The 115,343-nt window shown below is 40.0% G+C and carries 117 protein-coding genes and 1 pseudogene (2 of these 118 running past the window's edge); 43 read left to right on the top strand and 75 right to left on the bottom strand.

What is annotated here, in order from left to right:
• From pezT to ODU50_RS01115, 6 genes are all read left to right on the top strand, one after another.
• Positions 1-92 carry the 3' end of a type II toxin-antitoxin system toxin PezT gene (pezT, locus tag ODU50_RS01140; RefSeq protein ID WP_398581282.1) on the top strand. The gene continues 667 nt to the left of window position 1, outside the view, so only the last 92 of its 759 coding nucleotides appear in the window; the start codon falls outside the window, past its left edge; it ends in the stop codon at positions 90-92.
• 558 nt (positions 93-650) lie between these two features.
• The gene (locus tag ODU50_RS01135) at positions 651-2,714 is read left to right on the top strand and encodes a DEAD/DEAH box helicase family protein (RefSeq protein WP_398581281.1); all 2,064 of its coding nucleotides are present in this window, start codon (positions 651-653) and stop codon (positions 2,712-2,714) included.
• Positions 2,707-3,426 (top strand): hypothetical protein, encoded by a 720-nt coding sequence (locus tag ODU50_RS01130; protein WP_398581280.1) that lies wholly within the window; start codon positions 2,707-2,709, stop codon positions 3,424-3,426. Before ODU50_RS01135 ends, ODU50_RS01130 begins: the two co-directional genes overlap by 8 nt.
• A gap of 348 nt (positions 3,427-3,774) precedes the next feature.
• Positions 3,775-4,134, top strand: a complete 360-nt coding sequence (locus tag ODU50_RS01125) for an SAG1252 family conjugative relaxosome accessory protein (protein WP_398581279.1) — start codon at positions 3,775-3,777, stop codon at positions 4,132-4,134.
• A 9-nt stretch (positions 4,135-4,143) separates the two neighbouring features.
• A complete protein-coding gene (mobC, locus tag ODU50_RS01120; RefSeq protein WP_018163914.1) occupies positions 4,144-4,509 on the top strand; it encodes a plasmid mobilization relaxosome protein MobC in 366 nt (121 codons plus the stop codon).
• Complete coding sequence (locus tag ODU50_RS01115) at positions 4,496-6,361, top strand: SAG1250 family conjugative relaxase (RefSeq protein WP_105153049.1); 1,866 nt, start codon at positions 4,496-4,498, stop codon at positions 6,359-6,361. The genes mobC and ODU50_RS01115 overlap by 14 nt, the downstream gene beginning before the upstream one ends.
• Positions 6,362-6,405: 44 nt before the next feature.
• Here ODU50_RS01115 and ODU50_RS01110 read toward each other — a convergent pair whose 3' ends face one another.
• Together ODU50_RS01110 and ODU50_RS01105 are read right to left on the bottom strand one after the other, a co-directional pair.
• Positions 6,406-7,110, bottom strand: coding sequence for an HAD family hydrolase (locus tag ODU50_RS01110; RefSeq protein ID WP_105153048.1), 705 nt, complete (start codon positions 7,108-7,110; stop codon positions 6,406-6,408).
• Positions 7,111-7,118: 8 nt separating this feature from the next.
• Positions 7,119-7,880, bottom strand: coding sequence for a DeoR/GlpR family DNA-binding transcription regulator (locus tag ODU50_RS01105; protein WP_044666774.1), 762 nt, complete (start codon positions 7,878-7,880; stop codon positions 7,119-7,121).
• Between the two features lie 180 nt (positions 7,881-8,060).
• Between ODU50_RS01105 and ODU50_RS01100 the strand changes: the two genes are divergently transcribed.
• From ODU50_RS01100 to ODU50_RS00960, 29 genes are all read left to right on the top strand, one after another.
• Entirely contained in the window at positions 8,061-9,011 is a 951-nt protein-coding gene (locus ODU50_RS01100) for an ROK family glucokinase (protein WP_105153047.1), read from the top strand.
• A 236-nt stretch (positions 9,012-9,247) separates the two neighbouring features.
• A complete protein-coding gene (gene lacA / locus ODU50_RS01095) occupies positions 9,248-9,673 on the top strand; it encodes a galactose-6-phosphate isomerase subunit LacA (protein WP_003084983.1) in 426 nt (141 codons plus the stop codon).
• A 33-nt stretch (positions 9,674-9,706) separates the two neighbouring features.
• Positions 9,707-10,222, top strand: a complete 516-nt coding sequence (gene lacB, locus ODU50_RS01090) for a galactose-6-phosphate isomerase subunit LacB (protein ID WP_002936382.1) — start codon at positions 9,707-9,709, stop codon at positions 10,220-10,222.
• Positions 10,223-10,233: 11 nt separating this feature from the next.
• Positions 10,234-11,166 carry a tagatose-6-phosphate kinase gene (lacC, locus tag ODU50_RS01085; RefSeq protein WP_002936379.1) on the top strand — a complete coding sequence of 311 codons (933 nt, stop codon included), beginning with the start codon at positions 10,234-10,236 and terminating at the stop codon, positions 11,164-11,166.
• A 2-nt stretch (positions 11,167-11,168) separates the two neighbouring features.
• Positions 11,169-12,149, top strand: coding sequence for a tagatose-bisphosphate aldolase (gene lacD / locus ODU50_RS01080; RefSeq protein WP_003084249.1), 981 nt, complete (start codon positions 11,169-11,171; stop codon positions 12,147-12,149).
• A gap of 27 nt (positions 12,150-12,176) precedes the next feature.
• Positions 12,177-12,494: a PTS lactose/cellobiose transporter subunit IIA gene (locus ODU50_RS01075; protein WP_003082802.1), complete on the top strand. Its 318-nt coding sequence runs from the start codon at positions 12,177-12,179 to the stop codon at positions 12,492-12,494.
• Positions 12,494-14,197, top strand: coding sequence for a lactose-specific PTS transporter subunit EIIC (locus tag ODU50_RS01070; RefSeq protein WP_105153046.1), 1,704 nt, complete (start codon positions 12,494-12,496; stop codon positions 14,195-14,197). The genes ODU50_RS01075 and ODU50_RS01070 overlap by 1 nt, the downstream gene beginning before the upstream one ends.
• Positions 14,198-14,262: 65 nt before the next feature.
• Positions 14,263-15,669, top strand: a complete 1,407-nt coding sequence (lacG, locus tag ODU50_RS01065) for a 6-phospho-beta-galactosidase (protein WP_012775549.1) — start codon at positions 14,263-14,265, stop codon at positions 15,667-15,669.
• An 87-nt stretch (positions 15,670-15,756) separates the two neighbouring features.
• Positions 15,757-16,653, top strand: coding sequence for an aldose 1-epimerase family protein (locus ODU50_RS01060; protein ID WP_024409316.1), 897 nt, complete (start codon positions 15,757-15,759; stop codon positions 16,651-16,653).
• Between the two features lie 246 nt (positions 16,654-16,899).
• Positions 16,900-17,124, top strand: coding sequence for a helix-turn-helix domain-containing protein (locus tag ODU50_RS01055; protein ID WP_003108992.1), 225 nt, complete (start codon positions 16,900-16,902; stop codon positions 17,122-17,124).
• 269 nt (positions 17,125-17,393) lie between these two features.
• Complete coding sequence (locus tag ODU50_RS01050) at positions 17,394-17,642, top strand: DUF3173 family protein (protein WP_000860228.1); 249 nt, start codon at positions 17,394-17,396, stop codon at positions 17,640-17,642.
• Positions 17,643-17,644: 2 nt separating this feature from the next.
• Positions 17,645-18,844: a site-specific integrase gene (locus tag ODU50_RS01045; RefSeq protein WP_029174754.1), complete on the top strand. Its 1,200-nt coding sequence runs from the start codon at positions 17,645-17,647 to the stop codon at positions 18,842-18,844.
• A gap of 181 nt (positions 18,845-19,025) precedes the next feature.
• A complete protein-coding gene (locus ODU50_RS01040) occupies positions 19,026-19,775 on the top strand; it encodes an HAD family hydrolase (RefSeq protein WP_105153045.1) in 750 nt (249 codons plus the stop codon).
• Positions 19,776-19,970: 195 nt separating this feature from the next.
• Entirely contained in the window at positions 19,971-21,305 is a 1,335-nt protein-coding gene (trmFO, locus tag ODU50_RS01035; RefSeq protein ID WP_063725260.1) for a methylenetetrahydrofolate--tRNA-(uracil(54)-C(5))-methyltransferase (FADH(2)-oxidizing) TrmFO, read from the top strand.
• Between the two features lie 77 nt (positions 21,306-21,382).
• Positions 21,383-22,387: a DNA glycosylase AlkZ-like family protein gene (locus ODU50_RS01030; protein WP_105153044.1), complete on the top strand. Its 1,005-nt coding sequence runs from the start codon at positions 21,383-21,385 to the stop codon at positions 22,385-22,387.
• Between the two features lie 113 nt (positions 22,388-22,500).
• Positions 22,501-23,328, top strand: coding sequence for an alpha/beta hydrolase (locus ODU50_RS01025; RefSeq protein WP_024394022.1), 828 nt, complete (start codon positions 22,501-22,503; stop codon positions 23,326-23,328).
• 30 nt (positions 23,329-23,358) lie between these two features.
• Positions 23,359-24,105 carry an esterase family protein gene (locus ODU50_RS01020; protein WP_105153043.1) on the top strand — a complete coding sequence of 249 codons (747 nt, stop codon included), beginning with the start codon at positions 23,359-23,361 and terminating at the stop codon, positions 24,103-24,105.
• A gap of 17 nt (positions 24,106-24,122) precedes the next feature.
• Complete coding sequence (locus ODU50_RS01015) at positions 24,123-25,289, top strand: acetyl-CoA carboxylase biotin carboxylase subunit family protein (RefSeq protein WP_105153042.1); 1,167 nt, start codon at positions 24,123-24,125, stop codon at positions 25,287-25,289.
• 139 nt (positions 25,290-25,428) lie between these two features.
• Positions 25,429-25,566 carry a hypothetical protein gene (locus ODU50_RS01010; protein WP_002935027.1) on the top strand — a complete coding sequence of 46 codons (138 nt, stop codon included), beginning with the start codon at positions 25,429-25,431 and terminating at the stop codon, positions 25,564-25,566.
• 12 nt (positions 25,567-25,578) lie between these two features.
• On the top strand, positions 25,579-26,313 hold the full coding sequence (locus ODU50_RS01005; protein ID WP_024385719.1) for a TraX family protein: 735 nt from the start codon (positions 25,579-25,581) through the stop codon (positions 26,311-26,313).
• A 99-nt stretch (positions 26,314-26,412) separates the two neighbouring features.
• Positions 26,413-26,553: a hypothetical protein gene (locus ODU50_RS01000; RefSeq protein ID WP_398581278.1), complete on the top strand. Its 141-nt coding sequence runs from the start codon at positions 26,413-26,415 to the stop codon at positions 26,551-26,553.
• 12 nt (positions 26,554-26,565) lie between these two features.
• Positions 26,566-26,955 carry a NisI/SpaI family lantibiotic immunity lipoprotein gene (locus ODU50_RS00995; RefSeq protein ID WP_105159862.1) on the top strand — a complete coding sequence of 130 codons (390 nt, stop codon included), beginning with the start codon at positions 26,566-26,568 and terminating at the stop codon, positions 26,953-26,955.
• A gap of 8 nt (positions 26,956-26,963) precedes the next feature.
• Positions 26,964-27,716: an ABC transporter ATP-binding protein gene (locus ODU50_RS00990; protein ID WP_024411328.1), complete on the top strand. Its 753-nt coding sequence runs from the start codon at positions 26,964-26,966 to the stop codon at positions 27,714-27,716.
• The gene (locus ODU50_RS00985; RefSeq protein WP_105159861.1) at positions 27,717-29,687 is read left to right on the top strand and encodes an ABC transporter permease; all 1,971 of its coding nucleotides are present in this window, start codon (positions 27,717-27,719) and stop codon (positions 29,685-29,687) included.
• A 90-nt stretch (positions 29,688-29,777) separates the two neighbouring features.
• Positions 29,778-30,017, top strand: coding sequence for a type II toxin-antitoxin system RelB family antitoxin (relB, locus tag ODU50_RS00980; RefSeq protein WP_105159860.1), 240 nt, complete (start codon positions 29,778-29,780; stop codon positions 30,015-30,017).
• On the top strand, positions 30,007-30,273 hold the full coding sequence (locus ODU50_RS00975; protein WP_044670408.1) for a type II toxin-antitoxin system RelE/ParE family toxin: 267 nt from the start codon (positions 30,007-30,009) through the stop codon (positions 30,271-30,273). The genes relB and ODU50_RS00975 overlap by 11 nt, the downstream gene beginning before the upstream one ends.
• Before the next feature lie 38 nt (positions 30,274-30,311).
• Entirely contained in the window at positions 30,312-30,980 is a 669-nt protein-coding gene (locus ODU50_RS00970; RefSeq protein ID WP_192873940.1) for a response regulator transcription factor, read from the top strand.
• Positions 30,977-31,918 (top strand): sensor histidine kinase, encoded by a 942-nt coding sequence (locus ODU50_RS00965; protein WP_398581277.1) that lies wholly within the window; start codon positions 30,977-30,979, stop codon positions 31,916-31,918. Before ODU50_RS00970 ends, ODU50_RS00965 begins: the two co-directional genes overlap by 4 nt.
• 75 nt (positions 31,919-31,993) lie before the next feature.
• The gene (locus ODU50_RS00960) at positions 31,994-33,502 is read left to right on the top strand and encodes a phosphomannomutase/phosphoglucomutase (RefSeq protein WP_105153037.1); all 1,509 of its coding nucleotides are present in this window, start codon (positions 31,994-31,996) and stop codon (positions 33,500-33,502) included.
• A gap of 69 nt (positions 33,503-33,571) precedes the next feature.
• Here the strand turns inward: ODU50_RS00960 and xerS are convergent, their stop codons facing one another.
• The 7 genes from xerS to ODU50_RS00925 form a co-directional block, all read right to left on the bottom strand.
• Positions 33,572-34,642 (bottom strand): tyrosine recombinase XerS, encoded by a 1,071-nt coding sequence (xerS, locus tag ODU50_RS00955; protein ID WP_395387758.1) that lies wholly within the window; start codon positions 34,640-34,642, stop codon positions 33,572-33,574.
• A gap of 167 nt (positions 34,643-34,809) precedes the next feature.
• Positions 34,810-35,331 (bottom strand): AAA family ATPase, encoded by a 522-nt coding sequence (locus tag ODU50_RS00950; protein WP_024411321.1) that lies wholly within the window; start codon positions 35,329-35,331, stop codon positions 34,810-34,812.
• A gap of 65 nt (positions 35,332-35,396) precedes the next feature.
• Positions 35,397-36,137, bottom strand: a complete 741-nt coding sequence (locus ODU50_RS00945) for a DUF3307 domain-containing protein (RefSeq protein WP_105153035.1) — start codon at positions 36,135-36,137, stop codon at positions 35,397-35,399.
• A gap of 3 nt (positions 36,138-36,140) precedes the next feature.
• Positions 36,141-36,809, bottom strand: coding sequence for a SatD family protein (locus tag ODU50_RS00940; protein ID WP_105153053.1), 669 nt, complete (start codon positions 36,807-36,809; stop codon positions 36,141-36,143).
• Between the two features lie 192 nt (positions 36,810-37,001).
• A complete protein-coding gene (gene ffh / locus ODU50_RS00935) occupies positions 37,002-38,576 on the bottom strand; it encodes a signal recognition particle protein (protein WP_105153034.1) in 1,575 nt (524 codons plus the stop codon).
• 12 nt (positions 38,577-38,588) lie between these two features.
• Complete coding sequence (locus ODU50_RS00930; RefSeq protein WP_014735854.1) at positions 38,589-38,921, bottom strand: putative DNA-binding protein; 333 nt, start codon at positions 38,919-38,921, stop codon at positions 38,589-38,591.
• A gap of 102 nt (positions 38,922-39,023) precedes the next feature.
• Positions 39,024-39,722, bottom strand: coding sequence for a GntR family transcriptional regulator (locus ODU50_RS00925; RefSeq protein ID WP_002943214.1), 699 nt, complete (start codon positions 39,720-39,722; stop codon positions 39,024-39,026).
• 275 nt (positions 39,723-39,997) lie between these two features.
• Between ODU50_RS00925 and guaA the strand changes: the two genes are divergently transcribed.
• Entirely contained in the window at positions 39,998-41,548 is a 1,551-nt protein-coding gene (gene guaA, locus ODU50_RS00920; protein ID WP_105153033.1) for a glutamine-hydrolyzing GMP synthase, read from the top strand.
• 255 nt (positions 41,549-41,803) lie between these two features.
• On the opposite strand, the gene ODU50_RS00915 is transcribed toward guaA, so the two are convergent.
• Positions 41,804-42,094 (bottom strand): hypothetical protein, encoded by a 291-nt coding sequence (locus ODU50_RS00915; RefSeq protein ID WP_105153032.1) that lies wholly within the window; start codon positions 42,092-42,094, stop codon positions 41,804-41,806.
• A gap of 44 nt (positions 42,095-42,138) precedes the next feature.
• Positions 42,139-44,526, bottom strand: a complete 2,388-nt coding sequence (locus ODU50_RS00910) for an LPXTG cell wall anchor domain-containing protein (protein ID WP_105153031.1) — start codon at positions 44,524-44,526, stop codon at positions 42,139-42,141.
• A 166-nt stretch (positions 44,527-44,692) separates the two neighbouring features.
• Between ODU50_RS00910 and ODU50_RS00905 the strand changes: the two genes are divergently transcribed.
• A complete protein-coding gene (locus ODU50_RS00905; RefSeq protein WP_044776260.1) occupies positions 44,693-45,007 on the top strand; it encodes a helix-turn-helix domain-containing protein in 315 nt (104 codons plus the stop codon).
• A gap of 78 nt (positions 45,008-45,085) precedes the next feature.
• On the opposite strand, the gene mcrC is transcribed toward ODU50_RS00905, so the two are convergent.
• Together mcrC and ODU50_RS00895 are read right to left on the bottom strand one after the other, a co-directional pair.
• Positions 45,086-46,135 (bottom strand): 5-methylcytosine-specific restriction endonuclease system specificity protein McrC, encoded by a 1,050-nt coding sequence (gene mcrC / locus ODU50_RS00900; RefSeq protein WP_002934997.1) that lies wholly within the window; start codon positions 46,133-46,135, stop codon positions 45,086-45,088.
• Entirely contained in the window at positions 46,132-47,817 is a 1,686-nt protein-coding gene (locus ODU50_RS00895; RefSeq protein ID WP_398581276.1) for an AAA family ATPase, read from the bottom strand. Before ODU50_RS00895 ends, mcrC begins: the two co-directional genes overlap by 4 nt.
• A gap of 195 nt (positions 47,818-48,012) precedes the next feature.
• Between ODU50_RS00895 and ODU50_RS00890 the strand changes: the two genes are divergently transcribed.
• Together ODU50_RS00890 and ODU50_RS00885 are read left to right on the top strand one after the other, a co-directional pair.
• Complete coding sequence (locus tag ODU50_RS00890; RefSeq protein ID WP_398581275.1) at positions 48,013-48,756, top strand: hypothetical protein; 744 nt, start codon at positions 48,013-48,015, stop codon at positions 48,754-48,756.
• 72 nt (positions 48,757-48,828) lie between these two features.
• Positions 48,829-49,776 carry a hypothetical protein gene (locus tag ODU50_RS00885; RefSeq protein ID WP_398581274.1) on the top strand — a complete coding sequence of 316 codons (948 nt, stop codon included), beginning with the start codon at positions 48,829-48,831 and terminating at the stop codon, positions 49,774-49,776.
• A gap of 28 nt (positions 49,777-49,804) precedes the next feature.
• Here the strand turns inward: ODU50_RS00885 and ODU50_RS00880 are convergent, their stop codons facing one another.
• From ODU50_RS00880 to ODU50_RS00825, 12 genes are all read right to left on the bottom strand, one after another.
• Positions 49,805-50,152 carry an HIRAN domain-containing protein gene (locus tag ODU50_RS00880; RefSeq protein ID WP_029172408.1) on the bottom strand — a complete coding sequence of 116 codons (348 nt, stop codon included), beginning with the start codon at positions 50,150-50,152 and terminating at the stop codon, positions 49,805-49,807.
• Between the two features lie 21 nt (positions 50,153-50,173).
• A complete protein-coding gene (locus ODU50_RS00875) occupies positions 50,174-50,923 on the bottom strand; it encodes a DUF6287 domain-containing protein (protein ID WP_029172409.1) in 750 nt (249 codons plus the stop codon).
• Between the two features lie 16 nt (positions 50,924-50,939).
• A complete protein-coding gene (locus tag ODU50_RS00870) occupies positions 50,940-51,698 on the bottom strand; it encodes an SDR family NAD(P)-dependent oxidoreductase (RefSeq protein WP_024385703.1) in 759 nt (252 codons plus the stop codon).
• A 100-nt stretch (positions 51,699-51,798) separates the two neighbouring features.
• Positions 51,799-52,398, bottom strand: coding sequence for a lysozyme family protein (locus ODU50_RS00865; protein ID WP_105178823.1), 600 nt, complete (start codon positions 52,396-52,398; stop codon positions 51,799-51,801).
• Positions 52,399-53,373 carry a nucleoid-associated protein gene (locus ODU50_RS00860; RefSeq protein ID WP_105178824.1) on the bottom strand — a complete coding sequence of 325 codons (975 nt, stop codon included), beginning with the start codon at positions 53,371-53,373 and terminating at the stop codon, positions 52,399-52,401.
• The gene (glyA, locus tag ODU50_RS00855) at positions 53,373-54,632 is read right to left on the bottom strand and encodes a serine hydroxymethyltransferase (RefSeq protein ID WP_105178825.1); all 1,260 of its coding nucleotides are present in this window, start codon (positions 54,630-54,632) and stop codon (positions 53,373-53,375) included. The genes ODU50_RS00860 and glyA overlap by 1 nt, the downstream gene beginning before the upstream one ends.
• Before the next feature lie 23 nt (positions 54,633-54,655).
• Entirely contained in the window at positions 54,656-55,036 is a 381-nt protein-coding gene (locus ODU50_RS00850; RefSeq protein WP_105178826.1) for a GNAT family N-acetyltransferase, read from the bottom strand.
• Complete coding sequence (locus tag ODU50_RS00845; RefSeq protein ID WP_192874220.1) at positions 55,033-55,641, bottom strand: L-threonylcarbamoyladenylate synthase; 609 nt, start codon at positions 55,639-55,641, stop codon at positions 55,033-55,035. The genes ODU50_RS00850 and ODU50_RS00845 overlap by 4 nt, the downstream gene beginning before the upstream one ends.
• The gene (gene prmC, locus ODU50_RS00840; protein ID WP_398581273.1) at positions 55,628-56,461 is read right to left on the bottom strand and encodes a peptide chain release factor N(5)-glutamine methyltransferase; all 834 of its coding nucleotides are present in this window, start codon (positions 56,459-56,461) and stop codon (positions 55,628-55,630) included. Before prmC ends, ODU50_RS00845 begins: the two co-directional genes overlap by 14 nt.
• A complete protein-coding gene (gene prfA, locus ODU50_RS00835; protein ID WP_015646857.1) occupies positions 56,461-57,540 on the bottom strand; it encodes a peptide chain release factor 1 in 1,080 nt (359 codons plus the stop codon). Before prfA ends, prmC begins: the two co-directional genes overlap by 1 nt.
• Before the next feature lie 334 nt (positions 57,541-57,874).
• Positions 57,875-58,456, bottom strand: a complete 582-nt coding sequence (locus ODU50_RS00830; protein ID WP_012028098.1) for a thymidine kinase — start codon at positions 58,454-58,456, stop codon at positions 57,875-57,877.
• 382 nt (positions 58,457-58,838) lie between these two features.
• Positions 58,839-60,023 carry an excalibur calcium-binding domain-containing protein gene (locus tag ODU50_RS00825; RefSeq protein WP_238145688.1) on the bottom strand — a complete coding sequence of 395 codons (1,185 nt, stop codon included), beginning with the start codon at positions 60,021-60,023 and terminating at the stop codon, positions 58,839-58,841.
• Positions 60,024-60,286: 263 nt separating this feature from the next.
• Between ODU50_RS00825 and ODU50_RS00820 the strand changes: the two genes are divergently transcribed.
• Complete coding sequence (locus tag ODU50_RS00820) at positions 60,287-60,469, top strand: 4-oxalocrotonate tautomerase (RefSeq protein ID WP_105153029.1); 183 nt, start codon at positions 60,287-60,289, stop codon at positions 60,467-60,469.
• A gap of 49 nt (positions 60,470-60,518) precedes the next feature.
• Here ODU50_RS00820 and lepA read toward each other — a convergent pair whose 3' ends face one another.
• The 25 genes from lepA to nth all read right to left on the bottom strand — a co-directional run bounded on the left by lepA (position 60,519) and on the right by nth (position 83,549).
• Positions 60,519-62,351, bottom strand: a complete 1,833-nt coding sequence (gene lepA, locus ODU50_RS00815) for a translation elongation factor 4 (protein ID WP_024383525.1) — start codon at positions 62,349-62,351, stop codon at positions 60,519-60,521.
• Between the two features lie 237 nt (positions 62,352-62,588).
• A complete protein-coding gene (gene ndk / locus ODU50_RS00810; RefSeq protein WP_105148475.1) occupies positions 62,589-63,002 on the bottom strand; it encodes a nucleoside-diphosphate kinase in 414 nt (137 codons plus the stop codon).
• 22 nt (positions 63,003-63,024) lie between these two features.
• Positions 63,025-63,612 (bottom strand): ribosome biogenesis GTP-binding protein YihA/YsxC, encoded by a 588-nt coding sequence (gene yihA, locus ODU50_RS00805; RefSeq protein ID WP_014637952.1) that lies wholly within the window; start codon positions 63,610-63,612, stop codon positions 63,025-63,027.
• A 53-nt stretch (positions 63,613-63,665) separates the two neighbouring features.
• Positions 63,666-64,892, bottom strand: a complete 1,227-nt coding sequence (clpX, locus tag ODU50_RS00800; RefSeq protein ID WP_002934974.1) for an ATP-dependent Clp protease ATP-binding subunit ClpX — start codon at positions 64,890-64,892, stop codon at positions 63,666-63,668.
• A gap of 21 nt (positions 64,893-64,913) precedes the next feature.
• On the bottom strand, positions 64,914-65,087 hold the full coding sequence (locus ODU50_RS00795; RefSeq protein ID WP_024411302.1) for a hypothetical protein: 174 nt from the start codon (positions 65,085-65,087) through the stop codon (positions 64,914-64,916).
• A gap of 2 nt (positions 65,088-65,089) precedes the next feature.
• On the bottom strand, positions 65,090-65,602 hold the full coding sequence (locus ODU50_RS00790; RefSeq protein WP_105135322.1) for a dihydrofolate reductase: 513 nt from the start codon (positions 65,600-65,602) through the stop codon (positions 65,090-65,092).
• 336 nt (positions 65,603-65,938) lie between these two features.
• Complete coding sequence (locus ODU50_RS00785) at positions 65,939-66,778, bottom strand: thymidylate synthase (protein WP_002934970.1); 840 nt, start codon at positions 66,776-66,778, stop codon at positions 65,939-65,941.
• 52 nt (positions 66,779-66,830) lie between these two features.
• Positions 66,831-67,133 carry a hypothetical protein gene (locus ODU50_RS00780; RefSeq protein ID WP_398581272.1) on the bottom strand — a complete coding sequence of 101 codons (303 nt, stop codon included), beginning with the start codon at positions 67,131-67,133 and terminating at the stop codon, positions 66,831-66,833.
• Between the two features lie 11 nt (positions 67,134-67,144).
• Positions 67,145-67,423: a hypothetical protein gene (locus tag ODU50_RS00775; RefSeq protein ID WP_398581271.1), complete on the bottom strand. Its 279-nt coding sequence runs from the start codon at positions 67,421-67,423 to the stop codon at positions 67,145-67,147.
• A gap of 126 nt (positions 67,424-67,549) precedes the next feature.
• A complete protein-coding gene (locus ODU50_RS00770; protein WP_398581270.1) occupies positions 67,550-68,509 on the bottom strand; it encodes an ROK family glucokinase in 960 nt (319 codons plus the stop codon).
• A 95-nt stretch (positions 68,510-68,604) separates the two neighbouring features.
• The gene (locus tag ODU50_RS00765; RefSeq protein WP_023370404.1) at positions 68,605-68,940 is read right to left on the bottom strand and encodes a hypothetical protein; all 336 of its coding nucleotides are present in this window, start codon (positions 68,938-68,940) and stop codon (positions 68,605-68,607) included.
• Positions 68,941-70,809, bottom strand: a complete 1,869-nt coding sequence (locus ODU50_RS00760) for an ABC-F family ATP-binding cassette domain-containing protein (RefSeq protein ID WP_398581269.1) — start codon at positions 70,807-70,809, stop codon at positions 68,941-68,943.
• Positions 70,802-72,013, bottom strand: coding sequence for a CCA tRNA nucleotidyltransferase (locus ODU50_RS00755; protein ID WP_398581268.1), 1,212 nt, complete (start codon positions 72,011-72,013; stop codon positions 70,802-70,804). Before ODU50_RS00755 ends, ODU50_RS00760 begins: the two co-directional genes overlap by 8 nt.
• Complete coding sequence (dapB, locus tag ODU50_RS00750; RefSeq protein ID WP_024381818.1) at positions 72,010-72,777, bottom strand: 4-hydroxy-tetrahydrodipicolinate reductase; 768 nt, start codon at positions 72,775-72,777, stop codon at positions 72,010-72,012. The genes ODU50_RS00755 and dapB overlap by 4 nt, the downstream gene beginning before the upstream one ends.
• Positions 72,778-72,785: 8 nt before the next feature.
• On the bottom strand, positions 72,786-73,637 hold the full coding sequence (locus ODU50_RS00745; RefSeq protein ID WP_398581267.1) for a DegV family protein: 852 nt from the start codon (positions 73,635-73,637) through the stop codon (positions 72,786-72,788).
• A 1-nt stretch (position 73,638) separates the two neighbouring features.
• Positions 73,639-74,013, bottom strand: a complete 375-nt coding sequence (locus tag ODU50_RS00740) for a DUF1149 family protein (RefSeq protein WP_002934959.1) — start codon at positions 74,011-74,013, stop codon at positions 73,639-73,641.
• A 95-nt stretch (positions 74,014-74,108) separates the two neighbouring features.
• Complete coding sequence (locus ODU50_RS00735) at positions 74,109-76,064, bottom strand: fructose-specific PTS transporter subunit EIIC (protein ID WP_398581266.1); 1,956 nt, start codon at positions 76,062-76,064, stop codon at positions 74,109-74,111.
• Positions 76,061-76,972: a 1-phosphofructokinase gene (gene pfkB, locus ODU50_RS00730; protein WP_105153023.1), complete on the bottom strand. Its 912-nt coding sequence runs from the start codon at positions 76,970-76,972 to the stop codon at positions 76,061-76,063. The genes ODU50_RS00735 and pfkB overlap by 4 nt, the downstream gene beginning before the upstream one ends.
• Positions 76,969-77,718, bottom strand: a complete 750-nt coding sequence (locus tag ODU50_RS00725) for a DeoR/GlpR family DNA-binding transcription regulator (protein WP_024395563.1) — start codon at positions 77,716-77,718, stop codon at positions 76,969-76,971. Before ODU50_RS00725 ends, pfkB begins: the two co-directional genes overlap by 4 nt.
• Positions 77,719-77,820: 102 nt before the next feature.
• Positions 77,821-78,876 (bottom strand): pyridoxal phosphate-dependent aminotransferase, encoded by a 1,056-nt coding sequence (locus tag ODU50_RS00720; RefSeq protein ID WP_398581265.1) that lies wholly within the window; start codon positions 78,874-78,876, stop codon positions 77,821-77,823.
• Between the two features lie 30 nt (positions 78,877-78,906).
• Positions 78,907-79,632, bottom strand: a complete 726-nt coding sequence (trmD, locus tag ODU50_RS00715) for a tRNA (guanosine(37)-N1)-methyltransferase TrmD (RefSeq protein WP_024381813.1) — start codon at positions 79,630-79,632, stop codon at positions 78,907-78,909.
• Positions 79,622-80,140, bottom strand: coding sequence for a ribosome maturation factor RimM (gene rimM / locus ODU50_RS00710; RefSeq protein WP_024390341.1), 519 nt, complete (start codon positions 80,138-80,140; stop codon positions 79,622-79,624). The genes trmD and rimM overlap by 11 nt, the downstream gene beginning before the upstream one ends.
• Before the next feature lie 97 nt (positions 80,141-80,237).
• Positions 80,238-81,587 carry an MATE family efflux transporter gene (locus ODU50_RS00705; RefSeq protein WP_398581264.1) on the bottom strand — a complete coding sequence of 450 codons (1,350 nt, stop codon included), beginning with the start codon at positions 81,585-81,587 and terminating at the stop codon, positions 80,238-80,240.
• Positions 81,588-81,656: 69 nt separating this feature from the next.
• Positions 81,657-82,640 carry a GMP reductase gene (gene guaC, locus ODU50_RS00700; RefSeq protein ID WP_014637970.1) on the bottom strand — a complete coding sequence of 328 codons (984 nt, stop codon included), beginning with the start codon at positions 82,638-82,640 and terminating at the stop codon, positions 81,657-81,659.
• A gap of 285 nt (positions 82,641-82,925) precedes the next feature.
• Positions 82,926-83,549, bottom strand: a complete 624-nt coding sequence (nth, locus tag ODU50_RS00695; RefSeq protein WP_012775083.1) for an endonuclease III — start codon at positions 83,547-83,549, stop codon at positions 82,926-82,928.
• 97 nt (positions 83,550-83,646) lie between these two features.
• Between nth and ODU50_RS00690 the strand changes: the two genes are divergently transcribed.
• Positions 83,647-84,510, top strand: a complete 864-nt coding sequence (locus tag ODU50_RS00690; protein WP_024413173.1) for an NAD(P)H-hydrate dehydratase — start codon at positions 83,647-83,649, stop codon at positions 84,508-84,510.
• Positions 84,511-84,553: 43 nt separating this feature from the next.
• On the opposite strand, the gene ODU50_RS00685 is transcribed toward ODU50_RS00690, so the two are convergent.
• Entirely contained in the window at positions 84,554-89,302 is a 4,749-nt protein-coding gene (locus ODU50_RS00685; RefSeq protein WP_203181207.1) for a S8 family serine peptidase, read from the bottom strand.
• 456 nt (positions 89,303-89,758) lie between these two features.
• On the opposite strand from ODU50_RS00685, the pseudogene ODU50_RS00680 reads away from it, so the two are divergent.
• Positions 89,759-90,088 (top strand): annotated as a pseudogene (locus ODU50_RS00680) (transposase); the annotation flags it as partial.
• 52 nt (positions 90,089-90,140) lie between these two features.
• On the opposite strand, the gene ODU50_RS00675 reads toward ODU50_RS00680, so the two are convergent.
• The 8 genes from ODU50_RS00675 to ODU50_RS00640 form a co-directional block, all read right to left on the bottom strand.
• Positions 90,141-91,679 carry a ClC family H(+)/Cl(-) exchange transporter gene (locus ODU50_RS00675; protein WP_105153019.1) on the bottom strand — a complete coding sequence of 513 codons (1,539 nt, stop codon included), beginning with the start codon at positions 91,677-91,679 and terminating at the stop codon, positions 90,141-90,143.
• A 113-nt stretch (positions 91,680-91,792) separates the two neighbouring features.
• Positions 91,793-92,863: an ABC transporter substrate-binding protein gene (locus ODU50_RS00670; protein ID WP_105153018.1), complete on the bottom strand. Its 1,071-nt coding sequence runs from the start codon at positions 92,861-92,863 to the stop codon at positions 91,793-91,795.
• Complete coding sequence (locus ODU50_RS00665) at positions 92,863-93,633, bottom strand: ABC transporter permease (RefSeq protein ID WP_105153017.1); 771 nt, start codon at positions 93,631-93,633, stop codon at positions 92,863-92,865. The genes ODU50_RS00670 and ODU50_RS00665 overlap by 1 nt, the downstream gene beginning before the upstream one ends.
• Entirely contained in the window at positions 93,633-94,433 is an 801-nt protein-coding gene (locus ODU50_RS00660; RefSeq protein ID WP_002938659.1) for an ABC transporter permease, read from the bottom strand. The genes ODU50_RS00665 and ODU50_RS00660 overlap by 1 nt, the downstream gene beginning before the upstream one ends.
• On the bottom strand, positions 94,417-95,571 hold the full coding sequence (locus ODU50_RS00655) for an ABC transporter ATP-binding protein (RefSeq protein WP_024384228.1): 1,155 nt from the start codon (positions 95,569-95,571) through the stop codon (positions 94,417-94,419). Before ODU50_RS00655 ends, ODU50_RS00660 begins: the two co-directional genes overlap by 17 nt.
• Before the next feature lie 38 nt (positions 95,572-95,609).
• Positions 95,610-96,518, bottom strand: coding sequence for a UDP-N-acetylmuramate dehydrogenase (murB, locus tag ODU50_RS00650; RefSeq protein ID WP_105153016.1), 909 nt, complete (start codon positions 96,516-96,518; stop codon positions 95,610-95,612).
• A gap of 233 nt (positions 96,519-96,751) precedes the next feature.
• A complete protein-coding gene (gene thrB, locus ODU50_RS00645) occupies positions 96,752-97,612 on the bottom strand; it encodes a homoserine kinase (protein ID WP_024381807.1) in 861 nt (286 codons plus the stop codon).
• A 3-nt stretch (positions 97,613-97,615) separates the two neighbouring features.
• Positions 97,616-98,902 carry a homoserine dehydrogenase gene (locus ODU50_RS00640; protein WP_398581263.1) on the bottom strand — a complete coding sequence of 429 codons (1,287 nt, stop codon included), beginning with the start codon at positions 98,900-98,902 and terminating at the stop codon, positions 97,616-97,618.
• Between the two features lie 104 nt (positions 98,903-99,006).
• Between ODU50_RS00640 and ODU50_RS00635 the strand changes: the two genes are divergently transcribed.
• Entirely contained in the window at positions 99,007-99,930 is a 924-nt protein-coding gene (locus ODU50_RS00635) for a polysaccharide deacetylase family protein (RefSeq protein ID WP_044755178.1), read from the top strand.
• A gap of 43 nt (positions 99,931-99,973) precedes the next feature.
• Here ODU50_RS00635 and ODU50_RS00630 read toward each other — a convergent pair whose 3' ends face one another.
• The 16 genes from ODU50_RS00630 to lspA form a co-directional block, all read right to left on the bottom strand.
• Positions 99,974-101,743: an ABC transporter ATP-binding protein gene (locus tag ODU50_RS00630; protein ID WP_105153015.1), complete on the bottom strand. Its 1,770-nt coding sequence runs from the start codon at positions 101,741-101,743 to the stop codon at positions 99,974-99,976.
• An 8-nt stretch (positions 101,744-101,751) separates the two neighbouring features.
• The gene (locus tag ODU50_RS00625) at positions 101,752-103,488 is read right to left on the bottom strand and encodes an ABC transporter ATP-binding protein (RefSeq protein ID WP_105153014.1); all 1,737 of its coding nucleotides are present in this window, start codon (positions 103,486-103,488) and stop codon (positions 101,752-101,754) included.
• 75 nt (positions 103,489-103,563) lie between these two features.
• Entirely contained in the window at positions 103,564-103,806 is a 243-nt protein-coding gene (locus ODU50_RS00620) for a KH domain-containing protein (protein ID WP_012028079.1), read from the bottom strand.
• A 21-nt stretch (positions 103,807-103,827) separates the two neighbouring features.
• Complete coding sequence (gene rpsP / locus ODU50_RS00615) at positions 103,828-104,100, bottom strand: 30S ribosomal protein S16 (RefSeq protein ID WP_002940682.1); 273 nt, start codon at positions 104,098-104,100, stop codon at positions 103,828-103,830.
• Positions 104,101-104,224: 124 nt separating this feature from the next.
• A complete protein-coding gene (locus ODU50_RS00610) occupies positions 104,225-104,533 on the bottom strand; it encodes a DUF4298 domain-containing protein (protein ID WP_398581262.1) in 309 nt (102 codons plus the stop codon).
• Positions 104,533-105,180, bottom strand: coding sequence for a pyroglutamyl-peptidase I (gene pcp, locus ODU50_RS00605; RefSeq protein WP_398581261.1), 648 nt, complete (start codon positions 105,178-105,180; stop codon positions 104,533-104,535). Before pcp ends, ODU50_RS00610 begins: the two co-directional genes overlap by 1 nt.
• Entirely contained in the window at positions 105,177-105,938 is a 762-nt protein-coding gene (locus tag ODU50_RS00600; protein WP_398581260.1) for a class I SAM-dependent methyltransferase, read from the bottom strand. Before ODU50_RS00600 ends, pcp begins: the two co-directional genes overlap by 4 nt.
• Before the next feature lie 70 nt (positions 105,939-106,008).
• On the bottom strand, positions 106,009-106,323 hold the full coding sequence (locus ODU50_RS00595; protein WP_044667780.1) for a hypothetical protein: 315 nt from the start codon (positions 106,321-106,323) through the stop codon (positions 106,009-106,011).
• Positions 106,324-106,333: 10 nt separating this feature from the next.
• Positions 106,334-109,513: a carbamoyl-phosphate synthase large subunit gene (gene carB / locus ODU50_RS00590; RefSeq protein ID WP_105153011.1), complete on the bottom strand. Its 3,180-nt coding sequence runs from the start codon at positions 109,511-109,513 to the stop codon at positions 106,334-106,336.
• A 225-nt stretch (positions 109,514-109,738) separates the two neighbouring features.
• A complete protein-coding gene (locus ODU50_RS00585; protein WP_105106366.1) occupies positions 109,739-110,818 on the bottom strand; it encodes a carbamoyl phosphate synthase small subunit in 1,080 nt (359 codons plus the stop codon).
• Between the two features lie 669 nt (positions 110,819-111,487).
• The gene (locus tag ODU50_RS00580; protein WP_014637995.1) at positions 111,488-112,411 is read right to left on the bottom strand and encodes an aspartate carbamoyltransferase catalytic subunit; all 924 of its coding nucleotides are present in this window, start codon (positions 112,409-112,411) and stop codon (positions 111,488-111,490) included.
• 55 nt (positions 112,412-112,466) lie between these two features.
• The gene (gene pyrR, locus ODU50_RS00575) at positions 112,467-112,988 is read right to left on the bottom strand and encodes a bifunctional pyr operon transcriptional regulator/uracil phosphoribosyltransferase PyrR (protein WP_011922318.1); all 522 of its coding nucleotides are present in this window, start codon (positions 112,986-112,988) and stop codon (positions 112,467-112,469) included.
• 198 nt (positions 112,989-113,186) lie between these two features.
• On the bottom strand, positions 113,187-113,834 hold the full coding sequence (locus ODU50_RS00570; protein ID WP_015646889.1) for a Pr6Pr family membrane protein: 648 nt from the start codon (positions 113,832-113,834) through the stop codon (positions 113,187-113,189).
• A 47-nt stretch (positions 113,835-113,881) separates the two neighbouring features.
• Positions 113,882-114,220, bottom strand: coding sequence for a zinc ribbon domain-containing protein YjdM (locus ODU50_RS00565; protein ID WP_012775074.1), 339 nt, complete (start codon positions 114,218-114,220; stop codon positions 113,882-113,884).
• 80 nt (positions 114,221-114,300) lie between these two features.
• A complete protein-coding gene (locus tag ODU50_RS00560; RefSeq protein WP_105153010.1) occupies positions 114,301-115,194 on the bottom strand; it encodes an RluA family pseudouridine synthase in 894 nt (297 codons plus the stop codon).
• Positions 115,178-115,343, bottom strand: the 3' portion of a protein-coding gene (lspA, locus tag ODU50_RS00555; RefSeq protein WP_024400529.1) for a signal peptidase II. It continues 299 nt past the right edge of the window; only the last 166 of its 465 coding nucleotides appear in the window; its start codon lies off the right edge, out of view; its stop codon occupies positions 115,178-115,180. Before lspA ends, ODU50_RS00560 begins: the two co-directional genes overlap by 17 nt.

The raw sequence follows: 115,343 nt of genomic DNA, 5'->3' as shown, positions 1-115,343 counted from the left end.
CGTTACAAGAATCCCTCTTTGGGAAATGGAGTAAGGTTGAGAAGGAGATGATGAAGGTGGGACAGGAAAGGTTGAGGGATATGTGTAATTAGGAATGTATATCGTGTTTAATAATATAAAATATCTAACTTGTTACTATGTAATTGCGCCAAAGTATGGAGTTTTTATTGAAGAATACAATTTAGACATGAAATTTTTGAAAGTAAGAATACTAAACTGTCTAGTGCCCTACTAAATCTCTGATTCTATGGATTATTAAGTACTACTAATTTAGAGTTAGACACTTAGATAGGTTTGTTCCTGATTTAGAACAAAGTGAAAGAATGTATGTAATTTAGCCTAGAATAGTTTTTCAATCTCAACACAAATGAAAAAGGGATTGATGATTGGATTGGATACAACTTATGTCAAATGAATTACAGAATTTGGAATTTAGCAGAATTAATAAAATAAAACATACGAAAGAGCGTTGTTAGGTTAATCTATAATTATGTATTTTGATAATAAATTACGAATTTATTTGTTAGAAGGAGGTGAGTTATAAAATAATTTTTTTAATAATATAGTCATAAAAATGTGATGACTTATTTAAACTTTTTTTAGTAACAGTTAAAAACTTAAGCAATAATAACTATAATTAAGGAGCTAATATGAGTGATATAAAATTCTATGAAAAGGTCTCAGAAGAGATTGAAAAATCCAATGAGTATAGAAAGTTGAGGGAAACACTTAGAGAAAAAATTAGGGAAATCGATGGTACAATTTATATATTACAAAGTCCTTTATATAATATTGAGGGAGAAAAGACTACAGAAAATAAGGCTATGTCGGTTGATTCTTTTGTTGTTCTCATTCCAAAGACAAAAATAATTTTTACAAGTATCTATGATATCGATGATAGTAATTTTGAAGATTATGTTGGAGAATTTCTGGATTCAATAACAACCTTAAGCGGAGTTTTCGGATTCAAAGGAAAAATCGGAAATAGTAGAAAATGGTCACACTTAATCCATGAGCAGCCAATTAATTCAATTTCAATGGAAACAATAAATGAATTATCCATACAAGATAAGGAATCACGTGTAATTCTAGATATTCTTATTTCTTTAATAACAGGTTCAATTAATACGCCTGAAAAAGGGGGAAATGTTGAAAGCCTATTAGACGCAGTTCGAAAAAGAATTGTCCAATTTGATGGCGATCAAACTAGATTTATATATGACGAAATTACCGACAAAGAAATTGCAATACAAGGTTTAGCGGGTACTGGTAAGACAGAACTATTATTTCATAGATTAGTAAATTTATATAATCAGACCGATAAAAAAATTATTTTTACGTGTAATAGTAAAATCTTAGCAAGCGATATTCAAAAACGTCTTCCCAAATTTTTTGATCAAATGAAGGTATCTCAACGGGAAGATATTGATGAGCGGATTAAGGTAATGAGAAGTTGGGGTTCAAGGTACAATTCTAATTCGGGTTTATATAGTTACATATGCCATTTCTACGGACTCGATTTTATTAACTATAATGACTCTGGTATAAAAGGTTTTGATGGAGTTTGTGAATTAGCTGAACAACAATTAGAATTAATAAAGGAAGAATTAGGACCTGACTTTAAATATTGTTCGGACTACATACTTATAGATGAAGCTCAAGATTTCTCTGATTCTTTTTTTAGATTATGTAAACTTGTAGCTTCGACACAAGTGATTATTGCAAGCGATATTTTCCAGACAATATATGAAAGAAAATCTGAGGTAGTTCAGCAACCTAATTTCACTTTAAATAAGGTTTATCGGACTGATCCAAAGAATTTCATGTTCTCACAATTTTTAGGATTCGGTCTTAAAGAAAAAACCGTTATAAAATGGTTTGACGATGATGAGGCTTGGAAAACATCAGGGTATACTTTTAATAAACATCAGAGTGATGGAAAAACGGTTTATGAGTTTAGCAGGGAACCGATTCAAAGATTTACTGATTTCGATGATTATTCAATTCAACCGACTGATTTAAGATATACACAGAGTGATGACGAAATTTTAAACGAAGTTATAGATATAATTGATAAATTAAGAAACAATCATCCAGATATTACTCCTGCAGATATCGGAATTGTATTCGTTTCGAAAGGGAAGAACGGTTATAGATTAGCGGATATGATTAGTTCGTTAATTGAACAAAATTATAATTGGGAAACTCAAAAAATTTATGAGAGCAGATATAAATCTAGAAATAAAGATAAGGTGTTCATAAGTAATCAAAATAATGTTAAAGGATTAGAATTTTCATTTATTATTGGTATTGTTTTAGATGAAATTACTCAAGATATTGAAAGTAGAAATACAATATATATGTTAATGACTAGGTCATTTTTAACTTCCTATCTAATACTCTCGAAGTCAAATAAGTTAATTTATGATGAATACAAGCCATTGTTAGATGAGATAACTGACACTGGAAAGGCGCTAATTTATCAACCTGAGAAATCGAATATATTAAAACCAGAGCAGATAAAAAACTTAATTGAAGGTTCTTTGACATTTGATCAAAAAATTGAGAGAGCTTTAAAAAATCGAGAGTTATTTAACATGGAAAACAGTCAGAAAATTAAAGGACTTATAAATGCTTTAGTCGGAAATATCGGAATCACTGTATCAGAAATTGAAGAAATTATAGAAAAAAATAGGAATTATTTAAATGGCTAAAGAATATTCATTTTATTTGGGGAAATCCTTAGAAAAATTATTAAAAAATCCTATAAAAAATCAACTAGATTTAGTACATCTCATATTAAGAACAGCTCAAGAAATTATTAATCCAATTTCAGATACTAGAGAAATTAAAGATGAAAAGAATGTTGAAAAGGATGAAGGATTTAGAATTGTATACCCTGATTTGCCAAAAGAGAGACTTCAAAGAATTTTTTTCTGTAATAAATATCCAGACTTTGACGGTCTCCCTATGTATACAATACAAACTTTTGTTTTTCCATTTAAAATAGTTAAAAACGAAGATGATGAGTTTAATCTCTTTTATAATTCTTCTTCAATAAACATAGAATTTGATGCTGCTGTTATATCAAATGTTCTAACTGTAATTAACATTATTGATGACGAAGAATTAACATGGGGTGACACTTGGGTAGAAGAGCTTATGGAATTGCTACATGGGAAAAATAAAGTTGTAGATACTGAAGATATATTTTACATAGTTAACGATTTTTTGACATTCGATTTTGGATATCTTAGATTTGATAATGATCCACAACATGAAAAACCAGGGCATCCTATTTATCACTTGGATATATGTATGAATAATAAAGCAAGCTTTAAATTAGGTTTGTATAATAAGTTAAAAATAAATGAGTTTAAAGGTTTACTTGACAATACTTCGGATATACTTTTTTTAGAAAAGTAATTTTGAAATGAATCAGTTATTAAAAAGGGCATAGAGAAATGATTGAAACATTTTCTGTGCTTTTTCTATTTGTGATAACTTTTTCAAATTTTCCTTGTTATCCTTATACCATATTTGAAAAAAATCAAATCTTGATTTTTTCACTGGGGGTTTGGGGGCGAAGCCACCACATTTTCTTATCGTCGGTTGACCAACCTGTAAGGTTTGGGTTCAGCTGGCGATTAGATTTTGGGTTATTGTGGACACAATAACTGAGCTCGCAAAGACCGAACAAGGGCTTTAGGAAATTTCCCGTATGACACACGGGGTCGGGGTTTACCCGAGAAAGGATGAAAGTGAGGGAAAGGGATGTCTGAACAGTACCGTGACATTCGAAAAGAGGTAAATCTAACCGCTGATGAGCTAAAACGGATTGAAAATATGATGGAGGTTGGCAATTATCGTTACTTTTCACCATTTGTGAGAGACAAAATTTTGATGACTGATGATAAACAGTTAGCTGTCAAAGAATGGTTTTCCCTTTGGCAGTCTCAAAAGTTAGAACAGATTAGTCGAGATGTGCATGAAGTTCTAGTTGTCGCAAGAGAAAATCAACAAGTGACTCAAGAGCACGTGTCAATCTTATTGACCTGCGTTCAAGAATTGATTGCGGAAGTCAATCAAGTACAGCCACTCAGTCGTGGGTTTCGTGAAAAATATATGAGATAGGAGGCTACTATGGTTTATCGATATCGCACTAATCTCAAAAAAGTATTTTTAACAGATTCAGAGTTACATCAATTGAATGAACGAATTGCTAAGAGTCACTGTCAAAATTTTTCAGTCTATGCCAGAAAAGTTCTGCTTAATCCCAATATGTCATTTGTCACCATTAACACGGATACCTATGACCAGTTAGTATTTGAATTGAGACGGATTGGAAATAACATTAATCAAATTGCGCGTGCCATCAATCAAAGCCATCTGATTTCTCAAGAACAGTTACAAGAATTAAGTAAAGGAGTTAGTGAGTTGATTACTGGAGTGGAGAAAGAATTTCAAGTGGAAGTGAAAAGACTGAGGGAGTTTCATGGTAGTCACTAAACACTTTGCGACGCACGGAAAAAAATATCGTAGGCGTTTGATTAAGTATATCCTCAATCCCGATAAAACGGACAATTTGAAATTGGTATCTGATTTTGGCATGAGCAATTACTTAGACTTTCCTAGCTATGAAGAAATGGTAGAAATGTACAATGTCAACTTTACTAATAATGACAAGTTGTACGAATCAAGAAATGACCGACGAGAAAAACACCAGCAAAATATTCATGCCCATCATCTCATCCAATCATTTTCTCCTGAAGATAATTTGATTCCTGAAGAAATCAATCGGATTGGTTATGAGACTATGATGGAATTGACAGGAGGTCTCTTTAAGTTTATCGTAGCGACTCATACAGACAAAGATCATACCCACAACCATATCTTAGTCAATGCCATAGACAGTAATTCAGATAAAAAATTGATATGGAATTATGCCTTAGAACGAAATTTACGTATGATTTCAGACCGTATTTCTAAAATGGCGGGGGCAAAAATTATCGAGAAGCGTTACTCCTACCGTGACTATCAAAAATATAGGCAGTCTAGTCATAAATTTGAATTGAAACAACGTCTGTATTTTTTGATGCAACAGTCAAAGTCCTTTGATGATTTTTTAGAAAAAGCGGTGCAGTTACATGTTCATATTGATTTTAGTCAGAAGCATAGTCGATTCATAATGACGGATAGAGCAATGACAAAACCAATTCGAGGACGCCAACTCAGCAAACGAGATTTATATGATGAAGACTTTTTCCGTACACATTTTGCTAAGCAAGAGATTGAAAGTCGTTTAGAATTTTTGTTGAACCGTGTCAATTCTTTAGAAGAGTTACTAACAAAAGCAAAAGAATTGAATCTAACCATTGACTTAAAACAAAGAAATGTAATCTTTATACTTGAAGAAAGTGGAAAGCAATTCAGTCTGAGTCATAAAAAAATAAGTGATAAGAAATTATATGATGTCAATTTTTTTCAAGATTATTTTAAAAATAAGGAAGTCGGTGATTCAGAAGGATTAGAGAATTTACAGGAACAGTACCATGCTTTTCAAGAAGAACGAGATAAAGATAAGGTATCCACTGAAGAGATTGAGGAAGCCTTTGAGACATTTAAGGAAAAACGAGATGCCGTTCACGAATTTGAAGTGGAAATTGCAGGACACCAAATAGAGAAGTTAGTTGATGAGGGCGTTTATATCAAGGTGTCTTTTGGTGTAAAGCAGAGCGGTCTTATTTTCATTCCCAACGATCAATTAGATATTCTTGAAGAAGAGAATCAGACAAAATATAAAGTCTATATCCGTGAGACAACCTCATACTTTGTCTATAACCAAGAACATTCGGATAAGAATCAGTATATCAAAGGACGAACCTTGATTAGACAGCTAACCAACGATAGTCGAGTAATACCATACAGACGACCGACTGTTGAAAGACTTCAAGAAAAGATTACTGAGATTAACCTCTTGATTGAGCTAACTGAGACAAACAAAAAATACCAGGACGTTAAAGACGACCTGGTTGCAGAAATAGCAGTGCTAGATATCAAACTAAATCAAACCAATGAAAAAATCGCCACCTTGAATAAGATGGCGGAAGTGCTTATCAACTTAAAGAGTGAAGATCCGAATAGTCGAAAATTAGCAAGGTATGATTTTTCAAAACTAAATTTGACAGAATCAATTACAGTAGAACAAGTAACCGAGGAAATAAGAGTGTTGCAAGAAGAACTAGGACATTATCTTGATGAGTACGAAGGATTAGCTAGGAAGTTGGAAACATTTGTCAAGATTCTCAATACTAATAAACAGACAGAACACGAATTTCAAGGAGACATTTCCCTAGAATAAACAAAACCAGTCTATCGACTGGACAAAAAAATATTATATTGAAGTTATAGTAATCGGTAGATTAGTTCTTTTAAGTCTTTAGCAGTTTGAACTTCATGAATTTTAGTATCAATAGGTAGTTTGCGTTTCCTGTGATTAAACCAAATGGATTTCCAACCAGCATTTAAGCTTCCTTCAATATCATTTTCAAAGTTATCACCAATATAAAGTGTTTGGTTGGGGAGAAAATTGAAATTCTTAGAAGCGAGATTAAAAATTTCAATTTGAGGTTTTTGGAAACCAGTTGCTTGGCTAATGATAATTTTCTCTTTATCAAAATATTTTAGAACGTCTAATTGTGATAATTTTTTTAATTGATGTTTAACTGGACCATTCGTTATGATTCCAATGGGAATCCTTTTTACAGAACAGTATTCAAGAATCTCTTTTAATTCAGGAAACAAGATAATTGAACTGAGTTCTTTTTCGTATGTTTTTTGGAAAGAGAGTGCTAAATCATCAGAAATACTAAAAGATCCAAATTCGCTTATTATCTGCTTACAACGAAAAATACGTAGTTCTTCAATTGAAATTTGCTTATTAGTGTATTTTGGAAAAGCAATGTCAGACCAATACCTGAATCGTTTATAGATAAGTTCAATTTCAGAAATATCAATTTCAGGAAAACATTGTATGATACTATTTTTGAATGGTAAAAGATGATCATATAAGGTATCATCAAGATCAAAAACGATATTTTTATAAGTCATAAGTTAGTTTAATTAGCTTGAATAATAGTTGTTTGTTGGCCAAATTCATTTAATTGGTCTTGGGATATTTGATTATCGGTGATGATAGTATCAATTTGTTCTAGAGTATAGAAATTAAAGAAATCATAACGATTGAATTTGGTACTATCAACCAACAAAATTTTTTCAACAGCATTGTCCAGTGCTAATTGTTGAATTTCTCCTTCAACATCACTGTATGTTGCGATAGCATTATCTGATACGGCGTTAGCACTTACAAATGCTTTAGAAAAACGTAAGGTTTTTAAGTTGGTTGTAGCCATTGAACCAACGAAAGCACCTGTAATTTCTCTGTACTCTCCGCCAATCAATAATAAGTCAACAGTCCTACTCTTATTCAGTATAAGGAAAACAGGAAGACTGTTTGTAATTACACGAATATTACGAGTTTTTAACTCAACTGCTAGATGTTCTAACGTTGTTCCAGGACCAATAAAAACAGTTTCACCATCTTTGATGATCGAATTGGCTTTTTGTGCAATAAGTTTCTTCTCTTTAGTTTGAAGTACCTTTTTTTCAATATGAGTTTTTTCGTGCGGTTCTTCATCTTTATAGAGTCGTTGTGCTCCTCCATGTATACGAGTCAGGAATCCTGCTTCAGCAAGTGCGTCTAAATCTCTTCTAGCAGTCATATCAGAGATATTTAGCTCTTTCATCATATCTTTGACAGTAATAACACCTTCAATGTTTAACATATCTAAGATACGTTCGTGCCTTTCTTTCTTTATCATAACTATGTTTCCTTTCTGTACTTACAAAATAACTATCTGTTAGTATTTTATCATAATAAAAATATAAAAACAAACAAAACAGAACATAATAAACATAAAAATAGTTGACAATATAACAAAACATGATTATATTATATGTTTGTAAACGTCATTGAAAGTGTAACAGAGGAGGAATAAGTCATGACGAAAAAAATAATAGGCGTTGATTTAGGTGGAACATCAGTAAAAATAGCCATTTTAGATGTTTTAGGAAATATAGAAGCTCAATGGTCAATCCCAACAGATATAAGTGATAATGGCAAAAATATTGTATCTGACATTATCAGTTCCATTCAAGAATATCTATTAGAAAATAGCTTATCTTTAGGCGATATTAAGGGCATAGGCATGGGAAGTCCTGGCAAGATTGATTTTGAAAAAGGAACAGTAACAGGAGCTTATAACTTAGGGTGGTCGAAAGAACAAAATATCAGAGAACAATTTGAAGAAGCATTTGGTCGTCCTTTTTATATAGATAATGATGCTAATGTTGCGGCGCTTGGTGAACGATGGAAGGGGGCTGGAGATAACGCACCTGATGTTATTTTTGTAACACTTGGAACAGGTGTAGGTGGAGGAATTATTGCTCAAGGCCAATTACTTCATGGTGTTAATGGAAGTGCTGGCGAGATTGGTCATATGGTTGTTGAAGAAGATGGATTTCCATGTACTTGTGGGAATATTGGGTGTTTGGAGACTGTTGCTAGCGCCACAGGGATTGTCAATATTGCAAAAAGCTTTGCTAGTCAATTTGATGAACCAAGTGAATTAAGAAGGTTAATTTTAGAACATCAAGTAACTGCAAAGGATGTTTTTGATTACGCAAAGAAAAACGATTCTCTTGGCCAAAAAATTGTATGGCAATTTGCCAATTACTTAGGTAAATCATTGAGTCAATTGGCTAATGCACTTAATCCCAATTATATTGTTATTGGTGGTGGTGTTTCTGCTGCAGGGGATTTTCTTTTAGATAAAGTAAAAGAAGAGTTTGATAGATTTGCTTTTCCAACAGTTAGGAATTCTACTAAACTAGCTTTAGCTACTTTAGGGAATGATGCTGGAGTGATTGGAGCTGCAAGCCTAGTTTTATAATAGTTATACCAACAAATATTAAGTTTGTTGGTGTTTTTATTTTTTTAAAAACAAACAAATCAAACACAAATAGTTTAAAACACAAAAAAAAAAACATAAAAATGTTGACTTTTGTTTTTAATGGTGGTATTATAATGGTGTAGAAATAATGAAAGCGTTATTTCAAACAGTTTTGCAAAAATTTATCGTCGATGTAGCTACATTCAATTATTTTCTAATGTAACAGGAGAAAGAAAATGGCAGTAATTATTGGTGCTGATAAAGCAGGTACAGAACTTAAAGAGACAGTTAAATCATACTTGATTGAACTTGGTAAAGAAGTTGTTGATGTGAGTAAAGATGGTCAAGACTTCGTAGATGTAACTTTAGCAGTTGCTAAAGAAGTGACCTCTAACGATTCAAACTTGGGAATCGTAGTTGATGCGTATGGTGTAGGACCTTTCATGACAGCAACTAAAATCAAAGGGATGATTGCTGCGGAAGTTTCAGATGAGCGTTCTGCTTATATGACACGTGGTCACAATAACTCACGTATCATTACCATTGGTTCTGAGATTGTAGGACCTGGTGTTGCCAAAAATATCGCTAAAGGATTTGTTGAAGGTGAATATGATGGAGGTCGCCACCAAATTCGTGTTGATATGTTGAATAAAATGTGCTAAAAATTCAAAAGTTAAAATTAGAGGAGAAAACAAATGAAAATTGCAGTAGGCTGTGACCATATTGTTACAAACGATAAAATTGCGGTAGTAGACTATTTGAAAACTCAAGGTTATGAAGTGATTGACTGTGGTACTTACGATAACATTCGTACGCATTACCCAATCTTTGGTAAAAAAGTAGGTGAAGCAGTTGCGAGTGGTGAAGCAGACCTTGGTGTATGTATCTGTGGTACAGGCGTCGGCATTAACAATGCTGTCAATAAAGTTCCTGGTATTCGCTCAGCTCTTGTTCGTGATATGACATCAGCTATCTATGCTAAAGAAGAATTGAACGCTAACGTCATTGGTTTTGGTGGTAAAATCACTGGTGGTTTATTGATGACAGATATTATTGAAGCGTTTATTCATGCAGAATATAAACCAACAGAAGAAAACAAAAAACTGATTGAAAAAATTCAACATGTTGAAACTCTCAATCAAGGACAAGCTGATCCACACTTCTTTGATGAATTCCTAGAAAAATGGGATCGTGGTGAATATCACGACTAAGAGGTAAGGTTATGATTCTGACAATAACAATGAATCCGTCAGTTGACATTTCTTATCCGCTTGAACAATTCAAATTAGATACCGTGAATCGTGTTGCTAAAACGCACAAAACACCTGGTGGAAAGGGCTTAAATGTTACTCGAGTTCTTTCCCAACTGGGAGATGATGTGATTGCAAGTGGCTTGTTAGGCGGTAAAATTGGAGAGTTCATAGAGAGTGAACTAGATAAGTCAAGTGTAAAACATTCGTTTTATAAGATAGCCGGGGAAACAAGAAACTGTATTGCTATTTTACATGATGGCAATCAAACAGAAATTCTTGAACAAGGTCCTACGATTAGTGAAGAAGAAGCAACAGGGTTCTTAAACTATTTTGAAAAACTGGTTCCAGATTTAGGGATTGTAGCTATCTCAGGTAGTCTCCCAAAAGGTCTTGATACAAACTTTTATTCTCGTATGGTGGGAATTTGTAATAAATATAATATCCCAGTTGTATTAGATTGTTCAGGAGAGGCCCTTCTAAATGTACTTGATGGACAAGAAAAACCCACAGTTATTAAACCAAATACTGAGGAACTTTCTCAACTAGTAGGAACGGAAGTGACTGATGATATTGATAGTTTGAAATCAGTTCTTCACAATTCTCTTTTCGATGGGATTGAATGGGTGATTGTTTCACTTGGTTCAAAAGGAGCCTTTGCAAGACATCATGATGTTTTCTATAAGGTATCTATCCCTAAAATTGAAGTGGTCAATCCTGTTGGCTCAGGAGACTCAACGGTAGCTGGTATTACATCTGCTTTAGTTCATAACGATAGTGATGAGAATTTATTGAAAAAAGCAAATGTACTTGGTATGTTGAATGCTCAAGAAGCGCTAACAGGTCATGTCAATCTTAACAATTACGATAATTTATTTAATCAAATAGAAGTAAAAGAGGTATAATAATGGTATTAACAGCACAAAAACGTTCATTGATGGAAAAAGTCAGCGATAAAAATGGTGTTATCTCAGCTTTGGCTTTTGATCAACGTGGGGCACTCAAAAAAATGATGGCGAAACATCAAACAGAAGAGCCAACAGTTGAACAAATTGAAACATTGAAAACAATTGTTTCAGAAGAATTGACAAAATATGCGTCTTCTATTCTTCTTGATCCAGAATACGGTTTGCCAGCATCTAAAGCTCGAGCGGACGAAGCAGGGCTATTACTTGCCTACGAAAAAACAGGATACGATGCAAGTACAACAAGCCGCTTACCAGATTGTTTGGATGATTGGTCAGTCAAACGCCTTAAAGAACAGGGTGCCGATACACTGAAATTTTTGCTATACTATGATGTAGATGGTGATGAGCAAGTAAACCGTCAAAAACAAGCATACATTGAACGTATTGGTTCTGAATGTAAGGCGGAAGATATTCCGTTCTTCCTTGAAATTCTGTCTTATGACGAAGGTATTGCAGACAACACAGGTGTTGAGTTCGCCAAAGTAAAACCTCGTAAAGTGAATGAAGCGATGAAAGTCTTCTCAGATGAGCGTTTCGGTATTGATGTTCTTAAGGTTGAAGTTCCAGTCAATATGAATTTCGTTGAAGGTTTTGGTGATGGTGAAGTCGTCTACACTAAGGAAGAAGCAGCACAACACTTCCGTGACCAGGAAGCTTCAACACACCTACCTTATATCTATTTAAGTGCGGGTGTTTCTGCTAAATTATTCCAAGATACCTTAGTATTTGCGGCAGAATCAGGTGCCAAATTCAATGGTGTTCTTTGTGGACGTGCAACATGGGCTGGCTCAGTTCAAGTCTTTATTGAACAAGGTGAGGAAGCAGCTCGTGAATGGTTACGTACAACTGGATTCCAAAATATTGATGAATTGAACAAGGTTTTGGAAAAAACTGCTAGTCCATGGACTGAAAAAGTATAATCATAAAAATTTTCGGAGGAAATAATCATGAATAGAGAAGAAATCACTCTTTTAGGATTTGAAATTGTTGCTTATGCTGGAGATGCACGTTCTAAATTTTTAGAAGCATTGAAGGCTGCCCAAGAAGGTGACTATGCCAAAGCTGAAGAATTGATTGCAGCTGGTGGTGAGTGCTTAAATGATGCACACAATGCTCAGACAAGTCTTCTACAAAAAGAAGCAGCTGGTGAGGATCTTGCCTTTAGTGTTACCTTAATGCATGGTCAAGATCACTTGATGACTACAATCTTACTTCAAGACCTAATGAAACATATGATTGAGTTGTATAAGAGAGGAGCAAAATAATGAAAGGGTTGATTGCTCAAATTGAGAAAGGGAAACCTTTCTTTGAGAAGATTTCTCGGAATATTTACCTCCGTGCTATTCGTGATGGCTTTATCGCTGGCATGCCGGTCATTCTTTTCTCAAGTATTTTCATCTTAATTGCTTATGTTCCTAATGCTTGGGGATTCAAATGGAGCGCTGATATTGAAACACTTTTGATGACTCCATACAATTACTCAATGGGAATTCTTGGATTGTTTGTTGCTGGTACAACTGCAAAAGCATTAACCGATTCAATGAACCGCTCATTGCCTAGCACAAATCAAATTAACTTCATTTCTACAATGCTTGCAGCAATTGTTGGCTTCCTGTTGATGGCTGCTAATCCAGCAAAAGATGGTGGTTTCTTAACTGGATTTATGGGTACTAAAGGTTTGCTTACAGCCTTCATTGCAGCCTTTATTACGGTTAATGTTTACAAGGTTTGTGTGAAAAACAATGTCACTATTCGCATGCCTGATGAAGTTCCACCGAATATTTCACAAGTATTTAAAGACTTAATCCCATTTACTGTCTCAGTCGTATTGCTTTATGCTATTGAACTTCTTGTACATAATGCACTAGGTGTAAATGTTGCGGAATCAATTGGTAAATTATTAGCTCCATTGTTCCAAGCAGCAGATGGTTATGTTGGTATTACCATTATCTTTGGTGCCTTTGCTTTCTTCTGGTTTGTTGGTATTCACGGGCCTTCAATTGTTGAGCCTGCTATTGCAGCCATAACCTATGCCAATGCTGAAGCTAACTTACAATTGCTTCAAGCAGGGGAACATGCTGATAAGATTTTGACATCAGGTACTCAAATGTTCATCGTTACGATGGGTGGTACTGGTGCAACATTGGTTGTTCCGTTCATGTTTATGTGGTTGACGAAATCAAAACGTAATAAAGCGATTGGACGTGCGTCTGTTGTTCCTACTTTCTTTGGAGTTAACGAACCAATTTTGTTCGGTGCTCCACTGGTATTGAACCCAATTTTCTTCATTCCTTTTATCTTAACCCCAATTGTTAACGTTTGGATTTTCAAATTCTTTATTGATGGTCTAGGAATGAACAGTTTTACTGCAAACTTACCTTGGACAACACCAGCTCCCCTAGGACTTGTACTAGGTACTAACTTCCAGGTTCTATCATTCATCTTAGCTGCTGTTTTGATAGTTGTTGATGTTGCCATTTATTACCCATTCTTGAAGGTTTATGACCAACAAATTCTTGAAGAAGAACGAACTGGTAAATCTTCAGATGAGTTGAAAGAAAAAGTAGCCGCAAACTTCAATACAGCAAAAGCTGATGCCATTCTTGAAAAAGCAGGAGCAACTGAAACTGTTGAATCAAAAGAAATTACTGAACAAACAAATGTTTTGGTTCTCTGTGCAGGTGGAGGAACAAGTGGTCTTCTTGCAAATGCTTTGACAAAAGCAGCTAAAGAATATGGTGCTCCAGTTACTGCAGCAGCAGGAAGCTATGGTGGTCACCGTGAAATCTTGCCGCAATATCAGCTCGTTATCCTTGCTCCTCAAGTAGCGTCAAACTATGAAGACTTGAAAGTAGAAACAGATAAACTTGGTATCAAATTAGCTAAGACAGAAGGTGCACAATACATCAAATTGACTCGTGATGGACAAGGCGCATTGGACTTTGTTAAACAACAAATGGAAAATTAAAATAGACAACATTAGGGAAGGTTGGGGGAACTCAACTTCCCTTTTTAGATGAAGAGGAAAAACAAATGTCAAAAACATTACCTAAAGATTTTATTTTCGGTGGTGCAACAGCAGCATATCAAGCTGAAGGTGCTACTAAAACAGACGGTAAAGGTCCAGTTGCTTGGGACAAATACCTAGAAGATAATTACTGGTATACGGCTGAGCCAGCAAGTGATTTCTATAATCGCTATCCTGTTGACTTGAAGTTAGCTGAAGAATTTGGTGTTAATGGAATCCGTATTTCAATCGCTTGGTCCCGTATTTTCCCAACTGGGTTTGGAAAAGTAAATGAAAAAGGTGTTGAATTCTATCACAATCTTTTTGCTGAGTGTCATAAGCGTGGCGTTGAGCCATTTGTAACTCTTCACCATTTTGATACTCCTGAAGCTTTACATTCAAATGGCGATTTCTTAAACCGTGAAAATATTGACCATTTTGTTAACTATGCAGAATTCTGTTTTAAAGAATTTACAGAAGTTAATTATTGGACAACCTTTAATGAAATTGGACCAATTGGTGATGGACAATATCTTGTTGGTAAATTCCCACCAGGTATCAAATACGATCTTGCTAAAGTCTTCCAATCACATCATAACATGATGGTTTCTCATGCTCGTGCTGTGAAACTGTTTAAAGATGGTGGATATAAGGGTGAAATTGGAGTAGTACACGCTCTACCAACAAAATATCCATTTGATAAAAACAATCCTGATGATGTCAGAGCAGCAGAACTTGAAGATATTATCCATAATAAATTCATTCTTGATGCAACTTATCTAGGTGGGTACTCAGAGAAAACGATGGAAGGTGTCAATCATATCCTGTCATTAAATGGTGGTGAGCTTGATCTTCGTGATGAAGATTTTCAAGCGCTAGAAGCAGCTAAAGATTTGAACGATTTCCTTGGTATTAACTATTACATGAGTGATTGGATGCAAGCCTTTGATGGGCCAACAGAAATTATTCATAATGGTAAAGGTGAGAAAGGTAGCTCTAAATATCAAATTAAAGGTGTTGGACGCCGTGAAGCCCCAGTTGATGTACCTAAGACGGATTGGGACTGGATTATTTATCCACAAGGTCTATATGACCAAATCATGCGTGTAAAACGAGACTACCCAAATTATAAGAAAATTTATATCACTGAAAATGGTTTGGGTTATAAAGATGAATTTGTAGACAATACTGTCTATGATGATGGTCGTATTGATTACGTGAAGAAACACTTAGAAGTCATTTCAGATGCGATTGAAGATGGAGCCAATGTTAAAGGATACTTTATTTGGTCCTTGATGGATGTTTTCTCATGGTCAAATGGTTATGAAAAACGCTATGGTCTCTTCTATGTAGATTTTGAGACACAGGAACGTTATCCGAAAAAATCAGCCTACTGGTATAAACAAGTAGCAGAAACTCAGGTTATTGAATAGATAATATTCTTCTTAAAAATTTCTAACGCAAGATAAGAGTGTGGGTGTTATACTGACGCTCTTGTTTTGTATAACGGAGGGAAAAATATGGTTATTGAATTAAAAAATGAACAGTTAACAGTACAGTTTTCGGAGTTTGGTGGTGCTTTATCTTCTATTAAAGATAAAGATGGAGTTGAATACCTTTGGCAAGGTAATCCAGAATATTGGAGTGGACAAGCGCCAGTTTTATTTCCGATTTGTGGAAGTTTGAGGAATGATTGGGCAATATACAGACAAGCAGAAAGACCTCATTTTACTGGAATTATTCCACGACATGGATTAGTTAGAAAGGAAAATTTTGATTATTGTAAGATAGATGACAGCACAGTGTCCTTTGGTTTTAAGGCTAATGAAAAAACACTTAAAGAATATCCTTATCATTTTGTGTTGAATATTATATATAAATTACATGGTTCAACGATAACAACGGAATATCAGGTGACAAGCAGTGAAATTGAACGTTCTATTCCTTACTTTATTGGAGGTCACCCAGGATTTAATTGCCCTTTAGAAGATGACGAGAAATACGAAGATTATTATTTAGAATTTTCTGAATATGAAACATGTAGCATTCCAAAGAGTTTCCCAGATACTGGATTACTTGATTTACAAGATAGAACCCCTTTTCTTGAAAATCAAAATAAATTAGATTTGGATTATTCTTTGTTTTCACACGATGCTATTACCCTAGATCAACTAAAGTCACGTAGTGTCAGTTTGAAGTCTAAAAAAAGTAATAAGGGAATTAAGGTGGATTTTAAAGATTTTCCACATTTAATTATTTGGTCCACCACTAATCAAAGTCCATTTATAGCCTTAGAGCCATGGAGTGGATTATCAACATCATTAGAGGAATCAGATATATTGGAAGAGAAGCAGGGGGTTACATTTGTAGAACCAAGTCAAACTAGTATCAAATCATTTGATATTACTATTTTGTAAATTAAAGTAATCTGAATGGAATCTAAAGATAGGGACTTTAGAAATTTACAAAAATCCAATATAAATTTGTATAATCTAATGTAAGGTGGTCTGAGGTAGTAGTCAATCTAGAATATATTCAAAATAGTATTGAAATATTTACAAAAATAATTGTTGGTTTTAACTAAACAATAATTACTGTCATATTATGACAATTTCCCAGCTTTTTTCTGAAAGTGACATATACTTTTCTTAGGAGAAAGCTAGATGTACCAACGGATAAGAGATTTGAGGGAAGATCACGATCTCACTCAAAAGTTTGTTGCAAATTTACTTTCCTTTTCTCATACAAATTATGCAAAAATTGAGAGAGGAGAGGTTGCCTTAACGGCAGATGTTCTTGTGCAGCTATCTAAACTCTATAACGTTAGTACAGATTACCTATTAGGGTTAACAGATTGTCCAGATAGGATAAAACATAAAATAAAATAGTCTCTCCTTGATTTGTTCATTGACAATTGAATAAACCGAGGTGGGACTTTCTTATTTGTCGAGCAATTTAGTGAGATACGCCGTGATAGGAGCGATAATTATTAGCTATAAAATAGAGTGGTTCTCTATCTGCCATGACCACAAATAAGGACAATGATACTTCTGAACGTTCAGGCTGCCAACGTAAAAGGACAGCGGGTGAGATGCCCATGAGTGATTTAACCAATCATACCTACTGAGGAAATAATTTTTTTGACAGGAGTGGAGGTATGAAAACAGTAACATATAAAAACTTGATGAATATTGGTTTTCCTGAACATACGGCAAGAAACATCATTAGAGAAGCAAAAAGAATAGCAGTAAAAAAGTTTGAAGAAGCTCGCAAAGTTGACCATAATGCGGTACAATTAAGTAAATCGCCCTTTGACAATAGAAGACTTGGTATTGCTCCTAAAGATATAGTAGAAGAGTTAATCGGAATTTCACTCTCTGAAGACAATTTAGAAAGTGAGAATTGAAGATGGCTATAAAAAATCAAAAAAAGTATAAAGGTGTTTATTGTGATAAGAATGGCAAGATATTTTATCAGGCTGATCTTGGTGTTGATCCAGTAACAGGGAAACGAGTTCAAAAGAAAGCTAGAAAGAATCAGTATGGTAAGCCATTTACTACAATGAAAGAAGCGTATGATGAACTGGTTCGAATTAGGTATGAGTTTAATAATAACCTTAGTATTGAAAATTATAATATAACATTTGAAAGTTATATGAATACCATTTATCTAAGAGCTTATAAGCAAAAGGTACAAGCTGTAACTTATAAAACTGCTTTGCCACATCATAAGTTATTTATTCAGTATTTTGGCTCTAAACCTTTAAAAGGCATAACAGCTAGAGATTGTGAATCTTTTAGATTGCACATCATTGAGCATTATTCTGAAAATTATGCAAAGAATTTATGGTCACGATTTAAGGCTTGTATGGGATATGCTGAGAGATTAGGATATATTTCATCTATGCCATGCAAGTCGTTAGATAACCCTAGAGGCAAGCACCCTGATACTCCATTTTGGACTTATATTGAGTTTCAGAACTTTATTAAATCATTTGATTTACAAGATTACGAAGAGTTACAAAGATTCACAACTATTTGGTTATATTATATGACAGGTGTTCGTGTAAGTGAAGGTTTATCGTTATGGTGGGAAGATGTCGATTTTGAACATAAATTCTTGAAAGTTCATACAACCTTAGAGAAGAATGAAAATGGAAATTGGTATCGTAAAGACCAAACCAAAACACCTGCTGGAGAACGCCTCATTGAACTGGATGATGTGACAATATCAGTATTGGAAAATTGGCGAAAAAATCAAGTTGCCAATCAAGATACAGATTTCATTATTTCACGATTTGGTGAACCGTTTTGTAAATCAACGATCTGTCGAATTATTAAGAGAAAAGCTAAAGAAGTTGGAGTACCAGTGATAACAGGAAAAGGATTGCGGCACAGTCATGCTTCCTATCTCATAAATGTTTTGCAGAAGGACATTTTATATGTGGCCAGACGAATGGGACATGCTGATAAGTCTACAACTTTGAATACCTACAGTCACTGGTTTAATGCATTAGATAAAACAGTATCAGAAGAAATAACCCAAAATGTAATTAGTGCAGGACTAGATTCCATTTTATGCCAAAATCCCTGCCAAACTCATAATTAAGGCTAGAAAGCCTATTATACCGCCCACAGAGTAACGTATGTTATTGTTACTCTTAAATAGAGTTTCCAATCAAAATAAAAACCTATCACTTAATGTGGTAGGTTTTTTCGTTCTATTGTTGCAAACGTTTTCGTTGTGGGGTATAATATAAAAAATGATGTCTAAAGATTAGGAGAAAGACATGAAAAGTTACAAAAACTATATCTTCGATTTTTATGGTACATTGGTTGATATTCATACAGATGAGAATAAACTAGAGGTCTGGAATCAGCTAACACAAATTTACAATGCTTTTGGTTGTTCCTATCGACCGCGCCAGTTGAAAAATGCCTATCATCGTTTTGTAGAAGAGGCAGAGAGCTATCTCGCGGAAACAGTGAGTTATCAGTATGTCGAAATTGATTTAGAAACAATCTTCATTCGTCTATTAACGGATGCACCAAATGAAAACCAAAGTACCAATAAGCCGACTGATTTAGAGACTTTTGGACAAGTAGTAGCCACGATTTTCCGCGTGCTTTCACGTGAAAAGTTAGAGGCTTATGAAAATACCCTAACTAGTCTACAGACATTAAAAGATAGAGAAGCGCGATTATTTATTCTCTCCAATGCTCAACGAATTTTTACTCAGGCAGAAATTGAACAGACAGGTTGTGCGGATTTGATGGAAAAAATTTATATCTCTTCTGACTTTAAGATGAAGAAGCCTGAACCAGCATTTCTTCAACTGGTTTTAGAGGAAAATAATCTTGATGTTGAGGAAACGGTTATGGTTGGTAATGATTTGACATCCGATATAGCTATTGCTCATGAATTGGGAATGGATTCCATTTTGCTGAATACTTTCCCGTATAGTCAGGAAGAAATCGACTCTTATAGGAGACTTGGTTGGAATTTTGAGGTTGTTGGAGATATAGCGGAGCTATTGTAAATAAGCGATAGAACAGTAAAGAATATACATAAAATATATTATGTAAAAAGGTGAAACTACTTTCATTTCAATGAAGGTAGTTTTGTCTTTTCTAGCCATTTTCTGGTATACTAGATAGGTATAAAATTTAGAAAGGTTCTGTTTTGGGGTATTCCCAAACAGTAGTCAGATATTCTGGCTAGAGGTATTAGTTTCATGTCTCAAACCCACATTAACGTTATCGGAGCCGGCTTGGCTGGCTCAGAAGCTGCTTATCAGATTGCCAAACGTGGCATTCCTGTCAAACTCTACGAGATGCGTGGTGTCAAGCCGACTCCTCAGCACAAGACGGACAAGTTTGCGGAATTGGTTTGTTCTAACTCATTCCGTGGCGACAGTTTGACCAACGCTGTCGGCCTTCTCAAGGAAGAAATGCGTCGTTTGGATTCCATTATCATGCGAGCTGGTGAGGCTCACCGTGTGCCTGCTGGTGGTGCTATGGCCATGGATCGTGAGAATTTCTCTCAAGCGGTTACTGATGAGATTCACAGCCACCCACTGATTGAGGTCATCCGTGGTGAGATTACCGAAATTCCTGAAGATGCTATTACAGTCATCGCGACGGGACCTTTGACGTCTGACGCCTTGGCGGAGAAGATTCACGCGCTTAATGGTGGTGACGGTTTTTATTTCTACGATGCAGCAGCACCGATTGTCGACAGCTCGACCATTAACATGGACTTGGTTTATCTTAAGTCCCGTTACGATAAGGGAGAGGCTGCCTATCTCAATGCACCCATGAACAAGGAGCAGTTCACCGCTTTTTATGAAGCCTTGATTTCAGCCGAGGAAGCACCGCTCAATTCCTTTGAAAAAGAAAAATACTTTGAAGGCTGTATGCCTATTGAAGTCATGGCCAAACGTGGTATCAAAACCATGCTCTATGGCCCAATGAAGCCAGTTGGTCTGGAATATCCAGAAGATTACAAGGGACCACGTGATGGCGAATACAAGACACCTTACGCAGTTGTCCAGCTCCGTCAGGATAACGCAGCAGGTAGCCTTTACAATATTGTTGGCTTCCAGACTCACCTTAAGTGGGGCGAGCAGAAGCGGGTCTTCCAGATGATTCCAGGACTCGAAAATGCTGAGTTTGTCCGCTACGGCGTTATGCACCGCAATTCCTACATGGATTCGCCAAACTTATTGGAACAGACCTTTGCCACCAAGAAAAATCCCAATCTTTTCTTTGCAGGTCAAATGACAGGAGTAGAAGGCTATGTCGAGTCTGCCGCCTCTGGCTTAGTGGCTGGTATCAACGCTGTTCGCCGCTTCCGTGGCGAAGAGCCGGTCATCTTCCCGCAAACAACAGCCATCGGAGCTCTGCCATTCTACATCACCCACACCGAAAGCAAGCACTTCCAGCCTATGAATGTCAACTTTGGCATCATCAAGGAGCTGGACGGACCGCGTATCCGCGACAAGAAGGAGCGTTACGAGGCAATTGCAGAGCGTTCCCTCAAGGACTTGGAAGAGTTTTTGGCTTACTAAGATATTTAGACTATCATCAGACACCTCCGGGTGTCTTTTGTGTTATACTGGGATTAGAAAAGCGGAGGAGAAATACGATGCACCACGATACTTGGAAGGGAATTATTCTGCAGAAACAAGGTCTGTTGAAACCCCAGTCTGTTCAGCAAATCTGCCAAAACCTCAATGGTTTGCAGGCTCAGTTTCAACCCTATGTTCATGTCGGATTTCGTAACCGTATGACAGCGGAGGATTTTCATGAGGGTAGCTGGCAGGAGGAACTGACTCGTCAGTGGTCCATTCGGCGAACGGTTCATGCCTATCTCAAGTCGGAAATTCCTCTCTATATCCACGAGGGGCGGCTGGCCAGCACCGATTACCTCAAGACAGAAGGACGGGATGGTTTTAGTCCTCAGACCAAGCAGAAATATCACCAGCTGATTTTAGAAGCCCTTGAACAAGGTCCTATGACCCGTGAGGATTTCAAGGTACTTTGCCGAGGGGAAAAGATGACACAGGAAGAGGAGAAACTGGTCTTTAATGCCTGGGGCGGTCTCTTTCGCTACATGGTCGAGCGTGGGGAAGTCTACCAAGAGTACGGTGCCAAGCGTTTTCATCGTCTGACAGACTTTCAGCCACTTTCTCGGGAAAAAGCAGAGCTGGAAATCGCTCGACGGTATTTTACAGGTTTTGGGCCAGTCAGTTTAGCGGATGCTCGTTATTATTTCAAGGAAAATAAATCTACGGTCCTAAAATGGATGAAGCAATTAGATTTAAAAACCGTTGAGGTAGCAGGAGAAGAACGCTTTTATCTGGGAGAATTAGAAGAAGCAGAACTCCCTGACTGCCTCTTCGTTGCAGGATTTGACCAACTGTTGCTAGGCTATGAAAAGAAAGCTAATCCCTTTTTTAATCCTAAATACATCCGTAATATCTATACTTTGACGGGTATTGTCAAACCTGTTGTATTTTATAAAGGGCGATTTGTGGCAACCTGGAAACGAGATAAAGGTACTATTTTGCTAGATATTTTTGAAGACATCACACAACAAGAAGAAAAAGAATTGGAGCATTACCGCCAAATGTATGAGAAAATTCTGTGACATTAACTAACTATGTTCGGAAAATCCGAAAATTGCAAATAAATAACTAAATTTTCTGAATATTCCAGAAAAACTATGATATAATACTTAAAATACGTAAGGAAGAGATAGATATGAATAAGTCTTACTTTTATTTGGACATGAGAACTCATGAATTAGATGTACCATTTACAGGAAGAAAACGTCGAGTCCGTGTTTTATTGCCGAAAGGATATGCTGAAAATACAGAAGAGACCTATCCCGTTGTTTATTTCCACGATGGGCAAAATGTACTCTACAGTAAGGAAGCTTTTTCAGGTCATTCATGGAAAGTCATCCCAACTATTAAGCGTAATCCAGACATTGCAAAGATGATCGTAGTGGCTATTGATAATGATGGTGCTGATCGCATGCATGAATACGCTGCTTGGAAGTTTAGTGAGATGGGGATTCCTGGGGTGCAGTTCGGTGGTAAGGGAACCTTGTATGCTGAATTTGTGATGGATGTCGTCAAACCCTTTATCGATAAAGAATACCGCACTAAGTCTGACAAGGCCCATACAGCTATGATTGGCTCATCCTTGGGAGGCAATATCACCCAGTTTATGGGATTGGCTTATCAGAACCAGATTGGCTGTCTGGGTGTCTTTTCATCGGCCAATTGGCTTCATCAAGATGCTTTCGACCGTTATATTGAACGTCAACAATTAGACTCAGAGCAACGAGTCTACATCTACGTTGGGACAGAAGAAGCAGATGATACAGATAAAACATTGATGGCAGGAAATATCAAGCAGGCCTATATCAATTCTTCATTGACTTACTATCGTCAATTGATCGCTGGCGGAGTGGATTTGGACAATATCGCCTTGGAAGTCGTTTCAGGTGCGGTCCATAATGAAGAGGCTTGGGCGCTCTATTTGCCAGCTTGCCTACGATTCCTAAGCGAACATTGGTCATAAAACAAAAATATACAAATAGGAGGCTTTACTATGCACGTTGAATTTTTAAGTCATTGGTCAGGTCATCTCGGTCGTGAAATGAATGTTAACCGTTATGGTCACGCGGGTATTCCTGTGGTTGTTTTCGCTTCATCAGGCGGTTCGTACAATGAATATGCAGATTTTGGTATGATTGAAGCCTGCCGTGGCTCGATTGAGGCTGGTAATGTCCAATTTTTCACTCTAACCAGTCATGATAAAGAAAGCTGGTTGGCGGAATGGAAATCCATCCATGACAAGGCAGAGGCTCACCGTGCCTATGAGCGTTATGTGATTGAGGAAGCTATTCCATTTATCAAACACAAAACTGGTTGGTTTGATGGTATGATGACAACTGGTTGCTCTATGGGAGCTTATCACGCGCTCAACTTCTTCCTCCAGCATCCAGATGTCTTCACGAAAGTTATCGCCCTTTCAGGTGTCTATGATGCTCGTTTCTTCAACAACAATCAAGATTATGGCAATGATGATGCGGTCTATCAAAACTCACCATCTGATTACATCTGGAACCAGAATGATGGTTGGTTCATCGACAAATACCGTCAAGCAGATATTATCGTCTGCACAGGTTTGGGCGATTGGGAACAAGACGGCTTAGACTCATTTTATAATCTTAAACGCGCATTTGAAGAGAAAAATATCCCAGCTTGGTTTGATACTTGGGGGACAGATGTGGCCCACGACTGGGTGTGGTGGAGAAAGCAAATGCCATTCTTCCTTCATTCTATCGGACTTTAAGTTAGAAAGGACTACCTATGAATTATCTCGTTATTTCACCTTTTTATCCAGAAAATTTTCAACCGTTCACCATTGAATTGGCTAAAAAAGAAGGCGTTACGGTTCTAGGTATCGGGCAAGAACCTTACGATCAATTGCCTGAAGAACTTCGTAATGCCTTAACAGAATACTTCCGTGTTGAGAATCTTGAAAACTTAGATGAAGTCAAGCGTGCAGCAGCCTTCTTAATCTACAAACATGGACCAATTGACCGTGTAGAATCACACAATGAACATTGGCTCGAAAACGATGCAGCCCTTCGTGAACAATTTAATATCTTTGGTGCCAAACCAAAACACCTAAAAAAGACTAAATTTAAGTCAGAGATGAAAAAATTCTTCTCAAAAGCAGGGGTTCCAGTCGTTCCTGGTGTGGTTGTTAAATCGGAACGTGATTTTGGCAGAGCTTTGAAGAATGTTGGTTTTCCAATGATTGCTAAACCTGACAATGGTGTTGGAGCATCAGGTACCTTCAAAATCGAAAATAAAGAAGATTTTGATCGGTTTGTGGAGACATGGGATGGAGCAACTATTTATTTCCTCGAAAAATTTGTCAACTCAAGCATTATCACAACCTATGATGGTTTGTTGGACCACGAAGGCAATGTTGTCTTTGAAACAGGCTTGACTTATGTTCATACTCCGCTGGAACTGATGTTGTCTAGAAAAGACAATGCCTACTTCATTGAGAAGGAGCTGGATCCTCAATTAGTAAAATATGGTCGCGCGATTATCAAGGCCTTTGGTATGAGAGAGCGTTTTTTCCATATTGAATTTTTCAAGGATGGGGACGACTACATCGCCATTGAATACAACAACCGCATGGCGGGTGGTTTTACAGTTGAAGCCTATAACTACGCCCATTCCATTGATCTTTTCCGTGATTATGCCAATGTCGCAACAGGTGGTACAGTTGAGGAACGTAGATTTGAACCACAATACTGCTTGGTAGCAACCCGCCGTGATACGACCGAATATGTTCACTCAGCAGATGACATTCATCAGAAATTCGCTGGTAAGATTAAAACTGTCAAACGCATGCCAGATGCCTTTGCGGAACTTCAGGGAAATGATGCCTATCTACTTGTAACGGAAAGCAAGAAAGAGTTAGACGATATGATTGCCTACATTGGTCTAACAAAATAAAACTAACTGTAAGACGCCAGAAATGGTGTCTTTTTTTCTTTCCTTACAAAGCTGTAAGTTTTTTAATCAGAACTGTAAGAGAGCACAGGAGGAATATTTTCTATAATAGACTCATAAGAAATAGAAAGAAGGAAATCAGATGTCATTCAAATTTTTACAAGCAAAACAAATTTTTGGTAAATCACAAGAAAGCAAACGACTAGAAGAACAAGACAAACAAGCTGAATTTCTATTCGAGCTAGAACACGAACTGTTCCAACGCAACTGGATGTACTAGGAGGTTTGACTGGTGAAATCATATAACGCTTATCAACTGAAACTCGCTATGGCAGGCTTGATGGTTTTGGATCATCTGAAAATCATACCTGATTTTATCCCTGATCAACTCGCTTTAGTGTTTCATTTAGCAACACGGTGCGTCGCGGTTTTCTTTGCTTACATGTTAGTGGAGGGGTTTCTTCATACGAGAAATGTCAAAGCCTATCTGTTACGACTGTATGGTGCAGCAGGATTCATGACTCTTGGAAATACTTTGCTAAACAGTCTCTACCAGTCTAAAGGGATTTACATTAGCAATAATATCTTTTTGACCTTAGCAGTCGGCCTAACTCTGCTGGTTTGTCTTCAAAATTTTAGTGAGCACACGAGAGCGAAGCGAATCATCCAGGTCCTGCTAGCAGGATTATTGACAATCATAGGTGCCTTGTTCACAGAAGGGGGCACGGTGGTCTTGCCATTCATCCTCATCACCTATTTGGGTCGTGAGTCTGCTACTAAGCGAACCATTGCCTATGGTTTTCTGGCTCTAGTTTTATTAGCCATGTCCTACCAGCCCTACGAAAGGCTTGAGATGACCATTCAGATGATGCTCTACAATGCAGACTGGCTATTTATTTTAGTCCTTCCAATTCTCAGTCTTTATAATGGACAAGCAGGGCCTCGCACAGCATTTTCACGCTATTTCTTTTACATTTTTTATCCGCTTCATTTGTGGCTACTGGCAACGATTGGTTTTTTCATCTAAACTTACAATTCTGTAAGTTTTCAAGATAAAGTTGTAAGAGAATAGGTTGACTAAATCATCTATAATAAACTCATAAAAAAACAGAAAGAAGGAAATTATATGTCATTCAAATTTTTACAAGCAAAGAGAATAAAAGAAAAGGTATTCTCAGAAAAAGAGAAAGCTGAACTCTTGGAACAAGCCGTATTCTTAGAAGAGCTCGCCCATGATTTGCAAACGATGCGATTTATGGCATACTAGAGGGAGGAAACTATGAAAAAGAAAGTATTTGGCATGCTGGCTTTGGGCAGTATAATGCTAACCGCTTGTTCTTCCTCTTCAGCAGGCCTTAGTTTTGATGAGGGCTATCAAACTTTCCATTACAAGGGAAAAGACTATGCCGTTAGCAAACAGGAAGTTGCCAAAGATAGTATTCGAGGAACAGAAGTTAAGTTTATGGAATGGCCTGTTGTCAAAGAAGAGGGTTTAGTGAAAAAAACAGTGTCCTTGAATAATCTCTTTATAACTACTGGCAAGGAATGGGCCATCGGTGTCCAGGATGGTTATTATAAGGTGGATTTAGAAGATAATATTGCTGAATCAGACCGAATCGACTATCAAGCATTACTTGATACAGTTGATTTATCCAAAGAAAACAATTAGGAGTTTGTATGTTATTAGAAATCAATCATTTAGAAAAAGTTTACCGTACGCGCTTTTCAAAAGAGGAAACTCGTGCCTTGCAAGATGTGGATTTTAAGGTAGAGGAGGGCGAGTTTATCGCCATCATGGGGGAAAGTGGTTCTGGTAAGACGACTTTGCTCAATATTCTAGCAACCCTGGATAAGCCGACGAGGGGCTCTGTTCTTTTGAACAATCAAGATATTACCAAAATCAAGGAGAGCGAGCTGGCCGATTTCCGTTTGCGTAACCTGGGCTTTGTCTTCCAAGATTTTAATCTCTTGGACACTCTGTCTATCCAAGACAATATCTTTTTACCTCTGGTATTGGCACGTACCAGCCATGAGGAAATGGAAAAACGTTTGAAAGTCTTGGCGCCAAAACTACGTATTCAAGATTTGCTGAAAAAACGTCCCTTTGAACTTTCTGGTGGACAGAAGCAGCGCGTGGCCATTGCCCGTAGTTTGATTACCCAGCCACAGATTGTCCTAGCGGATGAGCCGACGGCTGCCCTAGATTACCGCAATTCGGAAGACTTGCTGAATTTGTTTGAAGACATTAACCTAGACGGACAAACCATTCTCATGGTGACCCACTCAGCCAACGCAGCCAGCCATGCCAAACGTGTTCTCTTTATCAAGGATGGTCGGATTTTCCACCAATTGTACAAGGCAGGTAAGAGCAATCAAGACTTTGCCAAGGAGATTTCGCTCAACATGTCTGCACTTTTAGGGGGTGAGTAGATGTTTTACCTCAAACTTGCTGGGCAAAATATCCGAAAATCCATGGGTGTTTTTGCTCCCTTTGTTTTAGCCAGTCTTGTGCTATTTACTCTGATTTGTTCCATGTTCTTGCTCATGCTGAGTCCAGTTATGAAGACCATGGGCTCTGGTGCCGTTTCTATCGGTCTTGGTGTTGTTGTTCTGACCATTTTCTCGGTCATTATGGAGATTTATAGCTTTAATTTCCTGATGAAACAACGGGCGAGGGAATTTGGTCTCTATAACATGCTAGGGATGAACAAGAAAAAAGTAGCCTTGATAGCCAGCCTCGAATTGATGATGATTTTCTTGCTAGTTTTGGTTCTTGGTTCTGTCTTAGCAGGTGTGTTTGCAAATGTTCTCTACTTGATTTTTGTCAATATAACGCATTATAGTGATTTGCATTTTGGAATAGACCCTCTGGCCTTTGTCATGACCGCCTTTCTCTTTGCTGGTATCTTCTTTCTCTTGGAATTGCTAGCTATTCGGACGATTGGCAAGACCAGTCCGCTGATTTTGTTTAGCGCTAGTGAAAAAGGGGAGAAGGAGCCGCGTGGGAATTTCCTCTTGGCAGCACTCGGTGTACTTAGCCTAGGGGTTGGTTACTACCTATCACTTTCTTCTCAATCTGCAGGAGTTGGCGTCATCTATCGTTTCTTCATCGCTGTGCTCTTTGTCATCGCGGGGACCTACTTGTTCTACATCAGCTTTATGACTTGGTATTTGAAGGCTCGTCGGAAAAACAAAGGCTATTTTTACACGCCAGAGCATTTCATTACCACTTCACAGATGATTTTCCGGATGAAACAGCACGCAACGGGTTTGGCCAATATTACGCTACTTGCGGTCATGGCCTTTGTGACCATTGCGACTACAACGTCCCTTTATACAGGCATGGCTAATATGACCAGTGGACTTTATCCAAAGGAAACATCCATTACCTATAAAGTTTCGGATAGAAGTCAAGGTGAATCTGCCTATCAGCAATCGGTGCTCAGCCATTTTCCAGAAAAAGCCGATGACAGTCTTTCCTACCTGACCTATCAAGCTGGCTTGGTCTATGATGGTGGCGAAGAGATTGTCATTAGCCCGGAAACCATTTCCAATCCAGATTTTAGCAAAATGGCCTTTACCTACTTCATCACCCAAGATGATTTCAGGAAATTGGGGAATGACCTGCCAGAGCTTGCTGCCAATCAAGTGGTCTTTATGCGTCCGAGTGAAAAGCCATCGCTGAAGAAGCTTGTTTTGGGCGATCAAACCTTTGAGAATGTAGCCAATATTGACCAGGCTATTTTCCCAGACAACTACAATACGCTAATTGCCGCCGTTATGGTAGTCAGTGATGACACTGTATTGAATACTGTTCGTGAGTATTATGAGTCCAATAATCCGCAAGGGTATACAGTCAGTCTGGACTACCGTGTCTTTACCGACTTGACTGATGAAGAGGTTGCTTCGATTGGTGAGCAAGCTGGGGACTCTTATAATATCAACGATGCAAACGGAGAATTCCTAGGATATGCTATGCAAAAATCAGATTTCAACAATTTACAGATGGGCTTTACAGGCGGTTTCCTCTTTACAGGCTTCTTGTTGGGCATTAGTTTCCTACTTGGTGCAGCCTTGATTATCTACTACAAACAGTACTCGGAAGGACATGAGGATAAGAAATCCTACAAGATCCTACAAGAAGTGGGCATGAGTACAGCAGCGGTCAAAAAGACCATCAACTCTCAAACACTTTTGGTCTTCTTTATGCCTTTGGTCATGGCAACTGTGCATTTTGTAGTATCCTTGGTCATGCTGAAGCAAATGCTACTGACCTTTGGGGTTACCTCATCACTAATGATTTATACAGTCAGTGGCATCACCCTACTGGCAGTCACTCTGATTTACTTTGTAATTTACAAGTGGACCAGCCGAACCTATTATCGCATTATTGAACGGTAGAAGAAGTCTCGCTTATGCGGGATTTCTTGCTTTTTCAGGGAAGTGGTGTTACAATGGTAATACCAAATGAATACTAGAAAAGGTGAGAAAATGGCAGCTATTACATTGAAAGTTTCTGAGCAGGACAAGCTTTTTATGCAGGCTATGGCAAAGTTTGAAGGTGTCAGTTTGTCAGAACTCATTCGGACTAAAACCCTTGAAGCCCTTGAAGACGAATACGATGCGCGTGTGGCAGACACCGCTCTGGCTGAATACGAGGCTGACTTGGCGAATGGAATTGAGCCGATAACATTAGAACAAATGGCTGAGGAGTTGGGCATTGAGTTATAAGGTTATTTTGTCTGCTAAGGCCCAAAAGCAAATTCGAAAGATGGATAAAACCGCTGCAAGTTTGATTTTGCGCTATCTCTACAAGCATATTGACGGTTGCGACAACCCTAGACAATACGGAAAAGCCTTGACTGCTAATCGTTCTGGCCAATGGCGCTATCGTATCGGCAACTACAGGGTTATCGTCAGCATTGAGGATGATAAATTGATCGTAACAGCCCTAGAAGTCGGGCATCGAAAAGAAGTATATAAATAAAAAGCCAAGACCTGTGTCCTGGCTTTTGCAGAATGAAGATGATGAAAAAAGAAAAGATTTATATTGTTGAAGATGATGAGATGATTGTCCAGCTCTTGAAGCAGCACCTAGGCAAATCGTATCAGGTGGAAAGTGTGCAGAATTTCCGAGCTGTCAGTCAGGAAGTGGCGGAAATTAAACCAGACTTAGTGCTGATGGACATTAGCCTGCCTTATTACAACGGCTTTTACTGGACGACAGAAATCCGTAAAACCATGACCATGCCCATTATCTTTATCTCCTCTAGCGATGATGAGATGAATGCGGTCATGGCCATGAACATGGGTGGTGATGATTTTGTGTCCAAGCCATTTTCACTAGGAATTTTGGATGCCAAAATCGGAGCCTTCCTGCGTCGGGTTAATCAATTCAGCAAATCGAGCGAATTGTCTATCGATCAGTTCCAGCTTAGTTTGGACGGGCGATTTTCAAACGAATTGGAACAGGTTCAATTGTCTCCTACGGAAACCAAGATTTTGTCCGCCTTACTAGAAAGACAAGGGCAGATTGTCAGCAAGGATGAACTCTTGGAAAAACTCTGGGAAAATGAAGAATTTATCGACCAGAATACCCTCAATGTGAACATGACTAGACTGCGTAAGAAGGTGAGCGAAGTCGGGTTTGAACGAATTCATACCGTTCGTGGCGTGGGGTACTTGGTCAAATGATAGCAAAATTTATCCGTGAATACCGGAGTTTTTACTTCTCCTACATTGTTCTAGCTACTAGTTTTATCTTGCTCTTCTTTCTCTATCAACTGCCCACCGAATTCCTGAAAAACGCTCTGCTATTGTCCCTAACCCTCTTAATCCTACTGACTGCAGGGCTTTTCTGGAAGTTTCGCAACCGCATGAGAGCCTTGGAAGACTATGTCCATGAAGAAGCTCTGCCCCTGCTTAATAAGCCTGTGGACTTGGCCTATCTCAACTTGATTGAGGTAGAGAAGGAGGCGACACGTGAACAGCTTTTGGTCTATAAGTCACGAGAAGAGGACCTACAAGCCATGGTCAAAATGTGGTCCCATCAGATGAAGGTACCTTTGGCTGCCCTGTCTTTGATGAGCCAGACTAACAATCTCAACCAGCAGGATGTCAATCACCAGCTCTTGCGCTTGGATAATTACATGACCAATCTCCTCAATTACCTCAAGCTGACCAACCATGCAAGTGATTTTCGCTTTGAGCAGGTGGAAGTGAGAGAAGTTGTGGTCGATTTGGTCAAAAAATACCGCAATCAGTTCTTGCAAAAGGACATTTCAGTGACCATCGATGGAAATTGGCTACTGAATACCGACAGAAAGTGGCTCAGTTTTGCCCTGTCACAGATAATCGACAATGCCCTCAAGTACAATAAGACTGGTGGAAAGGTAGCCATTGAACTGAATGAGGGAATTTCTATTTCCGATACGGGAATTGGGATTCTAGCCGAAGACATTCCACGCCTGTTTGACGAGGGATTTACAGGTTTTAATGGCCGTGAACACCAAAAAGCGACAGGATTTGGCTTGTATCTGACCAAGCGGGGCTTGAATCAGTTGGAACTAGCTATTTCCGTGGAAAGTCAACTGGAAGTTGGGACAACTGTAACCATCACCAAAGTACAGTAGAAGCTGTACTTTTTCCTTTTGAAAGCGTTTTGATTTTGTGATATACTGAAACTACTAGAAAATCAGGAGGTTACTATGTCCCATCATCACGCCTTGCAAAATGGATCAGATATTCGCGGCATTGCTATCGCTACAGACGAATATGCTGTCAATCTCACTCCACAAGCCACCAAGGAAGTGGCTCGCGGACTTATTCATTGGCTAACTCAGAAGCCAGAACTAGCGCAGGCCTATCAAAAAGGCCAATTGACCATCGGTATCGGTCGAGACAGCCGCCTCAGCGGTCCAGACTTGGTCGCAGCCTTTACAGAAGAAGCCGTTCGTCTGGGGGTTCAGCTGATTGACTTTGGCCTGGCAACCACGCCAGCTCTCTTCATGAGCACCCAGTATCCTCAGTTCAAGTGCCACGCTGGTGTCATGATCACTGCCAGCCACCTGCCTTATTACTTCAATGGCATTAAGATTTTTTCGGAAAATGGCGGAGCAGAACATGAAGATATTGACTTCATCCTCTCACATAGTGAGGACTTGCCAGCTTCCACCCTTGGAAGTGTCACCAGTGCAGACCTGATTACGCCTTATGCCCAAGACTTGGTTGGTAAAATTCGTACCGCCTGTGGTGGACAAGAAAAACCACTGACAGGTCTTAATATCATCGTCGATGCTGGAAACGGTGCAGGCGGATTTTTTGCTGAGAAAGTTTTGGCAGAATTGGGAGCAGATGCCACTGGTTCACAATTCCTAGACCCAGACGGCGCCTTCCCAAACCATGTTCCAAACCCAGATAACAAGGAAGCTATGGAAAGCATTCGTCAGGCTGTCTTGAAGCAAGGTGCAGACCTAGGCATTATCTTTGATACCGACGTTGACCGTGCTGCACTAGTGACCAAGTCAGGAGAAATTCTCAATCGTAACAACCTGATTGCCGTTCTCAGCCAGATTGTCCTAGCTGAACATCCAGGAACCAGCATTGTGACCAATTCCCCAACGACTGAACACCTTAAGGTCTTTATAGAAAGCCTGGGAGGCAAACAAATTCGCTATATTTCAGGCTACCGTAATGTCATCAACCGTGCTATTTTAGCCAATCAAGAGGGAGTTGATTGCCAGTTGGCTATCGAAACATCTGGACATGCTGCCTTTAAGGAAAATTACTTCCTCGATGACGGGACCTATGTAGCGGCTAAGATCCTTATGCTCTTACCAAAACTGCAAGCGGAAGGCAAGTCCTTGGACGACTTGATTGCCCAGCTCAAGCAACCACTTGAAACCCAAGAAGTACGGTTCAAACTAGAAGCGGCAGACTATCGAGCACTTGGTGAACAGGTTATTGCTGATTTCAGAAACACCAGCCTCGAAGGCTTTGCTTTTAACCCAGAAAACGAAGAAGGAGTGCGGTTTGACCTGACTGAGCTTTATGGTGACGGCTGGCTCTTGCTCCGTATGAGTCTCCACGAGCCACTCTTGGTCTTGCAGGTGGAGAATGACCAGACTGGACACATACCTGCCGTTTTACGAACTCTCTCAGCCTTTTTGGACCAGTACCCAGCTGTCAATCAGGAAAAATTGAAAGCATTGATTTAGATTTAAGAGAAAAAGGGGTAAGTTTTCGCTTACTCCTTAATTTATTTGCATAATTTATATTACGTAATATCACAACTGATCCAGTGCATTTTTTTGCTCATCGTTGACGATATGAGTGTAGAGATCGGTGACCTGGGTATTGGCGTGTCCCAGCTGATGACTGACCAGAACTTGCGACTTGGTGGCGTCGTAGAGCCGTGTAGCCAATGTATGACGGAGTTTGTGTGGTGTAACACGTATCTTAAAGTCTGCAGAATACTTAGCCACCATTTTCTCAATGGAAGAAGCGTCGATGCGGTTAGGCAGACCACGGTACTCAGACAGGAAAAAGGCCGTATCCGTTTTTTCAGCCTTGTAGCGTTGCTGACGGATGTTCATATAGGCTTCCAGATAGGGCTTAGCAAACCCAGCCACATTAACCGAGTCCCGCTTACCACCCTTACGGGTTACTTCGATCATCATCATATTGAGGTTGACATCTCTAAGATCCAAATTTACCGCTTCTGACAGTCGGACGCCAGAAGCCAAGAGAAGTGCCAGAATCGCCAAATCCCGCTCCTTATTTTTCTGGAAAGAGGAGAGGGCACGTTTAGAGAGATTGACTTGGTATTCCTTGTCCACATAGTCCAAGAACTCCATGGTTTCATCGCCCAAAAAGAGCTTTTGCTTGATGTTCTCAGCCCGCGCTGCCAAGGTTTCCTTCTTCTTCTTGGTAGATACCTTTTTCATGACATTGCGGTAGAAGTAGGGCTCGCCCTGCTCATTTTCCACTTCTTCGGTTAAATACTTGAAGAGACTAGAAAGAGCCGACAGGGTACGGTTAATGGTGGTCTGCGACACACCATTCTGCGTGGTATTGGCGTTCAGCAAGGGACGCTCCCGCAGATAAAGAATAAAGGCTTCCATATCTTTTTTTGTCAAATGTTCCAGAATATCCAAAGGAATGTCAGCAATCCGTTCCACAGATACCAAATCCGAATCCTGTAACCACTCAAAGAATCTACGGTATTCCTTTAGATATTCGTACAAGGTTGTAAAACTGTAAGGCACAGCCAATTTTGACTGATAATATTCCAGAACAAACCAAGGCATAATTTCTTTTAGTTGATCAATTTTTTCTAGTAATAACTCGCGTCTCATCATTTTCTCCTGAATTTTGCTATATTAGTAGTATAGCATAACCTTACATAAGTTTCAAGAAAATTATAGTTTTTCGGAAAGATGTTTGTAGGGATATTTTTAATATAACCAAAGATAGAGAGATAACTGGAAATTTTTTTTCACACCCAAAATCCCAAAAATCTACATTATTCCTCGGTAAACTCACTGAGCATTAGAATCTCCTTCGCAATCTCTTCTGGCTTCAAACTGTCTGTGTTTAACCTTTGTCCCGGAATATAACTTTCAAAAGCTTTTAAACAAACATCAAGATGTCTTTTAGCCCAGATGTTGTCTTCATTGATTCGATTATCTAAACGTTCTAAAATGGTTGTTTTGTCAGCTAACAAAATATAATGTTCCAAAGGAATCTTATCCTGTATCAATTGCTGAATAATCTCCTGATAATATTCTTTCTTATAGATTGTCATAGGAATAATAATAATCTTATCGGTTTTAGTCGCTAAATCAAATAGTATTTTATAAGTACTCTGTCGCCAAACGGAATAATCTTGAAAATCTTCAGGACATACAGTCTGAGGTAATTGATGTTGTAAGAAATCACCTAGTAACTCGGGATCATAGAGATATGAGTTTTCTATTCGTTTGTGTAATATATTTGCTAAAGTAGTCTTTCCGATACCGAATGGGCCATTTAACCAAATAATCATACAGTATTCCTTTCTATTTTTACAAAAAAAGTTTACACAAAATAAATTATGTAAACTTTTTTCTTCTATAAAATCAATAAAACGTACAATACTAGGACACTAATGATACTAAATAGCGAACCAATTAAATAGTATTCAGCAAAGGCTTGGCTTTTGGATATTTTATCAAAGCGTGCGATGGACTTTGCTGTAAATACCAGTCCGATAGCTGTGTATTGCCCTAGAAGCAGAAAAATTCCCATTATGAGGCGCTCCAATTGACCAATCAAGGCTCCTGCACCTGTCACAGTCTGCTCTTCTTCTCCTTCCGCTACCTGATATTTGCTAAAGTAGAGTTTGAAAAGAATATTGACGGGCTTGCTGATCAGAAGGATAAAAAGGATTTGCAGGAGGAGATAATTTGGTTCAATCCAGAGTGAGTGTGAAGCGACATTAACACCGATAGTGTGATAAAGAATGATGATAGAGATGATATGTAGAAATTGATCAACTAGGAATGCTCCAGATTCCCAGGAGTCCTTTATCCAATGGTGTTTGTTGAGAAAATATTTGACATAGTCAATCGCAAGATGGCTCAGCCAAACTTGAAAAAATAAATCTCCGTTTTGAATTGGGACAAGTAAGTATAAGATAAGAAGAGGGATAGCAACAATAAAAAGGTGCATGAAAAGAGCTTTCAAATGAAGCTTTTTAGCATCTGCCAGTGCTTGACTTTGGAAGGTGAAATCACTTAAAAAGTGGGCAATAAGCAAGGTGGTTAAAACTGGATGTTGAATAAGATAGCTAGAAATAACTGAAAATGACATGCTTTATCCTTCTTTCTGACTGAGCTGGAGAATCAAATTCATGGCGGTTTGACGATTACGCAGGTAGAGTTTGATTCCGCTGGATTTCAAACGTTTGGTAAAGGCGCTTTGACTGAGTTTCATTTTCTCAGCAATTGGCTTTTGTGTGAAATCTTCTTGATAGATTTTTTGGGAGATTAAGGTTTCAAACAGATCCGTTTGCGAACGATTCCAGGCAGCTTTGATGAAATCGCTAGAAGTTAGCAAGGGGTTGATCACACGATCGATTTGCTTGTATTCAGATGAAAAGGCTAGCTTGCTGGTGCCATAGTCATGGTTGTCATGAATGAAGTCAATAGCCTTGCGTGCTTCCCAATAAGCTGGACCATCTGCTCCAATACTTAGCTTGGGATCGATAGCTGTTAGAATCTCACCCAAACCAATTCCAAATCGAATCTCCACCTCATCACGAAAGGCTAATTGGATTTGGTCAATCATCAAAAAAATATAAGGGTTAGGCTTGCATAAGGCTTGAAATTCATCTCCTTTTGTAATGGTAAATGGCGATGCGAAGTCCTGAGTGAAGGAATGATTGATTCTATTCAGCTGCTGTTTTAGCCTTTCTTGAATACTAGAGCGGTTGGAAGTTTGTTTTGAATTGACAATATCTCCTATTAATGCGATATAATTCATAACTTGTCCTCTAATTTCTATTATATTTCCATTATAACGGACATTATAAATATTGTCCATTAAAAAGGACATTTTTAACTATTTCCGTTATAATGGAAAGTTCTTGAGTTCAAAAATCATTTTTCTGATTTGCTACTTCTATTTTATATTGCTGTATCTTACTTCTTCGAATAAAAAGCCAAAAAGAAGAGATTATTTTCTCTTCTTTTTGGCTTTTTTGATTTTATTGGCTTGGCGTTTCATGGCTTGTTTCATAGCAAACTCGCCGATTTTACCTTTCAAACCGCCTCCAAACATTTGGGACATATCTGGCATACCAGCTCCTCCCATCAGTTGGCTCATATCAGGCATGCCTGCACCGCCCATCATGTCTTCAAGAGCAGACATATCCATGCCATTCATGTTGGGCATATTCTTTGGAAGATTATTGGGGTTAATACCCATTTGCTTCATCATCTTGCTCATATCACCAGACATGACACCCTGCATCATGGTTTTCGCTTGGTTGAAATCCTTGATAAATTTATTGACTTCGACAAAGCTATTTCCAGAACCGTTAGCAATACGACGGCGACGGCTCGGTGTCAACAAATCAGGATTTTCTCGTTCGGCTGCTGTCATAGAAGATACAATTGCTCGTTTTCGTGCAATTTCACGCTCGTCAACTTTCAGGTTGGCAAGGGCTGGGTTACCAGCCATACCTGGAATCATCTTCAGCAGATCTTCCATTGGTCCCATACTCTGAACTTGGTCCAGCTGATCAATGAAATCGTTGAAATCAAAGGTATTCTCACGCATTTTTTCAGCGAGTTCTAGTGATTTCTTCTCGTCATATTCTTTGCTGGCTTTTTCAATCAAGGTCAGCATGTCACCCATACCTAAGATACGTGAAGACATACGGTCTGGGTGGAAGGTTTCGATGTCGGTGATTTTTTCACCAGTACCGGTGAATTTGATTGGCTGACCAGTAATGTGACGGACAGACAAGGCTGCACCACCACGTGTATCACCGTCAATCTTGGTCAAAATCACACCAGTTATAGCCAGTTGATCGTTGAACTCTCGTGCAACGTTGGCAGCTTCCTGACCAATCATAGCATCGACGACCAAGAGGATTTCATTTGGCTGAGCAAACTCTTTGATTTCTCTCAATTCGGCCATAAGGGCTTGGTCAATCTGCAAACGACCTGCTGTATCAATCAGAACGTAGTCATTATGATTGGCTTTGGCTTGCTCCAAACCTTGACGAACGATTTCCAGTGCAGGAACCTGGTTACCCAAGTCGAATACAGGTACATCAATTTGTTGACCAAGGGTTTTCAACTGGTCAATGGCAGCTGGACGATAAATATCGGCAGCAATCAAGAGTGGACGGGCATTTTCTTCCTGCTTGAGTTTGTTGGCCAGCTTACCTGTGAAGGTTGTTTTACCAGCACCCTGCAAACCAGCCATCATAATGATAGTTGGAATTTTTGGTGACTTGATAATGTCAGACGTTTCAGACCCCAATACAGCCGTCAATTCTTCATCAACAATTTTAATGATCTGTTGAGCGGGGTTCAGGGTTTCAATAACTTCGTGACCAATGGCACGTTCACGTACTTTTTTGATGAAATCTTTTACAACTGGAAGAGCAACGTCAGCTTCTAGTAAGGCCAGACGAATTTCCTTGGTTGCTTCCTGAATATCACTCTCAGAAATTTTTCCCTTACGACGCAGATTTTTAAAAACATTCTGTAAACGTTCTGTTAAGCTTTCAAAAGCCATATACTTCTCCTCTTATTCTCTATTATCAATACTGGTTAGAATAGCGATTTTTTCCTTCAAATAAGCATCTTCTGGATACTTATTCAGCATTTCATCGAAAATCTGACTACGCACTACATAGTCAGAATACATATGTAGTTTCATCTCGTAGTCTTCCAGTAATTTTTCTGTTCGTTTAATGTTATCATAGACCGCCTGACGGCTGACTTGAAATTCTTCAGCAATCTCAGCCAAACTATAATCATCGGCATAATAGAGCTCGATGTAGTTCATTTGCTTGTCTGTTAGCAAGGCCGCATAGAATTCAAATAAGGCATTCATTCGGTTGGTTTTTTCAATTTCCATAAACTTTATTATATCAAAAATTCCATATTTTATAAATAAGAAAATCCGTCATCACTAGAAAGATTACGGATTTTAAAAATGTTTTACATAATTATTTTTATGTTAATTGTTTTCTAAATAGAATTCGAAACGTTCCCCAACATACTGACTATTTACAAATTCAAATGCTTGACCATCCTCGAGATAAGATACCTGTTTTAGTGCGAGAATAGCCTGGTTTTTAGAAATTTGTAAATATTGAGCCACTTTTTCATTGGCTAAACGCGCAAAAATGGTTTGTTTGCTCGTTCCAATTCGATAACCATTGTCCATAAGTGTTTTAAAGAAATGGTTGGTAACATCTTCTTTGGGGACATTTTTTATCAAGCGTTCAGGAATACTGGCAACCTCATACACGACGGGAACATTATCTGCATAGCGGACCCGCTCCATTCGAATAACATACTCGCCACGGGATAAACCTAATTGTTCAACTTCTTTTTCATTAGGTTTGGTTCGTGTATAGGACAATAATTTGCTGCTTGGCGTCTTTCCTTGGAGTTGTACTAATTCAGTAAAGGAAGTCGTGCCTCGCATCTTTTCTTGAACCCGTGTACTGGCGACATAAGTACCGGAACCAATCTTGCGTTGTAGAATACCTTCTTCCACTAAAAGTGTGATTCCTTGACGGAGCGTCATACGAGAAACACCAAATTCATCTGCTAAATCGCGTTCACTTGGTAAACGTTGACCAATTTTCCAGATTCCGTTATCGATTTGTTCCTTAATTTTATCGTGAATTGTGATATATGCTGCTTTCATTTATCTAGCCTTTCTCTCCTTTCTAGTTTACCAAAAATAAAGGCGTTTGGCTAATTCAGGCCACACTCTATTGGTAAAATTCTCCTAGGCAAACAATGAAGTCAGATTACCTAAAATAAAGTGAGTAAAAACAATAAAAATACGAACACTAACATTTTTATTATCACTCATAGTTTGCAAAACAGATATTTAACAAATAAAATTTGGAAAATGTTCGCTTTTATGTTAAAATAACTACTAGTATTTGAATTTTTTTCAAAACGAAAGGGAAAAACATGACAAAACAAGATGTCCAAAAAATTATTGTATTGGATTATGGTAGCCAGTACAACCAACTTATTTCACGTCGAATTCGTGAATTTGGTGTCTTTTCAGAATTGAAAAACCATAAAATTACAGCTGAGGAAGTCCGTGCTATCAATCCAATTGGTATCGTTCTTTCAGGTGGACCAAACTCTGTCTACGCAGAAAATGCCTTTGATATTGATCCAGAAATCTTTGAATTGGGTATTCCTATCTTAGGGATTTGCTATGGTATGCAGTTAATTACCCATAAATTGGGAGGTAAGGTTGTTCCTGCTGGTGAGGCTGGAAATCGTGAATATGGTCAATCAAATCTTCAACTGAAGACTGAATCAGCGCTTTTTGCTGGAACACCAGAAGAACAGCTTGTACTCATGAGCCACGGGGATGCTGTAACTGAAATTCCTGCTGATTTCCACCTGGTTGGTCTTTCTGCTGACTGCCCTTACGCAGCCATTGAAAACACGGAACGCCGTATCTACGGTATCCAGTTCCACCCAGAAGTTCGTCATTCCGTATATGGAAACGATATTTTGAAAAACTTTGCGTTTGGTATCTGTGGAGCCAAAGGCGACTGGACAATGGAAAACTTCATCGAAACAGAAATTGAAAAAATCCGCCAGACTGTTGGGAACAAGAAAGTCTTGCTCGGTTTATCAGGCGGTGTAGATTCATCTGTTGTTGGGGTCCTTCTCCAACGCGCTATCGGTGATCAATTGACCTGTATCTTCGTTGACCACGGACTTCTTCGTAAGAATGAAGGCGATCAGGTTATGGAAATGTTGGGCGGTAAATTTGGCCTCAATATTATTCGCGTCGATGCTGCTAAGCGTTTCTTAGACCTACTTGCTGGCGTATCTGACCCTGAGAAGAAACGTAAAATCATCGGTAATGAATTTGTTTACGTATTTGACGATGAAGCGAGCAAGTTGACTGATGTTGAATTCCTAGCGCAAGGAACGCTTTATACCGATATTATCGAGTCAGGAACGGATACTGCTGAGACAATCAAATCTCACCACAACGTTGGTGGTCTGCCAGAAGATATGCAGTTCAAGTTGATTGAACCGCTCAATACTCTCTTTAAGGATGAAGTTCGCGCCCTCGGTACTGCTCTTGGTATGCCGGATGAAGTTGTATGGCGCCAACCATTCCCAGGACCAGGTCTTGCCATTCGTGTCATGGGTGAAATCACTGAGGAAAAACTTCAAACCGTTCGCGAATCTGACGCTATCTTGCGTGAGGAAATTGCAAAAGCGGGTCTTGACCGCGATGTGTGGCAATATTTCACGGTTAATACTGGCGTTCGCTCCGTAGGTGTCATGGGAGATGGTCGTACCTACGATTACACCATCGCCATCCGTGCTATCACTTCTATCGATGGAATGACAGCTGACTTTGCCAAACTACCATGGGATGTTCTTCAAAAAATCTCTGTCCGCATCGTAAACGAAGTAGACCACGTCAACCGCATCGTCTATGATATAACAAGTAAACCACCAGCAACAGTTGAGTGGGAATAATATATAAGAGTAACTTTAGCTAAGAATCCTTGATTTAACAGCATTCTAACTCCTATACAAAGCATTTAAATGAGATAAATTGGTTTGAACTGTCTCCAAATTGTCTCCAAACGAAGCTCAAGGTTGGGCTTCGTTTTTTATATATTACTCGTAGCAAAAAGAGATAGTGATGCTTATTATTCACTATCTCTTAATTTTAAATTCAATTGTTTTATCTAATCTTAAGAAGTTCAAAATTCTGTTTCACCACATTACTTAGAATAATGAATCAATAGATGACCTAATCTTTGCTGTTTCAAGTAATTGGATTGTTTGCATCCCAAGTGCATATTTTCCTTGGAGAGCACCTAATACAATACAAAATAAAATAAAAATTGCAAGAGCTTTGTTATACCAAGAACGAAGCTTTATATAATTTCCTGTAATTTTATTAGCTGCTCTATCTTGCACCCTTAAAATAGCATCGTCTAAATCTTTTACGGCTTTCAGAACTTGAAAACTATACCCCAACATTTCCATGAGTTCTTCTTTAGAATAGGTATTCATAAATTTATCTCCTCACACTCACAATATTGTAAATCAGTTCCATTTTATCCATGTCTACGTCTTCTTGCTCCTGCAAGACCTAGACCAGCTAAGACAACTCCAATGCCCATCAAAACAATATTATCCTCTGAGCCTGTATTTGGCAATGTATGAGCACGTTCAACACGTGAATAAGTTACTTTTTCTCCAGTGGCAGTTTGTTGAACAGTAATTCCTGCCTGTGGCTTATAAACTGTCGGAGCGACAACTGTCTTTTCATTATCAACATTGTCAATAACATTCAAATCTTGACCTTTATCACCATCTTTCGGTACTGCCACATCAGTTGTTTGTGGCTCTTCTGATGGTTTGCTGAACAAATCATTGAAGTCTACCGCTGGCAACGCTGGTGCTGGTGCTGTTGGGGCATCTTTTGGCGTTGCTGTTACTTCATCTTCAGTAATCACTGTGTTGAATTCTTCTTGTAATGCAAACAAGGTTGCAAGACGGTCTGCTTCAGCTTGTGATGCTTCAGCTTTCGCCACCAATTCAGCGAGCAATGCGCTTGACTCACCTTTTGCCACTTCAGCGTCGCTTAGGCGCACCTTAGCAGCTTCCAAATCAGCAAGCAATTGGTCTTGATTTGCAAGCAATGATTTCAATTCAGCGACTTTAGCCTTAGCTGTTGCCAATTCACCTTGTGCGTCTGCAAGTTCACCCTTAGCTGTTTCCAAGTTTGCAAGAGCTGCTTCTTGTGATGCTAGAGCTTGACGCAACGAAGCGTTTGCTGTTTTAGCTGTAGCGCTTGCATTGTCAAATGCAATTTGTGCTTCTGCGATTGCAGCTGTACGTTTCGCATTTGCAAGGGTAATGTCAGTCTTAGCTTGCTCCAATGTAGCAAGAGCTGATACGGCTTGATTCAATGCGTCAGATGCAAGTGATTGTTGCGCAAGCAAGGCTGATTTCTCAGCTTCAAGGGCAACGACTGCGTCTTTAAGCGCTTGGCTATTGTCTACTACTGTAGTTGTCACATAGTTAAATGTACGTTTTGGTAAGAATTTCAAACGCTCACCGTTGTAAGTTTGTGTCAACTTACCATCGACTGTTGATTGTTCGAAGCGAACAGCACGCGCATTTGCCGCTGATAACAATGCAAAGTACGTTGTGTTGTTGTCGGTTACCATTCCAATAGCCAGGTTACCTGTCGCATAACCTAAGAGGTGGATGCGGTGACCAAAACTCACTCGCATATTATTATATTCACTAAACCAATTCAGAACAATGTTATAGGCTAGTTCTTCATTTGATTTGGCTATTAATGTGGTTTCATTATTCCCCATGCGTTGAATTGACTCCATTGCGAGCCCTGTATTAATAGTGCTATTATGTGAAAAGTTTGTAATTAATTCTTGAGCCCGAGCTTTAGCTAATTCAAGCATTTCGTCTGTTACATTCAACGCGATATCGTCTTGAGTCTTACCATATCGTGGTGTCAATGTAATTCCGTTGATACGGCGCAATTCATTAATGATATTCACCACTTCTTCGGATACAGCTTTTGCATCGAATGTGTAAGTGAATGAACCCGTTTCAGCTAACTCTTTAGCTTGTTCAGCTGTCAATTCAACTGTTTTGGTGTCTTCACCATCAAAAATGACGGTTTCAAATTGGCGTGCGTAATCAGCTGGATTTGCGTCAGGGAATGTTTCGCGAATGATGTCTTCCATATCGCGGTCGTCGCCTGATGCTTCAACATAATTACTTGATGCGACTGTTTCAGTAACGGTAGTTGGTTTGTGGTTATCAACCGCTTCTTGTGCCGTTGCAATTTTACCGTCAGTCGCGGCAATTTCTACTGCTGTTTTAGCTACTTCAGCTTCTTTTTCGGAAATAGTGCTCTTAGTTTCAGCAATTTGAGCGTCTACTGTTTCAGCAGTTACTACTGGTTGTGCTTTTGCTTCTTCCAAAGTAGCTGATGCTTGAGCTTCAACTGCATTTGCTGTATCTGCAGATGCTTGTGCACTTGCAACTTCAGCTTTCGTCGAGTCTACAACTTTTTGAGCTGTTTCAACCGCTGTTTGAGCTTGTGCAACTGCTTCTGTTTGAGTTGTTACTTCAGCCTCAGCTACTGGGAGGGCTTCTTGTGCAGTAGATGCTTGCGCTACGGCTTCTGTCAATGATTCCACTGCTTGAGTTTCTGTAGCAAGCGTTTGGCTAGCTGCTGTATCGACAGCTGTTTGAGCTTCTACAGCTTTTGCGTCGGCAGATGCGACTTCTTGTGCTTGTTCCACTTGTTCAGCAGAAATAGTAGTTGGTGTTGCGGTTACGACTGTTTCCGTAGATTCAACCACTGGAGTAATCACTTCGTCAGCTTTTACCTGAAGATTTGTAGCAGATGCTCCAAGGGCGACGGTTAAAGTAAGTGAATTTACAACTTTTCTTTGTGTTCTCATATGATTCCCCTTTTTTTAATGTAAACAAAAAATATTTGTTTAAGACTATTATAGCATATAAAATTAGTCTGTAGACAAATTTATTTATTATTTTTAGTATAAAAACTAGTTATATTTGATTTCATTTCCTCGTATCATTTATATAGTAGTGAGGAAGTGAAAACAAATGACATTAAAACAATATATCGGTACACGTGTTCGACAATTACGAAAAGAGAAAAATCTGAGTCAACAACTGTTAAGTGAAAAAGCAGAGGTCGGAATAGACTATATTTCCAATCTCGAAACAAAAGGTTCGAATATTAAAGTTGATACTCTTGAAAAAATCATTTCTGCTCTTGAAATTGAAGTATCTGACTTTTTCCAAGTAGTAGATTCAACAACAAATTACAATGTATTGAACGAGTTAAACAAGCTTCCAATCAAGAAACGTGAAGAACTGGAAGAGATCATTCTGTTAATGATAAAAACTCTGCAATAAGAATAAATGTACAAAAAAGGCTTTAGCTAGTATTTATACACTAACTAAGGCCTTTTGTTTTCTAGCTTAAAGCTCTAACTAGTACCGTTTTGGAGGAGATACAAAATGCGATGTAATGATGTCATCCAGTTGTTCAGCAATACTTGCAAACTGCAGGTTTAAGTCTAAATTTTTGACACTAATCTGGTTTCCATGCATTTGGTAGACCTGGTTAGGTTGAATATCTATATCGGTTTTAGCGTATAGAAGCATTCCTGCTACTGTATCGTTTGAATCTGACAGGCGATAAGCCTGGTTTTTCACATAGGTAAAAATTTGGTATAGATTATTTGAATGGAGTGTGCGCTTATCAAAGCGAATCTGTGTGTTACTAGAATAATATTTAGCATCAATAATCAATATAGTATCTTTATATTTGAGGTAAATATCACTCTGCATGATGGGGAGCATTTCTCCAAAACCATCATCTAGTGCCCAAGGTATCTGAGAGGCGGTAACCTGTATTTGGGGATAATGCTTTTTATAATATCCAAGAATGAACTTCTCATATAGCAAGGATTCCCTCCGCTCATCAAGAAAATTCATCAATTTCTTATTCCCCTCCCTCTCTGTATGAATTAATCCATTCACCACCAAATAGCAGATTGACATTAGTAATTGATACGATTGATTGTTTCGATTGTATTGTAAATTCCAATTGATTGAGTGTAGATTAATTTTTGAGACTTCTCCAAAGAAAACTAAGAGTTTTCTCAATTTCTTTTTCCTGTCCCTGCTTATATCAGCTTTTAGCAGTATCTCAATGCTTGCTTTGATAATGCGATTCATTCTACTGTCAAGAGAAAAATCATCGTATTGGCAAACAAGTTGCTTTCTACGCCAATTCGGAGGTGTTAAAGATTCAGAGATATTTATTTTACCTTTAAGTGCCGAGAGTGACTCGGTTTGAGAACGATACTCTCGACCAAGTCCTCTTTTCACCTGTATCGAGAGGCTGATTATCATTATTTCCGCCAGTAGATCTGCAGCATTTTTAAATTCTTCAGTAGCGATCCGTTTATATTCCTGCTTATGAAGGATTTTGAATGCGTAGGATAGCATATAGTAGATATTTTGGACAGGTATCACTGGATGGTACTCCTTAACTTACTACTCCAATCATGAATTTTTGTCGGTTCATCAAACCAATATTCTTTCAAGAGAGGAATCAGTTCATATTCAACAATGGCTTCTAGCAAACCTTGGTCCAGTACTTCTGCCGATAAACCACAGAAGTAACTATGCCCAATACAGAAGCTATCTCCCAGTACTTCCTCTGTTGAAATGGCCTGATTTAGCTTTTCTACACAGGAAATGAGTCTATCGAATTTTTCGTTTTTCAGATTTGTTTGATAATCTTTGAATCCCGCAGTTGAAAAACCTGGCTTGATGTCAAAGAAGGCAAAGCGTCGTCTCAGTGCATAATCAAGTAGGGCTAAACTCCTATCTGCGGTATTCATCATGCCGATGATATATAGATTTTCTGGAATTGAGAATTGCTCATCCGAGTAGAGGAGCTGTAAAGACTTGCCTCGTTTGTCGTTTTCTATCAGCATAAACAATTCACCAAAAATTTTGCTCAAATTTCCCCTGTTTATTTCATCAATAATAAAGAAATAATCATGACTCTTGTCAGACTTTGCTTTTTTGCAGAAAGTATAGAATGCCCCTCTTCTCAGCTCAAAGCCACTTGTCGAAGGCCTAAAGCCCATGATGAAGTCCTCGTAGGAATAGCTTTGGTGAAACTGAATTGTCATGACCCTTTCTAAATCTGGTTTACCCATTAATGAAAATGCTAGGCGTTCTGCAACAAACGTCTTTCCAACTCCTGGCGCTCCTTGTAAGATGATATTCTTTTTCATTTGGAGTATGGAGGTTAATTGATCATACTCTTCTTCTGTCATATAGACTTCTGATAGGAAGTGATTTTTCGTATAGCTATCTTCTACTACCTCTTCACTACCTATCTCGTTTCCAGTATCAGTTTCATCAGCCAGTGGAGAAATTGTTCCAGTACTTCTTTCCTTCTTTTCTTGATTGTATTTCCAAGCTATGGATGATAATTCTTTAAAATTTTTCAGTTTGCTCTCTGCACTCTTTAAATATTGAAGTATAGAATCTGAAATGTAAAAATACTCATCGGCAGAAATTTTTGACTTCATCTTTGGCAATTTTTGGACAATGTCAGTAGGAATCTCCCCAGATTCGTACACATATTTTTTATTTTGTCTATCTAAGTTCAAGAAAAAGTCGGGAGCAATCCAATACAAGGCCATCGTAATCTTGCTGTTGCCATTTCCTTTCTTGTTTATAGCCAAATCAAAATAGTGTGAAAATTTTTCTTTCTTCTCAGCCGTAGGCTCCTTGCTATAGGTCAAAGCAGCAATGAAAAGTTCCCATAAGTCATCAATATCATTCTCATCACGATCTCCGATGAAGTAATAGAAAGTCGCATTCTGATTATTCAGTACTGGTATGCTTTCAAAAGAGGATGGGATTTCCGTGTGGAGGTTGAATAATTCTGCTATAGCTGTCAGAATTTTGATGCGATTCTCTTCTGTTATTTTCTTATTGAAGAGTCCAAATATCGTAAAAGGATCAATATCTATCAGTTGATTGTCCTTTTCTAACTTGGGCATATGTATCTTGGTTTTGGTATAGATAGCTTTTACTTTCTCAACCAGCTCTGCTCTATTATCTTTATAGTCTAGTAATTTCCAAGCAAATTCCTTATAAAAGTTTACCCAATTGAATTGATTTTGTTCATCCATAGTATCCTCCAACGGTGTTGTATCTACACCTATTAAATTATGAGTTCGAATTTACCTATATTTTATCATTAAACATTCCTGTCGTAAACTTAGAATTTATATACTTGTGTAACCGTTTAATGTGGTACCTTAAAATAGTTGCTTTTGATATTTATATATGATAATATATGACTGAAAACGTTTTAGAAAGGTGTGATGGCTGTGCTGAAATACTCGAAAGTGCTGTTACTTGTCTTGCTTATTGCCACTGGTCTATCTTGTATTGGAATCTACTGGCTCGGAAAAGAGCAAAATAGACTATTAAATGAGCAGTGTCATGCCTTGAACATACGCATTATTAATGATCTGGGAACAAAAATTGATGCCATTGGCGGTCCGCAAAATCCGCGTATCATTGGATTCTTTCAGCAAGATGACACTACTGCTATCAGCCAGCGGATTGGTACAGCTTCTGAGGAGGAACTGAAAATAGCTAAACCTGACAATCTATTCCAGAAAGAGTGGATTGTTCTCTATCCTCAAACGCGCAGCAGCCCCTTTGAAAATACTTCTGCCTATGCAGTAATGAAAACCAGTATCAAGGCTGACTGGCTCCATGTGACTACTTCGTCAGAGACGGAATTAGATATTTTTTATGAGAAGGCAGATGAAAGCTTGCTGACCTTGGAAGACTTGGTGCAAGACAAGGAGAGTTTTCGTGCTAAACTAAAAACAATCCTAGTTTCAGCTAAAAATGAGGCTGAAATTCAAGTTCAAAAAGATATTTTAGAAATGTTCGAGAGTGATGATTGGTCTGCTATTCCCTTTGCTTACACTGAAAAATCTCTGATATTGGAGAAAGCTGTCATTTCAATTTCTGCATTTGTAGATAGTCTAAATCCCTACTATTTTTCAGAACAAACCCTTGCAGATTTGCGTTTATCAGAAGAATCGCGCTAGGCTTTAGAAGATTTGGTAGATAAGACAATTATCACCTATTCTTGAATAAACGGTGGGAGTGGGAAAGTCGTCATGGATGTCTTTCCCAGCTTCTTTATATTTTTGTTTAACAAATTAAACGTTTTTGTGGATTTGAAAAATATTTTTTGTTATACTTGTGTTATGAAAACATCAACACTTGGAAAGTTACTAGAATTACCAAATTTTCACCACTTCTACACCGTTCCACTTAGAGAAAATACGGAGTCTTCTGGAAATTATATAATTGTTTTTGAACAGGACAAGCAACCTGTATTTGTTGATTTGAAAAATGAGACTGGTCACACTCGTGAGGTACGCTTTGCCAGTCATTTTGACAGCGCCGGTCTTCTGGTCGGATTAGGAGCCATTCCTATCAATTATTGGCCTACCTGCCAGATTCTTGGTGTGAAAAAAAATAATAATCGACGAGGACTTAGTCTATCTAGTCTGATGGATGGTTATGGACGTCTACCTATTTTTAAGGAAATGGCAGAGCGTTATAGAGCGCGTGGACAATCAACCATTTATGACCCCTACCGTTATTCGTATACTATTGATGAAAAGAAGGTTATTAAGGATAATCAATTAACCCTTATTCCAAAGAAAGAATACGAAAAGATAAAAGATTTCCATCCTTTTTTGCAAACAAAGCATGGAAATGTTTATGCAGTTCCTTGTTTCTATCAAGACAGAAAACGAAATCAGACTATTAAAATCTATATTATGGGCTGGTACTTTTATGAGAAGCAATTAAAAATATCTTGGAAACCTTCTCATTCTCGTAAAAGCCGCTGGCGTTCTTCTCTTGTTTCAGTTGATAAATTATCGGACCGCTTCTTCTTTCAAGGAGAATTGTATAAAAAAGGAACCTATCCAGTGTTCTTGGAAGATCTCACAATAAAAAATAAGGCCTACCAACATCGCCTGGATAGGGAGTTTGCAGCCTTTTTAAGCATTATTGAAGAACAAAAACAGAGAGCACAGCTCCGTGTTAAGTAGAAAATGGTTAGGTTGGTAAATTACCGACCTAACCATTCTTACGATTATCTTTCAGTTTTACAACGACTCGAAACTGGCGATCAGGATGATTTTCTGTATTGGACATCTGAATACGTGCCTCTAGAATATCGCCGTGTCCAAAATAGATTAACCGACTGATTAGTGAGTTTTTATCCGATGGGATATATCCTAACTTTGTGTCCTGAAAAAAGATTGCTACAGCTTCTGAGTCATGTGGGTTTGAAGGTTCTCCGACTAGCTGAACAGGTGTTCCTGGCTTGAGTTGGTCGATTACATCTAGTCCACCATAGTAGGCAAAGGCTGCCAAATGAAAATCTTGAACATTGCGTGTTGGTTCAAATGATGTGAATGTCACTTCTAACCTCCTAGAGAATCATTATGGTTGATAAACAATTTGATAATCTGCATTGATAATAACACCGTTTTGGTAAATAGTGTAACGGGCATTATCATCGCCTTCCAAAATATTATAAGGAATAGATTCGGTGCGCGTGTAGTTACCTTCAATGACGCGCCAATTGTTTTCGCCTAAAATTGAGTTGGCATAATCAATCGTTTTTGGTCCACTATCCAACTGGACGCCTGTTTCAGCATTTTTTAATGGGTCTATACCGCTAGTGGCTGAATTGGTCAAGCGATAATAGACATCTACCACGTCTGCTGTTGTTTCTTGGCTTATTACAATCATTCTATCGCGCGTAGAGTCAGTAGTGTCTATCTCAGTTGTATTTGCTTGTGTTCCTTTGGGAATCATTAATAGTGTTACATCGCCAATCGTTGCGTCTACATAGCCTGTTTCAAAAATTCCGTCAGTTATTTTTCCTCGGCCAAGTAAGGACTGGCTATCTGCTACTAATCCTTTGCTATTGAAGACTAGTGAATTTCCTTGGCTATTTTGCCAGGTGCCTAGTATACTATCGTAATTGCCTTGCATTAGAGCATCTATATCCATAGAACTAAGAGAAATCTCACGTTGGATTGTTGATGACGTGCTTGTATTGGCATTAGAAACCTGGGTATCAGCAGTTGAGGTACTTGCGGAACTGCCCTTCTTTTCAGTTTGACAGGCAGAAAGCGACATGATAGTGAGCAAGCCAAGAGCGAGTGCTAAATATTTTCTGTTCATTCTAGCAATCTCCCCTCTAATCTCTATGAATAGTAAAGCCAGTTGCCTGTTTGGTTGCCATAATGGTCATATCAGAAATCTGCACGTGTGCAGGTTGATTTGCAACAAATAGAGTACAGCTGGCAATATCATTTGCTTGAAGAGCATCAATTCCTTGATAGACTGTCGCTGCTCTCTCTTTATCTCCATGAAAACGGACTTGGCTAAAATCAGTCTCAACGATACCGGGTTGTAACGTAGTTACCTTGATATTTTTATCAATCGTGTCAATACGGATCCCGTCTGAAAGCACCTTGACAGCTGATTTGGTTGCAGCATAGACAGCAGCTCCTGCATAGGCGTAAATACCGGCCGTTGAGCCAATATTGATAATATGACCCTCATTATTTTCAACCATTTGTGGCAATAACTGACGTGTCACAGTTAGTAATCCTTTAATATTGGTATCAATCATTGTCATCATGTCAGTCAAATCATAGTCTTGGAATTTGTCCAATCCCAATGCCAGACCAGCATTGTTTACCAAAATATGAATTTGTCCAACTTCTTCTAAGATTTTTTGACAATTTACAATCGTTTGTTCCATATTCGTAATATCAAATGAATGAACTGATACCTGAACATGGTATTGCTTTTCAATATCTTGCTTAATTTCTTCTAGTTTGTCCAATCTTCGTCCTGTAATGATGATATTATCACCATTAGCAGCAAACACATAAGCGATTGCTTTGCCAATACCACTACTTGCACCTGTAATCAATACATTTCGTTTCATCACTCTGTCTCCTATTCTCTTTATTATACTACAATTTTACCTAGTTTGTAAAATTGCTGTAGTTAAAAACTCATCAGATTTCCGATGAGTTTGATAGGTATTAAAATAAATTAATGAGGCGCATCAGGTGCATATTAAAACGAACCTGTCTAGCATAGTAGATATTTCCACCATTTACATATAACTTCCCACCATTTAGCAAAGCCAAAGGATGAAAATAGGTATACGTTTCTTCTGTAGTATTCCCTAAGCTTGGTGCTACTACTGTTCTGGAGTATTCTTTCGCTAAAGAGAGTGTATGTTCTCCACCATGCTCAGCAATATAGCCAATATAGGCTGGACCGAAATTATACGCCTGAACTGCTGTCCAAACCTCTACTCCTTTTTCCTCAGCCAACCGTAGGTTTTCTGTCAGGTAGATAATTCCTTGCCGGATACTCTCTCTACTATCCGTGATGGTGTTAGCATAGCCAGTAGCGGACTCACTTGATTGCATGACATCTGCTTCTTGTCCCTTGGTTTCTGTGTAAATCATTGCTAGGACTAGTTCTTCATTAGCTGGTGTGTCGTTTTCTGCCAATACTTCTTGTACCATAGTTTGATAGGTCATCACTTGCTTTACTGCACTGTAGGTTTGATAGAATTTATAACCGAGAAAAATCAGTAAAAGAAGTATCAGCGTACGTATCAGTTTTTTCATTTACTTGCTCTTTATGTCTTCAATATTTTTGATAAGAATAGAATAGGTTCCGTTATCATTTTGAATAAACTCAACCGATTCTGCATCCTCATAGATTGCATTTGGCACAATCAACTCAATTCCGTTTGATAAAGATAGCTTCTGATTTTCAAATTTCTTAAGTTGACGGCTACTATCAATTTCATCGAAGGAAATCTTATCAGGTATGACCTCTTTCAGTTGATCGACGAAATTTAAACGAGCAGTCAGGTTGTTGTCGAATAACTGATCAGCCAATTTTTCAGGTGAAAGCTCGTTATCTTCTTCCAAATTGTTGAAAATAGCTGACTTGACTTTCGATTGAAATTGAAAATCACCTTGATGGAAATTGTCAGCAATCTTCTGTGCAGTTTGCTCTACTGCTTTGATTGATTTTTTTGCAGAAATAGCTGGTGTAACTTGCAGAAGATTATCTGAGAAATAATTGAGGAAGGCTCCATTATGTTTGATTCTTTTCTCAATCAAATGATACTTCCGCGTTTGAAGATTGACAATCAAGGCTTCATCAGGTGCTGAACCTGCTCCAGGTAAATTATTCTGGGTGATTTTTAAAGGACTTCCGCTTTCCAGACCAACGTGGGCGAGGTTTTCACGCAGTGAGATTCTCAAAAAGGTAAAATGTTCAACACCATTTCGTTCAAACTCTATGAAAATGAGGTCATTGGTTTTTAAATTCTCAGAAATTGAAAATTCTTCTTTCCATAGATTAGCAATCTTGACAGAGTTTGTCAGTAGGTCACCATCTAAATAGTCAAGAAAAGGATTGTCGGGGTTAAATTGTCCTGTTTTTGCTTCATCAGAAAAGACACGTTCAATCTTTTTACGCAAATATTCTTCTATTTTTGGGCTAACAGTCAAAAGCTGGTCGGCAAGGACCAGCTCTGTATCATCAGGACTAAATTGATGTATGATGGCTTTTTTTACAAATATATCCATTATAAACCTTCGTAAAGTGGGAATTGATCTGTCAAAGCACGCACTTCTTGACGGACTTCCTCAAGAGCGGTTTCATTTTCTGCATTTTCAAGTGCTTTGATAGTTAGTTGTGCAACCTTGCGAGCTTCCTCTACTCCAAAACCGCGAGCAGTAATGGCCGCGGAGCCAATACGGATACCGCTTGTTTTGAATGGTGAGAGTTTTTCGTAAGGAATTGAGTTTTTATTGAGAGTAATATTTACTTCATCGAGGAGATGCTGAGCAACCTTACCGTTTTCAACGACCTTTGTCACGTCAACTAGGAAGAGATGGTTGTCTGTTCCTCCTGTGATGACTTTAAAGTTAGGGTTTGCAAGGAAGACTTCAGCCATGACCTTGCTGTTTTCAATCACTTTTTGAGCATAGTCTTTGAAAGCTGGGTCCAAAACTTCTTTGAAAGATACGGCTTTTGCAGCAATAACATGCTCTAATGGACCACCTTGGATGCCTGGGAAGATGGCTGAGTTGATTTTCTTGATGAGCTCTTCATCATTGGTCAAAATCAAACCACCACGAGGTCCACGAAGTGTTTTGTGAGTTGTTGTTGTTGTGATATGAGCGTGAGGAACTGGGTTTGGATGGAGACCAGCAGCTACAAGACCAGCAATATGGGCCATGTCCACCATCAATTTTGCACCAACTGCATCAGCAATTTCACGGAATTTAGCAAAGTCAATTGTACGTGCATAGGCTGAAGCACCTGCGACAATCAATTTTGGCTGTACTTCTTTTGCTTGTTTTAAAATTGCATCGTAATCAAGCAAGCCAGTTTCTTCGTCAACATTGTAAGCTACAAAGTTGTAAGTTTGTCCTGAGAAGCTAACGGATGCACCGTGAGTCAAGTGACCACCTGCAGCTAAGTCCATCCCCATAACAGTGTCTCCTGGCTCAATCAAGGCCATGTAGGCAGCACAATTGGCCTGGCTTCCTGAGTGTGGCTGAACGTTAGCAAATTTTGCACCGAATATTTCTTTAGCACGTTCAATAGCTAAACTTTCAACTACGTCAACGCATTCCGTACCGCCATAGTAACGACGACCTGGGTAACCTTCTGCGTATTTATTGGTCAAAATAGAACCTTGAGCTGCCATAACAGCTTTAGAAACAACGTTTTCAGACGCAATCAATTCGATATTATTTTGTTGGCGTTTTTCTTCAGCTTGGATAGCTTCCCAAACTTCTTTATCAAATTCTTTGTAGTTAACTTTGTCAAAAATCATGTGCGGTACTCCTTTGTATTGGGCTAAATGTGCTTGATAAAACGCTTCTGCATTTTATCGGAGTGATAGCCATTCTTTTCGTAGAAAAGATGGGCTTGGAGACGACTTTCAGCAGAATTGAGGCGAATAAAATGGTAGCCCTCTTTCTGTGAAATTTGCTCAACAGCTAGTCCGAGAATATTGAGGCCTGTATCTGAATAGAGACTTTCATAGACTTGTGCGTGAATGTAGCCTTGCACTGCGCCACTTATGTCATCTATATAGGCCAATAAGATATGCCCCAATGTACTCGTGCATCTAAAAAACTGTCGCTCAGTTTGTTCCAATGAACAATCATACCCTAAGGATTGAGCATTGATTTCTCGGATGACTACCAAGTCACCTTTCTCAATGGGACGAATCATAACACTACCTCAAATTCTATTTCGGGAATGGCTTTCTGAATCTCTTCGCGGCTGATAGCACCTTGGCGCAAAATTCGCGCTTTCTGTCCAGAAAGGTCCAAAATCGTTGAATCAATACCTGTCAGAGCTTGGTCATCCTCAATGCCAGGCAAATCAACTGAAAATTGTGCCTGGATGTCCGAAAACTTCTTGCCACTTTCATTTCCTGAAATATTGGCGGATGGTCCAATAAGTGGTCCAGTCTCCGAAATCAAACGTAAGGTTTGTTCGTGATTGGGAAGACGAAATCCAACAGTATCCAGACCAGAATTAACCCAAAAAGGAACTTTATCGTTCGCTTTCAGGATGATCGTTAGTGGTCCTGGCATAAATCTATTATACAGTTTCTCCAGAAAAAATGGTGTATTTTGACTGAAAAAATAAATATCGTTCAGATTTGAGACATTTAAGTTCATTGCCTTGTCCCTAGGGCGCTGTTTCAACTGATAGACGCGATTGACTGCATCTTCATTCAAGGCTTGGGCAAAAAGCCCATAGACTGTTTCAGTTGGAAGGATAACAGCACCACCATTTTCAAGAATTGTTCGGAGTTTATCCATTGTCATCCGCTACGACCTTTCTATCCTGTCCAAATTGGTCTTTGAGGACTCGAATTCGCTTTTTGGGGAAATGCAGAGCGAGTAAGTCAGTTAGGTCTTGCCCTTGCTTGTAGCCAATTTCAAAGTAGAGTTTTCCATCCTCTTTCAAAAAGGTCCCTGCTTGCTCCGCAATTTGTCTGTAAATAGCCATGCCATCTTCTTCCGCAAATAAGGCCAGATGTGGCTCAGAAGTCAATACATTAAGTCCAACTTCATCTGTGTCATCTGGTGAGATATAGGGCGGATTAGAAACAATGATGTCAAATTTCCCTGTCACAGCTTGCAAGACATCCGATTCTAGAAAGTGAACAGAGACTTGGTTGGTTCTTGCATTTTCCTGAGCCACTGCTAGGGCATCATTTGAAATGTCAACCGCTACCACTTCCCAATCAGGTCTAGCTTTTGCAAGGGAAATAGCTATGACACCGCTTCCTGTACCGATGTCTAAGATACGCAAACTTGCTCCGCTATTTTCCTGCAAAATTAAATCAACTAATTCTTCCGTTTCAGGTCTTGGAATCAAGACTCGCTCATCCACCGCAAACTCCAAGCCATGAAAATCAGCCTTGCCGATAATGTACTGGGCAGGTCGGTGCTGGGAAAGTTGCTGAAAAATCGCATCAATCTCTTCTTTGTCAGTCGGTGTGACTTCCTGACGGAGCAGGAGGAGAAATTCCGTAAAGTTCAGTCCCTTTAAGCCACGAAAGGTGAAGGACAGGGACTCTGCCTCTTCACCAATTGTGACTAATTGTTCTTCGTATGCTGCAAATAATTGAGCGTAATTCATTATTTGTTAAGCTCTTCTAGTTTTTGCGTTTGATCGTAGAGAACAAGGGCATCTACGACTTCGTCCATCTTACCTGACAAGATAGTATCCAGCTTTTGCAAGGTTAAGCCGATACGGTGGTCTGTCACACGGTTTTGTGGGAAGTTGTATGTACGGATACGCTCTGAACGGTCACCTGTACCGATAGTTGATTTACGCTCTGCATCCTGCTCATCTTGGGCAATCTGTGCAAAGTGGTCAGCTACACGGGCACGGATAATCTTCATAGCTTTTTCACGGTTTTTCTGCTGAGTACGCTCTTCCTGCATCTCCACCTTGATGTTGGTTGGCAAGTGAACGATACGCACGGCAGTCGCAACCTTGTTGACGTTCTGTCCACCAGCACCAGATGCATGGTAAATATCGACACGAAGATCTTTTGGATCGATGTCATATTCCACTTCTTCAACTTCTGGCATGATGAGAACGGTTGCTGTTGAGGTGTGGACACGACCTTGGCTTTCTGTCACAGGGACACGTTGAACACGGTGAGCTCCTGATTCATACTTGAGTTTTGAATAAACGGATTGACCAGAGACCATGGCAACAACTTCTTTGATACCGCCGACACCATTATAAGAAGCCTCCATGACTTCAAAACGCCAGCCTTGACCTTCTGCATACTTTTGATACATGGTCAAAAGGTCTCCAGCAAAGAGGGCAGCTTCATCACCTCCTGCGGCACCACGGATTTCCAAGATGATGTTTTTATCATCATTAGGGTCTTTTGGTAAAAGAAGGATTTTCAGCTTTTCTTCGTAAGCTTCTTTATCAGCCTTAGCTTGTTTGAGTTCTTCCTTAGCCATTTCCTCCAAGTCAGCATCACCAGAAGATTCTTTAATCATCTCTTCTGCATCGACAATGTTTTGAAGTACAGTCTTATATTCGCGGTAGGCTGTTACTGTATCACGAGTTGCAGCTTCTTCCTTAGACAACTCCATAAAACGCTTGGTATCGCTGACCACATCAGGGTCAGACAACAATTCACCAAGTTCCTCATAGCGGTCCTCCACCGCCTGTAATTGATCATAGATGTTCATAAAATTAAGATACAAAGCCCGTTAAGCAAGCACAGTCAAAATAGGAATTTTGACCAAGTGTTACAAACACTTGGAGAAATTATCTTTTTGACACAGCTTGTAGGGCGTGTTCATTTCCTTTCTGTAATATGTAGGTCATGAAACAGGCACAGTTCGTAGCCCGTATTCAATTCCTTTCTAAATATTTGACCGAACACACTTCCAGTTAGCTTGTAGGGCGTGTTCAATTCCTTTCTGTAATATGTAAGTCATGAAAATTGGCACAGAGTCATAGGCGAATTCAGTTCTATACAGATGCTCAATTTACAGCCGCTTCTCATTTCATTTTCAAAAATTAGGGTAAATCTTTAATTTCTGGTGAAAAGTAATGTTTGCGACAGACAGGAATGTAGGTCTCATTGCCACCAATTTGGATTTGTTCTCCTTCATAAGTAGGTTTTCCATCCTGCGTTCTCAAAACCATTGTCGCTTTTTTAGAACAATATTGGCAGATTGTTTTGATTTCATCTAATTTATCAGCCAATAAGAGCAAATGTTGGGAACCTTCAAACAGTTCATTTCGGAAATCATTTTTAAGACCGAAAGCCATAACGGGTACATCTAATTCATCGACTACGCGAGCAAGTGCGTAGACATGATGACGTCGAAGAAATTGTGCTTCATCAATGAGAACACAGTAAGGGCGCGGTTCCATTTTTTCAATAAAACCAAAGATATCCATATCATCGTCAATCGCCACTGCATCTCTTCTCATGCCTATACGACTGGATACAACACCAAAGGCATCACGAGTATCAAGTGCAGATGTCATGATAACAACAGGTTTTCCTTGTTCTTCATAGTTGTGGGCAACCTTTAAAATCTCAATGGTTTTTCCTGAGTTCATTGTCCCATATTTATAATATAATTGAGCCACTTTTCTCTTTCCAATCTTAAATTTTCACTCCTTCCATTTTATCATAAAATAGTCCTTATGGAAATAGAAAAACAAGCCCGTTTTGAGCTTGTTTGATATTAAGACCAGGGGAATGATAAGAAATTTCCGACACACTCAAAAATGATTTTAGCTGCCGTTGGTTTCCACTTGTAGAGCATAACGCAACCATATATTAGGCTGTAAAAAGAAAATGCAAGAAACAAAGGTCCTTCCCAGATACTCTTGGCAAAAACAGTTGCTACTAGATACAAACATAATCCAGCGAGTAGGAACGATAAAATCATACGGTATTTATAGGCCATGAGTAATCCCTCCTTTAAGGATAGTATAGCAAACAATGTAAACGCTGTCAATGTTTTTCTTACTCACACCCAACTCCATCTCCATCACGGTCTAAATGACTACCGTAACCTGGTTCTCCACGATAGATTGGTGCAGCTCCTGCTTGTCTAACTGCCTTACAATTTGGATAATATGTGTTTTGAGATGGTGTAGCAGCAAATTGCTGAACTTGGCTTTGTGCTTCTGCTTCTGCAACTTTTTTCGCTTCGGCGGCGAGACGTTCTTCCTCCTCTTTACGTGCTTTCTCAGCAATAGCTTTTTCAGCATTCCAATATTTGATAATGACTTTGCTATCTTTTTTGATGACCTTATCATTCATCTCGTTAAAAGATTTTCCATCAATCTCGACCGCAATGATTTGTCCATTTTTAGCAATTTCATTGGTCTCTGTTGCTACTTCAGATACTTGAGAAAAACCACCGTCAGTAAACAATTTTTTAGTATCTGCAGCTGTTTTTGTTGAAATGGATGATGGCAGTTCAGCGAAGCTAGAGAAATCGTAGTAGGTGATTACAATGGGGGTTGATTTTTTGCTGATAATCTCCTGTTTGGTGGGCAACTGAAGCTCTGCGCCAGCTAGACTAATTTTTTGAATTTTTTCATGCTTTGCTTTATCCTTGTCCGCAACAGCAGTCCACTTGATGTCTGTAAATCCTGCTGTTTTTAGTTGTTTTTCGAGCTCTGGTTTTGTTTTAGCCTCTGCTAGATTTTCTGGTAGTTTGATGTTATCTTTGCTAACGTCAAAATAGGTTAATGTAACAGGGAGACTAGTAGAGTAAAAATGATTGGATTGATAGGTGTGATTTCCGATTTGAAGGCGATCAATCTTATCTTTTTTGTCCGCATTGCCTTCTTCTACTAGCAGAACAGGAGTTAGTTCGACTTGTTTAAAACCTGAATCTTTTAGCTCTTTCTCGACATCTGCTAAATTTTTAGAAGCTGGTAGTTTGAATTCAACGGCATCTTTTTTGGGAACATGGTAGGAGATTGTAATTGGGATATTTTTTAAAGCCCGTCCTTCCTTCCAATCTTCTCCGTCAACAGAGACGAGTTCGACAAGATCGCTTTCACCTATTTTTCCAAATTCTAAATCAGTAATTTCCACCCCCTGAATATTTTTAAAACCTGCCTCTTGAAGATGTTTTACGACTGTTACATACTGTTGTCCATAAAGGTCATCTTTTTTCGGAAGCTCAGCAGTCATTAATTGTGAACCGATAAATGTTGTAAGTAGGACACCGCCAGTTATTCCTGCTGTTTTCCCATTAAGAAACTTTCTAGATTTTTTTATTGACGTTTCGCTAACTATCTAAGCTGCTTTTTTCTTAAACATAAATCATTCTCCTTATTGTTAATTGCGATATTATTATAACAAAATATAAATATATTTTGCAATACATTATGAAAATATCCTTGGAGAATCATAAAAACTATGGTACAATAAACGAAAAATAAAGGAGGAAATATATGCCATTTGTACGTATTGATTTGTTTGAAGGACGCACAGAAGAACAAAAGATTACTCTTGCATGTGAAGTAACTGAGGTTGTATCTCGTAATACTAATGCGCCAAAAGAAGCCATTCACGTCTTCATCAATGATATGCCTGAAGGGACTTACTACCCACAAGGTGAAATGAAACGTAAATAAGAGAAAACACTCTTGCAACAAAATGCAGGAGTGTTTCTTTGTATCAAGTTTATTTCTTATCGTCTTCATCCATACTGAGAACGCTGAGGAAGGCTTCTTGTGGAACTTCGACAGAGCCGATGGCTTTCATCCGTTTCTTACCGGCTTTTTGTTTTTCTAGGAGTTTACGTTTACGGGAAACGTCACCACCATAACACTTGGCCAAAACGTTTTTGCGAAGGGCCTTGATGTCGCTACGGGCAACGATTTTCTGACCGATAGCAGCTTGGATTGGCACTTCAAACTGTTGACGAGGGATGATTTTCTTGAGTTTGTCCACGATGATTTTCCCACGTTCATAAGCAAATTCCTTGTGGACGATAAAGCTGAGAGCATCGACCTTATCCCCATTAAGGAGAATATCCATTTTCACCAACTTGGATGAACGATATTCAGAAATCTCATAGTCGAAGCTGGCATAACCACGAGTGGATGACTTAAGCTTGTCAAAGAAGTCGAAGACAATCTCCGCAAGTGGAATTTGGTAGATGACATTGACACGGTTATCATCGATATAATCCATAGTCACAAAGTCACCACGTTTCCGCTGAGCCAATTCCATGACCGCACCGACGTATTCCTGCGGTACCATGATTTGTGCTTTAACGTAAGGCTCTTCGATAGTTGCAATCTTGGTTGGGTCTGGGAACTCAGATGGGTTGGCTACATCAATCATTTCACCGTCCGTCATGTTGACATGGTAGACTACCGACGGAGCTGTCATGATGAGGTCAATGTTAAACTCACGCTCAATCCGTTCTTGAATAACATCCATGTGCAAGAGACCTAAGAAGCCACAACGGAAACCAAAGCCGAGGGCCTGCGATGTTTCAGGTTCGAACTGCAAGCTGGCATCGTTGAGCTGGAGCTTTTCCAAGGCTTCACGGAGGTCATTGTACTTGTTGGAATCAATTGGATAGATACCTGCAAAGACCATTGGGTTCATCTGTTTGTAGCCTGAGAGTGGCTCACTGGCTGGATTTTCAGCCAAGGTCACTGTATCACCGACACGGGTATCTGCAACGGTCTTGATGGAGGCTGCGATATAGCCAACATCTCCAACTGCTAGGAAATCACGACCAATGGCTTTTGGTGTGAAAATTCCGACTTCTGTTACATCGAAGGTCTTGCCGTTGCTCATCATCTGGATGGTATCACCTGGCTTCACGACACCATTGACGATACGAACTTGGAGGATAACCCCACGATAAGGGTCATAGACAGAGTCAAAAATCAATGCTTGCAATGGAGCTTCGACATCACCAGTCGGTGCTGGAACCTTCTCGACAATCTGCTCCAAGATCTCCTCGATACCAATACCTGCCTTAGCTGATGTTGGCACTGCTTCTGAAGCATCCAAACCAATCACATCTTCGATTTCTTGACGAACACGCTCTGGGTCTGCTGCTGGCAGGTCAATCTTGTTAATGATTGGCAGGATTTCCAAGTCATTGTCAAGGGCCAGATAAACGTTGGCCAAGGTCTGTGCTTCAATCCCTTGAGCAGCATCCACCACCAGAATTGCACCCTCACAGGCCGCAAGAGAACGCGATACTTCATAGGTAAAGTCCACGTGTCCTGGTGTGTCAATCAAGTGGAAAATGTATGTCTCTCCATCTTTAGCTGTATAGTTGAGTTCGATTGCGTTGAGTTTAATGGTGATACCACGCTCGCGTTCCAAGTCCATACTATCCAGCAACTGGGCTTGCATTTCACGGCTGGAAACTGTTTCTGTCTTCTCAAGAATACGGTCAGCCAAGGTTGATTTACCATGGTCGATGTGGGCAATAATGGAGAAATTACGAATTTTCTCCTGTCGTTTTTTCAAATCTTCTAAATTCATGTTTCTTCCTCTACAAGGGTATTACTCTTTATTATATCAGAAATACCAAGAACTTGCCATAAGAAAAACGGGAGTGGGAAAGAACTCCTGCATTCATAGAAGAGTTCGTCTTCCCACCCCCGCACAGTTGATTAGGACAGATTTGGAGTGTGAAACACGAACAAATCTGCCAATCAACCACTGCGCTGAGATGTTGACATAAACTTTGTGTAGGATTGCTGTGGTTGAACTGCTCTGCTATTTTCCCAGCCAAAGACCGATCTCGCGTTCGGCTGCTTCTGCACTATCTGAGCCATGAACGACATTTGCCACAATTCCCTCAACGGGCGCTGTCGCAAAATCTCCACGAATAGTCCCAGGTAGGGCGTTTACTGGATTGGTAGCTCCCATCATATCTCGCCAAGATTTGATAACTTCTGGCCCTTCTATAATACCAGCTATCATCGGCCCGCTCGTCATATATTGTACTAATTGCGGGAAGAAAGGTTTATCTGTCAAATGATCATAATGTTGACTGATTAGCTCTTCTGTCGCTGTAACCATTTTTAAATCTCGGATTTTAAATCCCCTGCGTTCGATACGTGAAAGAATTTGTCCTGCAAGTCCACGCTTAAGAGCATCTGGTTTGATGATGAAGAAAGTACGTTCCATGATTTTTCTCCTGAACTGTTTATTAGATGTTACTTAAGATAGCATCCCATGCCTGATCGTATCCGTGACGAGTCTCAGAAGAAAAGATAACGAATTGATCATTTTTATCAAAATCCAATTTCTTTTTAATCATCGATTCGTGCTTATTCCACTTTCCTCGTGGGATTTTATCAGCCTTCGTTGCCACAATAATAACAGGAATTTCATAATATTTCAAGAAATCATACATTTGAACATCATCTGCTGATGGCTCATGACGCATGTCTACTAAACTCACCACAACACGTAGATTTTCTCGTGTCGTCAAATACTCTTCGATCATTTTGCCCCACTTAGCACGCTCAGTTTTGGATACTTTAGCATAGCCATAACCTGGAACATCTACGAATCGAATTTTATCATCTATATTATAAAAATTGAGTTGTTGAGTCTTTCCTGGTTTTCCTGACGTACGTGCAAGATTTTTTCTTCCTAGAAGAGTATTGATAAATGAGGACTTTCCAACGTTAGATCGCCCGGCAAGGGCAATTTCTGGAATGTCATCGCCAGGATACTGGGCTTTTGAAACAGCACTGAGCAAAATCTCAGCATTATGTGTGTTGATTTGCATTTTATACCTTTCATAAATAAGGGTAGAAATCAATCAGTTTCTACCCTTTATTTTTAAGCAGTTTCTAGTAAAGGCTTTTCCTTACCGTCTACTGCTGCTTTTGTTACACGAACACGTTTAACGTTATCTTGGCCTGGCACCTCAAACATGACATCCAACATCGTTTCTTCAATGATGGAACGAAGTCCACGAGCGCCAGTCTTACGTTCAATTGCTTTTTCTGCAATTGCTAACAAGGCGTCCTCATCAAAGTCAAGCTCCACGTCATCATAAGACAAGAGTGTCTGGTATTGTTTTACAAGAGCATTCTTTGGTTCCGTCAAAATACGTACCAAATCCTCTGTTGTCAATTGGTCCAAAGCTGCAAATACAGGCAAGCGACCAATCAACTCTGGAATGATACCGAATTTTTGAATATCGTCTGCAATGATATGTTGCATGTATGATTCTTTTTCATCAATAGCACGATTATTATGACCAAAACCGATGATTTTTTCACCGAGACGCTGTTTGACGATTTCTTCGATACCATCAAATGCACCGCCAACGATGAACAGGATATTTTTGGTGTCCACGTGAATCATTTCTTGGTTTGGATGTTTGCGTCCGCCTTGTGGTGGTACGCTGGCCACAGTTCCCTCGATAATTTTTAGGAGCGCTTGCTGGACACCTTCACCAGATACATCGCGGGTAATGGACACATTTTCACCTTTTTTGGCAATTTTATCAATTTCATCCACATAGATAATTCCTCTTTCTGCACGGTCGATGTTAAAGTCTGCAGCCTGCAAAAGTTTGAGGAGGATATTTTCTACGTCTTCACCAACATAACCCGCCTCAGTAAGAGCGGTCGCATCGGCAATAGCAAACGGGACATTCAAACTTTTAGCCAAGGTCTGTGCTAGGAAGGTTTTTCCTGAACCAGTCGGACCAATCATAAGGATATTTGATTTTTGCAAATCAACATCGTTCTCATCACGGCTATCCTGGAAATTGATACGTTTGTAGTGGTTGTAAACGGCTACTGCTAAAGCACGTTTTGCACGATCCTGTCCGATGACGTAGTTGTTCAGGATATTGAGTAATTCTTGTGGCTTTGGCGTATCGGCCAAGTCTGTCAAAACTTCTTCTGCCAGTTCCTCACGAATGATTTCCTGTGCTAGTTCCACGCATTCATTACAAATGAAGACATTGTTCCCAGCGATAATTTTTTTAACTTCTTCTTGATTTTTTCCGCAAAATGAGCAATAGATTAGCTCATGTGTATGCTTAACAGCCATGTGTTTCCTCTTTCATATCTCTTATCTAAATAAAAATCCATAAATAGCATGAATACTATTGACCAGATTGGTAAAAGCATTCAGTAAAAATAAAATTGCTAAACCAAAACGTTTCTTCCGAAAGGCTTGAATCGCACAAAGAATACAAATCCCACAGAGAAATGCTGTAAATAAACCGAATAAACTTCTCTCCATGCCTAACCATCTCTTCTTTCATAGGTTTTTATTGTAAAATCATACGGGTTTTTCTCGTCTTTTGGACGTGAATTGGCGCTTTGTAGCTGAAATTTCTCCATAGGAAATGCTTTCGGAAAATACACATCGCCATTAAATTGACCGTGAATATCTGTCACTATTAATGTTTCAATGTAAGGTGCAAAGGCAGTAAAAATTTGTCCCCCACCAAGCACAAATAGTGTCTGCTCCTGTTTGTTATACCAATCTAGGACATCTTCCACACTGTGTAAAATGGTAACACGTTCACTCTCTAGTTGATAGGTTTTATCCGTTGTCAAAACGATGGTGTGACGATTGGGAAGAGCACGTTTACCCATGCCGTCGAAGGTTATACGTCCCATCACCATCGTGTGACCTGTTGTCGTTTCTTTGAAATGAGCTAAGTCAGCTGGTAATGACCAAGGAAGTCTATCACCTTTTCCAATCAATCCATTTTCATCTTGAGCCCAAATGGCAACAATCTTTTTAGTCATTTTCTCTCACTCTCCGTCCTATCATTCTATCAAAAAAACATGAAAAATGCACTTACCAAGTAGGGCTAGTGCAAATTTTTATCATATTGAAACTATCATCGACTACTCAGAGATAGGGAAGATTCCGAGATTCGTAGAATGTGAACCTCACTGGTGCTGGAAAGCCCCCTCATCTTAAATCGCCAAGTCAAATTTGAGTTGCGGTTTAACTGGCTTCGAAAGTCTGAGTATAGACTGTTGAAGGTTGGAAGTGAAACAGGTCGGGGAACTGTTTCAGCCCGAGCCTAAAAATAAAGAAGCGAGGTAAAAGAACGAAGTTCTTCACTGCTAATCCAGTTAAATTGCTAGATCGAATTTTAACTGCGGTTTAACTGGATTGTAATCCACCAATTCAAAATCTTCTGCCCGAATATCAAAGAAATTGGTACCGTCAGGAACATTTAAGACCAAACGTGGCTCAACTTCAGATGGTGTGCGACGGAGTAATTCTTCAGCCTGTTCAAACTGATTGTCATAGATGTGAAGATTGTTGATGAAATAGAAAAACTTCCCAACCTTCCATCCAAAATGTTTAGCGATCATCATCTGAAGGGCTACATACTGCATAGCGTTGATATGATGGGCTACCAACATATCATTTGACCGTTGAGTTAGAGTTGCATCCAGATAAATCTCCCCATCCACTCGCCGAACGTCAAACATGGTCTGAAAGGCACATGGCAAGAGACCTGCAGATTGGTCAAATGCTTCATAATCCCACAAAGAAATCACATTGCGGCGATTCCATGGATTTTCTTCCAATTGCTTGAGGATTTTTGAAATGATGTCATGTTTTTTCACAATAGCACCGTAACGTTCACCGATTGTGCCTGTTCCTTCAACTTCCCAGTCATTCCAATACTGGACACCGTATTTTTCCTGCAAGACAGACAGGTCATTGGTCTGGTCTTGGTAAATCCAGAGAATTTCCTTAATGGCCGACTTAATTGGAATAGGTCTAAGTGTTGTAATAGGAAACTCGCCCTTAGACAAGTCATACTCAGCAAAGGCGCCTGTAACGTACTTGGAATTAGCGACATTTCCATCCTTGTAACGAGGGCGAGCATTTTCTGAAAAAACGCCCTCTTCCATAATCTTACGAATATTTTCTTTAAAAATAATATCTGCTTTAGTCATGGTCTTAGTATAGCAAATTCTAGCAAAAAACTCCAGTTTTGCACCGGAGTTCTCATTTGAAAAAGAATGAATAAAAATTAAGGTGGAACAAACCAGATAGGGCAGTTATTAGGCTGAACAATATAAAATACAAGGCAACCAAGAGAACACTCAACAATATCTGACGAACATTTTTAGTGTAAATAGCCGTTGGTAAGCTGGCTAGTCCGAAAAATGGAATGATGAAAAATGTTAGTTTAAAATTCACATTTACAACTTCAAACCATTGCCCTATTGGCAAAAATAGCATGACGATGAGAAAAATTGCGATACCATACAAAACTAGATTTAATCTTTTTAGTAAAGTCAGGTTCATAACCGCTCCTTCTAGGGGCCAAATATAAAGTAGCCAATACCGAATATCAGAGGAAATGAGATCATTAAGAAGATACTAATCAAACCAGTCCACAATTTTTTATAATAGATAGATAGTATAAGAATTAGAGCCCCCAGTAGAGGGAGAATCAACATGGTTGCTATGTTTCCCCAGCTAGACGGGAAAAACCAGTCACGAATCCAGTTATCAAGGAAAAAAGCAGATAACAAAATCAATAAACCAAGAATGGTCAGATAGTTGATTATTTTAGACATGTTTACCTGTTTCATAAGGTGACACTCCTTTCTCTTTACACTTTCATTGTACGCTTAAATACTACATTTTTCAATATATGTATATAAAGAAAATGTGACAGCGGAATTGAAAAAAAGCAGAGTTTCCCCTGCTTTTAACGATTATTTCAAGACGAGTGATGCTGCGCCCAATACACCTGCATCATTACCACGTGTTGCCAAGACAATTTGTGTACTTTCCTTGATTTGTGGGAAGCTATTTTCAGCAAAGACCTTACGAACGCCATCCAATAAGAACTCTCCCGCAGCTGATACACCACCACCAAGAACGATGTAGGCAGGATTGAGGACTGCAGCAATGTTTGCACAAGCAACACCTAGGTATTCTGAGAAATGACGGTAGACAATCAAAGCCAAATCATCGCCTTCTTTTGCCAAATCAAAGACATCTTTAGCCGTTACATCTTGCCCATCATCAATCATTTGTTTCAGTTTTGCATCGCCTGCGTATTGGTCCGCATAACGACGGCTGAGGTTGACAATACCTGTTGCTGAAGCAACGGTTTCTAGACAACCTTTCTTACCACAAGTACATGCAAATGGCTCATCAAAATCAACTGTGATATGACCTAATTCACCACCAGCACCTTTGACACCACGAATCAAGTTTCCGGCAGCGATGACACCGCCACCAACACCTGTACCAAGCGTCATAAAGACAACGTTTGGATTGTTGTTTCCAGCACCAACCCACTGCTCACCAAGAGCTGCTACGTTGGCATCATTGTCGATAAAGAATGGTAAACCGAGCGCAGATTCAAACTGATCTTTGACCAATTGCAAGGTCTTCCAGTTGAGGTTATAGGCTCCGATAACAGTACCAGCTTCACTATCCACTACACCGGGTGAGCCCATACCAATTCCTAAGAAATCGTCCTTAGTTAAACCATGGGTTTCAAAACGATGTTGAATGCTCTCGATAATATCTGGAACAATATGACTTCCATCATCTAAAATATTTGTCTTGATAGACCATTTTTCTTGAATTTCTCCCTCAGTAGTCGAAATGGCCAATTTAACAGAAGTTCCCCCAAGGTCAATACCGATAATTTTTTTAGACATAATCATCACCTCAAATGTATTTTCTTTATTATAACACAATGCAAAGGTTTGCGTAAAGCCTTTTCAAAAATTTGTACGGATAAAAATTAATTGCTCTATCGAAAGAGATAGAGCAAAATTAAAAATTGAATATGTAAGATAAACCTTCCAATGGAAAAGAGCATAACTGTCGTAAAATTACTACCTTCTTTCGTTCCATTATAGAGAAAAAGAGTAGAAATAAAGGTAAAACCTAGAGCAAAGCCCACCATCTGCAAGTCGTGATAAGACTGACTATAAAAATACAAGGTGCTTGTCAGCAATATCATGGACAGGATAGTTAAAATCAAGCGCAATGTATTCATTTTTTGGGTCTTTAGATAGCTAAACAAAGCCGCTCCCAAGGTTACCAAGAGATAGATGACCATATATGACATGACAAGAACTTTCATCTAGCCCTCCAGTTCGCTCAGATACTCATACCGCTCATATTTTTCCAAGAGCAGGTCGTTTTTCTCATCCAATTCCTTCTGCAAATCGGATAATTTTGTAAAATCACTACCACAGGTCAGCATTTCCGCCTCGATTGCCGCAATCCGCTCCTCCAAGCCAGCAATATCCTCTTCGATGGTTGCCCATTCCTGCTTCTCAAAGTAGGACATCCGCTTCTTGGTTTCTTTTACCTTCTCGGATTTCTCCTTTGGTTTTTCCAAGGAAATGGCAGAGCTGGAAGCCAGAAAGGCCTTCTCATCCAGATAGTCTGTGTAGTTGCCAAAGAAGGTCTCTATACCGCTATCTTCGAAAGCCAAGATTTTATTGGCTACCTTGTCTAGGAAATAACGGTCGTGACTAACGGTAATGACTGGTCCAGTAAAGCCCTGCAAGAAATGTTCCAAGACTGTCAGAGTCGCTATGTCCAAGTCGTTAGTCGGTTCGTCCAGTAAGAGAACATTGGGTCGTTGCAAGAGAATCTTAAGCAAATAAAGTCGCTTCTTCTCCCCGCCTGACAATTTCTCAATCAAGGTCCCGTGGGTATTGCGTGGGAAGAGGAATTGCTCCAAGAGTTCTGCGATAGAAACCATACCAGATGTCGTCTTAGCTTCTTCTGCCACTTCCTGCAAGAAATTGATGACCCGCTTGCTTTCGTCTAAACCTTTAATGGTCTGAGAAAAATAGCCGATACGGATGGTTTCACCAATTTCCAGCTTACCGCTGTCTGCCTGCAAATCACCTGCGATTAGATTGAGCAAAGTGGATTTTCCTTTTCCATTATCACCGACAATTCCTATGCGGTCCTTGTTTTGAATGAGCAGGTTAAAGTCTTTTAAAATGGGCTTGTCAGGATAGGAAAAGCTGACATTTTCAAAATTAATGACCTTTTTACCGATACGAGAGGTTTCAAAATTGATTTCCAATTCGCTATCGTCTATCTTGTGGGCTAAATCGCCTTTAAGGTCATGGAAACGATTGATACGGGCCTGTTGCTTGGTAGCACGAGCTTGAGGTTGTCTGCGCATCCAAGCCAGCTCTTGTTTGTAGAGCTGCTCTTTCTTATGGCGAAGGGCGGCATCTCGCTCGTCCTGTTCTGCCTTTAAGCGAACATAGTTCTGGTAATTTCCCTGATATTCGGTTAAGCTGGCGCGATCCAATTCAAAAATCCGTGTCGCCACATTGTCCAAGAAATAGCGATCGTGGGTAATAAAGAGAACAGACTTTTTAGTATTTTTCAAGAAAGTCGTCAACCATTCAATGGTATCAATGTCCAGGTGGTTAGTCGGTTCATCCAGCAAGAGCAAGTCAGCATTGCCAAGGAGAACTTGGGCCAATTGCACTCGTCTACGTAGACCACCCGATAAGTCAGCAACGGTTTTGTTGAGGTCTGTCAGACCGAGTTTTGACAGAACAGTCTTGACCTGACTTTCAATCTCCCAAGCATTGAGAGAATCCATCTCTGCCATGACTTTCTCCAGTCTTGCTTGACTTGCTTCATCGTAATGAGATAAGAGTAATTCGTATTCACGAATCAGCTGAGTTTCACGGAGGTCAGATGAAAGAACGGTGTCTAAAACTGTCTTACTTTCATCAAAATCAGGTTCCTGGGTCAGATAGGCGATTTTATAAGCATTTTTTGTACGAAAAGGTGATACATCTCCGTCAAAACCGATACGACCTGACAGAACATCCAGCAAAGTCGTCTTTCCTGTACCATTGACCCCGATAATACCGATTCTGTCGCCTTGATGGATGATGAAAGACAGATCAGCAAAGACCGTTTTATCTCCGACAGATTTAGTCAGGTGTTCAACGATAAAATCACTCATTCTCTAAGATTCCTTTCACAAATGTCATAATCGCTTGCTCTTCGTTTTCCAGCTGTCCTTCCACAATCTGGAATTCCACCTCTTTGAGTAGTTCTCCCAATACTGGACCTGGTTTGAGGTCAAATGCCTTCATCAGATGTCCTCCATTGACAACAATTTCATGCTTGTCGTGGATAGTCAAGGCTTGGTCAATCTTATCGATTGCTGCAAAATCTGCAACAAAACCTTGTGCCTGACGGAGTTCCTCTACCAAGTATAAGAATTCTTTGCCATACTTGAAACAGATTTGCTTGGTAACAGGTCCTGCTTGGCGGAGCTGATAAATCTCTACCAACTTGACCACGCTGCGTTGGAAATCATTGCTGGTTTTCCATTTTTTCAGGAAGGACTTGATGTTATCAATACCTAGGCAGACAAAGAGCATGGCCCAAGCTTGTTCAGATGTCGAAAAGCGAAACTCTTCTGTCAGACTTGTTAGCATGGCCTCTAATTCATCACTTTTTCCAGCTAAATCAGGCAAAAAATCATAAGCCTTGGAATCAATCATAGCGCGCAAGCCTTTTCGCCAAAAATCCGCCATCAAGAGTTTATCAAACTCGATAAAGCTACGTTCCACCGAGATTTTTTCCAAAAGCGGTGCGGTTTCAACCATAGCTGTGAAGGTAGTCGGTTCAATCTCAAAGTCCAAGGTCGCTGCAAAGCGAAATCCACGCATGATACGGAGGGCATCTTCGTTGAAACGCTCAGCCGGGATGCCTACAGCCCGTAGGGTGCGGTTTTCTAAGTCAGTCGTCCCATCAAAGAGGTCAACAATCTGTGCCTCTTCATCCAGAGCAAAGGCGTTGACTGTGAAGTCGCGACGTTTGAGATCCTCTTCTAAGGAACGCACAAAAGAAACCTGACTCGGCCTACGGAAGTCAACATACTCCTCCTCTGTCCGAAAGGTGGTAATTTCATACTCCTTTTTCCCCTCTAGTACTAGCACCGTACCGTGTTCAATTCCGACATCAATAGTCCGTGAAAAGATTTGTTTCGTTTCCTGAGGGTAGCTGGATGTCGCAATATCGACATCATGAATAGGCCTACCGAGAATGGCATCACGAACAGAACCGCCAACGAAATAAGCCTCGTAACCAGCTGCTTTAATTTTCTCTAAAATCGGCAAAGCCTCCTGAAACTCAGAAGGCAGATTGTTTAATTTCATAATAAGTGTTCCAAACCATAAACGAGTTGTGAGCGTTTGACTACCTCTTTAATGCCTAGATTGACACCGCCCATAAAGGAAATACGATCGTAAGAGTCATGACGAATGGTCAAGCCTTCGCCCTGTGCCCCAAAAATCACTTCCTGATGGGCAACAAGGCCTGGCAAGCGTACTGAGTGGATACGGAAGCCGTCAAATTCTGCACCGCGAGCGCCAGCAATCAGTTCTTCTTCATCCGCTGCACCTTGAGTCTGTGACTGACGAACTTGGGAAATGAGTTCGGCCGTTTTGACAGCCGTACCACTCGGTGCATCCTTCTTCTTATCGTGGTGCAATTCAATGATTTCAAGATTTGGGAAATACTTGGCTGCTTGTGCTGCAAATTGCATGAGCAAGATAGCGCCAATAGCAAAGTTAGGAGCGATCAAGCCGCCCAAACCCTTCTCAGCAGATAAGGCGGTCAATTCCTCGATTTCTTCAGGGGTAAATCCTGTCGTTCCAACCACAGGTGCGAAACCATTTTCCAAGGCAAAACGGGTGTTTTCATAGGCAAATTTTGGCGTTGTAAAATCCACCCAGACATCAGCTTCCAGACTGGCAACTTCTTCTTTGGTCTTGAAAACAGGAACACCATCTACTTCTGTTTCTGTCGCAAAGGGATCCACCAAGGCAGCCAAACTAAGTGCTGCGTCACCTTTGACCATCTCAACAGCCGTTGAGCCCATTTTTCCTTTGAATCCTGCGATAATTACCTTAATTGTCATAGAAACTCCTATTCAATAATGGGAGAAATACCAAAGGCCACTGCCCCTTCTCCCAAGTGCGTACCGATGACCGAACCAAATGACACGATTGGTAAATCGCTACCGACACCTGCTTCTTCCAACTGCTGTTTAAAGTTTTCAGCCTTCTGAGGTGCGTTGGCGTGAATGATAGCAATCTGATACTGTCCTTCGGTCGTTTGTTCTTGGAGGATTTCCAAGAGGCGTTTAATGGCCTTTTTCTCCGTCCGAACTTTTTCATACACTTCAATCTTACCCTCACCTGTAAAATACAGAATCGGTTTGATGCTCAAAAGATTGCCAAGCAAGGCTGCACCATTGGACAAGCGACCACCTTTTACCAAATGATTGAGGTCATCAACCATGATGAAGGCTGTAGTCTTCCCAATTTCTTGGTCCAATTTCCCAGTAATCTCTTCAAAACTAAGTCCTGCATCAGCCCATTTGAGAACATTTTCGACCATCATGCCTAAAGGAGCCGATGTGATTTTGGTATCTGGAAAGGCAACGGTTAATCCTTCAAATTCATCAGCCAAATATTGAATATTTTGATAAAAACCTGAAATACCTGATGACAAGAATAAGCCAAGTGCGTGTGTATAGCCTTTCTCTGTTAATTTAGCCAGAATTTCTTCTAGTTCCATCAAACTCGGTTGGCTGGTTTTAGGTAATTCTTTCGATGAAGCCATTTTTTGATAAAACTCTTCAACCGTCAAATTTTGTCCTTCGATATAATTTTCCCCATCGATGCTGACTGGAATACTTAGGACAAACAGGTCATCCCGCTCAATACTTTGGATATTCAAAACAGCCGATGAGTCAGTTATAACTGCTAATTTCATATTAAAACTCCAAATTCACTCCTGGTGCATCAAAGGCGATTTCAGTAACCTCATAAGTCATTCGTTTTAAAATGTCCAAAAGAGGCTCTACCAAAACACGTTTTTCCTCATCAGTAAATTCAGTTGGCTCTTCTACCAATCGATTTGGTAAGTGAACGGCCTGACTCATGGCGCCTGAAATCACAAAATGATCTAGTACAATCATAAAGCGCAAAATGGTAATCATAGATGTTCGATTTTCCGCACGATTTTGCTCAATCAATTGAAAGTCAACTTTCAATTTTGTTTCCGGAATTCCGTTCTCTTTTTCCCACGCGTGATTGCGGGCATCAAAATGATACTGATTGACAAATTCTTTATCGCGAATGATTTCCATTTCAAGACTCCTCTAATAACAATAATACTCACATTATACCATAATCCTCGTGAAATAGCTAAAAAACCTTGCCAGAAGCAAGGTTTCAATTAAAATTATTTAGCTTTACGAAGTGCTCCGTAAAGGACACCTGATACAACCGCACCGATCAAAACATAGGCGATGTAAAGCAATGGATTAGATGTCAAAGCGATAACGAAGATACCACCGTGAGGAGCCATCAATTGGATGCCTGACAAACCAACCAAGGCACCTGCAAGGGCAGAACCAGCGATAAAGCTTGGGATTGCACGAGCTGGGTCAGCAGCACCAAATGGAATCGCACCTTCAGTGATGAATGAAAGACCCATAACGATGTTTGTCAAACCTGAGTTACGCTCTTCTTGTGTGAATTTGTCTTTGAAAAGAAGGGTTGCAACGAAAACTGCCAACGGTGGAACCATACCACCTGACATTACCGCTGCCATGGCAACAGAACCACCATCTGCAACAGTTGCTGCAAGTGTACCTGTACCGAAGACATAAGCTGCCTTGTTGACTGGACCACCCATATCGACTGCCATCATACCACCGAGGACAAGGCCGAGGAGAATAGCAGAGCTACCTTCAAGACCTGCAAGGAAGTTGTTCATACCTGTGTTGATTGCTGCCATTGGGATGTTAACGAAGAACATCAAGAAACCAGTGATTGCTGTTCCCAAAAGTGGCAAGAGCAAGATTGCATTCAAACCTTGAAGTGATTTTGGAAGGTTGCGCAAAGCGTTGCGAAGAACGAGCACTACACCACCAGCAAGGAAACCACCAACAAGGGCACCCAAGAAACCAGATGATACACCTGCAAGAGCAAGCGTTTCTTCACCACCAGCTGCGTAAGGAATTTTACCGAACGCAAGACCGCTACTAGCAATTGCACCAGCTACGAAACCTGCAACCAAACCTGGTTTTTCAGCGATTGAGTAAGCAATATAACCTGCTAGAAGTGGCAACATGAAGCCGAAGGCTGCTCCACCGATCTTCATGAACATAGCTGCGATTTCATGGTATGAACCAAGACTACCAAGGCTGTCTTGTGGCACACCTAGAGCTCCATCGAATAGGAAGGCAAGGGCAATCAAGATACCGCCACCGATAACGAATGGCAACATTTGAGACACACCACTCATCAAGTGTTTATAGAACGCTTTGCCAAGACTGAGTTTTTCTGAAGATTCCACAGTAGCTGCTCCTTCTGACGCAGTGTAGGCTGATGCTTTACCATCCAAGATAAGGTTAATTAATTCTTCTGGTTGTTTGATTCCAGCTGCAACTGGCCGAGATACCAAAGGTTTGCCATTGAAGCGAGGCATATCAATAGCCTTATCTGCTGCGATGATAACACCTGCTGCATTCTTAATGTCTTCAGCGGTTAGTTTGTTTCCAACACCTGAAGCACCGTTGGTTTCAACCTTGATGTCAACACCCATCTCAGCAGCTTGTTTCTTAAGTGCTTCTTCTGCCATGTAAGTGTGGGCGATACCTGTTGTACATGCTGTAACAGCAACGATAAATGGACGGTCACCATTTGGTGCTGCAACTACTTCTTCGGCAGCCTTATCTGCTGCTTCAGCTTCGTCAAAGACTGAAATGACTTCTTCTGGGCTAGAAACACCACGAAGTTTGTCAGCAAATCCAGGCTTCATCAAGTATTTAGACAATTCAGCAAGGGCAGCCAAGTGTGTATCGTTTGCACCTTCTGGAGCTGCAATCATGAAGAACAAATCAGTTGGTTGACCATCAAGACTTGCATAGTCGACACCTTTGTTTGATTTTGCAAAGAGAACAGTCGCTTCTTTTACAGCCGCATTCTTAGCGTGTGGCATTGCGATACCGTCACCAAGTCCTGTTGTCGTTTGTGCTTCACGGTTCATGATACCTGTTTTGAATACGTCAAAATCCGTTACATAACCTTTATCAACCAAACTAGCAATCATTTCATCAATAACTACTTCCTTGCTTGTCGCTTGCAAATCAAGTAACATGACATCTTTTCTCAAAACGTCTTGAATTTTCATAGTGTTTCTACCTCAACTTTTTCATAAGTTTCCTTAATAAATTCGATACTTGCCAAATCATCTGAAAAGGCTGTTGCCGTACCGCAAGCAACTCCCCATTTGAGGGCTTCGATTGGGTCTTGTGAGCGAACGTATTCACCTGTAAAACCTGCCACCATGGAGTCTCCAGCTCCGACAGAGTTTTTCACTGTTCCCTTGATTGGTTTGGCAAAGTAAGTAGCTGCTGGAGTGACCAACAAAGCCCCATCCCCTGCCATAGAAATGATCACATTCTGAGCACCCATTTCTAAGATTTTCTTAGCATAGGTCTCGATGTCTGCGATGCCATTCAACTCGACATTGAAGATTGCTTCAAGTTCATGGTTGTTTGGCTTGACCAAGAGTGGCTGGTGTGCTAGTGAGTCAAGAAGTGTTTGACCTTCAAAGTCACAGACCACTTGCGCTCCTGCTTTTTTAGCCACAGGAATCAGCCTATTGTAGACTTCATTTCCAAGACTAGCTGGAGCAGACCCCGCGAAGACAACGGTGTCTTCTTTGGTCAATCCTGCTAAGACCATTTCTAATTCGGCCAACTGTGTATCTGTCACAATCGGACCCAAACCGTTGATTTCTGTTTCTTGGTCAGCTTTGATTTTCACGTTAATACGTGTATCTTGATCAACCTGAACAAAATCAGTATCAATTCCTTCGGCAATCAATCCATCTTTGATGAACTGACCTGTGAATCCCCCAAGGAAACCCGTTGCTGTATTTGGATAGCCCAAGCGCTTCAAAATACGACTAACGTTAATTCCCTTACCACCAGCATACTTATCATCGCTCTCCATACGATTGACACTGCCCGTCTCGACATGTTCTAAACGAACGATATAGTCAATCGCTGGATTGAGCGTAACTGTATAAATCATACCTCGATTACCCTCGTTTTCTCTTTTATGATGTCCAACAAACTGCTTTCTGAAGATTGGCAGATAATGTTGGATTTTTCGATTGCCGCAACTTTAACAAAGGAGAATTGACCAATTTTAGAAGCATCTGCCAAAACATAGCTTTCTTTGGCATTGTCTATGATAGTGCGTTTGATGGTCGCTTCTTCAATATCTGGCGTTGTAAAGTAATTTTTATCAATACCATTCATACCTAGAAATGCCTTATCAAAGTTGAGCTGACGAATTTGTTCCAATGCTATCGCTCCAACGGAAGCATCTGTTGATTGCTTAACAAAACCACCTATAATGATTGTTTTTATCTTGCGTTCAACCAGCCTCACTGCGTGGTGAATAGAATTGGTAACGACTGTCAGATTTTCCTGCTGAAGATAATCAATCAGTACACCGGTTGTTGTACCTGCATCTAAAAAAATTACGTCTCCGTTAACAATCTGTCGAGCAGCTCTTTCCGCAATCTCTCGTTTTTCTTGAACGTTTTTGACAGATTTTTCTAGAATAGACTCTTCGAGTTGTAAATTCCCTGGCGCTTCAGCACCGCCGTGTACACGACGAAGCTTACCTTCGTTTTCCAACTCGTCCAAATCCCTACGTACAGTAGACTCAGATGTATCAAGAACTTCGATTAATTCCTCTAGCCGAACAAACTGTTGAGAGTGTATTCGCTCCAATATAATCTGTTTTCGTTCTGATTTGAGTATGTTCAACACCTCCTGCAATCGTTTACAAAAATCATTATACACGATTTTCTGCCATTGTCAATCATTTTCTATCATTTTCTTTCAAAAAACAAAAAAACTAGCAGAAATCTACGCTTCCACTAGTTTCTCAATCATTTTTTTCATCATGTCCATTTCTTCTGGACGGCCGATAGACAGGCGAATATGCCCCTCTAATTTACCTGTTGGATAATATTTGAAATTCCAATCCTGTGCCAAGGCTTGCTGATAAAATTCTTCTGCCCATGGTGCTTTAAACGTTACAAAACTAGCCTGACTAGGTAGAACTTGACAGTTATCTAACCCTTGCAATAATAAAATCATTTCTTCTCGCAAATTCTGAATTACTCCTACTGTTTCTAAAACCTTGTCTGTATAATTCAATGCAACGGCTGCCATTTTTGCAGTCAAGTTTGACAAGCTGAATGGGGGAATGACCTTGTCCAATTCATAAATTAACTCTTCGCTTCCTACCGCAAAGCCAACTCGTAAACCTGCAAGTCCAAAAGCCTTTGATAAGGTCCGTAAAACTAAAACATTGTCAAATTGTTGCAGACGACTGATGAAGCTTTCGACATTTGCAAATTCAATGTAAGCCTCATCTACAACGAGTAGCCCTTTAAAAGAAATAGCCAATTTCTCCAAATCTTCTAGTGAATAAGCTACTGAAGAAGGATTGTTAGGATTGGAAAGCATGATTATCTTTACCTTCACCTCCTCCGCACGTGCCAACAATTTCTCTACTGGCAGGACGAGTGTATCGTTTTTTGCTTCCAAATCAATGGCTTCAAAACGGCTACCATGCATGTGATTATAGGTTTCATACATGAAGAAGTCTGGATTGACAGTCAAAAAAGTATCATCCTTTTCCATAAAGGTGGAAATAATCATGTGAATAAGGTGATCAGAGCCCACACCTACCGTCACTTGTTTGGGATTCACTCCAAGATAGGCCGCATATTTCTCAATCAGTTCGGAGTAAGTGTTATCACCATAAAAACTTAATTGATTGACATCCAAATTTTCCAAAGTCTCTTGTGGCAAAAAAGCCCAATCAATGATACGATTTTCGTTATTTCCTAAATCAAATCTTGCCTTTTGTTTGATTTTATAAGGTTGGTAATGTTCAAATACCTTGCGTTTCATCATTTCTCCTTCTAGCAAGAAAAACACAGTCTAATCAACTGTGTCTTCTGCCTTGATTTTTTCAAAAATAGTTAACTCTTCAGCTGTAAAGTTGTAGTTTTCTAACAAGTCTGGACGACGTTGATAGGTTTTGCGTAGACTCTCTTCCAAACGCCATTTACGAATATTTTCATGGTGACCGCTCATTAATACATCTGGAACTACCATTCCACGATACTCGTATGGTCGGGTGTATTGAGGATATTCCAATAGCCCTGATGAAAAACTATCATCCGTATGACTGACTTCCTTGCCAATAACCTCTGGAATCAGGCGAACGGTAGCATCAATCATGGTCATAGCTGCCAACTCTCCACCTGTCAGGACATAATCTCCGAGAGAAATTTCATCTGTTACTAAGGTCTTAATCCGCTCATCATATCCTTCATAGTGACCGCAAATGAAAATCAGCTGCTCTTCCTGTGCTAATTCTTCGGCATAGGCCTGATTGAAAGTACGCCCAGCGGGATCCAATAGGATAACACGTGGAGTGGTTTGTTCAATGCTATCCATGGTATCAAAAATTGGCTGGGCACGGAGCAACATGCCTTGTCCTCCACCATAGGGTTCATCGTCCACATGGCGAGCCTTTTCAGCATTCTCTCGGAAATTGTGGTAGTTGATTTCTAGCAAACCCTTGTCACGCGCCTTACCCACAATAGAGTGTTCTAGAGGTGCAAACATCTCAGGGAAGAGGGTCAAAATATCAATTCTCATCGTCTAGGCCCTCGAGCAATTCCACATCGACACGGTTATTTGGAATATCAATGTTCAAGACAACAGGTGGAATATATGGCAAGAGCAGGTCTTTCTTACCTTTTCGTTTCACCACCCAGACATCATTGGCACCTGGCTGCAAGATTTCCTTGATTTGTCCGATCAGAATATCATTCTCATAGACATCCAAGCCGATAATTTCATGGTAATAAAACTCACCATCTTCAAGGTCGGTCAAATTTTCCTCGGCAATTTTCAAACTAAAGCCCTTGTACTTTTCAATATCGTTGATATGGTACATGCCCTTAAACTTGATAATATCAAAGTTCTTAGCCTTACGGTGACTAGCAATTTCCACTTCCATGACAAACTGATCCTTGTCATCAAAAAGTGCAAGCTTTGCCCCTTTTTTAAAACGATCTTCTGCAAAATCGGTCACAGACAAAACACGCATTTCCCCTTGTAGGCCTTGCGTATTAACAATCTTTCCTACGTTAAAATAATTCATAATTTCTCCATTTGATTTTCTATCCTTTTATTTTAACATGAGCAAGATATTTTCACAAGAGAGAAAAAGCCGGATGCCTCCGACTTTCATAGTTAATTTATTTCACAGACAAATGAGAATGAGCTATTTTGATCAAGCGCAAATTAAGAGCTATTCCGCAGACAAAAATCCCTGAAATAAGACCGATCCAATAGGCTTCTGGACCCATTTTGAAAAATCTTTCAAGCAAGAATGCGACTGGGAAGGTCATGGACCAATAGGCAACCAAACCAAGTATAAATGGAACAGTCGTATCCTTGTAACCACGTAAAATCCCCTGAATAGGTGCTGTAAAGGCATCTGCTAACTGGAACATGAGAGCAAAGCTCAGGAAATGCGAGGTCAGACGGATAAATTCTGCGTCATTACCATAAAGGTAGGCAACTTTGGAGCGGAAAAAATATAGGAAAGTGAGTGTTAGGCCTGCAAAGCCTAGTGCTACTAAGCGTCCCAGACGGCTGTAGGCTTTCACATCCTGTGGTCGTTTAGCCCCTACTTCATAAGCAATGACAATAGCTAGGGCTGAAGAAACTGAGGCAGGAAAGGCATATAATAATGTCGCAAAGTTCATAGCTGACTGGTGGGCTGCTATAATCTGGGCTGAAAATTTTGCCATATAGAGCCCTACTACTGCAAAAATTGCTACTTCTGCAAAGACTTGTAAACCGATGGGAAGACCGATTTTCAATCCTTCTTTCAGTAAAGACCCATCAATCGGACTCCACCGCCAAATCTGATAAAAAGAAATAGTCTTATTTTTGCACATGACAATGACGATTACTAGCAATACCGCCCAGTAAGCTAAAGCAGTACCCAATCCAGCTCCAGCTCCGCCTAGGGCCGGGAGGCCCATTTTCCCATAAATTAAGAGATAGTTAAATAGACTGTTAAATGGGACAAGGAGCAACATGAGGTACATGGATAGCTGAGTCAAACCGAGGGCGTCGAAAAAAGAGCGACAGACACTAAAGAGCAAGAGAGGCAGGATGCCAATGGAAATAAAATAGAGGTACTGCCTGCCAACTTGAAAAACAGATTCATCAAGTCCAAACTGAGCCAAGGTGGGAACAGCGATAAATAGGACCGAGCACAAGAGTAAAATGGTTAATCCGATTGCTAGATAGACAAACTGATGAAACTCCTCACGAATCTTATCTCTTTCACCTTTTCCTAAATGTTGAGCGATGATTGGGACCAATGCAGATACAATCCCTGTTAGAAATGAAAAAAGCGGATTCCAAAGACTGGTTGCCATGGAAACACCAGCCAAATCCATAGTGCTGTACTGGCCTGTCATCATGGTATCGATAAAGGATGCGGAGTAATTAGCAAATTGATAAATTAAAATGGGCAAAAATATTTTGATAAAGAGCCAGAGCTTCTCTTTGTTATTTCTTGTTTGGTACATGCTTATTCTCTTTCAATTTTATATAAATATTGTAACAAGAAAAGGACCCGCATTGCAAGTCCTCTTTGACTAGATAGAGTCACCATTCCAGATAGAGTTTTTCACGATAACATAGTCCACATGCTTCAAGCTGGTAATGTCACGTCCACCTGCATAAGAAATAGATGACTGCAAATCTTGCTCCATTTCAACCAGAGTATCTTTCAAATGTCCTTTGGCAGGGAGTAAGATTTTCTTACCTTCTACGTTTTTATAGGCACCTTTTTGGTATTCAGATGCAGAACCATAGTACTCTTTGAATTTCTCGCCATCAACTTCAATTGTTTTACCTGGGCTTTCAATGTGACCAGCAAAGAGCGAACCAATCATGACCATGCTTGCGCCGAAGCGGATGGATTTGGCAATATCTCCGTGGGTACGGATACCTCCGTCCGCAATAATTGGTTTACGGGCAGCTTTTGCGCACCAACGAAGGGCAGCCAACTGCCAACCACCTGTACCAAAACCAGTCTTAACCTTTGTAATACATACTTTACCTGGACCAATACCAACTTTTGTCGCATCCGCACCAGCATTTTCTAGTTCACGAACTGCTTCTGGAGTACCGACATTACCTGCAATGACAAAAGTCTCAGGTAATTCTTTCTTGATATGTTGGATCATCTTGATAACACTTTCTGCATGACCATGAGCAATATCAATGGTGATAAACTCAGGGGCATCAGCTTTCAAGCTAGTCACAAACTCATATTCATATTCTTTTACGCCAACAGAGATGGAAGCAATCAAACCTTGCTCGTGCATGCGTTTGATAAATGGAATACGACCAGCTTCATCGAAACGATGCATGATATAGAAATACCCTTCTTTGGCAAGCATTTCTGCCACATCTTCATCAATAATAGTCTGCATATTAGCTGGAACAACTGGTAATTTAAAGCTATATTTCCCAAGAGTCACTGTTGTATCTGCCTCGGAACGGCTATTGATGATACATTTATTTGGAATGAGCTGAATATCTTCGTAGTCAAAAACTGGAGTTTCGTTGAACATGCTTCTACCTCTTTTTCTTAACATTGGAACAGAAAAACAGTTTGTTTTTCGTATTTTTTCCTTATTACAAGATATAGTATAGCTTATTGTTTGTGTTTTGTCAATAAAAAAGAAACCTATCTAGACAATATTCGGATATATCACTTTTGGAACTCGTTTATAAAACATAACATTCGTATAATTCTTTTCTGAGTTACTATTCTTATAAAATTTAAAAAAATGTTCAGAATTTACTCAAACAATTTCACATAAAAACTAAAAAAATCTTCAAAAACAGAAGATTTTTTAGTCAAATTCATATAATTGTGGGAATTTTTCGCATTCAGGGTTCTTAGGATGGCAGACTTCTCGTCCAAAATAAATCATAGCTTGATGAGCAGGGAGCCAGAGTTCAGGAGGTAAGACTTCCATGACTCGTTTCTCTGTTTCCAGGGGTGTAGCCGATTTTTTGACAATATCGTGGTGTTTACAAATCCGTCCCACGTGGGTATCAACTGCAAAGGCTGGGATTCCGAAACCGACACTTAAGACAACATTGGCCGTTTTTCTTCCCACTCCTGCCAGAGCTTCTAATTCCTCACGAGTCTGCGGAACAATGCCATTATGCCGTTCCATCAACTGCTGGGCACAGTCTTTTAAAAACTTTGCCTTGTTTCGGTACAAACCCAAACGAGAAATATAAGGCTCAATATCCTTCACTTCTGCTGCCGCCATGGCTTGGGGCGTAGGGAAAGCTGCGAACAAACCAGGTGTTGCCTTATTCACCGCAGCGTCTGTAGTTTGAGCAGATAAGAGCACTGCACATACCAACTCAAAGTGATTTCGAAAGTCCAAGCTAGGCTTAGCATCAGGATACAGAGCGATGATTTCTTCAATAACTTTTCTTGCACGTTTTTTTGATAATACCATGAATTCATTATAGCATGAAAACTTGGATTTATCTAAAATCTGGATTGTCATAAACCTCATTCCTCGTGGTATAATAAGAAGAAAAGGGGGAATAAGTATGGACTTACAAGAACTCTGTAGAAAGGTTATTCAAGCAAGACCACGCAATAGCCATAAGGGAAGCTATGGTCGAGTCTTGCTGATTGGTGGACTGTATCCTTATGGTGGAGCGATTATCATGGCCGCACTAGCAACCGTCAACAGTGGAGCAGGCTTGGTAACTGTTGCTACTGAAAAAGACAACATATCAGCCTTACATAGTCATCTACCTGAAGCCATGGCATTTTCATTTGACGATCAAGCCTTGCTGATAAGTAGCTTAGAAAATGCTGACTTGGTATTGATTGGTCCAGGTTTTGGGGAAAATAGCAGAGCTGAACAGTTATTGGACTTTATTTTTGAACATTTATCTGACCAGCAGATTTTGGTTCTTGACGGCTCAGCCCTTACCTTAATTGCAAAGCAAAACAGGAAGAACTTCCCGTGTAAACAAGTCATCCTGACACCCCACCAGAAAGAATGGGAACGGTTATCAGCCATTCCGGTTGCTGACCAAACAAGCCAAAGAAATCTTGAAGCCTTGCAATCTTTTCAAGAAAATACAATCCTTGTAGCTAAAAGTTCTGCTACTCAAATCCTAAAAACCCAGCCAAACCAAGTCACTCCAATAGGAGCTGGTGGTCCCTACCAAGCAACAGGAGGTATGGGAGATACTCTTGCAGGTATGATTGCAGGATTTGCTGTACAATTTCCCCATGTTCATCTATATGAAAGAATCCTTGTAGCAACCTACCTCCACTCCTATATTGCCGACCAACTGGCTCAAGATTATTATCTTGTAAAGCCAACTGATGTCTCAAGAAACATCCAAAAGACAATGGCTTCAATTTCAAACACAAACAACCGCCTAATCAATGATTAAGCGGTTTTATTATTTAGCAAACTTGTGATAAAGTTAGTGTTGGTTATACTTCTTCCTTATGACGTCGTTTGCTTACTAACAGAGTCCCTAGCCCAATAATGACACCAAGAACAAGATAGTATTTCGTATCATTTTCTCCAGTATTTGGTAGTTGAGTCACCTGTTTTTCTTGATTAGGACTAGATAGACTAGCTTGCAAAGTGACTGGACGAGGTAAAGTTGGTTGAAGGTTTGGCTTCTGACCTATCGGTACATGCCCTGAATTCCCAGTATCTTCTACAGGAGGTGCCTGTACATCAACTTTTTCTGAGTCTATAGGTGGAGGCGTTACAGTGCCTTCATCTTTTTTGTCAGTGGCAGTATTTGCTGGCTCTTTGGCATCATTTGTTGAAGTAGCAACACCATCCAGTTCTGCCTGAGCGCTTGTCAGAACGGCTAGAGCTTGATCGACACTTGCTTGGCTTGCAGATTCATCAACTAGAATCGCTTTCGCTGCTTCAACTGCCTGGTCATAAGCTTGTTTCACGTTCTCAGATGCATTGAGATACTTAGCATCTGTCGCTTTTAATACGGAAGAAACGGATACTGCGCTACGAAGGGCTGAAATATCAGTCTTTTGACCATCTAAGTTGGCTTTCGCTGCTAACAAGTCAGCCAACGCTTGGTTGACAACTGCCTGTGTTACATTCTCTTGGTTCAATACAAGTTGTGCTGAACGAACAGCTGTATCATAGGCAATTTGTTTGGTATTTTCAGCATTGTAATAAATAAAGTTTGCCTGAGTCGGTGTGTAGTTTGATACTTCAGCAATTAGTTTTTCCTTATCGGTAGCCTGACCGTTTAGCTGTTCTTTCGCCGCCACAAGACTGGCAACTGCTGAATCTACTTGTGCCTGATTGTGTTTGTTGGCATATACTGCATTGGCATCTTCTAATGCTTTAGCATAGGCAGTTTGAAGTTCTGGACTAGCATTGTAATAACGCGCTGTTTCTTCAAGTCCTGCAAGTTCAGCAATCAGTTCTTTCAAAGCAACTTTATTAATCAAGGTTAATTTCTTAACATTTGACTGGTTTGCAAGTACTGCTACGTCTAATTCTTCCAAAAATTCATAGCCTTCTGGGAGGGTTGGAAGGATAGTGTAGGTACCAACTGGTACAAATTTACCATAATCGGTCTTAGAATATTTAGCATTTGGTAGCTGAATAGTCTGGCCATCAGCAGTTACCAGTTGGATGGTTGAACCAGAAGGTAGTAATGCATCAATATCTACCAGCAAGTTGGCCTTATCTTTCAAAGTCACATAGAAATTCACCTCGGCAGTGCTATTTTCTTCCGAAATTGTCACAACTGCTTTTGTTTCACCAGCTAGGCTTGACCATTCTGTATCATATAAGAATAAATCAAAGGTGTAAGTACCAAATGGTAGCTTAAGAACGCTAGTATCGCCGGCATATCGTGGTAATTCTGCAACAATCTTGCCTGTTTCATCGGTGACTGAGTAAGAGAAAAGTATTGGTACAGGACTATTTGTATCTTTATCAAGAATATTGACAGTTACCAACCCTTTTTCATTGCCGATACTGATCAGATTCTCTACTTTTTCATAGCTGATGTTACCAGCATAATCCTCTACTGTGTAGTAGAATTTTGAAATATCTGCAAGGTCAAGAGGCAATGTAAAGGAGCCATCGTCGTTTTGTGCCACAAATACCTTGTTATCAGAAACGGTTACATCACCATTTTCTAATAAGGAAGGAATAGTTGTCACACCGCTTGCATCTGCTACAAGATAGAATACTTGCTCGCGATATAGACCGGATTCTCCTTTTTCAATGGCTGGACGAGGGTTAAATGTAAAGTTTGTTTCATCATAGGTAGCTGTGGTGATAACTGGTGATTCTCTATCGATGATAACGTCGAAAATCATAGTTTGTACTGCTGCACCTGGAACTTCAGATGAGTAGGTCAAAACGTATTGATACTTACCATCTGCTAAAGCATTTCCCTCGCTGTCTGTCCCATTCCATTCAGTAGGGTAAATAATGCTTGATTTTGGATTTTTAGGATCACCACTATAGAAGTTCTTATTGCCTGACTGTGGTTGACTTTCCCAAAGTGGATTTGTTCGTTCGGTATCATCTGCAGCATAGACGCTTGCGACTAAATCCGTATAATTTCTCAAGAAGACACCTTTGAAAGCGAGCGAATCTTGGTTGTCATCCCCATTTGGCGAGATAGCTAAATGAGGCTTACCGGACTCATCAAGCTCTAAAACAAAGTATCCTGCTTCATTTTTAAATGTACCAAGTGTCTTGATCGCAAAGTCAGATCGTTTGTCTGTAGAATAGATTAACTCCGTACTTCCAGTAACAAGACCTGTGTAGTGATGGCTGATGTCAACAGTATCTGGTTGTGCTGTAACAGGTTCAAAGTAGAAGCCCCCCTTACCATCGGCAATAAGATTGTAAATCGGCTCTTCTAGAACGGCTAGATTTTGGAATTCCCCACGGAAACCAACGTATGGAACGCTGACAATATCACCACCATCGGCTACATCTGTAAATCGAACAAAACCTTCAAGATAGTAACCGTTTTTCATTAAACCTGTCAATTCTTCTGCAAAGCTTGATGCATCGACATTAATTGTAACAGTTGTACTTGAATTGGCTTGCACAGTCACCTTACCGCCAGGAATCTCTGTTAATAAACGCGGAGCCAAGGTAATCAATCCGTTTTGAACAGTATCCGTTGTTAACTGTGTTGAGTAGTTTAAAGTCTTATCTTCGTTTGTAATGTTATGAAGTGTGACCGTAAAGCTGAATGTATCCTCAACATTTCCCAAGGTAATGCTGCCATACCCATCTTCGCCAGTCAAATATAAACCTGTAGAAATAGCTGCCGCAGTATCAATAATACCCGCACCTTGTTGACGTGGTGAAGTGTAGGCATTCGTATCTTTGTTCACATGAGCTTTTGCAGTAGACATAAGCAAGTGTTTTACTAATGCTTCGATTTCTTGAGGAGACTTAGTTGGATAAGTTTCCTGTAAATATTGTTTTACTAATACAGCTACTCCCGCCACATGTGGAGAAGCCATACTTGTTCCCTGCATGTTGGCATAGTCATTATCATTAATCGCTGCATAAATAGCACCACCCGGAGCAGCTAAGTCTGGTTTTAGTTCGCCATCTGCTGATAGGCCCCAACTTGAAAAATCTGAAAGAAGACCTGCTTTGGGGTTGGGACGAATATCTGTTTCGTTATTGAACGCAATCTTATATGGCTTAGCCGCCAAAGCTTCACCGAATTCCAATGGAATGAAGATAGATGGAATTGCGATAGCTGTACCATCCAGTTGCATGCTCACATTAGCTTCGCCTGGGCGGCTATTGAAAATAACAACCCCTACTGCCCCTGCGGCTGTTGCATTGGCTATTTTTTCTGAGAAACTGATGGTTCCTCGTTTGATGAGTGCAAGTTTTCCAGTCAAATCTAAACCATCAAAATCCGAAGCCTGACCGATTCCTGCATAGACATATTCATATTCCTTTCCAACTTCAAATGGTACAGGACTTTTCTCTGGATTATCGAACGAACTCTTTCCGTAGTTCAAATCAGCATTATTTTCTAAGCCAATGATATTAATTACTTTACTGCCAACCGTTGTGTTATTGTAAGAAGCGACAGAAATTGCATCGCGAGCTGTTGAAGGAGCTCCGACCAAGCCATAATCTGGATAATCGGCTGACGGATTAGAATGACCTGAACCAAATGTTCCATCATTACCAGCGGCAATAACAACAGAAACACCTGCACGACGAGCAGCCTCGATTGCTGCAGTCACATTTTCATTCATGTTAACAACAGAGCCGTTAGCTCCTCCCAAGCTGAGGTTGATGCTATCGGCACCTAATTTTACAGCATCTTCAATCGCCTTTACGTACAATGCTGCGCCTGTTGTAGCTTTGAGATCTGAGAATACGCGCATAAACATGATTTGCGCTTCAGGAGCTACACCATACATTAATTGTCCAGCAACTGGTTGCGTCGGATTTCCTGTGGCAATGCTTGTCACGTGCATACCGTGTGAACGTTTATCTTCTTCTTTCAAGACAGTATTCACATCGACATAGTTATAACCAAATACAACCTTATCGTTAAACCATTCACCGTAGGTAATTCCTGCTGCCTTTTTAGCTGCTTCTATCTCTTTTTCTGATTTATATTTCGCAGTTGAGAGGTTTGAAATACGCAATATGTCGTGGTCAACATCAAGACCAGAGTCTATGATTGCAACTACTGTTCCTTCGCCTTTGTAACCACTGTCCCAAACTTTAGGTACTGTAATGATCGTATTACTATCAATGTTTTGTGGTTTCGCTTCTTCCTGATTAGTAATAGCAGTAGTCACATCTGCTGTGGAAAGCTTCTCCTCTTCTTCTACTTTTTTCTCTGAAGTAGATGGAGTTTCTACAGCTGGTTGAGTTGCTTCTGTCTCTGCATTTGTGACATTTTCAAAAGCAGTTCTTCCCTCTCCATTATCTGTGGTGGTCACATCAGTTGGGTTAGCCTCCACAGAAGTGTCAACTAACTCCTCGACTACGGGAGTTTTTGAGGCTGATTCGCTTACGATTGCTTCAGGAACAGTTGTTTCCGCCTTAGTCTCTACAAGGCTTGTCAATTCATCTGCAGCTACCGATGGTGCACCTGCAAACAAAAAAACTGCACCCAAAAGAACAGACACAGTTCCAATTTTATACTTCCGAAGTGAGAAAGTTTCTTTCTTTTTCATAACTTTTCCTCCTAGTTTTTCTCCTTTATTATTGGCAAAGCCAATAAATATATTAAAACATAAAATTATCAGCATTGCAAGTATATTCTGAAAATTCAGTTATTTGTTCAAACTATAACTAGCTATCAATAATATCTATAACCATAGATACAGATAATGCACACTAAAAAGGGAGTGAGCAAGACATTCATGATGGCTCCGTCCTTACCCACAGAATAATGAAATAAGCATAAAGCCCTCACTAAGATTATATACCTAATGAGGGCCCTGTGGTTGGTGCATTATTGATGTTAATTATGATGACAAAACTGCCCTACCCTACTGATAAGAACCACAATATGCACTTAAGAATATGACTAAAATTCAGTAGATAGGCTCTCTAATTTTAAGAAGGAAGGAATTGTCATAGATAATCATGTGTAGATCAAGTCGATATTGTCGTTTGTATTCCCCTTAACTTGTCCAAAGTGTTACTTAGCTACATTTGATACAACGACTAAAGGTCTACGTGCTTACCACGATTTTCTCAGTCAATTTCATGTGGAAGCTGTTGGTATGGAAAGCACAGGTGTCTATTGGCGACCTGTCTGGCATGCTCTATGTGATGATTTCGAGTTGATACTGGCTCAACCAGCCCATATGAAGGCTATCCCAGGTCAGAAAACCGACAAGAAGGATGCTCACTGGATTGCTAAATTAACACGGATTGGTCTGCTGCCTCGGAGTTTCGTTCCCGATGAAATTATTCCTGAATTGAGAAAGTTGACCAGACAACGAAAACAGTATAATATTGGGACTTTTCTACCTCATCTCTTTGTTAAGACAATCTAAAAAAATGCTAATCTCCCCCAAATATCCTACGAACGGCATGAATTTGAGAGATTGGAACTGCAACAAGCAAGGAATCCCCCATAGAAAGTTGGCTATTTCCTTTCACAATCCTTGACTTACCATGATGAATTTGACTGGTAATCAAGCATGAATCCGGCAAACGTAACTCACTTACAAATATTTGATCCAATGTTTCGTTGACAACAACCTCTATTAAGGTCATATGTTCTTGCTGTTCTACTTCTTCTGGCAGAATTTTTTCCAACATTGCTTCATAGACCGGCGCGCCACCTAAAAGATCCATCATCACATAGGAACTCAAAGCCACCAACCCGATGACCATCAATTGATTCAAACTTCCTACCATTTCAGTAACTAAAATAATAGCAGTTAGAGGTGCTTTGGAAATCGCTGCGAAAAAGCCTGCCATACCCAATACAATAAACAATAGCATCTGCTCCTGACTGATGAAACCAATTTCAAGGAAGAACCGTGCGACAAAAAGCCCAAGGAGACTTCCTAAAGTTAATATGGGCAAAAAGATGCCCCCTGGTAGACCAGAACCATAGGAAATCATGCTCCAGACAAATCGTATTAAAATCAGGATTGCCAATGTCAGTAGTCCTTGTTCCAAATATGGAAGCTCTAAAATCAAATGATGCCCGCCACCCAACAGATTAGGGAAAAAATAACCAATCGGTATAATAAACAAAAAGGCAAATACACTGTAGTATGGAACTGGGAGAGGAATGATTTTTGAGAGGAGGGTATAGAAACCTTGTATATTGAGGATAACAACTTCATACACATATCCAGCAAGGCCAAGGAAAACTCCAAGTAAGATATAGATCCAATATTGGTCAAGAGATAGTAACTGTAAGTCCTTCGGCATATGCAAAACAGGCATTAATCCAAAAACATGTAAGGAAATAAAGTTCGCAGTGATACTGGCTGCCAGGGCTGAGACCCATACCAGACGTGAAAACTGATGATAGACTTCCTCCACAACAAATAAAAGACCTGCTATTGGTGCATTGAAAGCTGCTGCCAAACCTGCCGCAGCGCCACTAGCAATCAAACTCCTTCTTTCCATTTCACTGGATTTAAGAAGAACTGATACACCTTTAGCCGTTACAGCTCCTAATTGAATACTGGGACCTTCACGCCCCAGCATTAGACCAGATGCAATGGATAAAACACCGCCGATAAATTTTCTCCAAAGGACTGACCACCAGTTTAAATCCATAATTCCTTTTAGTTCTGCCTCCACCTGAGGTATACCAGAACCTTTTGCATTTGGCTCGTCTTTGATCAACTTGCCAACAAGTAAAGCTATGACCAGATAAAGCCCTCCAATAAGAAGTAAATAGATTGCATTGTCTGTTGCCATAGAATAGAGGTGCGTAAAGACAGAAAATAGTTTTTCAATGGCTAAGCGAAATGCAACGACCACTAGACCAGCGACAATGCCAACTAAACTACCACGCAGAACCGAATAGAGGATTGATTGAGAAATAAAACTAACTTCTTTCCGGTGATTTTCCATTGGGATTTCCCTTCCTTTCTATAGTATGTATGACCAAAAAATAGGAGCAATAAGTACTTAGTAAAGAACCTCACTCCCATTCTTTTATTTATATTGCTACCTGTCCAATCAGACTATTTCCGATACATCTTGAATTGGAGATAGAGGTCATTATACATTCCAAGCATCTCTGGTCCAAGATTATCATAAACTTCCATCTTCTTCATCGTTTCCTCTGAAGGATAGAAGGATTCGTCGTTCTGAGTCTCCTCATCCAGCATAGCCTTGGCTGCAGGAATTGGTGTTGAATAACCAACATATTCTGCATTGCGAAGCGCATTTTCAGGACGAAGCATAAAACTCATAAAGGCGTAAGCTCCATCAATATTTTTTGCTGTTTTTGGAATGACCATGTTATCGAACCAAAGGTTAGAACCTTTTGATGGTACAACATAGCGCAGATTTTCATTTCCATCTAACATTTCACTCGCCTCACCTGAGAACGAAACAGCAATTGCTGCCGCATCTTGTATCATATAACCTTTTATCTCATCAGCAACAATTGCTTTGACATTTGGAGTTAAATTATAAAGATGTTCAGCTGCCTTTTCAATCTCGGTAGGATTGTTGGAATTGAGACTATAGCCCAGTGATTGTAGACCAAAGCCCATGACTTCACGCACACCATCAATTAACATGATATTGTCACGGTACTCCTCAGACCACAAGTCTTCCCATTCCTGAGGAGGATTTTCTACCATGGTTTCATTGTAAACAATGCCCAAGGTTCCCCAGAAATATGGAATAGAATAGTCATTATTCTTATCAAAGCTAAGTCCCATAAATCGTGGATCGATATTTTCTATCCCTTCAATCTTAGATTTATCTAGCTTGATTAACATATTTTCTTCTGTCATCTTAGAAATCATGTACTCAGATGGGATTGTCAAATCGTATGTTGTTCCACCCTGCTTAATCTTTGTGTACATGGATTCGTTGGAGTCAAAGGTCTGATAATCTATCTGAATACCTGTTTCAGCAGTAAATTCTTCCAATAACTCTGGGTCAATATAATCTCCCCAGTTATAGATAACCAACTTATCCGTCGTTCCTTGAGTTGAATCAGCTTCTAATTTACTAGAAATTCCCCAGAGAATGAGAATAATGGCAATAATTCCTAGGAAAAATGAATATAAACGTTTCATTAGTTGGCCTCCTTTTCACGTGAGATGAAATAATAACCCACTACCAATAAGATAGAGAAAAGGAAGACAAGGGTTGATAGGGCATTGATTTCCAAAGAAATCCCTTGACGAGCCCGTGAGTAAATCTCTACAGATAGGTTTGAGTAACCATTTCCCGTAACAAAGAATGTCACGGCAAAGTCATCTAAGGAATAGGTAAAAGCCATGAAATAACCTGCAATAATAGCCGGTGTCAAGTAGGGCAGCATGATTTCTTTCAGCATTTGTGGCTGAGTTGCCCCCAAATCATAAGCTGCTGAAATCATATCGGCATTCATTTCCTTCAAGCGTGGCAAGACCATCAATACTACGATTGGAATAGAAAAAGCAATATGACTGAGCAATACTGAGACAAAGCCAAGCTGGAAACCAATCATGGTAAAGAGAATTAGGAAACTCGCCCCAATCATGACGTCTGGAGCTACCATCAAGATATTATTGACAGACAAGAGTGCATTTTGAAAACGAGGTTTTGCCTGATAGATATAGATGGCACCGAAAGTTCCGATAATGGTCGCAATCAAAGAACTCAAGAAGGCCAACAAGAAGGTTTGAGCCAGAATCAGCATTAGTCGGCTATCGCCAAGCATAGATGAAAAATGCTCTAAGGTAAAGCCTGTAAAGCCATTCATATCTCCGCCTTCATTAAAGGCATAAAAAATGAGATAGAAAATCGGTAAGTAGAGAAGGAGAAAGGCAGCTGTTAAGTAGATATTTGCAAATTTCTTCATTATTTCTTCCTCTCTTTCGTCATCCACATAATCAAGAGCATGGCCAAAATCAAGACCACACCAATGGTTGACCCCATTCCCCAGTTTTGTGTTGTGAGGAAATGTTGCTCGATAGCTGTACCAAGTGTAATGACTCGGTTACCGCCAATCAAACGGGTCAACATGAAGAGGCTCAGACTTGGAATGAAAACCGCCTGTACACCTGAACGAACGCCGTTCATGGAAAGAGGAAAAATAACTTTTGTGAAGGTCTGCCAAGGAGTTGCTCCCAAATCACGACTGGCATTGATTAGGTTTTTATCCAAATCATCCAAGGCGTTAAAGATCGGCAAAATCATAAACGGAATCTCGATATAGGCTGCAACAGCAATAAAGGAGAAATCTGTGAAAAGAATTTGCTGAGCTCCTAGACCAATAAATTCTAGGAACTGGTTGATAGAGCCGTGTTGCCCAAAAATACCGATAAAGGCATAAGCTTTCAGCAAAAGATTGACCCAGGTTGGCAAGATAATCAACATGAGCCAGAGTTGTCTATGCTTGAGTTTGGTCAAGAAATAGGCTGTTGGGTAGGAAACCAAAAGTGTGACCAGAGTAATAATACCTGCGTAAAAAATAGAGTTAAAACTCATTCGCAGATAGGTCATATTTGGCGAGTTAAAATAGGTCTGGTAGTTGGCCAAAGTGAAATTGCCATGAATATCAAAGAAAGATTTGAAGATAATCAAGGCAACTGGAGCGAGTACAAAGAGAAAGACCCATAGGGCATAGGGAATTGCAAAAAGCCTAGAGGTTTTCTTCATTGCGTTCCTCCTCAATGGCGTTAATCAAGCCATCTTCTACTTCTTCCACTTCCACATATTCTTCGATACGAGCATCGAATTCTTCCTCTGTTTCATTGAGACGCATGATATGAATATCTTCGGGCTCAAAATCTAGACCAATCACTTCTCCGACAATGGCCTTACGAGTTGAGTGAATCATCCACTCATTACCAAGGTCGTCATAGGCGATGATTTCGTAGTGAACACCACGGAAGAGCTGTGTATCCACTTTTACCTGCAATTTCCCTTCTTCAGGTAAGGTAATCTGCAAATCTTCTGGACGGATAACAACTTCAACTTCTTCGTTTGGTCGCATACCGCCATCGACAGCTTCAAAGCGTTTGCCGTTAAACTCAACCAAGTAGTCTTCTATCATGCGGCCTGGAAGGATATTGGATTCACCGATGAAGGTAGCAACAAAATGGTTGATTGGCTCGTCGTAAATGTCCACTGGCGTCCCAGACTGGACAATCTCACCTTCATTCATGACAAAAATCCAGTCACTCATGGCCAGAGCTTCTTCTTGGTCATGGGTAACGAAGACGAAGGTAATTCCTAGACGTTGTTGCAATTCACGCAGTTCGTACTGCATTTCTGTTCTTAGTTTCAAGTCCAGGGCAGAAAGTGGTTCATCTAGCAAGACGACGCGAGGCTGGTTGATAATCGCACGTGCAATAGCAACCCGCTGGCGTTGACCACCAGACAATTTCTGAATGGAACGATTTTCATAACCAGAAAGTCGGACCATTTGTAAGGCTTCTGTCACACGGCGTTCGATTTCAGCCTTGTCAACCTTTCTTAATTTAAGAGGAAAAGCCACATTTTCAAAGACAGTCATATGTGGGAAAAGGGCATAGGACTGGAAAACCGTATGAACATCCCGTTTATTGGTCGGAACATCATTAATCCGTTGACCGTCCAGGTAAATATCACCTGAACTCGCATCCAATAGACCAGCAATAATGTTCAAAATCGTTGATTTACCTGAACCAGAAGCTCCTAAAAGGGTATAAAATTTCCCCTCTTCCAATTCAAAACTAATATCCTTTAATACAGTTGTTCCACTGTCTTCAAATACTTTTGAAACGTTCTTAAATTCAATAATTGGCTTTTTCAATTCTCATAAATTCCTTCTTTTTTGTAAGAGCCTGATGGCTAGAGTGTATCAGCAGGATCGCCGATAATACGCACCTCTCTCTCCAGAGTAATTCCTGAAGATTTTTCAACGACTTCAATTACATGGGCAATCAAATTTTCATAGTCCAATGCCGTTCCATCGGAAACATTGACCATAAAGCCAGCGTGTTTTTCAGAAACTTCGACTCCACCGATTCGATAACCTTTTAAACCCGCATCCATAATCAACTGTCCTGCGAAGTGACCAAGTGGACGTTTGAAGACTGAACCACAAGATGGATATTCCAAAGGTTGCTTGAGCTCGCGTAAATGTGTCAAACGAGCCATTTCTTGTTGAATAACCGTATGATTTCCTGGCTTGAGGGCAAATTTTGCAGACAAAACAATCGCACCGTTTTCCTGCAAGATAGAAGAACGGTAGCCAAATCGTAACTCACGATTGTCCAATGTTTCGACATAACCTGCTGGAGTCAAAATCTGCGCTGAAACTAGAATGTGTGCCACTTCACCTCCGTAAGCACCTGCATTCATATAGACAGCACCACCAATGCTTCCCGGAATACCACAAGCAAATTCAAATCCTGATAAAGAATGGAAAAGTGCAACTTTTGTTGTTTCAATCAGATTGGCACCTGCTTCCGCTTCAATGGTGTATCCTGATACAGTAACGGAGTTAAGTTTATCCATACGGATAACAAAACCACGAATACCGCCATCGCGGACAATGATATTACTTGAATTTCCTAATACTTGCCATGGAATACCTTCGCGTTTAGCAAATTCTACTATACGAACAATCTCGTAACGATTCCGCGGAAAAGCTAGATAATCAACAGCTCCTCCTACTTTTGTATAGGTATATTCTTTTAAAGGCTCATCGAATCGAATATCGATGCCTTCTAATTCAAGCCTAATTTTATCTTTCATAACCTTCTCATTTCAATTTAAGATATACAGGATTTATTATACCAAAAATTACAGGAGAAAACGAATAAAATTCAACAAAAATACTTTCACAAGCCAAATTAATTTGCCCCAATATTTTGAATTGGAGAATGGAATGCACAAAAAAGGAGTTCCCTTCCTACTGCATATAGTAGCGATGGCGAACTCCAATAAAATAAACATGTTTAGTTTTGCAAATGACAGATTCTCACTATCTATACAATAGCAATCCCTTTGGTATCAACTTGAAGGCGGTGGACAGTTCCGTCTAGATTTAGTTCCTCTAATGCTAGAACAATAGCGTCCTCCCTATCTTTGGGCGCTAATACCATCACTGTTGGACCGGCACCTGATAAGTAGGTTGCATAGGCTCCCAACTCCTGTGCAGTTTGCTTGATTGGACAAAACTCCTTAACAAGTAGCTGACGAAACGGTTCATGGAACATGTCTGACTGAATTGCTTTCCCAGCTTTTTCCAGATCACCTGCCATCAAACTGGCAACAGCAACGTTTGCAATGGCACTAGCAGCCACTGCTTTCTTGTACCCCATCTGAGAAGGCAGTACACCTCGGCTTTCAACCGTACGCAGTGGGTAGTTTGGAATAAAGGCAACAAAACTTGCTTCTGGGAATTCTGTTACAACTGCCTGTACTCTCTTATTAACATAGCTAGAGATGACTAAATTACCAAAAATCGCTGGGGCTACATTATCAGGATGTCCTTCAATTTCTGTAGCTTTGAGCAATTTTTCATCCGCTGTCATATTCAAACCTGCTAATTGATTAGCCAATTCGATACCAGCTACGATAACGGAACTGGATGAACCCAAACCACGCGCCAAGGGAATATCACTAATCATTCTGATACGATGTGGCCGCAATCCTTTTTCAATCTTTAAAGCTGTCTTGATCAAAAGATTGTTCTTGTCTGATGGAACATGTTCAAGATTGTGCTCAATCACCCATTCATCAGTCTCTTCAAACACTTCAATCGTTAGATATTTCGAAAGGGCAACACCTACTGAATCAAATCCTGGACCGATATTAGCTGAAGTTGCTGGAATAATAATTTTCATTGCTTATTCTCCCAGTACTTTAAAGGTATTTAAGACAGTAAAGTCTGTTTCTTTACTCAATTTGTCTGTTACATTTTCCAACTGAGTCTTACTCATTTCATGGGTCACAATCACTAGGCGAGCTGTTTCTCCATCTGCAGCTTGTTGCAGAATTTGCTTGAAGGAAATTTCTTCAGAATTGAAGATTTCTGCTAAACGAAGCATTTTTCCATTTTTATCAGGAGCATCAATTGAGAAATAATATTCGCTTTTCACATCGCTTGGGGCTGCCAATTGAAGTGAGCGGCTATATTCATTAAAAGCTTTGCCGATAGTATTGTCTTTCAAGCGACGAACGATACGAATAATGTCAGCCATAACACTTGTTGCAGTCGGTTTTTGCCCAGCACCCGGTCCATAGTACATAGACTGGCCGATGCCGATAGATTCGACAAATACAGCATTCATCACACCATTCACGCTTGCAAGTGGATGATTTTTCGGTAGGAAGGTTGGAGATACTTCGGCAGCAATACCAGAGGTAGTTTCTTGAATATCACCCACAAGTTTGATGACATAGCCCAACTCTTGTGCCACTGCTACATCTTCTGGCGTGATATTTGAAATACCCTTGTGTGCTACGTGTTCAAAATCAACTGTCATCCCGAAAGCAAATTGACTGAGGATTACAGCCTTGTAAGCTGCATCAATCCCCTCAACGTCATTTGTTGGGTCAGATTCTGCATAGCCAAGTTCCTGTGCTGTTTGAAGAGCTTTTTCGTAAGTCCAGCCTTCATCAACCATCTTAGTCAACATGAAGTTTGAAGTACCATTCAATACACCGAGGATACGAGTCACCTTGTCAGCAGCCAATGAGTTAACCAAGGTACGCAAGATTGGAATACCACCTGCAACTGCAGCTTCATAATAAAGCGCAAGACCTTTCTCTTCAGCCAAGGCACGCAATTCGCTACCATGAACAGCAAGTAAATCCTTATTGGCTGTTACAATATGCTTGCCTGCTTCCAAGGCATGTGTAATAAATGTTTTTGCTGGCTCAATACGTCCCATCAGCTCAACGACGATGGCAATGTCCTCATCAGCTAAAATATCATCAATATTTGTTACAAAATGATAGTCATGACCTGCAGCCAAGAGACGGTCTTTTTCTACTTCATCCTTGACCAAAACCTTAGCAACTTCAATACTATCATGCGCAGCTTTCTCTATTTTTTCCTGATTTTCTTCTAATAAAAATGGCACACCACTCGCAACGGTTCCAAATCCTAATAATCCTATCTTAACTACCATGTGCTCTCCTTTAAAATGTATTTCTCCCATTATAACAAATATTCTGACTATTTGGCAAAAAATTTGATATAATTGTTTTAATATATGATTATGGAGATAAGATAATGAAACATTCAAGAAGAGCCCGTCGAAGCCGCACACAAAAGAAACAACTTGTGCCAATGCTACTTGGCATCGCATTATTAGTAGTGACTCTACTATCTATTTTTCTAATCTTTCTAAAACAGCCATCTAAGCAACAAAGTGATTCCAAAGCTTCAACGGTAGAGACAACAACCACTTCAAGTGTTATGACTTCAGAAAGTAGTGAAGTACAAACAGAAATCATTTGGGAACAACAAACTGAACCTATCAAACTTCCAATCCTCATGTATCATGCCATTCACGTAATGGCTCCTGAGGAAGAAGCTAATGCGAATCTTATCGTAGATCCAACGACTTTCGAAAGTCATCTAAAAGCATTGCAAGATGCAGGTTACTATACTTTATCACCTGAAGAGGCTTATAAGGTATTGACAGAAAATGTCCTTCCTGCTGGCAAAAAGGTTGTCTGGCTAACCTTTGACGATAGCCTCTGGGATTTTTATAGTTATGCCTACCCATTGCTTAAGCAATATCAAATGAAAGCAACCAACAATGTCATTACAGGATTTACTGAATATGGACAAGCAGGGCACCTTACTCTTGATCAAATCAAGGAAATGCAGACCGCAGGGCTCTCCTTTCAAGGGCATACCGTCAACCACCCTGATTTAGAGTATAGTTCTATCGAGGATCAAACAAATGAACTTACTTCCTCTAAAGCCTATCTTGACAGCCAATTAAATCAGGAAACCATCGCTATCGCCTACCCTGGTGGACGATACTCAGCAGATACAGTAGCCTTAACTGAACAAGCTGGCTACAAACTTGGTGTGACTACTAACAACGGCTTGGCTTCTGCTAGTGACGGATTACTGACTCTCAATCGTGTTCGAATTCTACCGACCACCACCGCAGAAAATCTACTAGCTGAAATCGCCTATTAAACACTAAACTCCCCTGTCTTCACTGACAAGGGAGTTCGTTTTTTTATTTGGATTCACTAAACTGGCTTTGATAAAGATTATAATAGAAACCTTTGTCTGCCAAAAGACTTTCATGGTTACCTTGTTCGATAATCTGTCCATCTTTCAAGACCAAAATCTTATCAGCTTCCTGAATGGTAGATAAGCGATGAGCGATGACGAAACTTGTCCGCCCTTTCATCAACCGTTTCATAGCCTTTTGAATCAAGAGTTCCAAACGGGTATCAACTGAAGAAGTCGCTTCGTCAAGAATCAGAATAGCAGGATCCGCCAACAAGGCACGCGCAATGGTCAAAAGCTGTTTCTGACCTTGGGAAATATTGCTGGATTCCTGGTTCATTTCCATATTATAACCACCAGGCAGGGTACGGATAAAATGGTCAACGTTGGCAGCTTTAGCAGCCTCCACAATTTCCTCATCCGTCGCATCCAGACGTCCAAAACGCAGGTTTTCCTTGATGGTCCCTTCATAGAGCCAAGCATCCTGCAAGACCATGCCAAATTGACTACGGTAGGATTGACGTGAAAGATTTCGAATGTCCTGACCATCCACTTTGATAGAACCTGATGTCACATCGTAGAAACTCATGAGCAAGTTGATAAGAGTAGTCTTACCTGCCCCCGTTGGTCCAACGATAGCCACCATTTCACCTGGCTTAACTTCAAGATTAAAGTTTCGGATAAGCGGCTTGTCTTCTGAATAGCCAAATTCAACCTGTTCAAAGCTGACTTGTCCGGTCAGACTAGCTGTCAACTCTAGCGCATTGGCGTCTTCTTCGTCAAGCTCATCTAAGACTGAAAAGATGCGTTCAAGGGAAGATTTAGCAGACTGCAACTGGGGTGCCAACTGTGTCAAGGTTTGCACAGGCTGAGAAATCTGCCAGACGTATTGGACGAAGGCCTGCATATTACCAACTGTCAATGTACCTGCAAGAACTTTCAATCCAGATAGCAGGGCGACGACAACGTAGGCGATGTTTGAGAAGCCGTGAACTAGAGGCATGAGCAAACCAGACATGAAACTAGCCTTGAAACCAACTTTCTGCAAATCTGCGGTAATCTGGCGAAACTCTTCTGTAGAAATTTCTTCACGGCCGTAAAGTTTGAGAACGTTAAAGCCAGTTAGATTTTCTTGGACAAAGCCGTTCAAACGCCCCAGGGCATCAGCCTGCTGCTTGAAATATGGTTGAGACTTGCCCATGACAAACTTAGAACCAAAATAGGTCACTGGAACCAAGGTTACGACTACAAGTGCTAGGGATACATCCAACCAGAAACACATGAAAATGGCTAGAGAGAGGGTCAGAACGGCATTGACTAGCTGGAGAAAACTTTGTTGTAGGGCGTTTGAAACAGTCTCCACATCGCTTGTAAAACGTCCGAGTAAATCACCATACTGGTGCTTGTCAAAATAAGATACTGGAATCTTGTTAATTTTGTGGCTCAAATCCTGACGTAGTTCCTTAGTTGCTCCCTGCACTGCCTTGGTCATAAAATAGTTGGAACCGTAGGCACCGATTTCATATAGAAGGGCGCGAAGGGCATAGATGGCAAGCATGATGGCAATGTAGGAATAGTTAATCTGCGCTCCTTCTACTCCATTAGCAATATCCAACAGATTCTTGGTCAATTCTGTAATGATAAGCCCCAGTACAAAGGGCTCCAAGGCATTCATAACTGCACTGATGGTCTTTAGAAAAACGGCTAAAAATACAGAAGATTGGTAACGACGCAAATAGTCCCAAACACGGGTAAATACTGATCTATTCTTCATAATTCCTCCTATTCTTCTGTCAGAGATTGACGGTTAAGCTGAGAATTGGCGATTTCTCGGTAAATCTCATTGCTTTCCATCAATTCATTGTGGGTGCCACGGCCAACGATTTCACCTTCGTTCAGCACGATAATCTGGTCAGCATCCATAATGGTTCCGACACGTTGTGCCACAATTAGCACCGTCGCATTTTCCGTCACTTCCTTCAAACGACTCCGCAAAATTGCATCCGTCTTATAATCCAATGCTGAGAAAGAATCATCAAAAATATAAATATCGGGCTGTTTCACAATAGCACGTGCAATGGACAAACGTTGCTTTTGCCCGCCTGACAGGTTGCTTCCACCTTCTGCTAGATGGGTGTCGAATTTTTCTTCCTTACTCTCGATAAACTCCTTAGCCTGAGCCACATCCGTCGCATCATGAAGTTCTGCAAGACTAGCATCCATCTTACCGTACTTTAAGTTTTCCGCGATAGTTCCGGTAAATAGCAGAGCTTTCTGCGGAATAAAGCCAATCTTGCTGCGGAGTGCCTTTAGATTGTAGCGTCTGACATCCACACCGTCCACCAAGATACGACCAAGTGTCACATCATAGAAACGTGGAATCAAGTTGACCAAGGAAGACTTACCAGAACCAGTCGAACCAATAAAGGCAATCGTTTCACCAGGCTTAGCTTTGAAGGAAATATTGTGCAGCACAGGCGATTCCGTTTCACCAGGGTAGGCAAAAGTTACATTTTCAAATTCCAAATAACCACGAGTATCTGTTTCAGTTATGCCGTCTTCATTCTTAGAAATGGAAATGGGCATGTCCAAGACTTCCTGAATTCGTTGGCTCGATACCGACATACGTGGATACATGTTAAACAAGTTAGCAAAGAGCAAGAATGAGAAAAGCGCGTGGAAACTATATTCGATAAAGGCTACCAAATCACCGATTTGCAGACTACCTGTTTGCAAAGGAGCCAATGCGAACCAGACAATGGCTACAATCATAGCAATAATAATCTGGACAAAGAGCGGCTCTGTCAATCCAGTCAGATTAAAGAGCTTTTTGGAAATATCGGTATATTCCTCATTGACCGACTCAAAGCGCTCCTCTTGAAACTCCTCACGAGTAAAGGCACGAATGACACGCAAGCCCATGAGATTTTCACGAACATATTGGTTAATGGTGTCCAAACGTTTTTGTTGTTTTTCAGAGAGAGGACGAGTTTTTGTTGCCACATAGAAAATAACAAAAACTAGAAACGGCATGGCTACTGCTACTGTCCAGGCTAAGCTCGGACTGGTTACCAAGGTCATGATGACAGAAGCAATCATCATCAAGGGTGTAATAATACCTAGTTTCAAGACCATTTCAGAGAATTGCATGAGAACAAAAGCATCATTTGTCATACGAGCAACTAGAGAAGAAACACCAATCTGCTCATATTCATGATGAGAATAGTCCTGAATTTTCTCATACAGATCATTTCGAATATCTTTGACGATATTGGTAGTCAATTTTCCAGCTGCATAGGCAAGTGTCACTCGACCAACAATCCCGAGCAGGACAATTAATCCCATCATCCCCGCCCAGAAATAGAGCTGACTAACATCGTTCTTTGTAATTCCTTGGTCAATCATCCTAGCCAAAAAAGTCGGCAAGCCCAAGTTTACCACTACAAATAAGGAGGCTCCCAACAAGTCCAATGCAATCCACTTAGGATATTTTTTCAAATAGGTCCAAATCAGATTCATCATTTCTTCCTTTCTATATGTTAAAAAGGGGCTAGGCCCCTTTGTCAACGTTAAAAGCCACCAAATGGTGACTTTCTATTCTTTCTCGTCGATCACTAAACGAACTTTTTTATCACTTGTTGGAACAGAATAGACAATCGTTCTGATTGCAGAAATTGTGCGTCCTTTTCTACCAATGATACGTCCAATATCAGATTGATCCAAATCCAAATGATATTCCAAGAATTCAGGTGTATCAACAATTTTTATTGTCAAGCTATCAGGCTGTGAAATCAAAGGTTTCACAATCGCAATAATGAGATTTTCAATCATGTCCATAAGTGTTCTCGCTTACTGTTCTTACTTAGAGAATTTTTGTTCGTGGAATTTCTTCAATACGCCAGCGTTTGAAAGAAGGCTACGAACTGTATCAGATGGTTGTGCACCTTTTGCTAACCACTCAAGTACACGCTCTTCTTTAAGAGTTACTGAGTTTTCAGCCAAAAGTGGGTTGTAAGTACCAACAGTTTCGATGAAACGACCATCACGTGGTGCACGTGAGTCTGCAACGTTGATACGGTAGAAAGGTTTCTTTTTAGAACCCATACGAGTCAAACGGATTTTTACTGCCATTTTTAAATGTTCTCTTTTCTTTGTATTTTTATTCGGTGAAATAGCAGAGCTATTTAGCACATGTTCTATTATACCACACTTTAACAGGCTGTCAAGAAAAAAACTTGACAGGTTTTAAAAAATTTTATTGTTCGAGCATATCTGCTAGTTCTCTCAGTTGACTTGCTAGATTTGTACGGTCAAACAGTAAATTATAGACTCCATCTTCACTCAATACTCCACAAGGAATACCATTGAAATGACCCTTATTAGATAAATCAAGATCTTCCATATAGGTCTGGCTCTGGTAATAATCTAATAACTGTAAATAAGTCGATTGTTCCTGGCTAAGTTGTGCCATACTATCGGAAAGGGACTGGTTCAGATCTAGATGCCTGTTAAATATTTTTTCCATTTCCTCTACACGTTTTCTTGCTTCCATAATATTTTTCATCAGTGTGTACTACCACCACCCTTTTTTATATCCTCTTTATCCCTATATTCAACGATTGCTCCTATGGCTACTTCAACTCCTCTTACAATATCGTTCAAAGACATGGAAGCCAGTCCTGGCTTGTCGACAACCTGCTCTGGCAAGAAGGGAATATGGAGAAAACCGGCCTTAGTCTTTGGAAATTGTTTCTCCGCCAAGTAAAGAGCTTGATACATGAGATGATTGCAGACAAAGGTCCCAGCAGTATTAGAAACAGAAGCTGGAAGCCCAATCTTATGAATAGCTTCAACCATTGCTTTGATGGGTAAGGTGGAGAAATAAGCAGGCTGACCATCTTCTCGAATCGTTCTATCAATCGGCTGTTGCCCTTCATTGTCTGGAATGCGTGCATCATCTTGGTTAATGGCTATACGCTCAGGAGTTAAATCAACTCGCCCACCAGCCTGACCAATACATAGTATCGCATCAGGTAAATGTTCTGCCATTTTCTCCTCTAAAACATCCGCAGCCTTGTCAAAAACAGTCGGAATCTCTACAAGAATAATCTCTGCACCAGCAATGGTCTTAGGTAGAGATTTTATCGTTTCCAAGGCTGGGTTAATAGGCTCGCCACCAAAGGGATCAAAGCCTGTTACGATGATTTTCATACTTCCTCCTCCAAAATAATTTCTCCGTAGTGAAATTTTTGATTGGGTCTGACATGACGTTTAAAGCCAAATTCTTCAAAGACCTGATCTCGAAAATGAGCCTTTATAATCAATTTCTTCCTAGCTACTCGTTTAGCCTCAGATACAATTTCCTCCGTTAAACGGCTTCTATCAGCCAAACCAGACAAACCAGAAAGATTTTGTGATTCCTTGATTTCTTCTGAAAACATGGGATCAAAGTAAATGACATCAACAGACTTATCTATTTGCTCTTTCAAATAAGTCAAACTATCTGTCCAAATTGTCTGGATAGAATTCATGGCTCGGTTGACCACTTGCAGTCCACTATCAAAATCCTGTAACCCCCGACTCACAATAAAGTGCACTAGCTTAGAACTTTCCAAGGCTGTCACCCGATGACCAGCACTCGCTAACACTATGCTATCAGATCCCAAACCCATAGTACAGTCTATTATTGATTGTTTTTCTTTTCCAAGTAATTCTAAAAGCGGATCTCTTCCAGACTTAATCCGCAACATGGCAGTATCTGGGTGGAAAAAGAGTTTTCTCCCTTCTTTTTGCTCAAAAACCAATCGATCCTTATAAACCACCAAAACCGCATCCGCCTGCTTGAGTAAGACCTTCACGGCTTGCTTCCGCCGCTCACAGTAAACAATCCCTAAATCTTCAGCTAGCCGTTTGGCCTTCTGAACCAAGTGCCCATCCATTCCCAAACTTGTTGTTACGATTACTTTCATATTAAATATTATAACAGAAAAAGCGTGACTTCTTACGAAGTCACACTTAAATCTCTTTGTGAATCAAGACTTAGGATTGTAGAAATTGGCGAATGGCTTCCTGATCAGCTTCACTAACCGGACGCCATCCTTTTGCCAAGGCTTCCTTGATATAGATTCGATTGTAGAGATAGCCCCACAAAATCCCAAAGCCAGTATTAATAAAAGGAATATCAAAGCGACGATCAATTAACAAGGCAAATAAGAATGCTACCAAAATAATCGCAAACCATTTTAAATCACCTCGAATCAGCGGTACAAAAAACTTGAAGAAAAAGGTTGTCCATGAAAAACCAGCCTTCACTTCCTTTACATTCCCAAACTCATCCACTAAATGAACCTTCATTTTTTATCTCCTAAATTGCTCGCGTCGAAAAACTACGACTTTCTAGTACAGCCAACATAGCCGCAGCAGTATCTAAGGCTGTAAAAAGTGGAATCCCTGCTTCGATAGCAGATGCACGAATAACCTCTCCATCCTCGTCTGCCACACGCTTTTTGCCTACTGTATTGACAATGGCTTGCACTTTTCCTTTACGGACCAGCTGAGGAATCGACTCTCTTTGGTCTCCACTGATTTTCCCAACAGGCAGACAGTCTAAGCCCTTAGCTTGGAAGGCAGTTGCCGTACCGCTTGTAGCCGCAATAATAAAGCCAATTTCACGGTATCTTTCCGCTAGACGGAAGGCCTCCTCCTTGTCCTCATCCGCAACTGTAAAGACGATAGTACCAAAATCTTCCAAATGCTGATAACTTGCTTCAAAAGCCTTATAAAGTGCTTTTTCAAGTGTCAAGTCCGAACCCATAATCTCACCAGTAGATTTCATCTCAGGTCCCAGCAAACTATCTACTTTTGCTAGTTTCGTGAATGAGAATACTGGTGCTTTAACGTGCACCTGAGTGCTCTCAGGATAAAGACCGTCTTGGTAGCCAATTTCCGCAAGACTTTGCCCCAAAATCAATTTGGTTGCAACCTGGGCCATTGGAATGTCTGTGACTTTGGACAAGAATGGAACCGTACGACTAGCACGAGGATTGACTTCGATGACATAAACCGTCTCATCCTTGATAACAAACTGGATATTCATTATACCAATACAGTTAAGACCGATTGCCAAGCGTTTGGTGTAGTCTGCAATGGTCGCCTGCACCTCTTTAGACAAGGTTTGTGGCGGATAAACTGCCATCGAGTCACCTGAGTGAACCCCAGCTCGCTCGATATGCTCCATAATACCCGGAATCAAGACATCCTTACCATCTGAAATTGCATCCACTTCACACTCACGACCGACGATATACGAATCCACCAAAACTGGGTGCTCTGGTGAAGCCTTGACCGCCGTTCTCATATAAGAACGTAGGTCCTCTTCATTTTCGACAATCTCCATAGCACGACCGCCCAAGACATAAGAGGGACGAACAAGTACCGGGAAACCAATTTTGCGGGCCGCTTCTAGAGCTTCCTCTTCGTTGGTTGCGGTTTGACCTGGTGGCTGTGGAATTCCAAGGTCTTTCAGGGCTTTTTCAAATAAATCCCTGTCTTCAGCTCTATCCAAATCCGCTACTTGCGTACCCAAGATTGGAATACCTGCTTTGGCCAATGGCTCTGCCAAATTGATGGCCGTCTGGCCACCGAACTGAACGATAACCCCTTTTGGTTGCTCAAGGTCAATCACATTCAAGACATCTTCCAAGGTCAACGGCTCGAAGTAAAGCTTGTCCGAAACCGAAAAGTCAGTTGACACTGTTTCCGGGTTTGAGTTCATAATGATAGCTTCGTAGCCAGCCGCCTGAATGGCCTTGACAGAATGCACTGTCGCATAGTCAAACTCCACACCCTGTCCGATACGGATTGGACCTGAGCCCAACACCAAAACAGATTCTTTTTCCGAGCGGATGGACTCATTTTCCCACTCATAAGTTGAATAGAAATATGGTGTTGAACTTTCAAATTCGGCCGCACAAGTGTCCACCATCTTGTAAACAGGGACAATTTTGTGCTCTGTCCGCAGTTGACGAATGTAGGATTCTGTTCTGCCCCAGAGTTCCGCAATCTTACGGTCTGCAAAACCGTATTTCTTGGCTTTTTTCAATAAATCAATATTATCGTGATTGATTGCCAATTCCTGCTCGATTTCTAAGATATGAAGCAGCTTATCAAGGAAGAAAAGATCAATCTTCGTCAATTGAGCCAGTTCTTCTACTGTATAGCCACGTCGAAGAGCTTCTGAAAGATAGAATAAACGATCATCCTGTGCCTTGACAATCTTTTCAACTAATTGGTCATCTGTTGCTTGGCTGAGTTCTGGCATTTCATTGTGATAGACTCCGATTTCCAAAGAACGACAGGCCTTGAGCAAACTTTCTTCGATATTACGACCAATGGCCATAACCTCACCAGTTGCCTTCATCTGCGTTCCAAGGCGGCGCTCCCCTTTTTCAAACTTATCAAATGGGAAACGTGGAATTTTTGCCACAACGTAGTCAAGAGCAGGCTCAAACATGGCATAGGTTGTTCCTGTGACAGGGTTCACCATTTCATCCAAGGTCAAACCAACCGCAATTTTTGCTGCCAATTTGGCAATCGGATAGCCTGTCGCTTTCGATGCCAAGGCAGAGGAACGGGACACACGTGGGTTCACTTCAATGACATAGTATTTGAAACTATGGGGATCCAGTGCCAACTGCACATTACAACCACCCTCGATTTTGAGGGCACGGATGATGCTGAGACTGGCATCACGCAACATCTGGTTTTCAATATCCGAAAGCGTCTGCGTTGGGGCAAATACGATAGAATCTCCAGTATGTATTCCCACAGGGTCAAAGTTTTCCATGTTACATACGACCAAGGCATTGTCAGCCGCATCGCGCATCACTTCGTATTCAATTTCTTTGAAACCAGCAATGGAACGCTCAATCAAACACTGGGTCACCGGTGATAGTTTCAGACCATTTTCCGCTATTTCACGCAGTTCTTCTTCATTGACACACATACCACCGCCAGTACCACCCAACGTGAAGGCTGGACGAACAATGACAGGATAGCCAATTTCACCAGCAAATTCCAAAGCCTCTTCAACTGTTGTCACAATCGTTGACTCAGGAATAGGTTGATTGAGATCTTCCATGAGTTGTTTGAAGAGGTCGCGGTCCTCTGCCTGATCAATTGCAGACAGTTTAGTTCCCAACAACTCAACTCCAAGCTCATCTAAAATACCAGCCTTAGACAATTCCATAGCCATGTTGAGACCAGTCTGACCACCAAGGGTCGGCAAGAGAGCATCTGGACGCTCCTTCCGTAAAATCCGTGTGACAAATTCAAGCGTAATCGGCTCAATATAGACCTTGTCCGCAATTTCCTTGTCTGTCATGATGGTCGCAGGGTTTGAATTGACCAAGACAACACTATAGCCTTCTTCCTTCAAAGCCAAACAAGCCTGAGTCCCAGCATAATCAAACTCCGCAGCCTGACCGATAATAATCGGACCAGACCCAATCACCATAATTTTCTTAATATCCGTACGTTTTGGCATAATTTTAAGATATTAAGGGCGTTAAGCGGACACAGTCAAAATAGGAGTTTGACCAAGAACGCTTGCGTTCGAGGAAAAACTATCTTTTTGACCCAGTCCGTAGCCCGAATTCAATTACAAAATCCGAGCAACAGAACACCCACTCTCCTTTCTATTTTCTATCTCTCCGGATAGAATTAAATAATAGTCCGACACAGTAAGGTTTAGCTCGATAGTGGTTAAACCTTACTGCCCTTTTTTAAACGAATCCATCAATTCCATAAATTCATCAAACAAATAGCTGGCATCATGTGGACCAGGTGCAGCATCTGGGTGGAATTGAACAGAGAAACCTGGATAGTACTTGTGGCGTACCCCTTCTATTGATTTGTCATTGATTTCTTCATGAGTAATCATTAAACATTCAGGTAAATCTTCACGAGCCACTGCATAACCATGGTTCTGACTGGTAAAGTCCACTCGACCTGTTGCAATTTCACGAACAGCATGGTTGAAACCACGATGACCAAACTTCATTTTATAAGTCGTTGCCCCATTAGCCTTAGCAAAGAGTTGGTGCCCCATACAGATACCAAAAATTGGAATTTTCCCAAGAATCCCACGAATCATTTCTAGCGCTTCTGGAACATCATCTGGATTTCCTGGGCCGTTTGATAGCATGACACCATCAGGATGGAGGGCAAGAATTTCTTCAGCAGTCGTATCATAAGGGACAACTGTCACATTGCAATCACGCTTGGCTAACTCTCTAAGAATAGAATGTTTCAATCCAAAATCAACCAGAACGACACTACGTCCAACTCCAGGTGCAGGATAGGCTGTTTTAGTCGATACTTGCTGGATGTTGTTGGTTGGCAAAACAGTCGCTCTCAACTGGTCTGTCAAATGCTCAACAGAATCACCGACATTTGCAAGAGTCGCCTTCATGGTACCGTGCTGACGAATAATTTTAGTTAGGGCGCGTGTGTCAATTCCAGAAATTGCTGGAATTTTCTTAGCCTTTAAAAATTCATCCAAGGTCATCTGGTTACGCCAGTTACTTGCTCGACGAGCCCACTCACTGACAACCACTCCCTTACAAGTCGGCTTGATTGACTCGTAATCATCACGGTTAATTCCGTAATTTCCTACCAAGGGATAGGTAAAGGTTAAAATCTGACCATTATAAGACTGGTCCGTGATAGATTCCTGATAACCTGTCATCCCAGTTGAGAAAACCAACTCACCAGTCACATCAATATCAGCACCGAAGGCCTCCCCTTCAAAAATAGTGCCATCCTCTAAAATCAAACGTCTTTTTGACATAATCTATGATACAAAGCCCGTTAAAAGGACAAAGTGAAAATAGGAAATTCGACGCCGACGCTACAAGCGTCAAGACGATATTTATCTTTTTTACACAGTCCTTAGGGCGTGTTCGAATATAAAAATCAAATCTTACTCGAACCTGTATCTTCTCCTTTCTATTTTCTATCTCTCCGGATAGAATTAAATAATAGTCCGACGTTTGTACTGTCAATTCGATAATAATTGACTGTACAAACTAGTGCAAGGGATAGCCTTAAAGTATATCACCATTTCTAAGAGCAGGTGTCAACATCTCAGCGCAGTGGTTGATTGGTAAATTTGTTCGTATTCTATACTCCAAATTTAACCTCTACGACTGATGCGAACTTTGTTCGCTCTATTTCCAACTTCCAACTGTCTCCCAGACAGTTGGAACTATGCGGGGGTGGGAGTGAAACAGTCTGGGAATAGACTGTTTCAACTCAACAACTTAAATTAAAGACTTGTTGAAGAACTCTTTTTTACTTTTCGAGTTCTTTCCCACTCCCAGGCGTAGGGAAATGAGTTGCTCGCAACCATTGACCTGTCCCTTGCCTTTCTATTCGTCGCCTCTCTGAGCGACATTAAATAAGATAAGTCTAACAAATTTCTAACTGCTCAGTTCTAAGATACCTGAACAGCTTACTTTTAAGCCTTGCCATTGACAATTGCTTCCAAAATCGCCATCCGGACAAATACACCATTTTGCATTTGACGGACAATACGTGATTTTGGCGCCTCTACCAATTGATCATCAATCTCAACATCGCGGTTAACAGGGGCCGGATGCATAACAATTGCAGTATCTTTCAAGCGTTTGTAGCGCTCCTCTGTTAAACCATGCAAACGGTTATAAGTTTCTTTAGAAAAACCACCATCACCATCATGACGCTCGTGTTGCACACGGAGCAACATCAGTACATCTACCGTTTCCACAATATCATCAATATTCAAATGCTGACCATAGACATCAAATTCCTCTGCGTACCATTCCTCCGGTCCAGCAAAGAAAATCTCAGCTCCCAGACGTTTCAAAATTTGCATATTGGACTTAGCAACCCGTGAGTGTGTAATATCACCTGCAATGGCAATCTTCAAACCTTCAAAAGTTCCAAATTCTTCATAAATAGTCATCAAATCAAGTAGGGATTGGCTTGGGTGTTGACCTGAACCATCACCACCATTGACAATTGAAGTCTGAATGGTAGGACTATCAATCAATTGCTTGTAATAATCCACTTCCGAGTGACGAATCACGCAGATGTCTACCCCAAGTGCCGACATGGTCAAAATGGTATCATACAAGGTTTCACCCTTATTGACTGAGCTGGTACGAGCATCAAAGTCAATCATTCCCATATCCAAACGAAGCTCCGCCATTTCAAAAGACTTATGCGTCCGAGTTGAATCCTCAAAGAAAAGGTTAGAAGCATAGTACTTCCGATCCAACTCTACCTTTTCACCGCGTTTAAAAGCAATACCACGTTGAATGAGTCCCAATACTTCTTCATTTGAGAGGGTCTCCATTGTAACCAAGTGTTTGAGTGAAACTTTACCATTTGTAATTGTCATGATGATACCTACCTTTATGATCTAGATGTAGAATGAGAATTTGTAAACGAAGCGACTATGCACCTTCAACCAGAAGGACAGCGTCTTGACCATCGATTTCAGCCATGTGCACAATGATTTCTTCAGAACGGCTAGTTGGGATATTCTTCCCAACATAATCTGCTCGAATAGGCAACTCCCTGTGTCCACGATCCACAAGTACCGCTAAACTAACACGAGCTGGACGGCCCAAGGACACTATGTTGTCAATAGCAGCACGAATAGTTCGTCCTGTATAAAGCACATCGTCTACTAATATAACATCACGATCGTTGACATTGGCAGTCATATTTGTCGTATCATCTTCTACCTTCATGTCATCTCGAAATGGCTTGGTATCCAACTCACCCAACGGAACGTCGATACCCTCTAATTGCTTAAGTCTCTCCTGAATCCTCTTTGCAATGAAAACACCCCGTGTTTTAATCCCTGCAAGGACAATATTATCCAAATTCTTATTCCGTTCGATAATTTCATAAGTGATGCGGGTGATTGCCCGTTTCATAGTCATATCGTCAACGATTTCTTTTGTCTTCATAAGACCTCCAAAAGTATAGAAAAAGTCTCCTTATACAAGGAGACTATGAAAATATAGGCTAGTTAGAACCAACCTGCTTAACATCCGACTCCTTGTCTGCCTCTCTGGACAGGTTTTAAAGGATTTATTAAGCAGAGTATAGCATAAAATCTCAGCCTTGACAATTTTTTTCTGAAAAAATATAGAAATTATCGGATTTTACTGAGAATTTTTTCCAAAAGACAATGAAGTCTTAAGGTTTATGGATTTTAGTCCCGCCAATAGAAAACCGCAGACTAGATAGGCGACAAAGATGACTCCAGCATAAGTCAAAACATAGGTCCAACCATACTTAGGGACATTGAGAAAGAAATAAGCAAAAGGACTGTCCTTAGCATCTGGGATTGGAATTTTTATGAAAAGACCATTCACTAGACCAAAAATCATGTAGAGAACAGGCAAAAGCGTCCACCAAATCGGGTCAAACCACTTGTACTGTTGCTGACGATCTACTATTAGGGTATCTAACAAAAAATATAAGGGAACAATATAATGGCAGAGTAGATTTTCAAGTCGCCAGAAATCGTCTGCCAAAGGTGCCAACATAAAGTGATAGACTACACAGGTAATCATGATAGACATGGTTACAGCAGCCTTTATCCGAAGAAAACGTGACGTCTGTAAATCCACACTTTTACTCATGGCATATACCATATAGACAGCGAACAGAGATACCAATAAATTAGATTGTACCGTATAATACATGAGCATCCCGATACCATATTTAATGATTTCTAAGGCGGTACCTGTGATGGCTAAAATGGCTAACAGGCATCTACTGTAAAACAAAATACTTTGATGTTTCATAATATCCTTTCAAAAACAGGAAAAGACTGGTTAACCAGTCCTCTCTCTTAGATTTTCTTAACAAATTCAGATTTCAACTTCATGGCACCAAAACCATCGATTTTACAATCAATATTGTGATCGCCTTCAACGATACGGATGCCTTTAACACGTGTACCTTGTTTAAGGTCCTTAGGCGCACCTTTCACTTTCAAATCTTTGATAAGCGTCACAGTATCGCCGTCCGCCAAACGATTACCGTTAGCATCAATTGCAACAGGTCCACTTTCTTCCTCAGCTACATCTGCTGGGTTCCACTCGTAAGCACACTCAGGGCAAACCAAGAGGGCACCGTCTTCATAGACATATTCAGAATTACATTTTGGACAATTTGGTAAAGTTTCCATTCTTACTCTCCTTAACATTTTTCATGTTCTAGTATAGCATTTGTTGAAAAAATGGGCAAGATGATAAGGTTTTCATACTATTATTCAGCCTTGCGCAGTTTTTCAAGTGCCTCCTGAAAAATAGCTGGCGCTTCTGCCGTAAATTCAACAACTTCGCCAATTCTCGGATGGGTAAATCCAAGCGTTCTGGCATGAAGAAATTGGCCATGCCCTTTTAGTGTTTTCCTTGGGCCATAAGCCTCATCCCCCGCAACCGGATGACCAATATAAGCCATGTGGACACGAATTTGGTGAGTTCGTCCTGTTTCCAATGTCAATTCCACCAAAGTGTAGTCACCAAAACGCTCCAAAACCTGAAAACGTGTCACCGCTTCTTTCCCTTTGGCAGTCACCGCTTGTTTCTTGCGGTCTTTTTCAGAACGACCAATCGGCGCCTCAATTACTCCGCGATCGTTTGGTAGATTGCCGTGTACAATGGCCCAATACTTACGAAGGGATTTCTTATCTTTCAATTCAGCAGCAAGCTTTGTATGGGCATCATCGTTTTTAGCAATCATGAGCAAGCCAGATGTGTCCTTATCAATCCGATGGACAATACCTGGTCGCAAAACACCATTGATACCTGACAAATCTTTTACGTGATAAAGGAGAGCATTAACTAACGTTCCAGACGTGTGACCAGCCGACGGATGAACGACCATCCCTTGAGGTTTATTTACAACAGCAACATCCTCGTCCTGAAAGACAATCTCTAAAGGAATATCCTCAGCAACATAGTCGATTTCTTCTACTTCTGGAATTTGATAGGTTAGGACATCCCCAACCTGCACACTATATTTAGCTTTTTTAGGCTCTCCATTGACCAAAACCTGACCAGCCTTAATCTGCTCATTTGCAACCGAACGAGACAAATCCGTCAAATCCGACAATGCCTTATCCAAACGAATGCCACCAACCTCAACTCTTACTTCCATTACTCTCTTCTTTCATAATACAAATAAATAAAATACCTACACCAACTGTCAGACAAATATCTGCTACATTAAATACAGGGAAACTAATAAAATCCAAGTGAAACATGTCCACCACATATCCCAATCTAAGACGATCAATAAAATTCCCA

Origin of the sequence: Streptococcus sp. 2020WUSS084, assembly GCF_044427445.1 — a bacterium.
In the GTDB taxonomy this organism is placed as follows: Bacteria; Bacillota; Bacilli; order Lactobacillales; family Streptococcaceae; genus Streptococcus; species Streptococcus suis.
Note: the sequence above shows the minus strand (reverse complement) of the source record. Positions and strands in the feature narration are given on the sequence as shown.

Excerpts from the sequence above, each read along its gene's own strand:
- ODU50_RS01135 (WP_398581281.1), top strand. The coding sequence starts at position 651 with ATGAGTGATATAAAATTCTATGAAAAGGTCTCAGAAGAGATTGAAAAA.
- ODU50_RS01130 (WP_398581280.1), top strand. The coding sequence starts at position 2,707 with ATGGCTAAAGAATATTCATTTTATTTGGGGAAATCCTTAGAAAAATTA.
- ODU50_RS01125 (WP_398581279.1), top strand. The coding sequence starts at position 3,775 with ATGTCTGAACAGTACCGTGACATTCGAAAAGAGGTAAATCTAACCGCT.
- mobC (WP_018163914.1), top strand. The coding sequence starts at position 4,144 with ATGGTTTATCGATATCGCACTAATCTCAAAAAAGTATTTTTAACAGAT.
- ODU50_RS01115 (WP_105153049.1), top strand. The coding sequence starts at position 4,496 with ATGGTAGTCACTAAACACTTTGCGACGCACGGAAAAAAATATCGTAGG.
- ODU50_RS01110 (WP_105153048.1), bottom strand. The coding sequence starts at position 7,110 with ATGACTTATAAAAATATCGTTTTTGATCTTGATGATACCTTATATGAT.
- ODU50_RS01105 (WP_044666774.1), bottom strand. The coding sequence starts at position 7,880 with ATGATAAAGAAAGAAAGGCACGAACGTATCTTAGATATGTTAAACATT.
- ODU50_RS01100 (WP_105153047.1), top strand. The coding sequence starts at position 8,061 with ATGACGAAAAAAATAATAGGCGTTGATTTAGGTGGAACATCAGTAAAA.
- lacA (WP_003084983.1), top strand. The coding sequence starts at position 9,248 with ATGGCAGTAATTATTGGTGCTGATAAAGCAGGTACAGAACTTAAAGAG.
- lacB (WP_002936382.1), top strand. The coding sequence starts at position 9,707 with ATGAAAATTGCAGTAGGCTGTGACCATATTGTTACAAACGATAAAATT.
- lacC (WP_002936379.1), top strand. The coding sequence starts at position 10,234 with ATGATTCTGACAATAACAATGAATCCGTCAGTTGACATTTCTTATCCG.
- lacD (WP_003084249.1), top strand. The coding sequence starts at position 11,169 with ATGGTATTAACAGCACAAAAACGTTCATTGATGGAAAAAGTCAGCGAT.
- ODU50_RS01075 (WP_003082802.1), top strand. The coding sequence starts at position 12,177 with ATGAATAGAGAAGAAATCACTCTTTTAGGATTTGAAATTGTTGCTTAT.
- ODU50_RS01070 (WP_105153046.1), top strand. The coding sequence starts at position 12,494 with ATGAAAGGGTTGATTGCTCAAATTGAGAAAGGGAAACCTTTCTTTGAG.
- lacG (WP_012775549.1), top strand. The coding sequence starts at position 14,263 with ATGTCAAAAACATTACCTAAAGATTTTATTTTCGGTGGTGCAACAGCA.
- ODU50_RS01060 (WP_024409316.1), top strand. The coding sequence starts at position 15,757 with ATGGTTATTGAATTAAAAAATGAACAGTTAACAGTACAGTTTTCGGAG.
- ODU50_RS01055 (WP_003108992.1), top strand. The coding sequence starts at position 16,900 with ATGTACCAACGGATAAGAGATTTGAGGGAAGATCACGATCTCACTCAA.
- ODU50_RS01050 (WP_000860228.1), top strand. The coding sequence starts at position 17,394 with ATGAAAACAGTAACATATAAAAACTTGATGAATATTGGTTTTCCTGAA.
- ODU50_RS01045 (WP_029174754.1), top strand. The coding sequence starts at position 17,645 with ATGGCTATAAAAAATCAAAAAAAGTATAAAGGTGTTTATTGTGATAAG.
- ODU50_RS01040 (WP_105153045.1), top strand. The coding sequence starts at position 19,026 with ATGAAAAGTTACAAAAACTATATCTTCGATTTTTATGGTACATTGGTT.
- trmFO (WP_063725260.1), top strand. The coding sequence starts at position 19,971 with ATGTCTCAAACCCACATTAACGTTATCGGAGCCGGCTTGGCTGGCTCA.
- ODU50_RS01030 (WP_105153044.1), top strand. The coding sequence starts at position 21,383 with ATGCACCACGATACTTGGAAGGGAATTATTCTGCAGAAACAAGGTCTG.
- ODU50_RS01025 (WP_024394022.1), top strand. The coding sequence starts at position 22,501 with ATGAATAAGTCTTACTTTTATTTGGACATGAGAACTCATGAATTAGAT.
- ODU50_RS01020 (WP_105153043.1), top strand. The coding sequence starts at position 23,359 with ATGCACGTTGAATTTTTAAGTCATTGGTCAGGTCATCTCGGTCGTGAA.
- ODU50_RS01015 (WP_105153042.1), top strand. The coding sequence starts at position 24,123 with ATGAATTATCTCGTTATTTCACCTTTTTATCCAGAAAATTTTCAACCG.
- ODU50_RS01010 (WP_002935027.1), top strand. The coding sequence starts at position 25,429 with ATGTCATTCAAATTTTTACAAGCAAAACAAATTTTTGGTAAATCACAA.
- ODU50_RS01000 (WP_398581278.1), top strand. The coding sequence starts at position 26,413 with ATGTCATTCAAATTTTTACAAGCAAAGAGAATAAAAGAAAAGGTATTC.
- ODU50_RS00995 (WP_105159862.1), top strand. The coding sequence starts at position 26,566 with ATGAAAAAGAAAGTATTTGGCATGCTGGCTTTGGGCAGTATAATGCTA.
- ODU50_RS00990 (WP_024411328.1), top strand. The coding sequence starts at position 26,964 with ATGTTATTAGAAATCAATCATTTAGAAAAAGTTTACCGTACGCGCTTT.
- ODU50_RS00985 (WP_105159861.1), top strand. The coding sequence starts at position 27,717 with ATGTTTTACCTCAAACTTGCTGGGCAAAATATCCGAAAATCCATGGGT.
- relB (WP_105159860.1), top strand. The coding sequence starts at position 29,778 with ATGGCAGCTATTACATTGAAAGTTTCTGAGCAGGACAAGCTTTTTATG.
- ODU50_RS00970 (WP_192873940.1), top strand. The coding sequence starts at position 30,312 with ATGATGAAAAAAGAAAAGATTTATATTGTTGAAGATGATGAGATGATT.
- ODU50_RS00965 (WP_398581277.1), top strand. The coding sequence starts at position 30,977 with ATGATAGCAAAATTTATCCGTGAATACCGGAGTTTTTACTTCTCCTAC.
- ODU50_RS00960 (WP_105153037.1), top strand. The coding sequence starts at position 31,994 with ATGTCCCATCATCACGCCTTGCAAAATGGATCAGATATTCGCGGCATT.
- xerS (WP_395387758.1), bottom strand. The coding sequence starts at position 34,642 with ATGAGACGCGAGTTATTACTAGAAAAAATTGATCAACTAAAAGAAATT.
- ODU50_RS00950 (WP_024411321.1), bottom strand. The coding sequence starts at position 35,331 with ATGATTATTTGGTTAAATGGCCCATTCGGTATCGGAAAGACTACTTTA.
- ODU50_RS00945 (WP_105153035.1), bottom strand. The coding sequence starts at position 36,137 with ATGTCATTTTCAGTTATTTCTAGCTATCTTATTCAACATCCAGTTTTA.
- ODU50_RS00940 (WP_105153053.1), bottom strand. The coding sequence starts at position 36,809 with ATGAATTATATCGCATTAATAGGAGATATTGTCAATTCAAAACAAACT.
- ffh (WP_105153034.1), bottom strand. The coding sequence starts at position 38,576 with ATGGCTTTTGAAAGCTTAACAGAACGTTTACAGAATGTTTTTAAAAAT.
- ODU50_RS00930 (WP_014735854.1), bottom strand. The coding sequence starts at position 38,921 with ATGGAAATTGAAAAAACCAACCGAATGAATGCCTTATTTGAATTCTAT.
- ODU50_RS00925 (WP_002943214.1), bottom strand. The coding sequence starts at position 39,722 with ATGAAAGCAGCATATATCACAATTCACGATAAAATTAAGGAACAAATC.
- guaA (WP_105153033.1), top strand. The coding sequence starts at position 39,998 with ATGACAAAACAAGATGTCCAAAAAATTATTGTATTGGATTATGGTAGC.
- ODU50_RS00915 (WP_105153032.1), bottom strand. The coding sequence starts at position 42,094 with ATGAATACCTATTCTAAAGAAGAACTCATGGAAATGTTGGGGTATAGT.
- ODU50_RS00910 (WP_105153031.1), bottom strand. The coding sequence starts at position 44,526 with ATGAGAACACAAAGAAAAGTTGTAAATTCACTTACTTTAACCGTCGCC.
- ODU50_RS00905 (WP_044776260.1), top strand. The coding sequence starts at position 44,693 with ATGACATTAAAACAATATATCGGTACACGTGTTCGACAATTACGAAAA.
- ODU50_RS00895 (WP_398581276.1), bottom strand. The coding sequence starts at position 47,817 with ATGGATGAACAAAATCAATTCAATTGGGTAAACTTTTATAAGGAATTT.
- ODU50_RS00890 (WP_398581275.1), top strand. The coding sequence starts at position 48,013 with ATGGCTGTGCTGAAATACTCGAAAGTGCTGTTACTTGTCTTGCTTATT.
- ODU50_RS00885 (WP_398581274.1), top strand. The coding sequence starts at position 48,829 with ATGGATGTCTTTCCCAGCTTCTTTATATTTTTGTTTAACAAATTAAAC.
- ODU50_RS00875 (WP_029172409.1), bottom strand. The coding sequence starts at position 50,923 with ATGAACAGAAAATATTTAGCACTCGCTCTTGGCTTGCTCACTATCATG.
- ODU50_RS00870 (WP_024385703.1), bottom strand. The coding sequence starts at position 51,698 with ATGAAACGAAATGTATTGATTACAGGTGCAAGTAGTGGTATTGGCAAA.
- ODU50_RS00865 (WP_105178823.1), bottom strand. The coding sequence starts at position 52,398 with ATGAAAAAACTGATACGTACGCTGATACTTCTTTTACTGATTTTTCTC.
- ODU50_RS00860 (WP_105178824.1), bottom strand. The coding sequence starts at position 53,373 with ATGGATATATTTGTAAAAAAAGCCATCATACATCAATTTAGTCCTGAT.
- glyA (WP_105178825.1), bottom strand. The coding sequence starts at position 54,632 with ATGATTTTTGACAAAGTTAACTACAAAGAATTTGATAAAGAAGTTTGG.
- ODU50_RS00850 (WP_105178826.1), bottom strand. The coding sequence starts at position 55,036 with ATGATTCGTCCCATTGAGAAAGGTGACTTGGTAGTCATCCGAGAAATC.
- ODU50_RS00845 (WP_192874220.1), bottom strand. The coding sequence starts at position 55,641 with ATGACAATGGATAAACTCCGAACAATTCTTGAAAATGGTGGTGCTGTT.
- prmC (WP_398581273.1), bottom strand. The coding sequence starts at position 56,461 with ATGAATTACGCTCAATTATTTGCAGCATACGAAGAACAATTAGTCACA.
- prfA (WP_015646857.1), bottom strand. The coding sequence starts at position 57,540 with ATGAACATCTATGATCAATTACAGGCGGTGGAGGACCGCTATGAGGAA.
- ODU50_RS00825 (WP_238145688.1), bottom strand. The coding sequence starts at position 60,023 with ATGACTGCTGAGCTTCCGAAAAAAGATGACCTTTATGGACAACAGTAT.
- ODU50_RS00820 (WP_105153029.1), top strand. The coding sequence starts at position 60,287 with ATGCCATTTGTACGTATTGATTTGTTTGAAGGACGCACAGAAGAACAA.
- lepA (WP_024383525.1), bottom strand. The coding sequence starts at position 62,351 with ATGAATTTAGAAGATTTGAAAAAACGACAGGAGAAAATTCGTAATTTC.
- ndk (WP_105148475.1), bottom strand. The coding sequence starts at position 63,002 with ATGGAACGTACTTTCTTCATCATCAAACCAGATGCTCTTAAGCGTGGA.
- yihA (WP_014637952.1), bottom strand. The coding sequence starts at position 63,612 with ATGCAAATCAACACACATAATGCTGAGATTTTGCTCAGTGCTGTTTCA.
- clpX (WP_002934974.1), bottom strand. The coding sequence starts at position 64,892 with ATGGCTGTTAAGCATACACATGAGCTAATCTATTGCTCATTTTGCGGA.
- ODU50_RS00795 (WP_024411302.1), bottom strand. The coding sequence starts at position 65,087 with ATGGAGAGAAGTTTATTCGGTTTATTTACAGCATTTCTCTGTGGGATT.
- ODU50_RS00790 (WP_105135322.1), bottom strand. The coding sequence starts at position 65,602 with ATGACTAAAAAGATTGTTGCCATTTGGGCTCAAGATGAAAATGGATTG.
- ODU50_RS00785 (WP_002934970.1), bottom strand. The coding sequence starts at position 66,778 with ATGACTAAAGCAGATATTATTTTTAAAGAAAATATTCGTAAGATTATG.
- ODU50_RS00780 (WP_398581272.1), bottom strand. The coding sequence starts at position 67,133 with ATGAACCTGACTTTACTAAAAAGATTAAATCTAGTTTTGTATGGTATC.
- ODU50_RS00775 (WP_398581271.1), bottom strand. The coding sequence starts at position 67,423 with ATGAAACAGGTAAACATGTCTAAAATAATCAACTATCTGACCATTCTT.
- ODU50_RS00770 (WP_398581270.1), bottom strand. The coding sequence starts at position 68,509 with ATGTCTAAAAAAATTATCGGTATTGACCTTGGGGGAACTTCTGTTAAA.
- ODU50_RS00765 (WP_023370404.1), bottom strand. The coding sequence starts at position 68,940 with ATGAAAGTTCTTGTCATGTCATATATGGTCATCTATCTCTTGGTAACC.
- ODU50_RS00760 (WP_398581269.1), bottom strand. The coding sequence starts at position 70,809 with ATGAGTGATTTTATCGTTGAACACCTGACTAAATCTGTCGGAGATAAA.
- ODU50_RS00755 (WP_398581268.1), bottom strand. The coding sequence starts at position 72,013 with ATGAAATTAAACAATCTGCCTTCTGAGTTTCAGGAGGCTTTGCCGATT.
- dapB (WP_024381818.1), bottom strand. The coding sequence starts at position 72,777 with ATGACAATTAAGGTAATTATCGCAGGATTCAAAGGAAAAATGGGCTCA.
- ODU50_RS00745 (WP_398581267.1), bottom strand. The coding sequence starts at position 73,637 with ATGAAATTAGCAGTTATAACTGACTCATCGGCTGTTTTGAATATCCAA.
- ODU50_RS00740 (WP_002934959.1), bottom strand. The coding sequence starts at position 74,013 with ATGGAAATCATTCGCGATAAAGAATTTGTCAATCAGTATCATTTTGAT.
- ODU50_RS00735 (WP_398581266.1), bottom strand. The coding sequence starts at position 76,064 with ATGAAAATTCAAGACGTTTTGAGAAAAGATGTCATGTTACTTGATTTG.
- pfkB (WP_105153023.1), bottom strand. The coding sequence starts at position 76,972 with ATGATTTATACAGTTACGCTCAATCCAGCGATTGACTATATCGTTCGT.
- ODU50_RS00720 (WP_398581265.1), bottom strand. The coding sequence starts at position 78,876 with ATGAAACGCAAGGTATTTGAACATTACCAACCTTATAAAATCAAACAA.
- trmD (WP_024381813.1), bottom strand. The coding sequence starts at position 79,632 with ATGAGAATTGATATTTTGACCCTCTTCCCTGAGATGTTTGCACCTCTA.
- rimM (WP_024390341.1), bottom strand. The coding sequence starts at position 80,140 with ATGAATTATTTTAACGTAGGAAAGATTGTTAATACGCAAGGCCTACAA.
- ODU50_RS00705 (WP_398581264.1), bottom strand. The coding sequence starts at position 81,587 with ATGTACCAAACAAGAAATAACAAAGAGAAGCTCTGGCTCTTTATCAAA.
- guaC (WP_014637970.1), bottom strand. The coding sequence starts at position 82,640 with ATGTTCAACGAAACTCCAGTTTTTGACTACGAAGATATTCAGCTCATT.
- nth (WP_012775083.1), bottom strand. The coding sequence starts at position 83,549 with ATGGTATTATCAAAAAAACGTGCAAGAAAAGTTATTGAAGAAATCATC.
- ODU50_RS00690 (WP_024413173.1), top strand. The coding sequence starts at position 83,647 with ATGGACTTACAAGAACTCTGTAGAAAGGTTATTCAAGCAAGACCACGC.
- ODU50_RS00685 (WP_203181207.1), bottom strand. The coding sequence starts at position 89,302 with ATGAAAAAGAAAGAAACTTTCTCACTTCGGAAGTATAAAATTGGAACT.
- ODU50_RS00675 (WP_105153019.1), bottom strand. The coding sequence starts at position 91,679 with ATGGAAAATCACCGGAAAGAAGTTAGTTTTATTTCTCAATCAATCCTC.
- ODU50_RS00670 (WP_105153018.1), bottom strand. The coding sequence starts at position 92,863 with ATGAAACGTTTATATTCATTTTTCCTAGGAATTATTGCCATTATTCTC.
- ODU50_RS00665 (WP_105153017.1), bottom strand. The coding sequence starts at position 93,633 with ATGAAGAAATTTGCAAATATCTACTTAACAGCTGCCTTTCTCCTTCTC.
- ODU50_RS00660 (WP_002938659.1), bottom strand. The coding sequence starts at position 94,433 with ATGAAGAAAACCTCTAGGCTTTTTGCAATTCCCTATGCCCTATGGGTC.
- murB (WP_105153016.1), bottom strand. The coding sequence starts at position 96,518 with ATGAAAGATAAAATTAGGCTTGAATTAGAAGGCATCGATATTCGATTC.
- thrB (WP_024381807.1), bottom strand. The coding sequence starts at position 97,612 with ATGAAAATTATTATTCCAGCAACTTCAGCTAATATCGGTCCAGGATTT.
- ODU50_RS00640 (WP_398581263.1), bottom strand. The coding sequence starts at position 98,902 with ATGGTAGTTAAGATAGGATTATTAGGATTTGGAACCGTTGCGAGTGGT.
- ODU50_RS00635 (WP_044755178.1), top strand. The coding sequence starts at position 99,007 with ATGAAACATTCAAGAAGAGCCCGTCGAAGCCGCACACAAAAGAAACAA.
- ODU50_RS00630 (WP_105153015.1), bottom strand. The coding sequence starts at position 101,743 with ATGAAGAATAGATCAGTATTTACCCGTGTTTGGGACTATTTGCGTCGT.
- ODU50_RS00625 (WP_105153014.1), bottom strand. The coding sequence starts at position 103,488 with ATGAATCTGATTTGGACCTATTTGAAAAAATATCCTAAGTGGATTGCA.
- ODU50_RS00620 (WP_012028079.1), bottom strand. The coding sequence starts at position 103,806 with ATGGACATGATTGAAAATCTCATTATTGCGATTGTGAAACCTTTGATT.
- rpsP (WP_002940682.1), bottom strand. The coding sequence starts at position 104,100 with ATGGCAGTAAAAATCCGTTTGACTCGTATGGGTTCTAAAAAGAAACCT.
- ODU50_RS00610 (WP_398581262.1), bottom strand. The coding sequence starts at position 104,533 with ATGAAAAATATTATGGAAGCAAGAAAACGTGTAGAGGAAATGGAAAAA.
- pcp (WP_398581261.1), bottom strand. The coding sequence starts at position 105,180 with ATGAAAATCATCGTAACAGGCTTTGATCCCTTTGGTGGCGAGCCTATT.
- ODU50_RS00600 (WP_398581260.1), bottom strand. The coding sequence starts at position 105,938 with ATGAAAGTAATCGTAACAACAAGTTTGGGAATGGATGGGCACTTGGTT.
- ODU50_RS00595 (WP_044667780.1), bottom strand. The coding sequence starts at position 106,323 with ATGAAGGTTCATTTAGTGGATGAGTTTGGGAATGTAAAGGAAGTGAAG.
- carB (WP_105153011.1), bottom strand. The coding sequence starts at position 109,513 with ATGCCAAAACGTACGGATATTAAGAAAATTATGGTGATTGGGTCTGGT.
- ODU50_RS00585 (WP_105106366.1), bottom strand. The coding sequence starts at position 110,818 with ATGTCAAAAAGACGTTTGATTTTAGAGGATGGCACTATTTTTGAAGGG.
- ODU50_RS00580 (WP_014637995.1), bottom strand. The coding sequence starts at position 112,411 with ATGACAATTACAAATGGTAAAGTTTCACTCAAACACTTGGTTACAATG.
- pyrR (WP_011922318.1), bottom strand. The coding sequence starts at position 112,988 with ATGAAGACAAAAGAAATCGTTGACGATATGACTATGAAACGGGCAATC.
- ODU50_RS00570 (WP_015646889.1), bottom strand. The coding sequence starts at position 113,834 with ATGAAACATCAAAGTATTTTGTTTTACAGTAGATGCCTGTTAGCCATT.
- ODU50_RS00565 (WP_012775074.1), bottom strand. The coding sequence starts at position 114,220 with ATGGAAACTTTACCAAATTGTCCAAAATGTAATTCTGAATATGTCTAT.
- ODU50_RS00560 (WP_105153010.1), bottom strand. The coding sequence starts at position 115,194 with ATGGAAGTAAGAGTTGAGGTTGGTGGCATTCGTTTGGATAAGGCATTG.